This is a genomic window from Alcanivorax sp. 24 (assembly GCF_004360225.1).
In the GTDB taxonomy this organism is placed as follows: domain Bacteria; phylum Pseudomonadota; class Gammaproteobacteria; order Pseudomonadales; family Alcanivoracaceae; genus Alloalcanivorax; species Alloalcanivorax xiamenensis.
In genome coordinates this window covers 229129-343904 of record NZ_SNUA01000003.1, presented here as the reverse complement: position 1 = coordinate 343904, position 114776 = coordinate 229129, and the positions used below count along the sequence as shown (strand labels likewise).

The window sequence follows — 114776 nt, the reverse complement described above, 5'->3', positions numbered from 1 at the left end:
GGCGAGGGCGAGGATTTCCTGGATCACATCAACGAAGCGTCCCTGCAGGTGCTTGATCACTGCGTGGTGGAGCCAGGCCTGAAAGGGGTATTGCCGGAAACCCGCTATCAGTTCGAGCGGGAGGGGTACTTCTGTGTCGACACGGACAGCGACGAGAATGGCCTGATCTTCAATCGCACCGTGGGGTTGCGCGAATCCTGGCCTCGCGAGGCCTGAACCGGGCCACGGCGCTGGGTGTATAAAGGGGCGGCGACCGCCGCCCCTGTACTTCAGTCGGTGAGATCGTCCACGGCTGCGCCCGGTGCGTTGGTCTTTACCGAGTCGATACCGTTTTCCATGCCGCCGGTGTCCTTGTACATCTGGCTGGTACCGATGACCTGATGGTTGCCGGCCAGCAGATTGAAATAATGACGACCGTCCTTGGCTTCCTTGCGTTGATAACGCTCGTCCTTGGCGGCATTGTTCTGTACCGACTCAATGCCGTTCTTGCAGGCCTCCTTGGTGGTGTACTGCTCGCTGCCGAGAATGACCTGACCGTTGGCGGCTTTCAGTCGGAAGATAAACTGCCCGTTGCTCGCTTTATCCAGCTCAAACTTTCCTGCCATGGTGTCTCTCCTTGGTTCGCGCCCCCGGAAGCAGGGGCTATAAGAGAGTGTGCCATTGTGATGTGACAAGGGTTGTAAAAGTGTTTAGCGTTGGTTTCGCTTCGTAGGAGCGTCGACGTCGCCTCGTTGTATACTGCCGCGACGAGCACAGGGAAAGGGGAAGCGTGGATGATCTTGGCGGTGCCGGCGTTCATACGCGACTCCGGGCGCAAGGAGTGGCAATTCGCCCTGCGGACCTTCGCCGCCGGCATGATGGCACTGTATCTGGCGCTGCTGCTGGGGCTGGACCAACCCCAGTGGGCGTTGATGACGGTGTACATCGTCGCCCAACCGCTGGGGGGCATGGTGATCGCCAAGGGGCTGTCGCGACTGGTGGGCACGGTGCTGGGCGCGGTGATGGCGTTGTTGCTGGTGGGCGGGTTCGCGCAGCAACCGCTGCTGTTCTTTATCGCCATCGCGGCCTGGATGGCCCTGTGTACCTACCTGGCCAATCTGCTGCGCAATTTCCGCTCCTACGCCTTCGTGCTTTCCGGCTACACCGCGCTGATCATCGGCTTGCCGGCCCTGTCGCAGCCGGATCAGATGTTCACCGTGGCGGTGGCCCGGGTCACCGAGATCAGCCTCGGCATCCTCTGTGCTTCCGCCGCCAGCGTGCTGATCTGGCCCCGTTCCGCCGCCACCGCTTATCTGCACCGTTGTCGACAGCAATTGCGGGACTTGATCGCACTGGTGGCGGATACCGCCGGCGGACGCGCCGACAATCGCACCCTGCAGCTGCGCCGACGCGAACTGATTGCCAGTGGCATGGCGCTGGAAGCCCTGCGCGAAAACGCCCTGTTTGATTCCCAGCAACTGCGGCGTCGGGCTGGACTGTGCCGTCGTCTGGGACATGAGATGTTGGCGTTGATTTCCTCGGTGGGACCGTTGGGGGCCTACATCAACCGCTATGCCTCGGTGTATCAACAGGAGCGCCTCGACGATTTGCTGCGTGGCATGGCGGAATTGGATGGAGACCTGGACCCGGAAAGCCCGCGGGTTCGCTTGTCGGAGCTCCATGATCAGGCCCGGGACCTGGCCCGCGGTCTGCGCAAGGAGGCGGTGGGCGACAACGAACAGCGTTTTCATGCCCTTCAGCTGGCGTTGGAACACTGTGGCGAGCTGTGTGATCGCCTGCGCTCCAGCGTGGTTCTTTACGCCATGCTGAGCGACCAGGCCCTGACACAGTCGTGGCGGTCCGGCACGTCACGATTGCACCTGGATCATGGGCAGGCGTTGCGCAGCGCCGGGCGTACCGCGATTGCCATTGCCGCGGCTCTGAGCCTTTGGTTCTGGAGCGCCGCGCCGCAGGACCAAGGTACTTTGATGGTGATCCAGACCGGAGTGGTGTGCGCGTTGTTCTCCACCCGGGACGATCCGCTCAAGGCGGTGTCCGGGTTCCTCAAAGGCGCCTCCCTGGCGGTGGTATTGGCCACGCTCTATCGTCTGGTTCTGCTGCCGGGCACGGAAGGTTTCGCCGCTCTGGTGCTGTTGCTGGCGCCGGTGTATCTGCTGGCCGGTCTGGCCATGACACAGCTGCCGAGCATGGCCATGGGCACCGCCACCGTGATCTTTTTCCCGATCCTGCTGGATCTCGGACCGCAACAGGACTTCTCGGCTCTGCCTCTGTTCAACAACGTGCTTGGGTTGGCGCTGGGCATGTCGTTGCCGGTGCTGGCCTTTCTGCTGATCTGGCCCGGCGATGATGCCGCCACCGCCCGTACCCGGTTGTGCCGGGATCTGTGCCGCACTCTCGGGCGCTGGCCCATGGCCCGCCGCCGTCCCCGTCACGAAATGGAAACCGTGCTGTATGACCGCATTGCCCGAACCTTGCCGCGACTGAGTCCGGAGAGTGCAAAGGACGGGGAACTGTTGCACGGCGCCATGGCGGCGGTGACGCTGGGGCTGGGGCTGTTGTTTCTCGACGCCTTGTGTCGGCGTGGCGTGCCTGATCCGATCCGGCTCACCCTGACGCGGCTTATCCGGGACACTCAGAGAGTATTGAGAGACGGTGACGAGGCCCGCTGGCGGCAATTGTCGGCGGACACCGAGCGCGCACTGCGGCAGTGTCAGCAAGCCTATAACAAAGCGGAAGGCGAGGGTGAGCGCCGCCGGCTGGTGCGGGCGGTGGTGCGTCTGCGTATGCAGATCAATATGATCGGAAATTATGGCGGCTTCTTCCTGGCCGGATCCGGAGCCGGCCGCTGGCGGGGGCTGGAGATAGCACATGCTGTATGAGATTGAGCTGGGCGGCGTGTTGCTGCCGCCCTTGGTGCCGCAGGTGCTGTTGGCCCTGCTGTTGTTTCTGCTGGTGCACGGTCTGATCAGTCGTTCTGATGGCTACCGGCACCTGTGGCATCCGGCCCTGGCCGGATTCTGTGTGTTCTTGATCGTGCTCGCCCTGGTGATGGGGGCGTGGCTGTCGCTGGGGAGTATGCATGGCTAATAATAAGGAAGGCGGCCGCTGGCGCGCTTATCTGTTCACCGCGCTGCTGGTGGCGGCCGCGGCGGTGGCGGTGTGGTATCTGTGGCGCCACTATTTCGAGGATGTCTGGACCCGGGATGCCCGGGTGCGCGCGGTGGTGGTGAGCGTGGCCCCGGACGTGTCCGGAGCGATCCAATCCCTGAAGGTGGTGGATAATCAGTACGTGGAGGAGGGCGAAACCCTTCTGCTGGTGGACCCGCGCCGTTATCAACTGGCGCTGGATCAGGCCAGGGCCGAGGTGGCGCACCGGCGCCAGGAACTGAATCTGCTGTCCCGGGAAGCCAGCCGCCGTCGCAGCCTAGGGCGAGCCATTTCCCAGGAGGAACGGGAGGAAGCGGACAACAAGGCGGCTTTGGCGCGGGCCGATCTGCAAGCGGCGGAAGCGGCCCTGGCACGGGCGGAACTGGATCTGGCTCGCAGTGAAGTGAAGGCTCCGGTAGCCGGCTTCGTCACTCATTTGCTGGCGCATACCGGTGATTACGCCCAGACCGGGCAGCCGGTGGTGACACTGGTGGATGACCAGTCGTTCTGGGTCGAGGCCTATCTTAAGGAAACCCAGGTGCATCAGATCAGGGTAGGGGATGCGGCTCGTATTCATCTGCTGGGTGCCGGCAAAGCGCTGACCGGCAAGGTCACCGGCATTGGTCGCGGTATCGCCAACAGCAACGCGGTGACGGCGGACAAGGGACTGCCTTCCGTGGCGCCGACCTTCGAGTGGGTAAGGCTGGCGCAGCGGATTCCGGTGCGGGTGGAGTTCGATGAGATCCCGGAAACGCTGTTGCTCAGTGCCGGCATGACCGCCAGCGTGCAGGTGTTGCCGGAAAAGACGCGGGCACGCTGACACGCGACACGCCAGCACGCAAAATCAGGGGCGGCCAGTTGGCCGCGCTGACTTCTGATGGGGCGGCTGTCGCCGGGATGGTGATGCCCGGTAATCCTATTGATTGCGTGTTGCGTGTTGCGTGTTGCGTGTTGCGTGTTGCGTGTTGCGTGTTACGTCAGCCCTTCAATGCTTTTTCCGCCGCTTCCAGGGTCTGGAAGATCAGGGTGTTGATGGTCATCGGGCCAACGCCGCCGGGTACCGGCGTGTAGGCGGCGACCCGTTCCACCAGCGGTGCCAATTCGATGTCACCGCACTTCTGCGGGTGATAGCCGGCATCCACCACCACGGCGCCGTCCTTGATCCAGTCGGCCTTGATGAACTCCGGCTTGCCCACCGCGCCCACCACGATGTCGGCCTGTTTCACCAGCTCCGGCAGATTGCGGGTCCGGCTGTGGCAAATGGTGACGGTGGCGTTGGCCCCCAGCAGCATCATCGCCATCGGCTTGCCGAGAATGGCGCTGCGGCCCACGACCACGGCGTGTTGGCCCTCCAGCGGCACCTGGTAGTGCTCCAGCAAGCGCATGATGCCCTTGGGCGTGGCGCAGCCATAAGCGTGCTCGCCCATGGCCATGCGGCCAAAGCCGAGACAGGTAACGCCGTCCACGTCCTTGCCCAGGGCGATGGCGTCAAAGCACAAGCGCTCGTCGATCTGTTCCGGCACCGGGTGCTGCAGCAGAATGCCATGCACGTCCGGATTGGCATTGAGCTCCTCGATACGCTGCAGCAGTTGCTCGGTGGTGGTTTCCTGGGGCAACTCGATGGCCTGGGAATCCATGCCGACGCGGCGGCAGGCATTGCCCTTCATCTTTACATAGGTGGCGGAGGCCGGATCGGTGCCCACCAGAATGGTGGCAAGGATCGGCGTGCGGCCGCCGGAAGCGGCTTTCAGGGCTTCCACCCGTTGTGACATCTCTTGCTCGAAGCGTTGAGCCAGGGCCTTGCCGTCCAGAATCTGCGCGCTCATGGGTCTCTCTTGGTCCTTGGAACATATAAAAGGAAAGCGGTGGGAATCGCGCGGCGATTCTCGCACGGTCGGCGGGTTGGAGCAAAAAATCGCCGGGAGCGATTTTTGATGTCGCCTTGGCGACGGCCCACAGGGTGACCGCCATGGACGGTGGTCACAAAAAATCGCCGGGAGCCATTGCTGTCTCACCGTTGTGGAACGGGCCGCCAACACGCAACACGCCGGCACGCCAACACGCTTTGAAAACACTCGGGCATCCCCGGGGTAGAGAGTTCCATGGCTTAAGACCATTGCCCCCCGCTTCGGGGCACCCTGTGGGGCGTCCAAGCGGTGCTCTAAGCACCGTTGTGTGACCCGGGATCTTCCTCCGCAGGACGCACAACGTCGTAGCGGGAGATGCCGGATCAAGTCCGGCATGACGGGGTTGCTTTGAATTGGTGTCCCCCAAGGCCGGTAAGCGGGCCTTGGGTTTGGCGTGCCGGCGTGTTGCGTGTCAGCGGATTGTGGGACACTAATCGCCGGGAGCGATTTTTGACGTTGCGATAGCAATGGTCCGGAGGATGGCCGCCATGGATGGTGGCCACAAAAACAGAGGCACGGCACTTTTCTCCTCCGGTTGTTTATAATTCCAGCGAACAGGTCGGATAGCGGGTTCGCGGCGTTGACGCTCCCGGGGGCGGCGAGTATTATGCCGCCTCGCTCGACCTGCTCGGCGGGGTGTAGCGCAGCCTGGTAGCGCGCCTGCTTTGGGAGCAGGATGTCGGGGGTTCGAATCCCTCCACCCCGACCAACTCAGCGAAGGTTGAGAGGTCGCAAGGTTGAAAGATAGTTAAGCGCCTGTAGCTCAATTGGATAGAGCAACGGCCTTCTAAGCCGTAGGTTGCAGGTTCGAGCCCTGCCAGGCGTGCCATCGCTGGCGGCTCAAGTGATTTATGGTGACTGTAGCTCAGCTGGTAGAGCCCCGGATTGTGACTCCGGTGGTCGTGGGTTCAAATCCCATCAGTCACCCCATACATGGAGCCTCCGGGTGGAAACCCGGGGGCTTTTTTGTTGGGGCCAGACGCTGGACGCCCAACGCCGGACGCTTTAGAACATCGCATCTTCGAACATTGCGGATACAGATAAGCGTTTTAGTGCTTGCCAGAGCGTTAGGTCTGGTTTTGCATCATTGGCGTCTGGCGTCTGGCGTCTGGCGTCTGGCGTCTGGCGTCTGGCGTCTGGCGTCTGGCGTCTGGCGTCTGGCGTCTGGCGTCTGGCGTCTGGCGTCTGGCGTCTGGCGTCTGGCGTCTCATGGGCGTAGGCAGGGCGGCTGCCATTGATTATAATTTGCGCCCTTCATACGGGGTCCGTCCGTGCATCGGGGGCCGCGGGATTTGAAAAGTCTTTTAAATAGAGGATGTTATGCAGGTTTCTGTAGAAACGACTTCAGGTCTGGAACGGCGCATGACCGTCGGTGTCCCCGCGGATAAGGTGGATCAGGCGGTGGAAAACAAGCTGCGCGAAGCGCAGAAAAACATCCGTCTGGACGGTTTCCGCCCCGGCAAGGTGCCGCTGCGTGAAGTAAAGCGTCGTTTTGGCGCCGCCGTGCGCAACGAAGTGCTGGCCGACGTGATGCGCGAGTCCTTCCTGGAAGCGGTGGAGAAGGAAAACCTGCAACCCGCCGGTCTGCCGGGTTTCGAAGCCACCCGTAATGAGGGCGGCCAGGACCTGGAATTCGTGGCCACCTTCGAAGTGTTCCCGGAAGTGGAACTGGCCGATCTGTCCACCATCGAGGTGGAAAAGCCGGTGGCGGAAATCACTGACGCCGACGTTGACGAAATGATTGAAACCCTGCGCACCCAGCGCTCCGACTTCGCTGAAGTGGACCGCGCCGCCGAGCAGGGCGATCGTGTCAACATCGACTATAAAGGCCTGAAGGATGGCGAAGCCTTCGAGGGCGGCAGCGCCGAAGGTCAGAACCTGGAGCTGGGCTCCGGCAGCATGATCCCCGGCTTCGAGGACGGCATTGTCGGCATGAAAGCCGGTGAAGAGAAGGACATCGACGTGACCTTTCCGGAGGAGTACCACTCCGAGGAACTGAAAGGTCAGGCGGTGGTGTTCCAGATCAAGGTCAACAAGGTGGAAGCCAAGACCCTGCCGGAAGTGGATGCCGAGTTCATGAAGGCGTTCGGTGTCGAGGACGGTGAACTCGATACGTTCAAGGCCGAGGTTCGCAACAACATGGAACGCGAACTGAAAAACGCGGTGTCCGGCAAGGTCAAAGAGCAAACCATGGACGGCCTGGCCAAACTGCATGAGTTCGATCTGCCGGCGGCGCTGATCAAACAGGAAGTGGACCGCATGCGTCAGCAAATGGTGCAGCAGTTCGGTGGTGGTCAGCAGTTCGATGCGTCCATGCTTCCCGAAGAGCTGTTCCGTGACCAGGCCGAGCGTTCCGTTCGTCTGGGCCTGGTGGTGCGCGCCATCCTCGAGAAGAACGACCTGAAACCGGATGCGGATCGCGTCAAGGCCCGGGTGGAAGAGATCGCCGCTCAGTATGAACAGCCGCAGGAACTGATCAACTGGGTCTACAGCAACCCGCAGCAGCTGCAGCAGATCGAGGGCGCGGTGCTGGAGGATCAGGTGGTGGATCTGGTTCTGGAAGGGGCCAAGGTCGAAGAGAAGACCATGTCCTACCAGGAGGCGGTGAAACCCCGCCAGCCGGAGCAGGCCGACGAGACGGCCTGAGCCGAATAGACCTACTCAGAGCGGGGCCTTTTGGCCCCGTTTTGCTGTGAAAGTAACCGTATTGGCCAAGTTTTGCGCAGTTAACCCACTTCTGGCCCCGCCTTTGTGGACGCCTTGCCGAAGGGCGTCATAGTATCGGAAAAAACGGGCAGGCCCTTGTGATTCGAGGGTGCCGCCCCAACACCCGCGGTATCAAGCCGGGCACGTTGCCCCTGATCCCGTAGACAAAGGAAACGCTAGATGATCGATCTGAGCCGGATTACCTCCCTGACCCCGGAGATGAAAACGCTGATGGCCGACCCCACCGCCACGGGGCTGGTGCCCATCGTGGTGGAGCAAACCTCCCGGGGCGAGCGGCAGTTCGATATATACTCCCGACTGCTCAAGGAGCGGGTGATCTTCCTGATTGGCCAGGTGGAAGACTACATGGCCAACCTGATCGTGGCGCAGATGCTGTTTCTCGAGTCCGAGAACCCGGACAAGGACATTCATCTGTATATCAACAGCCCGGGCGGTTCGGTAACCGCGGGGATGTCCATTTACGACACCATGCAATTCATCAAACCGGAGGTGTCCACCATGTGCGTGGGGCAGGCGGCCAGCATGGGCGCTTTCCTGCTCGCGGCCGGCGCCGAAGGCAAACGCCTGGCATTGCCGCACTCCCGGGTGATGATTCACCAGCCGCTGGGCGGTTTCCAGGGCCAGGCTTCCGATATTGAGATCCACGCCAAGGAGATCCTCAAGATCAAGGCCCAGCTCAATGAGCTGCTGGCCAAACACACCGGCCAGCCTCTGGAAGTGCTGGAGCGTGACACCGACCGCGACAATTTCATGTCCGCGGAGCAGGCGCGGGAATACGGTCTGATTGACCAGGTGGTCCATCGGCGCTGAGGGTCTGGAGCGGCTCCGGGGCACCTCCCCGGAGCTTCCGGGCTTGAAAAAAGCGGGTTCTCCCTGCATCTTCAAAGTTAAATCAGGTTCAGAGGCGATTCGATGACCGATAACACCGGAAAGAGCGACGACGGCAAGCTGCTGTACTGCTCGTTCTGTGGCAAGAGCCAGCACGAAGTCCGCAAGCTGATCGCGGGCCCGTCGGTCTTCATCTGTGATGAGTGCGTGGATCTGTGCAATGACATCATCCGCGAGGAAGTCCAGGAAGACGGCGACAACAGTGGTCAGGAAAGCCTGCCCAAGCCTGACGAGATCAAGAACACGCTCGATGAGTACGTGATCGGTCAGGAACGGGCCAAAAAAGTGCTTTCCGTGGCTGTATACAACCACTACAAGCGGCTCAACAGCACCCTTCGCGGTCGTGACGACGTGGAACTGGGTAAAAGCAATATCTTGCTTATCGGTCCCACCGGCAGCGGTAAGACCCTGCTGGCCGAAACCCTCGCGCGCCTGCTCAATGTTCCCTTCACCATTGCCGACGCCACCACGCTTACCGAGGCCGGCTATGTCGGTGAGGACGTGGAGAACATTATCCAGAAGCTGTTGCAAAAATGTGATTACGATGTGGAGAAGGCCCAGAAGGGCATCGTCTACATTGACGAGATCGACAAGATCTCGCGTAAATCCGACAATCCCTCGATTACCCGTGACGTTAGCGGGGAAGGGGTGCAGCAGGCCCTGCTGAAGCTCATCGAGGGCACGGTGGCCTCGGTGCCGCCCCAGGGAGGGCGTAAGCATCCGCAGCAGGAATTCCTGCAAGTGGACACCTCCAACATCCTGTTCATCTGTGGTGGCGCGTTCGCCGGCCTGGACAAGGTGATTCGGGATCGTTCCGAGAAGGGCGGCATCGGTTTTTCCGCCGAGGTGAAAAGCAAGGAAGGGGACCGCAACGTGGGCGAGACCCTGGTCGGCGTGGAGCCGGAGGACCTGGTCAAGTACGGCCTGATTCCGGAATTCATCGGCCGTCTGCCGGTGGTGGCGACTCTGGAAGAATTATCCGAGGACGCGCTGGTGCAGATTCTCACCGAGCCACGTAATGCCCTGACCAAACAGTACATGCGCCTGTTCGAGATGGAAGGCGTGGAACTGGACTTCCGCGAGGACGCTTTGCGTTCCGTGGCCCGCAAGGCGATGGAACGAAAGTCCGGCGCCCGTGGTCTGCGTTCCATCCTGGAAAGCGTTTTGTTGGATACCATGTACCAGGTGCCTTCCATGGAGGGCGTGGTCAAAGTGGTGATCGACAGCGCCACCATCCAAGGTGAATCGGAGCCGTTGCTGATCTACGAAAACAGCGAGCAAACGTCCCGAGTGGCGCCCGATTGATCGGGCGCCCCGTGAACCGATAGAGGCCCTAAGTGCTGAAAGATATTCCCTTGCTTCCGCTCAGAGACGTAGTGGTGTATCCCCATATGGTGATCCCGCTGTTCGTCGGGCGGGAGAAATCCATCGCCGCTCTGGAAGCGGCCATGAGTGACGACAAGCAGATCATGCTGGTCGCCCAGCGCAACGCCTCGGACGATGACCCCGGCGAGGACGATATCTACCGGGTGGGCACCGTTTCCACCATCCTGCAGATGCTGCGACTGCCCGACGGCACCGTGAAAGTGCTGGTGGAAGGCGGCGTGCGCGGCCATGTCACCCGCGCCCGCTTCGACGAGCAGGGCGGGGTGGCGGACGTGCGGGAACTGGACGATCAGTTGCCGTCGCTGAGCGAGCAGGAGGCTCTGGCCCGTTCGCTGCTGGCGCAGTTCGAGGAATACGTCAAACTGTCCAAGAAAGTGGCGCCGGAAGTGATGAGTTCGGTGCAGTCGATCGAGGACATCAGCCGTCTGGCGGACACCATTTCCGCCCATCTTCAGCTCAAGCTGGAAGAAAAGCAGGACGTGCTGGAAATGGCCGATGTGCGCGAGCGGGTGGAACACCTGGTGGCGCTGATGGAATCCGACATGGATGTGCTGAAGATGGAAAAGCGCATCCGTGGCCGGGTCAAGAAGCAGATGGAGAAGAGCCAGCGCGAGTACTATCTGAATGAGCAGATGAAAGCGATTCAGAAAGAACTTGGTGATCTGGACGACAGCGGTAACGAGCTCGAGGATCTGGAAAAACGCATCGACAGCGCCGGCATGAGCAAGGACGCCTTGGAGAAATCCAAGGCTGAATTGAGCAAGCTGCGCATGATGTCACCGATGTCCGCCGAAGCCACGGTAGTGCGCAGCTACCTGGACTGGATGACCTCGGTGCCATGGAAAAAGCGCAGCCGGGTGCGTCACGACCTGGCCCATGCCCGTGATGTGCTGGATCAGGATCATTACGGCCTGGAAGAAGTGAAGGAGCGGATTCTGGAGTTTCTCGCCGTGCAAAGCCGGGTCGGCAAGGTCAAGGGGCCGGTGCTTTGTCTGGTGGGACCGCCGGGCGTGGGCAAAACCTCCCTGGGCCAGTCCGTGGCCCGGGCCACCAACCGCAAGTTCGTGCGAATGGCGCTGGGCGGGGTCCGTGATGAAGCGGAAATTCGCGGTCACCGCCGTACTTATATCGGCTCATTGCCGGGCAAAGTGATTCAGAAGCTCTCCAAGGTCGGTGTGCGCAATCCACTGTTCCTGCTCGACGAAGTCGACAAGATGGGCATGGATATGCGTGGCGATCCCGCGTCCGCGCTGCTGGAGGTGCTGGATCCGGAACAGAACAACACCTTCAACGATCACTATCTGGAAGTGGATTACGATCTCTCCGAGACCTTGTTCATCTGCACGTCCAACTCGATGAACATTCCCGCGCCGCTGCTGGATCGCATGGAAGTGATTCGCCTTCCCGGTTATACCGAGGAAGAGAAGGTCAACATCGCTTCCCAGTACCTGATTCCCAAGCAGATCAAAGCCAACGGTTTGAAGAAGGACGAAGTGGCGTTCAGCGACGACAGTCTGCGTCATATCGTCCGCCATTATACCCGTGAAGCCGGGGTGCGTGGTCTGGAACGGGAGATCAGCAAGATCTGCCGCAAGGTGGTGAAAGAGCATTCGCTGAGCCGTTCCTCCGAGACGGTGACATTGTCCGAGGACAATCTCGATCACTATCTGGGAGTGCGCAAGTTCAGCTACGGTCTGGCCGAGGATCAGGACCAGATCGGGCAGGTTACCGGCCTGGCCTGGACCTCTGTTGGCGGCGAGTTGCTGACCATTGAAAGTGTATCGACGCCGGGCAAGGGCCGTGTCACCACCACCGGGTCTCTGGGTGATGTGATGCAGGAGTCGATCCAGGCAGCCTGGACCGTGGTGAAAAGCCGTTCCCGGATGCTGGGAATTCGTCGCCGGCAACTGGAGCGTAACGATCTGCACATTCACGTGCCGGAAGGGGCGACCCCAAAGGATGGTCCCAGCGCCGGGACTGCCATGTGCACCGCCTTGGTTTCGGTATTGTGCGGGATTCCGGTTCGCGCCGACGTGGCGATGACTGGCGAAATCACCCTGCGTGGTCAGGTTCTGGCCATCGGTGGACTTAAAGAAAAATTGCTGGCCGCTCACCGCGGTGGCATAAAAACCGTCTTGATTCCTCAGGAAAATGAGCGCGACCTGAAGGAAGTGCCGGAAAATATCAAAGCGTCATTGGATATTCGTCCGGTAAAATGGATCGATCAGGTGCTGGAAGTGGCCTTGACGCAAACGCCTACGCCTTTGAGCGAAGCGGAAGTTGAAGAGGATCTGGCCCTGGCCGATGAAAAAGCGCAGCGAGAATCAGAGCGGCCAAGTACTCATTGAGCCGCCTTTTTTTCCGCGTTTAACAGTTTGATTTGGCAGACTTTTTTACAATCACGTGAGTTATCGGTATAGCGCCTTTCCTTTCTTGACGCCTGCCTAAAGCCATTGGTATAAAGGCGGCTTCGTCGTAAGGAGAGTGCGTTACGCCTCGACCACGAAACCGGGAAACAGCAAAAGGGGAATTTTGTGAATAAATCAGAACTGATTGATGCGATCGCAGCGGCTGCTGACATTTCCAAGGCCGACGCGGGTCGTGCTCTGGATGCGACGCTGGAAGCGGTCACCGGTGCACTGAAGAAAGGCGATAGCGTTTCTCTGGTTGGCTTCGGTACTTTCTCCGTGAAGCAGCGTGCCGCTCGTGAAGGCCGCAATCCGCAGACCGGTGAGACCATCAAGATCGCCGCAGCCACCGTGCCGGGCTTCAAAGCCGGCAAGGCACTGAAAGACGCGGTGAACTAAACTGGTTCCGGGAGCGGTAGTTCAGCTGGTTAGAATACCGGCCTGTCACGCCGGGGGTCGCGGGTTCGAGTCCCGTCCGCTCCGCCAGTCCCAGGAAGCGTATCCGGAGAGCGGATGCGCTTTTTTGCTTTGAGAACCTGTTCATGATTTTTATCTCGCCTGGCTCCGGTCTTCGTGCCGGGATCATCGAATTCCGCATGCGGAGGTAAAAATCATGAACAGGCTCTCTGGAACCCGGAACCGTCTGGCGCCTTGGTGTTCCAAATAAAAACGAATCGATTGATCGGTATCTCTTTGGAGTGAAGCATGCAGGAGTTCAGGCGATTTGTCCGCGGGCCCGTGGGCAAGGTTCTGCTCGCCGCCATTATTCTCCCTTTTATTATTTCCGGGTTTTATGGTTATTTCACCGGTGGGGGTGACTCGGTCTCGGTGGCCGAAGTGGACGGCAACAAGATTTATCGCAACTACGTGACCGCGAGAACCGAGCGGCTGCGGCAGATGCTGCGTCAGCAAAGTCCGGGTATGAACGAGGCCATGCTTGATGCCTATGTGCGTCCGGAAATGGTGCTGGAAGGTATCATCAACGAGCAGCTCACTTTGTCCGCCGCCAATAACGCTGACATGGCTTTCAGCGAAGTGCAGGCCGCGGCGGAGATCCGTTCCAATCAGGCGTTTTTCGAGAATGGAAAATTTTCCGACGAACAGTTCGAGCGTTTGTTGCGCAGCCAGGGCATGACCCCGCGTGGCTATCTCGATGGCTATCGTCAGGACCGGCTGACCCAGCAGTACCGGTTCGCCTTCACCGGCACCGACTTCGCGTTACCCGGTGAGCTCGCCGAACAGCGCCGCCTGGGTGAGCAGACCCGTGACTTGCGTTATGTGCGGTTGTCCCTGGCGGATCTGGAAAGCCAGTTCAACGCCACCGATGAGCAGGTGGAGCAGTATTACCAGGACCACCAGGACCAGTTCATGCGCCCCGAGCGCTATCGCATCAGCTATCTGGTGTTGAGCCCGGAGCAGTACGCCGGGCAAGTTGAGGTCAGCGACGATGATATTAGCGCCGAATACGAAGCTCGCCGCGGCATGGCGGAGAGCCGCGCCAATGGTTCCAAGGAAGTGGCCCATATTCTGATTGGCACGGACGGCCGCGGTGCGGATGAAGCGCTTGAGCGTGCCCGTGAAGTGCGCGAGGCCATCGAAGGTGGTGAGTCTTTCGCCGATGCCGCGAAGACCTATTCCGATGACCCGGGCAGTGCCGATAACGGCGGTAATCTGGGTATGCTGGCTCCCGGCTCGTTGCCGGAGGCATTGGATGAGGCACTGAAGTCTCTGTCCGTGGGCGATGTTTCCGAGCCGGTGGTGTCTGAATCCGGTGTGCATTTGCTGACCGTGCTGCGCGAGGACAAGCAGACCTTCCCGCCGCTGGACGAAATGCGCGAGCGTCTGACCGCCGATCTCAAAGCCGCCCGTGCTCAGTCCATGATGATGGACGCGTTGGCACAGATGGAAGAACTGGTGTTCGAGCATGGTGATCTGCAGACTCCGGCGGAGCAACTGGGCCTGAAAGTCGAGACCACGGATTGGGTAGCTCTGAATGCCCTGCCGGCGGAGCTGGATTCGGCCAAGGTGCGTGAAGCCCTGAACACGCCGGCGGTGAAAGAGCAGGGCCATAACAGTGACGTGCTGGAGCTGAATGGTGGCCGCTATTTGGCGGTGCATCTGGAGGATCGCCAGGAGCCGGAGCCGTTGCCGCTTGATCAGGTGGCGGAACGGATTCGCGATACCCTGAAGGGCCAGCAAGCGCGGGAAAAAGCCAGCTCTCTGGCCGAGCAGGCGCGCGAACTGGCCAAAGAGGGCAAGGCGATGGATGAAATCGCGGCCTTGGCAAATGTCCAGATCGAAGAGCAAAGCGCGGTGCATCGCGGTGCTCGTCAACCGGCACCGATGGTGGTGCAGCAAGCCTTCACACTGCCATGGACGCAGGAGCAGGGCGCCTCTGAAGTTCAGGTGGCGGATTTACCCAATGGTGGCTGGGTGGCATTTCAGGTTACCGGTGTGACTGACGGCGGTGGGGAGCCGCTGCCGGAGAACCAGCAGAAGCAGGCTTTGCTGCAACTGGGTGAGATGGAAGGTGAGCGCGACTTCGAGCAGGTCATGGCGTTCCTGCGCGATACCCGCGATGTTGCCATCCATGCCGATGAGCTGCGAGCCAAACCTGAGTAAGTCGCCGACGTCGCGACGATGATGAAAGCCCGCCCTGATTCAGGAGCGGGCTTTTTTTGTGTCCACCATCCGTGGCGGTTACCCTTTGGGCCGTCGCAAGCGACGTCAAAAATCGTTCCCGACGATTTTTTGTTTCGCTGAAAAGGGAATGGGGAGCGCCATCGGAGCACGCTAACAGGGGAACCTCATAGCTTTGCAGGCATGGATTCGCGCTGTATTCGCTGGCAAGCCAGCTTCCCACAGCGGCTCCGTAGCTCCCTCTGTGGGAAGCTGGCTTGCCAGCGAATTGGTGTGCCAGCGTGCTGCGTATAGGCGGACTGTTTCATAACTGTGGGGCAGCTGTGCTTACTGTCCACAAACCCCGCGATGAACATATAAAAAGCCCGCCCTGTTTCAGGGGCGGGCTTTTCATTAGACCGTCCACGGTGATGCCGCTTACTCCGGCGCCGGGGTGTAGTAACGGGTGGAATAGGTGTCCTGAGCCGGCTTGCTGACCGTGCCGACTTCCATCATGTAGTCGACAAAGGACTGTGCGTAGTCAAGGAAAGTGTCCTCGGCGCGGCCATCTTCGCTGACCGTACCGAAGGTCACGTAGCCGTCCTGACCGCTGGCGGTGAAGCTGTTGCTCACCACGGTCAGCTCGGTACTGTCTTCCAGTGGCTGCCACTCGCCTTCGTTGCGCTGACGGTACTCTATGTCATAAAGACGTGCACCTTCAGGCCGGTTCATGTCCACGTACCATCGCAACCCGGCGGCATAGGGGTAAGCACCGGAGGAGTCCGTGTGGGCATACTCCACCGCTTCATTGAGGACCTGGCGGATTTCCGCGCCGGTCATTTCCAGGTTGGTGAGGGTGTTGCCGAACGGCAGCAACTTGTAGGCATTACCAATGGTGACGGGGCCCGCCGGGATATCGATGCGCACGCCGCCGGCATTCTGGATGGAGACGTCGGCCGCCTTGCTCATGAACAGAAAGGCGTTGGCCACCACATTGGGAATATCACCGCCACGATCGGGATCCTCGCTGGGGCAAGGATCGCCATACTCCTGACCGGGGATCCGGGCCAGGCACAGGTCTTCGGTGGCGGTGCCGATCTCGATATTCTGGAATTCATCGAGTTGGTCGGTAAAACCAGCCAGCAGCGTCCGCGCATTGAGGTCGGGGCTGGTCAGACTGAGTTGAGCGTCGGCGTCAATGGCGGCGAGGATCTGTTGCCGTTCCGCTCCCTCCGGCTGGTAGGTTTCGTCGTTGGCGGTTTCGCGGGTGATTGAGTCTCCCAACAGCAGGTGCGGCACCCCCGCGCAGGCGGTGACGTTACCCTCGCCATCCCACTCCACGTTCAACTCTCCCACCACCTGGGAGTACTGCCAGGCCTGGGCGACGCAGGCCAGATCGCCATCGGCGTTGGTCACAATGGTGGGGTAATCACCGGATGCGGGCAGGCCATAATCAGCAAAATCTCCCAGCAGGGTGTGCGAGTCACCGCCGATGATCACATCCACGCCGGACAGATTGGCGGCCATTTCCAGATCGTTCTGGTATTGGTAGTGGGTCAGCAGGACGATTTTATTGACGCCTTGATCGGCCAGCTCGTCGATCATGGCCTGGGCGGTTTCCTGCTCGTCCAGGAACTGAGTGGTGTCCAGCGGGCTGGAACTGTTCTGGGTTTTGCCGGCGATGTCGATGCCGATAATGCCCACCTGTTGCCCGTTCACTTCGTGGATCACGTAGGGCTTGATGTAGTCGTCCTCGGCGTTGGGCGCCAGCGGGGTGCCTACTTGAGGTTTGACGTTGGCGGCCAGAGCCGGAGTCCCGCAGCTGTCATCGGCGAGGTAGTCGAGGAACTTCTTGAGGCCGGCGTCACCCCGGTCGAATTCGTGATTCCCCAGAGCGAAGGCGTCGAAACACACCTGGTTCATCAGTTTGGCGTCGGCCTCGCCTTCGAAGCTGGAGAAGTACAGAGTGCCGGTGATGGCATCCCCCGCGTGCAGCTTGAGGACATTGCTCCGCGCTGCTTCCCGTTCGGCGATCTTGGCCACCACGCGGGGAAAACCACCTGACTCAAAGGTGGTTTCCGCGCCGGCGATATCCAGCGTCAGGCTCGACGGCTCCAGATTGGAGTGATGATCGTTGATATGAAGGAGGGTCAGGGACAGCGGCTCCCCACCGCCGCTGTTATCGTTATCGCTGCCGTCGCCACCGCAGCCGGCCAGGGCCAGCGCGGATACCAGTGGCAACAGGGCCAGAGAGGTTTTCGGGCTCACCATCGGGCTCCTTTGTTGATCGGTTCGGAGCCGCCAGCCTGACAGTGGAATATGTCAGTGTGGTGATGGGAGAGGGCGGGGAGAGGGCGGGGAGAGGGAGGCGAGGATTAATCCTCGCCCGGTTCCTCGAACGGCATGGAGACGGTGGCGGCGCCGGCATCCACGTAGGTGATCTCGCCAGTAATACCGGAAGCCAGATCGGAACACAGGAAGGCGGCGGTATTACCCACTTCCTCGATGGTGACGTTACGGCGCAGCGGTGCCTTGGCGGCGTTGTACTCCAGCATGGTGCGGAATTTCTTGATGCCGGAGGCGGCCAGAGTACGGATCGGACCAGCGGAAACGCCGTTCACGCGAATCCCTTCCGGACCCAGGCTGGAGGCCAGATAGCGCACCGAGGCTTCCAGGCTGGCTTTGGCCAGGCCCATGACGTTGTAGTTCGGTACGGTTTGGCGCGATGCATGATAGGACAGCGTCAGCAGGGCGCCGTTGCGGCCTTGCATCAGTGGCCGCGCCGCCTTGGCCAGTGCCACGAAGCTGTAGGCGGAGATGTCGTGAGCGATACGGAAGCCTTCCCGGGTGGCGACCTCGGCGAAGTTACCATCCAGTTCGTTGGCGGGAGCAAAGCCCACCGCGTGCACCACGCCGTCCAGGCCGTCCCACTGTTGCCCCAGGTCGGCGAACACCTGGTTGATTTCCTCATCGGAGGTCACATCGCAGGGGAAGCACAGATTCTCGTTGCTGCCATAGGCCTCGGCGGCTTTCAGCACCCGCTTTTTCAGCTTGTCGTTCTGGTAGGTGAAGGCCAGTTCGGCGCCTTCCCGGTGCATGGCTTCGGCGATACCGGTGGCGATGGAGCGATCGCTGGCGATGCCGACGATCAGGAAGCGTTTGCCCGCGAGAAAACCCATGGTCTGTCCTCGAATATTGGTGTTGAAGATAGCTGCTCCAAGTATAGAGAAAACCGGCCGGGGATAAACGGTGCTGGCCTTTCAATGTGCAACGGCGTGTTTCTTCTCGGTACTGAAAGCCGCGTCGATCAGGGTGCGCGTATAGTCGTGCTCGGGCCGCTGAAAGACAGTCTCGGTGTCGCCGTGCTCGACCACCTGGCCCTGGCGCATCACCAGCAACCGGTGGCTGAGGGCTCGCACCACCTTGAGGTCATGGCTGATGAACAGGTAGCTGAGCCCGTGCCGGCGTTGCAGATCGCGCAGCAGATCCAGTACCTGGGCCTGTACGCTGCGATCCAGGGCGGAGGTGGGCTCATCCAGGATCAGCAGATCCGGTTTCATGATCAATGCCCGGGCGATGGCGATCCGCTGGCGCTGGCCACCGGAGAACTCATGGGGATAACGCTCCAAGGCCTCGGGATCGAGTCCCACTTCCCGCAGCAGCTGCCGCACCCGATCCCGGCGCTGGTCGCGGCTCAGATCCGGTTGGTGTACGCGAAGTCCTTCCTCCACCGCTCGCAATACCGTCAGACGCGGATTCAGGCTACCGAACGGGTCCTGGAACACCACCTGCATATGGCGCCGCCAGGGACGCAGGGCGCCACCCCGCAGACGGGTGAGATCCTGATCCAGCAGCATTATGCGGCCCTGGCAGGCAACCAGCCGCAGCAGCGCCAGCGCCAGGGTCGACTTGCCGGAGCCGGATTCACCCACCACGCCCAGGGTTTCACCCCGGCGCAGTTGAAAGGAAATGCGGTCCACCGCCCGGGTCTCCTCCCGTGGACCGAACCAGCCACGGCGACCACCTTTGAAGCTCACTTGCAGATCATCCGCCCGCAGCAAGGTGGGCGCGTCATCCGGCACCGGTATCGCGGTACCGCTCGGCTCGGCGTCGATCAGATGGCGGGTATAATGTGCTTGTGGCTGGCTCAACACCTGCTCCGACGGGCCACTTTCCACCACCTTGCCGTGGTGCATCACCGCCACGTCCTCGGCGAACCGGCCCACCAGTCCGAGATCATGGCTGATCAGCAGAATGCCCAGATTGCGCTCATGCTGCAGGCGTTTGAGCAGGTCCATGATGGTTTCCTGGACGGTCACGTCCAGGGCGGTGGTGGGCTCATCGGCGATCAGTAACTCCGGGTCGTTGGCCAGGGCCATGGCGATCATCACGCGCTGGCGTTGTCCACCGCTGAGCTGGTGCGGATAGCGCGACAGCATGGCTTCGCTGGCGGGCAGCTCCACCTGGCTCAGCAACGACAGGCTGCGTTGGCGCGCGGCGGCGCCGCTGAGCCCCTGGTGAATGCGCAGCGTTTCACCGATCTGTTTCTCCACCGTGTGCAAGGGGTTCAGCGCCGTCAGCGGTTCCTGGAATATCGTCCCGATACGCCCGCCGCGCAGCCGCCGCCGTTCGGTTTCCGACCAGGCCAGCAGATTCTCGTCATCCAGACGCAGGGCCTTGGCCTCGCGGGTAGCGCTGGCGGGAAGCAGGTCGAGGATGGACATGGCGGTCAGTGATTTGCCGGAACCGGATTCCCCCACCAGCGCCAGCATGCGGCCCCGTTCCAGTTTGAGACTGACCCGATCCACCACCGGCGCGGCGTCGCCAAAACGGACCGTCAGTTGCTCCAGCTCCAGCAGGCTCATGACAGGAATTTCCTCGGGTCGAAGGCATCGCGCACGGCTTCGCCGATGAACACCAGCAGAGACAGCATCAAGGCCAGGGTGGCGAAGGCGCTCAGTCCCAGCCACGGGGCCTGCAGGTTGGCTTTGCCCTGGCCGAGCAGTTCGCCCAGTGACGGTGATCCCGGTGGCAGGCCGAAGCCGATGAAATCCAGGGAGGTAAGGGTGATTACCGCGGCGTTCAGTACGAAGGGGAGATAGGTCAGGGTAGCGACCATGGCATTAGGCAGCATGTGACGGAACATGATCACCGGCGTGCGCACGCCGATGGCCTGGGCGGCACGCACATACTCCATGTTGCGGCAACGCAGGAACTCGGCGCGCACCAGATCCACCAGCGTCATCCATGAGAACAGCAGCATGATCACCAGCAGACTCCAGAAACTGGGCACCACGAAGCTGGAGAGGATGATGATCAGATAGAGGATCGGCATGCTCGACCAGATCTCGATAAAGCGCTGTCCGGCCAGATCGGTCCAGCCGCCGTAATAGCCCTGGATCGCGCCCACCATGATACCGATGGCGCTGGCGCTGAGGGTCAGCATCAAACCGAACAGCACCGAAGTACGGAATCCATAGATCAGGCGCGCCAGAACGTCCCGACCCTGATCATCGGTGCCGAGCCAGTTCTCCGCGGAAGGCGGCGCTGGCGCCGGCACGGTGAGCTCGTAATTGATGGTGGTGTAGTGGTAACGGATCGCCGGCCAGAGCATCCAGCCTTTTTCCTCGATCAATTCCCTTACCACCGGATCCCGGTAATTGGCTTCGGTCTCGAAGAAACCGCCAAAGGTGGTTTCCGGATAGGTGTTCAGCACCGGGGTATAGAAAGCGCCGTCATAACGAATCAACAAAGGTTTGTCGTTGGCGATCCATTCCGCGCCGAGACTGAGCACAAACAGCACCAGGAATACCAGCAGGGACCAGAAGCCGCGGCGGTTGGCCCGGAACGCCCGCCATTGCCGCCGCCAGAGAGGGGCGCTTGCCGTCGCCATCATCAGTGGGCCCTCCGCTCGAAATCGATACGCGGGTCCACCCACATGTAGGTCAGGTCGGAGACCAGTTTCAGCAGCATGCCCAGCAGGGTGAAGATGAACAGGGTACCGAACACCACCGGATAGTCCCGGTTGATCACCGATTCGAAGCCAAGCAGTCCGAGACCGTCCAGGGAGAAGATATACTCGATCAACAACACGCCGGTGAAAAACACACTGACGAAAGCGGCCGGGAAACCGGCGATGATGATCAGCATGGCATTGCGGAAAACATGGCGGTAGAGCACCTGCTTTTCACTCAGCCCCTTGGCCCGGGCGGTCTGGACATACTGTTTGCCGATCTCGTCGAGGAACGAGTTCTTGGTCAGCATGGTGAGGGTGGCGAAATTGCCGATGACAATGGCGAGGGTGGGCAGGGCGATGTGATGCAGGTAATCGATGATCTTGCCAAACCAGGACAACTGCTCGAAATTGTCCGAAGTCAGGCCGCGCAGCGGGAACCACTCAAAATAGGAACCGCCGGCGAACAGCACCACCAGCAGTATGGCGAACAGAAAACTGGGAATGGCGTAGCCGATGGCGATGGCGGTGCTGCTCCACACATCGAACCGGGAGCCGTCCTTCACCGCTTTGCGAATGCCCAGAGGAATCGACACCAGGTAGGCGATGAGCGTGCTCCACAGCCCCAATGATACCGACACTGGAATGCGCTCGATGATCAGATCCGATACCGGACGGTCGCGATAATAGGACTCGCCGAAGTCGAATCTCAGGTAGTTGCGCAGCATGATCCAAAAGCGTTCCAGGGCCGGTTTGTCGAAGCCGTAGAACTGCTCGATACGGGCCACCAGCTCCGGTGACAGCCCGGTGGAGCCGCGATAACCGGAATGCCCGCCACCACCGATGGTATCCGCGGTGGTGCCGGCGAAGCCGCCGCCGGGACCCCCGCCGCCGCCCTGACCCTGGAGCTCGGCGAGCACGCGCTCCACCGGGCCGCCAGGGGCGGCCTGCACCACCAGGAAGTTCAACAACAGAATGCCGAACAAGGTGGGAATGATCAGCAATAACCGTTTGAGAATATAACGTGGCATTTATTCCGCCGTTGTATCCCACCAAAGATCCAGGGCCCCGTCGACGCCAAGGTACGGCGGCAAATCCGGATGGGCCAACCGGGAGCGGTAGGCGAAGCGGTGGTAATCCATCCCCCAATTGGGGATCACATAAAATCCCCACTGCAGGGCGCGATCCAGCGCCCGGCTACTGGTCACCAGGGCCTCACGGTCCTTGGCGGAAATCAGGGTTTTCACCAGGCTGTCGATGGCCGGATCCTTGATGCCGGCGTAATTGCGGCTGCTGGGCCGGTCCGCCGCCTTGCTGGACCAGAAGTCCCGCTGTTCGTTGCCCGGAGAGGAGGACTGGCCCCAGCCGCCGACGATCATGTCGAAATTGAAATTTCGCACCCGCTGCAGGTATTGGGACTCATCGACGCGGATCACATCGGCGCTGATACCCAGAGCCTTGAGGTTGCGGGAGAAGGGCAGGACCACACGTTCGAACGCCGGGCTGTAAAGCAGAAACTCGAACTTCACCGGCTTCCCTTCGGGATTGAACAACTGACCGTTACGCACCTCATAGCCGGCTTTCTTGAGCAGGGTCTGGGCGGTACGCAGATTCTCCCGCGGACGGCCGGTGCCGTCGGAGACCGGTGGTTGATACTCCTCGGTAAAGACCCGCTCAGGCAGCTTATCACGTAAAGGTTCCAGCAGTTTCAGCTCGGCTTCGGAGGGCAGTCCGGTGGCGGCCATCTCCGAGTTCTGGAAATAGCTGCGGGTGCGCTTGTACTGGTTGTAGAACAGCTGCTTGTTGGACCATTCAAAGTCCAGCGCGTAGGCCATGGCCTCGCGCAACACCGGGTCCTGGAACAACGGGCGGCGCGTATTGAAGATAAAGCCCTGCATGCCTGAAGGGTTCTGGTGATGGACTTCTTCCTTCACCAGCTTGCCGCTGTTGAAATCCCGCCCGGTGTAGGCGGTGGCCCAGAGTTTGGAGTTCATCTCGAAGCGGAAGTCGTAATCGCCTTTCTTGAAGGCCTCCAGCGCCACGGTCTGGTCCAGATAATACTCAAAGATCACCCGGTCGAAGTTGTACTGGCCCTGGATGACAGGCAGGTCCCAGGCCCAGTAGTCATCACGGCGCTCATACACCACCTGTTTGCCGGGCTTGAAACTGGCGATGCGATAAGGGCCGGACCCCATTGGCACGGTGAGATCCGCCTGAGTGAAATCCTTGTCTTTCCAGAAGTGCTTGGGCAATACCGGAAGCTGGCCGACGATCATTACCAGTTCCCGGTTGTCGCCGGGTTTGAAGGTGAACTTCACCTTGCGCTCGGAGAGTGCCTCCACCTTTTCCACGTCGGCATAGTAGTAGGCGTAAAGCGGCTGGCCATGTTCGGTCAGCTGATTGAAGCTCCATACCACGTCCTCGGCGGTGACCGGGTGACCATCGGCGAAGCGGGCTTCGTCACGCAGAGTAAAGGTGATCCAGCCGCGATCGTCCGGCCATTCCATGCGTTCGGCGAGCAGTCCGTATTCGGTGAACGGCTCGTCCAGGCTGCGCACGGTCAGGCTGTCGTAAATATAGCTGGGACCGAGACCGCCGACGCCGGCGGCGGCACTGCCCTTGGGCAGGTAGGGCATGAAGCTGTCGAAGCCGCCGATCACATGGAGTTTGATCTGACCGCCCTTGGGGGCGTCGGCATTGACGTAGTCGAAGTGACGGAAGGAAGGGCCATACTTGGGAGCGTCGTACATGGTGATGGCATGGCCGCTGTGCACCTCGGCGAAGGCCGGCAGGACCAGCAGCAAACCCAACAAAATGGTGACGGCTCTCATCGTTATTATCCACTCCTGATCGTCATCGAATCTCATATTAGAGCCTGTCGAAGGCCTCGGTGCCAGCTTTCAGCGCCTTCGACAGGGTATATGACCATGAGCGGCGCGCGGCGTTCCGGCGGCCCGCACGGTTCGATCAGGGGGCGTCGCGAATGTCCACGAACAGCGTGACACGATCACCGGGACGCAGGTAGCGGCGCTTGCTCAGGGTATTATTCCAACTGCGAATGTCGTTCACGGACACATTAAAGCGATTGGCGATGGTGTACAACGAATCACCGTGGCGTACCGAATAGCGGACCTGGCGAACCATTTCGGAACGTTGCCCCTGATCGCCGCTTTCGTTGCCGCTCCATACCTGCAAGGTCTGCCCGACCCGCAGTGGTTCCTTGGGGTCGAGATCGTTCCATTGGGCCAGGTCGCGTACCGACACCTGGTAATGCCGGGCCAGGTCCCACAGGGTATCGCCGCTGTCGACCTTGTGTGCCAGCCGCCGGCCCCGCGGCTTGGCGCCGTCCCCGGCCGGAGCCGCGCTGCCGCGGGCGGATTGAGGAATCAGCAGGGTCTTGCCGGCGATGATGGTGTTGCCCTTGAGGTGATTGATCTCGCGCAGGACCTGCACCTTGGTGCGATGGCGGCGGGCGATGCTTTGCAGATTGTCGCCGCGAGCGATGGTGTAACGCTGCCAGCGCATTCGCTGGCCGGCGGGTAAGCTGGCCAGCCCGGCCTTGAACCGGTCCGCCTTGTCCGCGGGCACCAGCAGGCGGTGCGGGCCGGCGGGGGCCGTGGCCCAGCGATTGAAGCCGGGATTGAGCAGATACAGTTCTTCCATGGGCACTTCGGCGAGCCGGGCGGCCTGGGTCAGATCCAATTGCCCACCGGTGTCGACACTGATGAAGTAGGGCACATCGGTGATCGGGTGCAGAGCCACGCCATATTGCTTCGGATTCCTGACGATGTCCGCCACCGCCAGCAGCTTGGGAACATAGGCAGTGGTTTCCGTGGGCAGATCCAGACTCCAGAAGTCCGTGGGTTTGCCCGCCGCTTCATTGCGTTTCTGTGCCCGGAGAACGGTGCCGGCGCCGGCATTGTAGGACGCCAGCGCCAGCAGCCAGTCGCCCTCGAAACGGTCGGCGAGTTGCCGCAGGTAAGTCAGGGCGGCCCGGGTGGAGGCGATGATGTCGCGGCGACCGTCGTACCACCAGTCCTGGCGCAGGCCGAAATGCTGGCCCGTTGAGGGAATGAACTGCCAGGGGCCGGCGGCGCGGCCGTGGGAATAGGCGAAGGGGTCGAAGGCGCTTTCCACCACCGGCAGCAACGCCAGTTCGGTGGGCATGTCGCGGGCGGTGGCTTCATCGACGATGAACTTCAGATAGCGTTCCGCGCGGGTGGTGACCCGGGTGAAATAGACCGGGTGACGAGTGTAGAAAACACGCTGTTCCTCCACCCGGGCATTGTCCACCCGGGGCAGGCCATACCCTTCGCGCAAACGTACCCAGAGATCCTGGTCCGCCGGTTCGGCGACGCCCACGGGAACAGGTTCCATGCCGTTGGCAAGGTCGGATGCACCTGCCTCCGAGCCCGGTATTGGTTCTTGTTCCGGCTCCGGTGCCGCCGGTGGCATGGGCGGTAATTCATCCACGGATGGTGTTAGTGAGCAGCCCCCGCTAAACAACAACACCCCCAAGGCAAAAACGCCTAGAAGTCTATGCATGTCAATTATATGGCTATTGAAATTCCGGTGAATTCTAGGGAGCGGGAAAGGTTACGGCAAGGTTAAATATGGTGGTGCGGGGAGGGGCGGACGCCCGGTGCCGGGCGCCCGCCCCGCGATCAGCCGCTGTCCTTCCAGCGCCGCAGGGCGGCAAAACTGTCCACCGGAGTATCCAGCGGCGCCTCGAAGTGGCGCTCACAGGACTGGCGCAGAGCTGGCTCGGTGGCGCGCAGGAACGGGTTGGTACGGCGCTCCATGGCGATGGTGGAGGGCAGGGTGATGCGCCCGGCATCGCGCAGGGCCTTGACGTCGTTCAGGCGCGTGCGGACGTCGGGGTCCTCGGGGGTCACCTTGGCGGCGAAGGTGAGATTGGCCAGGGTGTATTCGTGGGCACAAAAGACCTGGGTGCCCTCCGGCAGCGCGGCCAGCCGGGACAGCGAATGATGCATTTGTTCCGGGGTGCCTTCGAACAGCCGCCCGCAGCCTCCGGCGAACAGCGTGTCGCCGCAGAACAGCCAGCCCGGCTGACGGGCATGGTAGGCGATGTGGCCCAGGGTGTGGCCAGGCACGTCCAGTACTTCCAGCTCCAGATCCAGGTCCGCCAGTTTCACCCGGTCGCCGTCATTGAGGGGGTGGGTAAGGCCGGGAATGGTTTCCCGGGCCGGACCATGGACCGGGATCTCCCGGTGTTCCAGCAAGGCTTGAACGCCGCCGACATGGTCGGGATGGTGGTGGGTGATAAGAATGCCGGTAAGAATCAGGCCCTGTTCGCGTAACCAGGCCTCAACCGGGGCGGCGTCGCCAGGATCAACCACCACGCAGTGATGGTCACGGCGGAGGGCCCATATGTAATTGTCCTGGAAGGCGGGAATCGCCGTAGGGGTCTGAAGCATGTCGTGCTACCCTTGTTTTGGCGCTGATACTTGGCGCTGGAACTGATACCGAACATCCACGTTAAGCCTGTCACGGAGTCAAGCCTACCACGGAGAGCGTCACGGATGCAGTTGCCCCCTTTGCCCCGCGGCCCCTACCGGCGCCACCCCCAGGATATGCCGCACCGCTTTGATCGCTGGCTCGACAGCGACGCCGGCCGCGCGTTGCTGAACGAGGAACGCGAGCTGCTCGCCGACTGGCTGCCCAGACTGGTGGGGCAGCGGGCGGTATCGGTGGGCTCCAGCGCATGTCGCCATATGCTGGAAGGTATTCGTATTCCTTGGTGCTGCAACGTTACGCCGCCGAAGCTGGGCGGCGGTCAGGTGCAGGCTCAGGCCAGGGCGCTGCCGATAGCCAAGAACAGCGTGGATGTGTTGTTGCTGCACCATGGCCTGGAGTTTCAGAACGAGCCGCACCAGGTGCTGCGGGAGGCGGCCGGTTGCGTGGCGCCGGGTGGCATGATCGCGGTGGTGTCGTTTCAACCGGTCAGTCTGTTGGGTCTGGCGCGCTGGTTCCGGCCTGGTGCCAACCGCCGGCCCGGCTGGGTCGGCCGTTATTTCACCCCTTATCGGGTCAGTGATTGGCTGCAGGTGTTGGGGTTTGAAGTGGAAGGACTGGCCAGCGGCTTTCATAATCTGCCGTTGGGTGAGCGCGGCCGCCGCAGGTTGTCCTGGCTGGAATGGCTGGGGCGGCGCCTGTGGTGGCGTCACGGTGCCAGTTATTTGCTGGTGGCGCGCAAGCGCGCCGCCATGGTACGGCCTCTGGCGCCGTCGTTCCGGCGGGGCGAGCCATCACATCCGACGGTCATCTCCGTGCCGTTGGCCCGCTGGCAACGTAACGTGGAATGAGCGCAATGCGGAATGATCATCGAAAGTGACTGGAGTGGTTCTTGAAGACAGTGGAAATTTTTACCGACGGCGCCTGTCGTGGCAATCCGGGCCCGGGAGGCTGGGGGGCGCTGTTGCGTCATGGCGAGCACGAAAAGGAATTATTCGGTGGCGAGCCGTTGACCACCAATAATCGCATGGAATTGATGGCGGCCATCGTCGCTCTGGAAACCTTGAAGTCCCCCTGCCGGGTGGTGCTGACCACGGACTCCCAATATGTACGTCAGGGTATCACCGAATGGATGGCCAACTGGAAACGGCGTGGCTGGCGCACCGCCTCCCGCCAACCGGTGAAGAACGCTGACCTGTGGCAACGCCTGGATCAGGCCGCCGCGCCCCATGAAGTGGAGTGGCACTGGGTACGAGGGCACAGCGGGCACGCGGAGAACGAACGGGCCGACCGCCTGGCCAACCGTGGAATTGATCAGATGAGAGTGGACGGATGAGACAGATCGTACTGGATACCGAAACCACTGGCCTGGAGCCCGCCGCCGGACACCGTATCATCGAGATCGGCTGCGTGGAGGTGATGAATCGCCGTATTACCGGCAACAACCTGCATCTGTACATCAACCCGGAACGGGAAATCGACGAAGGGGCGATGGAGGTGCACGGGATCACTCTCGAGTTCCTGGCCGACAAGCCGGTGTTCGCGCAGGTGGCCGAGGAATTCGTCAATTTCATCGATGGCGCCGAGTTGGTGATCCATAACGCGCCTTTTGATGTCGGTTTCATCAATCATGAATTGAAGCTGCTGGGCGCCCGCTGGGGTACGGTGGAGCAGCGCTGCCGGGTACTGGATACCCTGCGGCTGGCGCGGGAGATGCACCCCGGGCAGAAGAACAGCCTGGACGCGTTGTGCCGCCGCTACGACGTGGACAATGGCCACCGGGAGTTGCACGGCGCTCTGCTTGACTCGGAGATTCTTGCCGACGTTTATCTGGCCATGACCGGTGGCCAGACCAACCTTTCCCTGGGTGGGCAGGATGGCGGCGGCGGAGGCCAGCGGCAGGCGGAGGCGATTCGCCGGCTGAGCGCGGATCGTCCTTCGTTGCGAGTGGTGTCCGCCGGTGGTGACGATCTTCAGCGCCATCTGGACAAGCTGCGCTCGATGGCGGAGCAAAATGGCCAGCCGACATTGTGGGAGAGCGAAGAGGGCTGATACCGAAGTCGAAAGAGCATCATGGTAGTCCATGGGGGCTGGAGGCATGAACGCGCGCTGCATTCGCGAGCCAGCTCGCTTCCCACGGAGAGCACTACAGAGCCGCCGTGGGAGCGGCCTTGGCCGCGAATGGAGCGCCTCAGTGGCGCGTGTAAGAGTGCTGGCGAGTCGCGGTACAGCAATGATCGACGGACCGCAATATTCCTTTGGTGCCGGGCTATAACACCGCCATCAGTTTTTCCACCTTAAAGCGGCTCTCCCGATACTCTTCCTCGGTGGTGGAATCGATCACGATGCCACCGCCGCCGTGGCAGTACAGCGCGTTGCCCCGGGTGTAGAGGGTGCGGATCAGAATGTTGCTGTCCAGCCGGCCCTGATCGTCCTGCCAGAACAGCGTGCCGCAGTAGGGGCCGCGCGGCACCGGTTCCAGTTCCTGAATGATTTCCATGGCCCGTTTCTTCGGCGCGCCGGTGATGCTGCCTCCGGGAAAGGCGCTGATCAGCGCGGCCAGGGGCGTCACCTCCGGACGCAGGCGTCCGTGCACGGTGGAGACCAGATGCTGGACATTGCTGAAGCGGCGTAACTCGAACAGCGGGTCCACCGTTATCGAGCCCGGTTCGCAAACCGCGCCCAGATCGTTGCGTAACAGATCGACGATCATAAGATTCTCGGCACGGTCCTTGGGATTGGCCAGCAGGGCTTCTCCCAGGCGCCGATCTTCCTCTTCATTGTTACCGCGCGGCCGTGAGCCCTTGATCGGCTCGGTGACCACGTCGCGGCCGTCCACCCGCAAGAAGCGCTCCGGCGATACGCCGAACACTGCTTCGCCACGATCACGGAAAAAACAGGCATGGGGAGCGGGGTGCGCACGCGCCAGCCGCTGGAAGGCGATCAGCGGATCGCCTTGGAAGCGGGCATCGAAACGTTGACTGTAATTTACCTGATAGCAATCTCCGGCTACGAGATAGCAACTGATCCTTTGCAGTGCATAGGCATACTTATCAGCAGTTTGCTGTGGCTGGAACGGCCGGGTCAGACGGAAGGCGCCGGACTGCTCCTGGAACGGCCGCGGCGTGGACCGGTAAAGGTGCACCACCGCCGGCGCATCACTGTCGCCGATGCCCTGTAGAGCCAGGCCCGCCGCATAGGGCAGCAGTCCGCAGGCGAACCGGTAACCCTGGGTGAGGGCGCTGGCGACCCGTTCTGGCAGGGCGCTCAGGGCGTCGCGGTCTCGCGCGTAAAGCGTGTGATCGGGTGGTCCGAGGGCCAGCAAACGGCCATTTTGACGAAAGACGACGTGAACGCTATCAAGCATGAGGTGTCGGGAAAGGCTCGCGAGCGGCGAAAACAGGCCGGCTAGTGTAGCGCCACCGGCGCCGGGCGGCGAGCCGTGGTGAAGGAATAAACGCGCATGAAAAAACTGTTGTTGATATCCGGCTGTCTGGCCCTGGCGGCCTGCGGTGGTGGGGGCAAAAGCTATTCCCAGCATGACGTGGGGGTCTGCCCCTCCACGGCGCGGTGTCTGCTGGAACCTGGTGGTGAGTATCAGGTGACGTTGGAGGGCACCGTGGCGACCAACCTGTCTTATGAGTGCGGCAGCTCTCTTTATTATGTGTTGGATACCGCGACCGAGCAGTTGCCAGCGGACCGGGCCCTGTGTCCGTCGGACGCTGAAAGCATCGCTTTCTTTCTCGGGGACCGCCGCTACAAGGGGCGCTGGGTCACCCTCGGGGAGGCCTATTTGCCGCAACGGCTGACAACCCGCGATTATCGTTTCACTCTGGCCGATATGGTGGAGGCGCCGCGCCGGATCGCCGCCAGCGACTATCGGGTACGCAACCGGACGGCGTTGCTGATGGCGCTGGACAGTGATCCGGCGACCTCGCGGCTCGAATTGCCGGAAGTGGTGAATGAGCTGGTCAGCGAGAACTTCGATACCCTGGTACCGTCGCTGGAATTTGATTATCCGGACTATGCCGCTTTCCGCGCCGCCTGGCAGCCGTTGTTGGATGCGGTGTCCGCGGAGGCTACGGTTTCCGGTTTCCCGGCGGATCCATCCACGGTGACGGCCCGGATCGATAACGCCAACACGGCGACGCGGGCCGGCCAGTATGTTCTCGAGACCTGTCAGGATGGCGCCGCCCCCTGTGATCAGCCGAAGGCATTCGACAGCAACCAGAACGCGCTGCGCATGGAATCCCTGGTGCTGCCCGATGGCCGCGTGCTGGGTTTGGGACAGCTGCAAAAAGGGGATCCGGACAACGGAGGCAGTGAGGATCTGGTGGCCTGGGAAGGTGTTCCCACGCTGGCGGCGGGACTGACCGTCCAACAGGGAACCCTGGTTGGCCTCTTGAACAGCACGGCCGCCACCGACGCCACCCTGAGCGGGCGTCTGCTGGGGCATCGGGCGCTTTACATCAATCAGCGGGTGGGGGGCGGTTTCGTCACCGACTTCGCGCTGGATCTGCCGGGCAGTCCGTCCGCCCCCAGTGGTGGTGAAACCGGGCGGATCCAAGGCAGCGTGCTCGGCGCCGGCAACATTGGCCTGAGTGTTCGTGCTACCCAGACCGGGTCGGTGATGGGGAACGGTGACGGGCTTGGCGGTGCCGCCGGCTATTACGCCGTGACCCTGAAACGGGCCTGTGCCAGTGACTCGGCGGAGTGTTCGGACTTCATTCCCACCAGGGAACTGGGCAGCGACGGCAACTATCCGCGGTGCTTGCGGGATGGCAGTGGCGTCTGCCAGCCGTTGGAGCCGAACCAGGCCCGCGAGCGGAACCGGGCCGATCAGAACCAGACCGAAACCTTCGTGGTGCGGATCGCCAACGACGGCACCGCCTACGCCGCCGCGACCTGCGAGGACGAGCTGCTTCCAGCCGGATTGGTCACCTCCGCCAGCGCCAACACCGCGACAGTGGCGTTGCTGCTGGCGCCAGGGGCCACCAACCGGACCGGAACACCGCATTTTGGAACCCGCATTGACGGCACCCTGGATCTGACCAGCGGCCCTCGCACCTTGTATCGCTCTGACCGTTACAGCGAACGTCTGCGTGGCACTTGGCGTGATCTCTACCGCCCGGCCCAACTGCGGGCCGCCGGAAGCAATGATCTGGAACGCCAGGACTCGGAAAGCCGTGGCTCGGTGGAATGGCGTTATCAGGGTAGTGCTTGCGCTCTCTGAGTCCATCTCGGCATCATTGTCGACAATAATCATTGAAAGATTGGATGGCGCCGAGTAAAGTCGCCACCTGATCCTTCAATTGTCGACAATGGATGCCATGACCCACGCCCTCGACGATAACGTAAGAACCCTGGCGGATCGGGTGTTTGCCCGTCTCCAGGACGATATCGTGCGCGGTGTGATCGCCCCCGGCACCAAAGTCAGTGAAACCGATCTCGCCAGCCGCTACGGCGTCAGCCGCGGCCCCTTGCGCGAAGCTCTGCGCCGCCTGGAATCCCGCAAGCTACTGGAGCGGGTGGTCCATGTGGGCACCCGCGTGACTTCCCTCAGCTTCGACGATCTGATCGAAATCTACTATGTGCGCGAAGCGCTCGAAGGCATGGCCGCGCGCCTTGCCGCCGAGAACATGAGTGATGAGGAAGTGCGCGGGCTGACCGCGTTGCTCGGTCAGCATGAACAGCAGCAGGACCTGCGCGAGGACACCGCGTACTTTCAGCGCGAGGGCGACCTCGATTTCCATTACCGCATTATCCAGGGCAGCCACAACGCCACGCTGATCCAGATGCTGGTGGGCGGGCTGTATCACTTGGTGCGAATGTACCGTTACCAGTTCAGTACCGTGTCCAACCGGCCGCAGAAGGCCCTCAACGAGCATCGCCGTATCGTCGAGGCGATCGAGGCTCGGGACGCGGACCTGGCGGAGCTGCTGATGCGCCGCCATATCAGCCGGGCAAGAGAAAATATCGAACAGCAGGCGAAGCGGAGAGAGCCGGACGCCGTCTGAGCGTCACGCGCCGTGAGCCGGGTGGAACCGACACAGGAGATGACAATGAGCCAGCCGAACAGCGCCGGCGCCCGTTTTCGACGGGCCCTGGCCGAAGAAAAGCCCCTGCAGATCATGGGCACGATCAATGCCTACTGCGCCATGATGGCGGAACAGGTGGGGTACCGGGCGATCTACTTGTCCGGTGGTGGCGTGGCCAACGCCTCCTATGGGTTGCCGGATCTGGGCATCACCTCCATGAACGACGTGCTGGAGGATGTTCGCCGGATTTCCGCCGCCAGCGAAGTGCCGCTGCTGGTGGACATCGACACCGGCTGGGGCGGGGCCTTCAACATTGGCCGTACCGTCAAGGAAATGATTCGTGCCGGCGCCGGCGCCGTGCACCTGGAAGATCAGGTAGCGCAGAAACGCTGCGGCCATCGTCCCAACAAGGAAATCGTCTCCCAGGAAGAAATGGTGGACCGCATCAAGGCCGCCGCCGATGCCCGCACCGACGATGATTTCTTCATCATCGCCCGTACCGACGCGTTCCAGAAAGAAGGGCTGGACGCGGCGGTGGAACGCGCCCGCGCCTGTCTGGAAGCCGGGGCCGACGGTATCTTCGCCGAAGCCGTGCACACTCTGGATGACTACCGGGCCTTCGCCGATGGTATTGGTGGCGCGCCGTTGCTGGCCAATATCACGGAATTCGGTGCCACGCCGCTGTTCACCCGTGAAGAGCTGGCCGACGCCGGCGCCAGCATGATTCTGTATCCGCTGTCGGCGTTCCGCGCCATGAACCAGGCGGCGCTGAAGGTGTATCGCGAAATCCGCGAGAACGGTACTCAGCAAGAAGTGGTCGACACCATGCAGACGCGTATGGAACTGTACGATTTCCTCGGCTATCACGACTACGAGCGCAAGCTGGACGAGTTGTTCGCCAAGGGCAAGGGCTGATGACAAGGCCTCTCCCGGCAGAGGAGAGGGCAGACGTAAATACCGGAATTGAAGCAGGAGAATGATAATGGCAGAAGGCAAGAAACTGGCGGGCGCCGGCCTGCGAGGCCAGGTAGCAGGTAAAACCGCTCTGTCCACCGTGGGCAAATCCGGTTCCGGGCTCACTTACCGGGGCTATGACGTGAAGGACCTGGCGGAACACTGCCAGTTCGAGGAAGTGGCTTACCTGATTCTCAAGGGCGAACTGCCCACCCAGGCGCAACTGGACGAATACAAGGCCAAACTGAAAACGCTGCGCGGTCTGCCCCAGGCTCTCAAGGAAGTGCTCGAGCGTATTCCCAAGGACGCCCATCCGATGGATGTGATGCGCACCGGCTGTTCCATGCTCGGTAATCTTGAGCAGGAAGACACCTCGGTTCTGGGCGTGTTCCCGAACCAGGAAGACTGCGTTGACCGCATGCTCGCCTGTTTCCCTTCCATCATCTGTTACTGGTACCGCTTCAGCCACGATGGCGTTCGTGTGGAAGAGAACACCGATGACGATTCCATCGGCGCTCATTTCCTGCACATGCTGCGTGATGAAGCCCCCAGCGAACTGCATGAGCGGGTCATGAACGTGTCCCTGATCCTGTACGCGGAGCATGAATTCAACGCCTCCACCTTCACGGCCCGGGTTTGCGCTTCCACCCTGAGTGACATCCACAGCTGCGTCGCCGGTGCCATCGGCAGCCTGCGCGGCCCGCTGCATGGCGGCGCCAACGAAGCGGCCATGGACATGATCGAGAAGTTCAAGGACGCCGACGACGCCGAGCAGGGCATGATGGGCATGCTCGAGCGCAAGGAAAAAATCATGGGCTTCGGTCACGCCATCTACAGCGAGTCCGACCCGCGCAACGCCATCATCAAGGGCTGGTCCGAGAAACTGGCCGCCGATGTGGGCGATACCGTGCTTTACCCGGTTTCGGTACGTTGCGAGGAAGTCATGTGGCGGGAGAAAAAGCTGTTCTGTAATGCTGATTTCTTCCACGCTTCCGCGTACCACTTCATGGGGATCCCGACCAAGCTGTTCACCCCGATTTTCGTGATGAGCCGCCTGACCGGTTGGGCCGGTCATGTCTTCGAGCAACGCGCGGACAACCGTATTATCCGCCCGAGCGCCGAGTACACCGGTCCGGAGATTCGCAAGGTAACCCCGATCGCGCAACGCTGATCCGGGAAGGGGAGCGGTGCGCCGCTCCCTCGACCCAGCCCGTCAACCCGACTCGATTGATGCCTAGCCATGAACACTGATTACCGCAAACCGCTGCCCGGTACCGATCTCGACTACTTCGACACCCGTGCCGCGGTCGACGCCATCCAGCCTGGCGCCTATGACAAACTGCCCTATACCTCCCGCATCCTGGCCGAACAGCTGGTACGCCGCTGTGCACCGGAGGCGTTGACGGATTCTCTTAAGCAGTTGATTGAACGCCAGCGTACCCTGGATTTCCCCTGGTACCCGGCTCGTGTGGTGTGCCATGACATTCTTGGACAAACCGCGCTGGTGGACCTGGCCGGTCTGCGTGACGCTATCGCCGAGAAAGGCGGGGACCCCTCCAAGGTGAACCCGGTGGTGCCGACCCAATTGATCGTGGATCACTCCCTGGCCGTTGAGCACCCGGGCTTCGAAAAAGACGCTTTTCAGAAAAACCGGGAGGTGGAAGAACGCCGTAACGCGGACCGCTTCCACTTTATCAACTGGACCAAAACCGCGTTCGATAACGTGGACGTGATCCCGCCGGGTAACGGCATCATGCATCAGATCAATCTGGAGAAGATGTCCCCGGTGGTGCAGGTCCGTGCTGATGGCAGCGGACGGAGCGTGGCTTATCCGGATACCTGTGTGGGGACCGACAGTCACACGCCGATGGTGGATGCCCTGGGCGTGATTTCCGTGGGCGTGGGCGGTCTGGAAGCCGAAAACGTGATGCTGGGCAATCCGTCCATGATGCGCCTGCCCGACATTGTCGGTGTGGAACTAACCGGCAAATTGAAGCCGGGCATCACCGGCACCGACCTGGTGCTGGCATTGACCGAGTTCCTGCGCCGCGAGCGGGTGGTCGGTGCTTATCTGGAATTCTATGGTGAAGGCGCGGACAGCCTGTCGGTGGGCGACCGCGCCACCATCGCCAACATGACCCCGGAATACGGCGCCACCGCCGGCATGTTCTTCATCGACGATCAGACCATCGAGTATCTGAAGCTGACCGGCCGTGAAGATGAGCAGGTGGCTCTGGTGGAGACGTTCGCCAAGGAAACCGGATTGTGGGCGGACAGCCTGAAAGCCGCCGAGTATGAGCGCGTGCTGAAGTTTGATCTGTCCGGCGTTGAGCGCAATCTGGCCGGCCCGTCCAACCCGCATGCGCTGCTGCCCGTGTCCCAGCTGCACGATCGTGGCATCGCCAAGGAATGGGAAGAGGAAGAAGGGTTGATGCCCGATGGCGCGGTGATCATCGCGGCCATCACCAGCTGTACGAATACCTCCAATCCGCGCAACATCATCGGCGCCGGGCTACTGGCCCGCAACGCCAACAAACTGGGCCTGGTACGCAAGCCCTGGGTAAAAAGCTCCCTGGCGCCGGGCTCCAAGACGGTGAAGATGTACCTGGAAGAGTCCGGCCTGCTGCCCGAGTTGCAGAATCTGGGCTTCGACGTGGTGGCGTTCGCCTGCACCACCTGCAACGGCATGTCCGGGGCTCTGGATCCCAAGATCCAGAAAGAGGTCATCGACCGCGACCTGTACGCCACCGCCGTGCTTTCCGGCAACCGTAACTTCGACGGCCGCATCCACCCCTACGCTAAGCAGGCGTTCCTGGCCTCGCCGCCGCTGGTGGTGGCCTACGCCATCGCCGGCACCATCCGTTTCGACATCGAAAAGGACGCGCTGGGCAAGGACCAGGACGGCAACCCGGTCTACCTGAAGGACATCTGGCCTTCCGATGAGGAGATCGACACCATTGTGAAGTCGGCGGTGAAACCGGAACAGTTCCGCAAGACCTATATCCCGATGTTCGAGAAGAAGGGCGATGGTGCTCGCGCCGCCAGCCCGCTGTACGACTGGCGTCCGCAATCCACCTACATTCGCCGCCCTCCTTACTGGGAAGGCAATATGGCGGGCCAGCGCCAGATGAAGGGCATGCGGCCGCTGGCGATCCTGCCGGACAACATCACCACCGATCACCTGTCGCCCTCCAACGCCATCCTGCTGGACAGCGCTGCCGGTGCCTACCTGCACAAGATGGGCCTGCCGGAAGAGGACTTCAACTCGTACGCGACGCACCGTGGCGATCACCTGACCGCTCAGCGTGCCACTCTTGCGAACCCGAAACTGTTCAACGAGATGTGCCGTGACGACAGCGGTAACGTGATCCAGGGCTCGCTGGCACGGGTGGAACCGGAAGGCCGGCAGATGCGCATGTGGGAAGCCATCGAAACCTACATGGAGCGCAAGCAGCCGCTGATTATCGTTGCCGGCGCGGATTACGGGCAGGGCTCGTCCCGTGACTGGGCCGCCAAAGGCGTGGCACTGGCCGGGGTGGAGGTGATCGCCGCCGAAGGTTTCGAGCGGATTCACCGCACCAACCTGATCGGCATGGGCGTCATGCCCCTGCAGTTCGAGGAGGGCACCACCCGCAACACGCTCAAGCTTGACGGCACGGAAATCTATGACGTGGAAGGTGAACTGGCGCCGCGTGCGACGCTGACGCTGGTGATTACCCGCAACAACGGTGACGTGGACCGCGTGCCGATGATCTGCCGGTTGGATACCGCGGAGGAAGTCTCCGTCTACACCAACGGCGGCATCCTGCAGAAATTCGCCAAGGAGTTCATGGCGGAAGCAGGCTGAGAGACGCCGGCACGCTCACACGTGACACGCCAGCACGCTACAACCGGAGCCGTTCTTCGGTTTGGCGTGTTGCGCGCGGCGTGTCGCGTGCAAGCCTTACTCATAAAGCGAGAAACGCATGACACATTCATCCCAGCCCCATGCTCCGCAGATCAGGATTCCCGCCACCTATATGCGCGGTGGCACCAGCAAGGGCGTTTTCTTCAATTTGCAGGATCTGCCGGAAGCGGCGCGGGTTCCCGGTGAGGCCCGGGACAAGCTGTTGCTGCGGGTGATCGGCAGCCCCGATCCCTACGGCAAGCACACCGACGGTATGGGCGGCGCGACGTCCAGCACCAGTAAAACGGTGATCCTGTCGAAAAGCGAAAAACCGGATCACGACGTGGATTATCTGTTCGGTCAGGTTTCCATTGATCAGCCTTTTATCGATTGGAGCGGTAACTGCGGCAATCTCACCGCGGCGGTCGGTTCCTTCGCCATCAGCAACGGGCTGGTGGATCCGGCGCGGATTCCGGAAAACGGCACGGTGGTGGTGCGGATCTGGCAGGCCAATATCGAGAAGACCATCATTGCCCATGTGCCGGTCACCAACGGCGCGGTGCAGGAAACCGGCGATTTCGAACTGGATGGCGTCACCTTTCCGGCGGCGGAAGTACAGATCGAATTCATGGATCCGGCGGATGGCGATGGCGCCATGTTTCCCACCGGCAATCGGGTGGATGAGCTGGACGTCCCCGGCATCGGCACCCTGAATGCGACGCTGATCAACGCCGGTATTCCCACCATTTTCGTCAACGCGGCGGACATCGGTTACACCGGTACCGAACTGCAAGGCGACATCAACGAGAACGCCGAAGCGCTGGCCCGCTTTGAAGCCATTCGTGCCCACGGTGCGGTGCGCATGGGTCTGATCAAGGACATCAGCGAGGCGGCCGCGCGGCAGCACACGCCGAAGGTGGCCTTCGTCGCACCGCCGGCCAGTTACACCTCTTCCAGTGGCAAAGCGGTGAGTACCGATGATGTGGATCTGCTGGTACGCGCTCTGTCCATGGGCAAACTGCACCACGCCATGATGGGGACGGCGGCGGTGGCCATCGGTACCGCCGCGGCGATTCCCGGCACCCTGGTGAATCTGGCCGCCGGTGGTGGCGAGCGTAACGCGGTGCGTTTCGGCCATCCCTCCGGCACCTTGCGGGTCGGCGCCGAAGCCGCCGAGGTCAATGGCGAATGGACCGCCACCAAGGCGATCATGAGCCGCAGTGCGCGAGTCCTGATGGAAGGCTGGGTGCGGGTGCCCGGATAATCCGCGTCCGGTTTGACGGATTCCGCGGTATCGTCATTCGCCGCCAAGGCAGCTTCCCACAGCCGTATCTTCGCGGAGCCGCTATGGGTGCTGCCTTGGCGGCGAAGGGGCGTGTCGCGGATCAAGCCCTGACGCTGTAAGCCCTCGCCGGATTGACCGGCCCCTTCACATCCCGCATCTTGAACGTCGGATAGCCGTCGCCATTCCGCCTTTGAATAACGGAAAAGGAGTGAGCCCGATGAGCAGTAACGTCGATCAAAACCTGCGCCCGGATTACGACGTCGAAATCCAGGCGATTGTCGATTACGTCCTCAACTACCGCATCGATTCCCTGGAAGCCTGGGACACCGCCCGCAATTGTCTGATGGATACGCTCGGTTGCGGGTTGCTGGCGTTGCGTTTCCCGGAATGCACCAAGCATCTGGGCCCCCTGGTGGAGGGAACGGTGGTGCCCCATGGCGCCCGGGTGCCGGGCACCTCGTTCCGGTTGGATCCGGTGAAAGCGGCCTGGGACATCGGCTGCATTGTCCGCTGGCTGGACTACAACGACACCTGGCTGGCGGCGGAATGGGGCCATCCGTCGGACAATCTTGGCGGTATCCTGGCGGTGGCGGATCACCTTTCGCAAAAGAACCTGGCCAATGGCAAGCCGGCACTGACCATGAGGACGGTGCTGGAAGGCATGATCATGGCCCATGAGATTCAGGGTGTGCTGGCGCTGGAAAACTCGTTCAACCGGGTCGGCCTGGATCATGTGGTGCTGGTAAAGGTCGCCACCACCGCGGTGGTGGGCAAGATGATGGGCGCGAATCGTGAGCAGTTGCTGTCCGCGGTGTCTCACGCCTGGGTGGACGGGCAGTCCCTGCGTACCTATCGGCATGCACCCAACGCCGGTTCACGTAAATCCTGGGCCGCCGGTGACGCCACCAGTAGGGCGGTGCGGCTGGCGGACATCGCGCTGCGCGGGGAAATGGGTATTCCCGGCGCGCTCACCGCGCCGCAGTGGGGCTTTTACGACGTGTCGTTTTCCAAAACCAACAAGGATCAGAAGCTGAAACCGGAGGGGGAACGCCGTTTCTCGTTTCAGCGGGAATACGGTTCCTACGTAATGGAAAACATTCTGTTCAAGATCAGTTTCCCGGCGGAGTTTCATAGCCAGACCGCCTGCGAAGCCGCCGTGACCTTGCACCCGCGGGTCAAGGACCGCCTGGATCAGATCGACCGGATTGTCATTACCACCCACGATTCGGCGATCCGCATCATTTCCAAGGAGGGGCCGTTGGCCAATCCGGCGGACCGGGATCACTGCATCCAGTACATGACAGCCGTGCCTTTGATCTTCGGCGACCTGGTGGCGGAAAATTATGAGGACGATTTCCATGCCGCTCATCCGCTGATCGACGAACTTCGTGACAAAATGCAGATCGAGGAAGACGAACGCTACACGAAGGATTATTATGACCCGCGGAAACGATCCATCGCCAACGCCGTTCAGGTGTTTTTCAAGGATGGTTCCTGCACCGACCAGGTCGCCGTGGAATACCCCATCGGCCACCGTCGCCGTCGCGCGGAAGGTATTCCGCTGCTTGAAACCAAATTCAGGCGTAATCTGGAAACCCGCTTTCCCAGCGGGCGGGCCAGAACGGTCTTCGAGTTGTGCAAGGATCAGGCGACCCTGGAAAGGACCCCGGTAAACGCATTCATGGACTTGCTGGTGATTTGAGCCGGTCTCGTACCGCACACCGGTAAGCCGCCCAAGACTGGCGGCAACCCCGCCAACCCCAGCGACGCCGAGGCGTCGCACCCAGGCCCGGCCACAAGCTGGGCCTTTTTTATGGTGGCCAATCCCGGGTAAGGCGTCGAAAGCGGTTAAGAGGGAGGTCTTAAGCGACATGGAAGTGGTTGTTGTTTTCATGCTGGTGATGGCCGTAATCGGCATCGCCACGGCTGGAGTTGACTATGCACGGCGGCGTGGCAAAAGGCAGAAGACGAATAAAGAGAGGATGCCAACAGGTGGGATCCCTTGGCACGCGGTGAAGAAGTTCGCGCTTGCGGTGCTCTGCATTACCGTTCTTTTTGCCGGGTCGTTCGCCTATATGGAACACTTTGGCGGTAAGGGACGGAGGGCGGCCGTGTCGGCCTGTGTGGCACTGGCGACCGCCCAGGGGCTGGATATCGAATGGCGCCTGAATGAACGGATGCAGACGGTGGGGCGTGTCTGGTCTTTCCGGTACTTCGATGGGCGCGCGAATGCCGACGGGTATAGCGAGGATTATGAGTGTCGCGCGTACCACCATCGCGGGGAGGGGTGGACGGCGGAGATCTCCCGAGAATAGTGTCTCCGCCAGGATAAAGAACAATCGGTGCGCTCGGTTGGCGTGTTCAGCCAGCGTACACCGGCATCGCCAGCGTCGCTTGCAGCACCCGGCCCACCGGGCCATGCTCATCGAACAGGGTGGTTTCCACCAGGCCGTTGCCGTTGTCCTCCATGCGGGAGCGAGCGTCCAGTCCCAGCCAATCGCCACGCGGGTCACGGTGCAGGTACAGCGAGATGTCGGCATTGATAGTGCCGATGTCCCCGGCGACTTTCAGTTGCCCGACGCCATTGCCGAAATCCGACAGGGTGGCGGCCCGCACCACGGTGGAGCAGGGCGCGCCTTCGATTACCGGGACCGGCAGCCGCATCCAGGCCCGTCCCCGGCCACGCCCTTCGACGCCATCGATCAGTGCCACCTCCACGGTGCTGTGCAGGCCGGGGAGGGGCAGACGCGGCTTTTCCAGGTCCCGTTCCGCCACCGCGATCAGCGAGGCCACTGGCCGGCTGTCTCTGGCGGGTAGAGCGGGAGCGTCGAAACGGGCTTCGGCGGGTACGGTCACCGGGGTGCGTTCCAGATACAAGCCGGTTGCCCGGGATACCACCACACCGTCAGCCGACAAGGTACCTTGCAATACCCGCAAGCGTCGCCCGGCGCGCACGGTCTCCACCGTCGCCAGCAACGGTTTGGCGGGTACCGGACGCAACAGGTCCAGGGTGAAGCGGGCCAGACGCAGGTCGGCGCCGTCCATGGCATCCTCCATGACCGCCGCCAACAGGCCGGAAGGGGAGCCGCCATGCAGAAAATCAGGGCTCCAGGGCCCCAGGGCCGCCTGATTCGGGTGATAAAGGTCGCCATCGCGACGAAACAGTCCACGGGTCATGTTGTTGTCCTTTTCTTTGCAACGGGTTACTGCAGCCGCCGGGTCAGGCCTTTCATGGCCAGGATGCGGGTGCTGATCTCCTCGATGGACAGCTCGGTGGCGTCCAGATGGGGAATATTGAATTTGTTGTATAGGGCCTGCAGGGCGCGCACCTCCATCTCGCACTGGCGTGGTGATGCGTAACGGCTGCCCGCCTTGCGTTCGCTACGGATGGCGCTGAGGCGGTCCGGATTGATGGTCAGCCCGAACAGCTTGTCCTTGTGGGGCGCCAGGCTGTCCGGTAGACGCAGATCATCGAAATCGTCTTCGGTGAGCGGATAATTGGCGGCGAACAGGCCGAACTGCAGGGCCAGATACAGACAGGTCGGGGTCTTGCCGGAGCGTGACACGCCGATCAGGATGACGTCGGCCTGGTCGTAGTGCCGGGTGCGGGCGCCGTCGTCGTTGTCGAGGGCGAAGTGCACCGCGTTGATGCGAATCCGGTAGGCCTGCTGGTCACGGATGGCGTGGCTCTGGCCCACCTGGAGGCTGGAGCGCACTCCCAGTTCGTCCTCCAGCGGCTGCAGGAAGGCGGTGAACAGGTCCAGTACGCGACCCTTGCAGGTGTGCAGGATCTCACGATGGTCGTCGTGGACCAGAGTGGAGAACACCACCGGCGCCGCGTCGTCGCGCTCCGCGGCCTGATTGATCCGCGCTACCGCCTCGCGGGCGAGCTCATTGGACTGGACATAGGGGATGGTGGTCTGGCTGAATTCGACACTGCCGAATTGGCTCAGAAGACTGTGACCCAACGTCTCGGCGGTGATCCCGGTGCCGTCGGAGACGTAGAATGCGGATCTTTTCATGCGGTGAAGCTCCTCGTGGGTACAGATGGCGGGCCCGCGAACATGGGCCCGTCGCGGCCGGTTGACCGTAACGCCGGCCTGGTTCTAAACGAAAGTCGTAACAGTTTACCCAATCCATGCGGGCAAACCGCCTTGGTTTTGAGTAGAATGGCGGCTCGGTTCAATCCGGTAAAGGAACTCCTGGTTAATTTTTCTCCACGGTTCCGGGCGCCTCCGGCCTGGACCGGGATGTATTAAACAGTGGGTTTCCACAGTATCGGCCAGCAATATCTAAGGAGACGACCTTGGCGGAGTACGTAGTCTGGTTTAAGGATCTGGGCAAGGGAGACGTGGAACGCGTCGGTGGTAAAAACGCCTCCCTCGGCGAGATGATCAGCAACCTGGCGGCGGCCGGTGTGTCCGTTCCGGGCGGTTTCGCGACCACCGCGGAAGCCTTCCGCGAGTTTCTGGAACACAACGACCTGACCACCAAGATCAACGACGCGCTCAGCAGCCTGGACGTGAACGATGTGGTAGCGCTGGCGGCGACCGGTGAGCAAATCCGTAAATGGGTGGTGGACGCGCCGTTCCAGCCCGCCCTGGAAGCCGCCATTCGTGACGCCTACGAACAGATGTGTGAAGGCAACGGTGATCTGCCGGTGGCGGTGCGCTCTTCCGCCACCGCGGAAGATCTGCCGGATGCTTCCTTTGCCGGTCAACAGGAGACCTTCCTCAATATCCGCGGCCTGGACAGTGTCATGGTGGCGGTGAAGGAAGTGTTCGCCTCCCTGTTCAACGACCGCGCCATCAGCTACCGGGTGCATCAGGGGTTTGACCACAAACTGGTGGCCCTGTCCGCGGGCATCCAGCGTATGGTGCGCTCCGAAACCGGCGCCGCAGGTGTGATGTTCACCCTGGATACCGAGTCCGGTTTCCGTGACGTGGTCTTCATTACCGCGTCCTATGGCCTGGGCGAAATGGTGGTGCAGGGCGCGGTGAACCCGGACGAGTTCTACGTTCACAAGAAAACCCTGCTCAACAAGCGCCCGAGCATCCTGCGCCGCAATCTCGGCAGCAAGATGCAGAAGATGGTTTACGGCAGCGAAGCGGTGGCCGGCAAGTCCGTGCAGACCGTGGATGTGAGCGCCGAGGACCGTCTGCGCTTCTGTCTCTCCGATGCCCAGGTGGCGGATTTGTCCCGCCAGGCCATCGAGATCGAAAAGCATTACGGCATGCCCATGGACATCGAGTGGGCGCTGGACGGCGATGATCAAAAACTGTACATCGTGCAGGCCCGTCCGGAGACGGTGAAGAGCCGTTCCGACGCTTCCGTCATGGAGCGCTACCTGCTCAAGCAGACCGGCAAGGTGCTGGTGGAAGGCCGGGCCATTGGCCAGCGCATCGGCGCCGGGCCGGTGCGGATCGTTTCCAGCATCAAGGAAATGGAAAAAGTGCAGCCCGGCGATGTGCTGGTCACCGACATGACCGACCCGGACTGGGAACCGGTCATGAAGCGGGCCGCCGCCATCGTCACCAACCGGGGTGGCCGGACCTGTCACGCAGCGATCATCGCTCGCGAGTTGGGCGTGCCCGCCATTGTCGGCTGTGGCGACGCCACCGAGCAGCTCACGGACGGTCAGAAGGTGACCGTATCCTGTGCCGAAGGCGACACCGGCAACATCTATGAAGGCATGCTGGACTTTGACGTTCAGCGTAACTCCATCGAATCCATGCCGAAGTTGCCGTTCAAGATCATGATGAACGTGGGCAACCCGGATCGCGCCTTCGATTTCGCCGCGCTGCCGAACCAGGGCGTGGGGCTGGCCCGTCTCGAGTTCATCATCAATCGCATGATCGGTGTACACCCGAAGGCCCTGTTGAACTACGACACCCTGCCGCGGGACGTGCAGCAGGCCGCCGACAAGCGTATCGCCGGCTACAACGACCCGGTGGATTTCTACGTGGAGAAACTGGTGGAGGGGATTTCCACCCTGGCCGCCGCCTTCCACCCGGAGAAAGCCATCGTCCGTCTGTCGGACTTCAAGTCCAACGAATACGCCAACCTGATCGGCGGCAAGCTCTATGAGCCCGAGGAAGAGAACCCGATGCTGGGCTTCCGTGGCGCCAGCCGTTACATCAGCGAGAACTTCCGCGACTGCTTCGAGCTGGAATGTCGCGCGCTGAAGAAAGTACGCGATGAAATGGGCTTCACCAATGTGGAAATCATGGTGCCCTTCGTGCGTACACCGGGCGAAGCCGAGCAGGTCATCGATCTGCTGGCCAAGAACGGTCTGAAGCGGGGCGAGAACGGTCTGCGCATCATCATGATGTGCGAACTGCCCACCAACGCGTTGCTGGCCAATGACTTCCTCAAGTTCTTCGATGGCTTCTCCATCGGCTCCAACGACCTGACTCAACTGACCCTGGGTCTGGACCGTGATTCCGGTATCGTCAGCCACCTGTTCGATGAGCGGGATCCGGCGGTGAAGGCGCTGCTGAAGATGGCCATCGACGCCTGTAATGCCCAGGGCAAATACGTGGGCATTTGCGGTCAGGGCCCGTCCGATCACCCGGATCTGGCCAAGTGGCTGATGGAGCAGGGCATTTCCTCCGTGTCCCTGAACCCGGATTCGGTATTGGATACCTGGTTCTACCTGGCGGAGAAACACGGCCACTAATCGGTCCGTGCTGAACGAAAAAGCCGTGTCCCGAAAGGGGCACGGCTTTTTTTGTGGCCGCCATCCCTGGCGGCCACCCTTCGGGGCGTTGCTGGCACAACGTCAAAAATCGCTCCCGGCGATTTTGTGGTTCATCGCGGCTTGGCGGGAAGCGATCTTACCTTGCATCAGGGACAGCGTAGCCGTGTTACGCCTTTGCGGGAACGTCGTGAAGCAGGTTCCGCAAAGGCGTAACACGGCTACGCTTCGAGGTGAGGGTCTGGCATAGAAGGGCCTCGAAGTCGCTGTGGGAGATTCTATGGTGCCCCGCAAAGCTCTTTTAAGGGGTGCGGGGCGCCATGGAATCTCCCGCGGATTGTGCCACGAAGCCGCTGTGGGAAGCTTGCTGGCAAGCGAATGGCCAACGGAGAGGCATTCGCGGCCAAGGCCGCTTCCCACAGCGGCCTTGTAGCGACCTCTGAGCAGCCCTCAATAGATGGCCATGCTATTGCTTACAGGAACCCCCTCCGTGCTATCGTTCCCGAAAAAGAGGGAACAGCATGTTTCATCGCATCATTCGCACTCTGGAGCTGTACGACGGTCTGCGCCTGCCGGTGCGGGTGGCCGGGGTGGAGTTATTGCTGGTGCACGATGACGGGAAAACCTGGCTGATTCAGCGCCGCTGTCCCCATGGTGAATTTCCGTTGGAGCGGGCCACGGTTCATCGCGGCGTGCTCCGCTGTCCGGGGCATGGTTTGGAATTCTCTCTGGACAGCGGCCGCTGTCCGAATCAGAGCTATCAACTGCGCCGCTACCGTATTGACTACGAAGGGCCCTGGCTGGGAGTGTGGGTGGCCGATGGCGACTGATTCCGGGAATCAGCGGATCGCCAGGGTGTCGTCGTCCTGATCGGAGCGGGCGGCCAGTTGCACCTGGTAGCGCAACCTCAACGCCTTCACCTTTTGTACATAGGCCTGGGTTTCGGCAAAGGGCGGGATGCCGTCGTAGCGGCGGACATTGCCTTCTCCGGCGTTGTAGGCCGCCAGCACCCGATCCAGATCATCGAAGCGGCCTTGCAGATAAGCGAGAAAGCGGGTCCCGCCGTCGATGTTCTCATCGGCATCGAACGGGTCCAGCACCTGAAGATGCCGGGAGGTCTCCGGCATCAATTGCATCAGTCCCTGGGCGCCGACCCGGGATACCGCCAGGCGATTAAACAGGGACTCGGCGTGGATCACCGCTTTGACCAGCGCGGCCTCCACGTTATGGGCACGGGCGGCGCGGGCGATGACCGCGTCGTAGCGGTCGCGCTGGGCGGCGGTGAGGCCTCGGGGCACGTAGTTCCAGCCCTTGCGGACGGACAACAGGGTATACTCCGGGCCAACCCGGTCACGAGGTTGATCGGTGAACAGAATGCTGCCGTCGGCGGCCCGATACTTGTAGATGTCCCGGGCCCAGGACGGCGATCCTACCAGCAGGATCAGAAGCAACCCGAATACCCCAAAGCGTGTCATATCTCGTTATTCAATCCGTGCTGCTATTGTTTATCGGTCCATATCCAAATGGACGGTTCCCCCAAGGGTTCCTTTGATACCATAGCGGACGGCCACGGGGTAGGGGGTAACGGCTTCCCTCTGAACCAGGTCTCACCTTTCCCGCGGGGGCGCTGGCCAGTACTCTTTACAGAGCCCGAGTCGTCAAGGAGGAAGTATGTTGTCTCCACAGCTGCAGTCTTGGCTGGATACGTTCATTACCTGGCTGGAACTGGGGTTGTTGCTGGCCCTGGTGATCGTGCTGCTGACCGCCCTGGTGCTGTGGTTTCAGGATCGCTATCTGCAAACCGCCCATTCCATCCGCCGAAATTATCCGCTGATCGGCCGGTTCCGTTATTTCTTCGAGCACCTGGGCGAATTCTTCCGCCAGTATTTCTTCGCCATGGACCGGGAAGAGTTGCCGTTCAACCGCGCTCAGCGCAGTTGGGTGTACCGGGCGGCGAAAAATCTGAGCAACACCGTGGCGTTCGGCTCCACCAAGCAGAATGGCGCTGGCCGGGTGGTGTTTCTCAATACGCCGTTTCCGACCCTGGAGAAGGACGCGGCGGAGACCATGCCATTGATGATCGGGCCGCACGCCCGTCAGCCCTACGTGGCTCGCAGTTTCTACAATATTTCCGGAATGAGCTTCGGTGCTTTGTCGAAACCCGCGGTAAGGGCGCTATCCCACGGTGCCTCGCTCGCCGGGTGTTGGCTGAATACCGGGGAAGGGGGACTGGCCCCCTGGCACCTGGAAGGCCACTGCGATGTGATTTTCCAGATTGGCACCGCCCGCTATGGCGTGCGCGATGCCGAGGGCAACATGGATGACGCCAGGCTGGAACAGGTGGCGCAGCGCCCGGAAGTGAAGATGATCGAGATCAAGCTCAGCCAGGGGGCCAAGCCGGGCAAGGGCGGGATTCTGCCGGGGCCCAAGGTGACCGAGGAAATCGCCGCGATTCGCGGTATCCCGGTGGGACAGCCGTCGATCAGCCCCAACGGCCAACCGGATGTGGGCAGCGCCGCCGATCTTCTGGACATGATCCACCACGTCCGCGATGTCACCGGCAAGCCCACCGGTATCAAGGCGGTTATCGGTTCCTGGCAATGGCTGGAAGACCTGTTCATGGAAATCCATGAACGCGGTCTGGACAGTGCGCCGGACTTCATCACCATCGACAGCGGCGATGGCGGCACCGGCGCCGCGCCGATGTCATTGATGGACGATGTGGGGTTGAATCTGTCCGAATCGTTGCCCCTGGTGGTGGATTTGCTCGACGGCTTCGCCCTGCGGGAGCGGATCCGGGTGATCGCGTCCGGCAAGCTGATCACGCCGAACATGGTGGCCTGGGCCATCGCCATGGGCGCGGATTTCTGTGTCTCGGCACGGGGCTATATGTTCGCCTTGGGATGCATCCAGGCCATGCAGTGCAACCGCAACACCTGTCCCACCGGCGTCACCACGCATAACCCCCGTTTGCAGCGTGGCCTGGTGCCGGCGGAAAAGGCCCAGCGGGTGGCTTACTTTCATGCCAATCTGGTCAAGGAAGTGGAAACCATCGCCCACTCCTGCGGCGTCGGCGAGCCGCGGGAATTGCGCCGGCATCATGTTCGGCTGGTCAATTCCAATGGCGATTCGATTCCCATGGAAGAATTGTGGCCGCCAATTGAGCGCGGCCTTTATCTGACCGAGGGGCGTCCCAGCCTGCATGCGCCCTTTGCCCGTTTCCGCGTGGGTGCCTGAAGATCGTCAACAGGCCCTAGAGGGTATCGCCGTCCGCTATCGGCGTTATTGTCAGCGCCGGCTTGTGATTCCCGGGACAGGCGCCAGAATAACGGCATCTTCCCGGGGACCGTAACCGGTGCCCTGATCCAACATGAATCAAGGAGCAGCTTGTGTCCGCTGAATTTGACCTGGTAGTGATCGGCGCGGGATCCGGCGGTGTGCGTGCCGCGCGCATGGCCGCCAGCCATGGCGCCAAAGTAGCGATCATCGAGGAGCGCTTTTTTGGCGGCACCTGCGTCAATGTGGGCTGCGTGCCGAAGAAGCTGTTCGCTTATGGCGCCGGGTTCCCTGGTGAGTTCGAATTGGCCGCCAGTTATGGCTACCGGGTGGCTGACTGGTCCTTCGACTGGGCTACCTTGCGGGACAACAAAACCCGTGAAATCGAGCGCTTGAACGGCATTTATCGCAAGCTGCTGGACGGCGCCGGGGTACAAATCTTCGAAGGCCATGGCCGGGTCGAGAGCAGTGGCACGGTCAGCGTGGACGGCGACACCGTACTCCAGGCCCGCCATATTCTCATCGCCACCGGCGGCAAGCCGTACGTACCGGACTTCCCCGGCCGTGAACAGGTGCGTATCTCCGATGATCTGTTTTACCTGGAGCGGTTGCCGAAACGGGTGGCGGTGGTCGGCGGTGGTTACATCGCCAGCGAGTTCGCCTCCATTCTGAATGGTCTGGGCGTGGCGGTGACGCAACTGTATCGCCGGGAGCTGTTCCTGCGCGGCTTCGACAAGGATGTGCGGGAGTTCGTCGCCGAAGGCATGCGCCACGCCGGCGTGGACTTGCGTTTCAATACCGACGTGACCGCCATCGAGGAGCAGGGCGGAGAGAAAGTGCTTCGCCTTACTGACGATTCCGAGCTGCGTGTGGACGAGGTGTTCTATGCCACCGGCCGGGTGCCGAGGCTAGACCGGTTGTTCGCCGACGGCATGGCGGTGCGAACCAATGAGCGCGGCGCCATTGAGGTGAATGATCGCTTCGAGACCAGCGTCGCCAATGTTTATGCCTTGGGCGATGTGATCGACCGGCTGCAGTTGACGCCGGTGGCGCTGGCCGAAGGCATGTGGCTGGCGGCCTTCCTGTTCGGTGAACAAAAACCGGAAGGACCGGTGGTCTACAGCGACGTGCCCACGGCGGTGTTCTGCCACCCCAATATCGGCACGGTCGGTTTGACCGAGGAGCAGGCTCTGGCGCGTTATGGCACGGTGCGGGTGTACCGCAGCGAGTTCCGGCCGTTGCGTTACACCCTCAGCGACATTCAGGAACGCACGCTGATGAAGCTGATCGTTGATGACAGCAGCGATAAGGTGGTGGGACTGCACATGGCCGGCGAGGAGGCCGCGGAAATCACCCAGGGTTTCGCCGTCGCCATTCGCATGGGCGCCACCAAGGCGGACTTTGACGCTACCGTGGGCATCCACCCCAGTTCCGCCGAGGAGTTCGTCACGTTACGCCAGGGCGAGACGGTGACCGCCGCGCCGCGAAACTGACTGGTGTTTTGGCAAACCCGGAAAGCATTCGCGGCCAAGGCCGCTTCCCACAGCGACTTTGTGGCTCCCTCTGTGGGAAGCTGGCTTGCCAGCGAATGCCGTGCGTCGGCGTGTTGCGTGTCAGCCGGGGCGCTTGGCGCTTAAAGTCGCTCCAGCGTCACTGGCAAGCCATCGGCGGGCACCGGCAGGCTGCGGGTGTCCAGCGGCATTTCATAATCGTCCGGCACCTCCCAGCGAAAACGCAACAGCATCTGATGCAATACGGATTTCACTTGCATCTCGGCGAAATGCAGACCGATGCATTTATGCGCGCCGCCGCCAAAGGGAACCCAGGCATAGGGGTGTACCCGGTCTTCACGGCGGGCATCGCTGAAGCGCTCCGGGTCGAACCGTTCCGGATCCGGCCAGTATTCCTCCATGGAATGGGTGAAAAACGGCGCGATATTGATGAAGGTGCCGGCCGGAATATGGAAACCGTCATACTCCACGTCCTTGACGGTACGCCGGGGCATGCTGGGCACCGGGGCGCATAGTCTCAGAGCTTCCTTCATGGCCATGCCGATACCGGGGAGTTTGTCCAGATCCTCGTGTTCCAACCAGGGCTTGCCCAGCGCCAGGGATTCCTCCCTTAGCCGTTCCTGCCATTGCGGCTCCCGGGCCAGATGATAGAGCAGGGTACACAAGGTGATGGTGGTGGTGTCGTGGGCCGCCATCATCAGAAAGATCATATGGCTGACCACGTCCTCGTCGCTGAATTCATGGCCATCCTCGGTACGGGCCTGGCACAGCATGCTGAACAGGTCGCTATCCGGAGCGGCGCGCTTGGCACCGATATCGTCCATGAACAGCCGTTCAAGAACCCGTCTGCCCCGTAACCCTTTGGACCAGCCAAGCCCCGGTACCGGAAAACGGACCAGGGAGGTGCCGGCGCGTACGGTATCGATAAAGGCGCGGTTGATCCGGTCCGTCTGATCCCCCAGCTCCCGTCCCATGAACACGTCGGTGGCCAGATCCAGAGTCAACTGCTTGAGAGCCGGCAGCAGCTTGACGGGGCCCTCGGACCAGTGCGACAGACCTTCCTCGGTGCGTGGCGCCATCCGCTGCAGGTAACCGCGCAGGGCTTCACGCTGGAACGCCTGTTGCATGATACGGCGATGCCAACGGTGCTCCTCGAAATCCAGCAGCATGATGCCGCGATGGAAGAACGGGCCAATGAAGTAAGACCAGCCCTGGTGGTTGGAAAACAGATCGCCACGGTTCATCAACACGAACTGATTGGCGTCGGGGCCGAGCATCTGCACCATCTTCAAACCAAACAGGTGAGTCCAGGACACGGGCCCGAAACGGTCATAACGTTGCCGTAACGTGGTGACCGGGTCGCGCATCATCGCCAGGGTGTTGCCGATCAACGGCAGCCCGGCATCGCCGGGGACCGGTTTCAACGTGCTGCCAGCGGGAACCGGCGCCAGCGGGGTGATGGTGGCCATGGAGCTCTCCGTTATGGTAATGCCGTTATGGCGATGCCGTTGTCGTTATGATGTCGGTGTATATAACGTGTTTACCTGCATGCTGAGCATGCTTCGGGCGGAAGGCAATAGCGGGTATATGTCTTTCTGTCGGATATTTACCCGGTGGTGGGTAAAGAACGATCATGTGGCGGGCAGCTCCCGTATTCTCCCGGCCACGGCGGGCCATCAACGGCTTATGCACGCGGTTATCCACAGAAACTGTGGACATCCCGCACGCCTGTGGCGTTGGTCTCCACGGCCGCTGTTCCATGCTGGCCGGCTGTGTACCATGTGGGCTCGGGTTATGGAGGTATTTTGATGCGAACAGTGGTGTTCAACCGCAAAGGCGGGGTCGGCAAATCCAGTATCACCGTCAACCTGGCCGCCATTGCCGCCAGCGAAGGCCGCAAGACGCTGGTGGTGGATCTGGATCCGCAATGCAACGCCAGCCAATATTTGCTTGGCATGGAGGCGTATCGGGGCGAGGACGGGCCCGCCCCCAACATCGGTTCATTCTTTGCGCAGACGCTGTCATTCAAGCTCAAGGAAAAGGCGCCGCGGGAATATGTGCACACCACTCGTTTCGAGAACCTGTATCTGCTGCCCGCCAACGGCGAGCTGGGTGAAGTGGAACACCTGCTGGAGTCCAAGCACAAAATCTACAAACTGAGAGGTTTGTTGAAGGCGCTGGCACGGGAGTTCGATGCCATCTATGTGGACACGCCACCGGCGTTTAATTTTTATACACTTTCGGCGTTGATCGCCTGCGACCGGGTATTGATTCCGTTCGATTGCGACGCCTTCTCACGCAAGGCGTTGTATTCGCTGCTGGAAAATATTCACGAAACCCGGGAGGACCATAACGAGGACCTTTCCGTGGACGGCATCGTCGTCAACCAGTACCAGCCCCGTGCCCGTCTACCCCAGGAGCTGGTGGCGCAGTTGCAGGAGGAGGGGCTGCCGATCCTCAACAGCCGGTTGTCCGCCAGTGTCGCCATGCGTGAATCCCACGACAAGGCATTGCCACTGGTGCACTGGAATTCGCGTCATAAACTCACCAACGAATACCGGGCGCTGTACCGGGAGCTCTATGGCTGAATCCCCCTGGCGCCGTGCCCGGCAACGGGCCGGCCGTGTACTCAAATCCCCGCTGGCCAGCCAGCGGCTGGCCAGCGCCAGTGCCGCCAAGGCCTGGGCCAATCGTGACCGTCTGGGTGAGGCCTGGGAACGGCTGCAACTGGCCGGTGGCATGCTGCGGGACTGGTCCTTGCGACGCTACCCGGCGGCACCATGGGCCACGCTGATCACGGTAGCGGCGGTGCTGATCTACTTCCTGATGCCGCTGGACGCGGTGCCGGACATGATTCTCGGCGCCGGCTTGCTGGATGATCTGGTGGTGCTCAATCGCGCCTGGCGCTGGATCGGTTCGGACCTGGAGAAGTACCGGCTGTGGCGGGACGGGCAAGAAGAGCCGGACGCTGGACGCCGGACGCTTTAGAACGCGGTTTCTTGAAGCGTTGCGGGTCTAAATAATCGCGTTCAAGGCTTGCACGGGCCGGAGGCCGGGCTTCATCCTCTGGCGTCTGGCGTCTGGCGTCTGGCGTCTGGCGTCTGGCGTCTGGCGCTTTTCACCCCCGCGCCGCCAGCCAGTCGGCGATGATGCGCCAGGTATGGGACGGGGCCTTGCTGCCGGCAAAGACACCGGCATGACCGCCCGGCGCTTCCTCGAAACGCTTTTCGCTACTGCCCACTACCTTGAGAATGTCCCGCGCCGCGCGCAGGGTGACGATACGATCACTGGTGCCGCCGATGGCCAGCAGATCCTGGGTGACGTTGGCGAAATCCACTTCGTGGTCAGCCAGTTTGATACGGCCGTCGGCCAGACTGTTGGCCAGAATCAGTTTCTCGATCACTTCTCTGACCACCGCGCCGGGGTAGTCCACCATGTCGTTGAACCACTGGCCCATGGTCATGTATTCGGTGAGGTAGTCGCGGTCGGCGGAGTTGCGCCATAAATCCACGTAGGACTGCACCAGCCCCGGCGGATTGGTGAGCTTGAACCCCCATGACAACAGGTTGGCGGGAATGTGAAACAGCTTGCTGTCCAGTGGCTCCAGACGCACCTGGAACCAGTCATGCACCTGCATGGCGGGGATCGCGGCAAGACTGAAGACGGTGCCGAACGGGCCGCTTTTGTGGAAATTCACCGGGCTGGCGATGGTGGCCAGGCTGTGCACCGGCGCCCCTGGGTGGCCGCCCAGGTACATCAGGCTGAGCAGGCCGCCCATGCAATAGCCAAGCAGGTTGATGTCCCCGGCGCTGGTGTGGTCGCGTACCGCTTCCACCGCCGCCGGCAGCCAGTGATTGACGTAGGTGTTCAGATCCAGCTCGCGGTCCGCCTTGGAGGGCTGGCCCCAGTCGATCAGATAGACGTCGTGGCCGCGCGCCATCAGGTAACGCACCATGGAGCGGTTCGGCATCAGGTCGAAGGTCCAGCAGTGGATCCCCAACGCCGGCACCAGCAGCAACGGTCGGCGGTGCTTGTGACGCTCCACCGGCACGCTCTCATCGCCCACCGGAATCCGCTCCATGGGTGGCAGACTGTAGTGGCGAACCGACATGATGCCCTCCTGGTAGATACGATCCCAGGGGGTTTTGTCGGTCTGGATGAAGCGGCGCGGGTGGCGTCGGCGTTCCATTGCCAGACCCAGGGCGCGGGCGCCGTTCTTCAGGGAGAAACGAGGTGACATCAGGGCTCCGAACTGCCAGGCCCGGCGATAGAGACTCACCGGACATTTGCCATTGGCGCTTTTCAGCGCTAAAACAAGGCGTTAAGCTTGCCGCGCTTTGACCAAGGGAGCATTGGCCGCCGTGACAGATTCCTCCGTACCGTATACGCGAATGGACGTTTGCAAACGTTCCCTGGAAACCGTGCGTCACTCGCGCATGCTGGGCCTGCAAGTGCTCAGCGCGGAAGAGGAAGGGGTGCGGCTGCGTTTGCCCTGGCGCGAGGATCTGGTGGGTAATCCGGACACTGGCGTGCTGCACGGCGGCGCGGTCTTCGCTCTGATGGACCACGCTGGCGGCATGGCCAACAGCTGCCGGCTCTATCCAGCGGTGGAGATCACCCCGACCATCGATTTGCGCATTGATCACCTGCATGCGCCAACGCCGGGCAAGGCGGTGATCTGCGACGCCACCTGCTATCGCCTCAGCGCCCACGTCACCTTCGTGCGCATGACAGCCTGGGAAGAGGGCGACGAACAGGGCGAGCCGGTGGCCACCGGTCAGGCCACCTACACACGTATGAAACTGGACAGAAGCGGGCGGGTGGCATCCTGATGAGCGACACACTGAAAGCATTGGTTCAGGCCTGCCGGGCCGGTGAAGCGGATTACCAGGATCTGATCGACCGGGTGCCTTACGCCCGTTTTCTCGGCATTCAGGTGCGGGCCCAGGGGGAGGAACTGACCTTCATTCTGCCTCGCAATGAGAACAACCTGGGCAACCCGACCCTGCCGGCATTGCACGGTGGCGCCGTGGCCGGGTTCATGGAGCAGGCGGCCATCATCTTTATTCTGCTGCAGATGGGGGAGCCGCGGGTGCCGAAGACCATCGATTTCACCATCGACTATCTGCGTGCCGGGTTGTACCAGGATACGTTCGCGGAATGCCGGGTCACCCGCCTTGGCCGGCGTATTGCCAATGTGCATATCAGCGCCTGGCAAAGGAACCGGGAAGAACCGATCACCATTGCCCGCGCTCATTTTCTTCTTTCCGATGAAAATGCTTGAGGTTTCTTTTCCATCTTATTGATAAGAAAGAAAAAGAAACCATAAGTTGATGTCATTTCTGATTGTGATTTTACGACAGATTCAACGGCAAATTGTCATTGTCCGACATTGCCGTTGGTGGTCGGCCTGACTAGCGTGATGAGAGCATCCAGCTGCGTAAAGCATAAGGAGCCTCATCATGCGCATCAAGGAATTGGCATCCCCGCCATCGGACATCACCTACTATGAAAGCTGGGACGGTCCCGGCAGCGACGATCTGGAAGAGCGGCTCACACCGGCCCATGTCGAGGACGTGGTGGAAATCTTCCAGACCCCGCTCACTGGCCATTACAACTGGGACTACAGCAGTGCCGATGGCCGGATCCGCAAGCTCTACCGGCTCGGCAAGGAACTGAACTGGAACGCGGACATGGATGTGGACTGGTCGCAAAACTTCCCGAAATCGGAAGTGCCGCTGGATCAGAAACTGAACCCGTTCCACGACTGGGAACCGTTCGCCACGCTGCCGGATGAGGAAAAACTGCGCTTCGGCTGGCACAACCTGGCCTGGATGCTGGCTCAGTTCGTTCATGGGGAGCAGGGCGCCTTGCTGGTGGCCTCGCAGCTGGCCAGTTGCGCGCCGACCTACGACGCCAAGCTCTATGCCGCCAGCCAGACCTTCGATGAAGCCCGCCATGTGGAGGTGTTCACCCGCTATCTGCAGGAGAAGATCGGCATTTTCTACCCGGTCAACAAGCATCTTAAATCGTTGCTGGACAAGATCCTGTCCGACCCGCGCTGGGATCTGAAATTCATCGGTATGCAGATCATCATCGAAGGGCTCGCCCTGGCCGCCTTCAACACGCTCAAACTGACCGCCCAGGACCCGCTGCTGCGGCAAATCATCCAACTGGTTGTGCGCGACGAGGCCCGTCACGTCACCTTCGGTGTCAATTACCTGGAAGACTTTGTGCAGACCCTCACCGAGCAGGAGAAGGAAGAGCGGGCCCATTTCGCCTACGAAGCCTGCGTGGTGATGCGTGAGCGGCTGATCGCGGTGGAGGTGTTCGAAGAGTTTGGCTGGGATGTGGAACAGGCGCGGGAGAAAGCGCTGGCATCGGCGTTGATGGCGCAGTTCCGCAATCTGCTGTTTACCCGCATCATCCCCAACCTCAAGCGTATCGGTCTGCTGACCGAGTCGGTAAGGCCCAAGTTCGAGGCTCTGGGGATTCTGCAGTTCGAGAACCTGGTGGACGACGGCGAAGTGGACTGGGCGGAGTTGTCCCGGCCGCTTTACGATGAGGTTTCCTGAAATCGGTTCCGATTCGCTGGCAGTTCGGCTTCCCCCAGAAGGGGCTACGGAGCCGCTGTGGGAAGCTGGCTTGCCAGCGAATCGCCACCTGATTCGTCACCCCCGGTTACCAAAGGAGCAATTCGGCTGACACAAAGGGTGCTACCATAGCCCTTTTCGGAGGACCCCATGCCCGCCGCGTCGCCCGCCGCCCGTTCCCCGGCATTCGTGCAAACCCTGCTGCTCGCCGCCGTCGGTGTCACCGCGTTGGGCCAGACCCTGGTGTTTACCTTGCTGCCGTCACTGGGGCGTTCCACCGGGTTGGCGGAGATCCAGGTGGGGCTGATCATCAGTTGCTCTTCTCTGGCCTTCGCTCTGGCCAGCCCGATCTGGGGGTACCTGAGCGAGCTGTACGGGCGCCGGCCGGTGTTGATCATCGGGTTGAGCGGTTACGCCGTGGGCACTGTGTTGTTCGCCGTGGTGTTCCATCTCGGCCTCAATGGCTGGCTCACCGGTGGTGCCCTGGTCGCTTGTCTGGTGGTGGCGCGGATGAGCCAGGCGGTGATCATGGCCGCCACTCCGCCCTCGGCGGCGGCCTATACCGCGGATATCACCGCCCCGGAAGCGCGTACCCGGGGCATGGGGCGCATCGGCGCGGCCAACAATCTCGGCACCGTGCTGGGGCCGGGCATCGGTGGACTGTTGGCCGCGCTCACGTTGATTCTGCCTCTGTACTTGGTGGCCGCCGTGGTGGCCTGCATGGCGCTGCTGATTTTTCTGCTGCTGCCGCCTTCCCCTTACCGCACCCAGGCGCCGGATACACGCGTACGCAGCGTCATGGCCACGGGACTGCGGGCTTACACCGACCCCCGTTTTCGTGATCTTCTGATCACTGGTGTGGTTCTGTTCATGAGCTTTGCCCTGGTGCAACAAACCCTGGGCTTTCTGTTTCAGGACGCGCTGCACATGTCTCCCTCCGCCGCCGCCGGGGCCTTGGGCACGGCGATGATGGCGGCGGCGGTGACCTCGCTCACCGGGCAAATTCTGGTGGTGCAGTGGTTGCGCGCGCCAGCGCTGGTCCTGCTGGGTATGGCGGTACCGTTGATCGGTGCCGGTGCCCTGCTGTTGTGGTTGTTCGATCAGCGCCTGGCGTTGACCGTGGCGGTGATGCTGGTGGGGTTGGGGATCGGTTTCGGCATGCCGGCGATCATGGCCCTGGCCAGTCTGCGCGTGGACAGCTCCGAGCAGGGTCGGGTGGCGGGTCTGGCCAGTGCTTGTCCTTCCCTCGGATTCATCATCGGCCCCTTGGCCGGCACCGCGCTGTACAGCATTGATCATCGCTTCCCGTACATCATGGTGGCGGTGTTGATGGTGCCGCTGGCGGTATTGGTGTGGCGACTGCGGCGGCGTTCAGTGGCCGGGGCGAAGGCGGAAGCGTCCGGGGAAGAGTAGGTCGTCGATAAGGCGGGGCGAAGCTCCGGCCATGAGACCGGAGCCGGACTTGCCGTTTACTTGGTGTACGGCAGCAGGGTCAGTTCAACCCGGCGGTTCTGTTCACGGCCCTGGGCGGTACCGTTATTGGCGATCGGCTGGGTCTCACCAAAGCCCACCACGTCCAGGCGCACAACGTCAACGCCGTAACTGCTCAGTACGTTGGCCACGGATTGAGCGCGTTGCTGGGACAGCAGCAGGTTGTAGCGTTCGCCGCCGGTGCTGTCAGTGTGGCCGGCCACCTGGATCATGGTGGACTTGTACTCCTTGAGCACTTCACTGACGGACTCCAGTACCGGACGGAAGTTGCTCTTCACGTCGGACTGGTCGGTGTCGAAAGTGACATTGCCCGGCATGTTCAGAATGATGTTGTCACCGTTACGGGTCACGGACACGCCGGTGGCCTGCAGCTTATCCCGCAGTTTCTTTTCCTGAACATCCATGTAATAGCCGACGCCGCCGCCCGCCACGGCGCCAATGCCCGCGCCGGCCAGAGCCCGTTCCTTGCGTTCCTTGGCATTGTCCGAAGTGGCGATACCGATCAGAGCCCCGGCTACCGCGCCGATGGCGCCACCTGTGGCCGCCTTGCTGGTTTGTTTTTCGCCGGTGTAGGGGTTCACGGTGCTACACCCGGCCAGAGTGATCGCGGCGGCAAGCATGGAACAACCGAGGATGTGTTTCATTGTGTCTCCTTGTTATCTCGAAATCCGGATCAGCCTGATCCAAGGTACTGTAATCGTGGGACTGTACCATAGTGTTCCGGTAAAAAGCGGTAAAGCCTAGCGGTTCCGGAATGAGGAATGGAACCGGCGGTGGCGGGTTTTGGCATGGCCGGCCGGTGCAACGGTGACAGGGACCGATTACCATCGGAAACGGATCAGAACAGGGAATTCACTATGCGTCGTTGGAATGGGTGGGGGGATGAAGCCACGGAGTTTCCGTTGCGGCCCTCCGCCGTGCGTTTTTTGCGTCATCGCATCGGCAACGGGCGGCCATTGGCCGACGCCGATCTGGACCAGGTGATCGCGTCGGTACCGGAGAGTCGCCTGCCGGAACACCCGTTGGTGGACCGTTCCCCGGAGGCCCGTGTCCGCCATGCCCGGGGACAGAGCCTGGGGGACTGGCTGGCGATGCGTTCGGGACAATTCGGAGTCTTTCCGGACGGGGTGGCCCGGCCGACCGACAGTGACCAGGTGCGGCAACTACTGGACTGGGCGCTGGCGCGGGGCGCGGTGGTGATTCCCTATGGTGGTGGTACCTCGGTCGCCGGCCACATCAACCCGCCGGTGGATGATCGGCCGGTGTTGACCCTGAGCCTGGCTGCCATGGACCGGTTGTTACGGCTGGACCCGGAGAACCGCCTGGCGCGTTTTGGTGCCGGCACCCCGGGCCCGGCACTGGAAGCGCAATTACGTGAGCATGGATTCCGCCTCGGCCATTATCCCCAGTCCTGGGAGCTGTCCACGGTGGGTGGCTGGGTGGCGAGCCGTTCCAGTGGCCAGCAGTCCCTGCTGTATGGCCGCATTGAGCAGCTGTTCGCCGGAGGCCGTGTTGAAACACCCGCCGGCGGTTGGCGTCTACCCACCATCCCGGCGTCGTCAGCCGGCCCGGACGTCCGCGAATGGGTGCTGGGCAGCGAAGGCCGGCTGGGCGTGATCACCGAAGTGGATGTGCGTATCAGTCCGCTGCCCGAGTTTGAGCAATTTTACGTGGGTTTCGTGGCGGGCTGGGATCAGGCCCGGGAACTGGCCCGTCAGCTTGCCCAGGACAGGTCCTTGCTGTCCATGGCCCGTTTCTCCAACGCCGAGGAGACCGCTACCCAACTGCGTCTGGCGGCCTCGCCGCTGGCACTTTCCGCGCTCAACCGCTACCTGTCCTTGCGTGGATGCGGCGATGGACGCTGCATGGTGACTTTCGGTGTCAGTGGGGAAACGGCGCTTTGCCGGGCCGCCATGAAACGCGCCTCGGCCCGGGTGCGGGCCCATGGTGGGGTCATGATCGGCAGGAGCCTGGGCAGAAAATGGGAACACGCCCGCTTTCGCTCCCCGTACCTCCGTCACGGATTGTGGGAGCACGGTTACGCTGTGGACACGCTGGAAACCTGCGTGGAATGGTCCAAGGTGGATGAGACCGTGAGCGCCATCGAAAACGCCCTGCACGCCCACGCCGGAGAAGGCGAGAAAGCGCTGGTGTTCACGCATTTGTCCCATCTCTATCCCCAGGGTTCCAGTATTTACACCACCTACGTGTTCCGCTGTTCGGCGGACTATGAGCAAACCCGGCGGCGCTGGTGGGCGATGAAGTCGGCGGCCAGTGACGCGCTGGTGGCGCGTGGCGGCACCATCAGCCACCAGCATGGCGTGGGCCGTGATCACCTTGGCTGGCTGGGCGAGGAAAAAGGCGTCCAGGGGGTGGCGGCGTTGCGTGCCCTGGCCGCCCATTTCGATCCTTCCGGACAGCTTAATCCCGGCTGTCTGGTGGCACAGGAGGAGAATCCATGACACTGGGGCCACGGCCGACACTGGCGTCACTGAGTGAACAGAACTGGGACCTGATCGTGATCGGCGGCGGCATCACCGGCGCCGGCGTATTGCTGGAAGCCGTGCGCCTGGGCTACCGGACCCTGCTGTTGGAGCAGGCCGATTTCGCCTGGGGCACATCAAGCCGATCCTCGAAAATGGTCCACGGAGGCTTACGTTACATCGCCCAGGGCCAGGTGCGGCTGACCCGCGACGCGTTGAGAGAGCGGGAACGCCTGCTGCGTGAACTGCCGGGGCTGGTGGAACGCGCCACCTACCTGTTCCCGCTGCGCAAGGGGAGCTTCCCCGGGCGCTGGCCAATGACCGCTTTATTGGGCGTCTACGATTTCCTGGCCGGTATCCGCGACCGTGCCTATCTGAGCAACGAGGCCCTGCTGAAACGGGTGCCGGGGCTGGATGCTCAAGGGCTGGCTGGCGCGCTCAGCTACACCGATGCCCTCACCGACGATTGCCGGCTGGTGCTGAGGACCCTGCTGGAAGCCGCCCGTTATCAGGGCAGGGCGCTCAACTATGCGCGCGTCACCGGCGTGAGCCATGAGGGCGCCGCCACGTCGGCGCCGTTACGGGTGGCGGTGCGGGATTTGACCGATGACGCCACCGCGACCCTGAGCGCCCACGCGGTGATCAATGCCACCGGCGCCTGGGCCGGGCAACTGGGCGGCGACGAGGAGCGAATCCGGCCACTGCGAGGCAGCCACTTGTTCTTTTCCGCCGACCGGCTGCCGGTGCGGGACTGCCTGACCGTGCTGCATCCCCGTGACCAGCGCCCGGTATTCATCTTTCCCTGGGAAGGCGTGGTGTGCGTCGGCACCACTGATCTGGACCATGGGGAAGACCTCAATCGGGAGCCGCGCGCCTCGGCACGGGAAATGGACTACTTGCTGGAGCTGCTCAACCAGCAGTTCCCCGGCGCCGGGCTTGGCGCCGGAGACGTGTTGTCGTCCATGGCCGGAGTCCGCCCGGTGATCCGCTCCAGCCGACCCGGCAAGCCCTCCGCGGAAAAACGGGATCACGCGGTATGGGAGCACGACGGCATCATCTCGGTGAGCGGTGGCAAGCTCACCACGTTCAGGCTGATTGCCCTGGACGCGCTGCTGGCGGCCGGCTTGCTGGACCGCACCGGCTGGCGCCGCGCCCGGCGCGGCAACGTCCCTCTGTACGCACCGATACCGGAGGCGCCGGCGCAGGTGGATGAATTCCTGCACGGCGACCAGGACGACGATGCCTTGTTGTCCTGGTGTCTGGAGCATGAAGCCGTGGTGCATCTGGATGATCTGCTGTTACGCCGTACCCGCCTGGGGCTGCTGCGGCGCGACGGCGGCCAGGCGCTGCATGACCGCTTGCAAGGTCTGACCACCGCCAAGCTGGGCTGGGATGCGGCGCGCTGGGAGCGGGAGTGGCAACGTTACCGGCGGCTGCGCGATGACTATTACGGCGTTCCGGGCGGGTTGGCGGAGGCCTCGTGAGCACGCCGCTGCTGCTGGCCCTGGACCAGGGCACACAGAGCGCCCGGGCGCTATTGTTCGATGCCCGTGGCGAACTGGTGGCAAGGGCGCGGCAGCCGGTGGAGTCGTATTGGCCCGGGCCGCCGGGAGAGGCGGAGCAGGACGCGGAACATTTCTGGTGGGGCCTCGGCGCGGCCTGCCAGACGTTGTGGCGCGCTCACCCCGATTTAAAGGAACGGGTACAGGCGGTGGCGTTGACCACGCAACGGGCCTCGGTGGTGTGCCTGGATCGGGACAATCGGCCGTTGCGGCCAGCGGTGATCTGGCTGGATCGGCGCCGTGCCGCCGCCTATCCGGAGCTGCCCTGGTACTGGCGCTGGGGCGTCAATGTGCTGGGGCAGGGCGGCACGCTGCGCCAGTTTCGCGGCAAGGCGGAATGCAACTGGCTGGCCGAACGCGAACCGGAGCTGTGGCGGCGTACCGAGCATTTCGTGCTGTTGTCGGGGTTTTTGACCTGGAAGCTGTGCGGGGTATTGAAGGACTGTACCGCCAGCCAGGTGGGTTACCTGCCGTTCGATTACCGGCGCCGGCAATGGGCCAGGCCCGGAGACCTGAAATGGCATGCTTTGAGGGTGCGTCCCGAACAGTTGCCGGAACTGGTGCCGCCGGGACAACCGCTGGGCCGGATCAGCGCCGAGGCCGAAGCCCACACCGGCATTCCCGCCGGTCTGCCTCTGATCGCCTGCGGCGCCGACAAGGCCTGCGAGGTGCTGGGCTCCGGCGCGCTCAGCCCGGACATCGGTCATGTCAGCTACGGCACTACCGCCACCTTCAATACCAGTAACCACCGTTACGTGGAACCGTACCCGTTCGTGCCCGCCTACGGTGCCGCGGCGCCGGACTACTACACCTCGGAAATTATCGTGCAGCGCGGGTACTGGCTGGTGGAATGGTTCAAGCGCGAGTTCGCCGCGGAAGAAGTGCAACGTGCCGAGCGTCAGGGCGTGGCGGCGGAAGCCTTGTTCGACGAGTTACTGGACCAGTCGCCGCCGGGGGCGCTGGGGCTGATGCTGCAACCTTTCTGGAATCCCGGCGTGCGTTTCCCGGGGCCGGAGGCCAAGGGCGCCATCCTCGGGTTCGGTGACGCCCATGATCGCCCGCACCTTTACCGCGCCATCGTTGAGGGGATCGCCTACGCGCTCAAGGATGGCCAGGAGCGCCTGCAGAAACGCAATCGCGTTCCGGTTCGTGAGCTGCGGGTTTCCGGCGGCGGCTCACAAAGCGACCGCATTTTGCAGATCACCGCCGATATCTTTGATTTACCGGTGGTGCGCCCCCATACCTTTGAAACCTCCGGGCTCGGCGCGGCCATCAATGCCGCCGTGGGGACCGGGCTGTATCCGGATCACGAACGGGCGGTGGCGGCGATGACCCACCCGGGACCACGCTTTGAGCCCCGGGCCGGCCCTCGTGACCAGTATCAGCAATTGTATCGGCGGGTCTACCAGCGTATTTATCCTCGTCTGTCGGGGTTATACCGGGAAATTCGCGCCATCACCGGTTATCCGGCGGACCTGTGAGCGGCCCGCCGTAAACCGTCTGACCAGAGAAGGGAGAGCACCATGCGCGTGACGGATCTGGCACGCCGCGCGGACACCACCACGGAAACCGTGCGTCACTACACCGACCTGGGATTGCTCGCGCCGCGCCGCAATCCACACAACGGCTATCGGGAATACGGTGTCGAGGATTTGCGCCGGTTGTGCTTCGCTCTCAAGGCCCGCAGTCTGGGTTTCACGCTCAGTGACGTGGCGGAATTGATGTCCGCCAGTGGCGCCGGCCAGACGCCGTGCCCGCGAGTGCGTGATTTGATCGAGACCCGGCTTGCAGAGGTGGAGGAGAGGATTCAGGAATTGCAGGCGCTGAGTCTGCGCATGCGTCAGGCAATGGAGGCCTGGGAAGACACGCCGGATCGCCATTTATCCGACGGCCGTATATGCGGACTGATCGACTCCTTCGAGCGGATTGGCGAGGAGATATCGCCCTAATCTCCGACACTCCCATCGGGGCCGTTATTGGCGAGCAAGCTCGCTTCCCACAGAGTGGGCTATAAAGCCGCTGTGGGAGCCGAGCTTGCTCGCGAATGGGGTTCGCCCAGGCGTTGAGCAATATTCGCTTGCAAGCAAGCTTCCCACAGCTGCTAAAGGTCACCTGTTTTTGTCCACTGCCTTTTACCCCGGCAGGGCAGAGCCATTGCCGTTGTCACCATTGTTTTTTTCCTTCGCCGTTTCCTTGGCGTCGTCCTCGCGGATCAGACCGAACAGTGACCAGCCGGACTTGGGTTCGGGACGGCTGTCGGCGCTGAAAACATGGATGCGATCACGGCTATCCACCGCGAACAGCGGCCACACCTGGCGATCTTCCACCTGCAGATAGGCGGCGTAATCGAATTCGTCGGTGAGGCGGGTCTTGCGCACTTCGGCACCCTGGCTGATCAGACTGGCGAGCCGGGCGTAGGTGAGATCCTCATCGAACAAAGTGCCGCCGCGATGCTGGGACGCAATCTCGTGTTTTTCTTCCTTGTCACCGGACCAGGGCAGGCTGTAGACATTGCGTTCGCCGAACTCCAGGCGGTAGCGCATGGTCGCCACCGCGTTCATTTCCCGTCGCGGGCTCATCGCCAGCAGCTTGCCGTAGCCCACCAGATCCAGGTACTGGTCGGCATGGCTGGAAACCGCGTTGCCGTAGTAAGTGGCCAGGCCGGCCATCCGCGCCGCGCGGATGTTCTCCCAACTGGAATCGGTGACCATGGCCGGGAAACCATTCTGATTGAGTGCCTTGCCGATGGCTCGAGCCACCGGATTGGCACCGATGATCAGGAAGCCGCGCGGCGCCGGTTCCGCCACTTTCAACAGCCGCGCCAGCGGACGCGCGGTCAGGCTTTGCAGCGCCACGGTGCCGATGATCACCGAGAAGGTCAGCGGCACCAGCAGCTCGGCGCCTTCCACGCCGTTGCTTTCCAGACGCTCCGCGAACAGGGCGGACACCGCCGCGGCGACGATGCCGCGCGGCGCGATCCAGGCGAGCAATGCTTTCTCCCGCCAATTGAGTTTGCTGCCCAGCGTGGACACCCAGACCGACAACGGGCGGGCCACCAATTGCACCACCAGCAACACCACCAGGGTGGCACTGCCCAGCTGCGCCAGCTGGGCCATGTCCAGGCGGGCGGCGAGGATGATGAACAGAACCGAAATCAGCATCACCGACAGGTTCTCCTTGAAGTGGAGAATATCGTCGGTGCGCACGCCCTTGAGGTTGGCCAGCACGATACCGGTGGCGGTGACCGCCACCAGCCCGGATTCCTCGCCAAGCCAGTTGGCCAGCACGAACTCGCCCACCACCACGGACAACACCAGGAAGCTGCGCAGGTATTCCGGGACCAGATGGCGCTTGAGCAGAAACGCCAGCATGAACGCCACCAGGGAACCGATCACCACGCCCAGCACCATGGACTGGGCGAATAACCAAAGGCCATGGAGCAGTGCTCCCTGGCCGGTGGCCGCCACCAGTTCATAGGCCAACACCACCAGAATCGCGCCGAGCGGATCGATGACGATGCCCTCCCAGCGCAGCAACCGTGACACGCTGCTGACCGGCCGCACGCTGCGCAACAGCGGAACGATAACGGTAGGGCCGGTGACCACCACCAAGGCACCGAACAGCAACGCCATATCCAGTGGCAGTTTGAGGAAATGCCAGGTGGCGGCGGTGACCACCGCCCAGGTGACCAGAGCGCCCCAGGTCACCAGTCGGCGTACGGTGCGCTCCAGACCGCGTATTTCATCGAATTTGAGAGTGAGCGCGCCTTCAAACAGGATGATCGACACCGCCAGGGACACGCTGGGCAGTAACAGGTCGCCGAACATGGCTTTGGGATCGATCAGCCCGAGGCCGCCACCGAGCAGCAGACCGGACAGCAGAAGCGGCAGAATCGCCGGCAGTTTGAGGCGCCAGGCGCCCCATTGGCATAGAAAGGCCACCACCACGATCAGGGCAAGCTGGATCGGAAGAGTCAGTTCCATGAACATCCTTTTACTGGCTTGGGAGTGCCCGGTGGCCCGGGGCATCTGCGCAAGTGTAGGGCCTCACTGGTCGTATCGGAACCGTCCGGGAGCATGGATTTTTCAATGGTTGCCGATGTCGGCCCGACGGATTGGGGCGATTGCGCCACGAAGCAGGGGAAATGGTGCCGACGGTGTTAGGGCCTGTTCATGCTATTTTCGTCCCGCCTGTTGCGGCTAAAACGTCACCAATCCAGGCGCGAGGAGAGAAGTTTGGTTGTTCCAAATGAACGACGAGTAACGTAGAGTGGTGACGTTTTAGCCGCAACCCGAAGGGCTGGAGCCCTTTTTACCTCCCGCGTCGTTGTCGGTTATTCATTTGGAATGACCAAACCGCGTGCCCTCCGCCTCGCTGGAGGCAAAAAGGGCATCCAGCAGACGGGATGAAAATAGCGTGAACAGGCCCTGATCTTGTGACTGCCCGGCCACGCTGGCCGGCGTCGCGTACCCCGCTTATACCCCTGGCGAACCCCGTGAGACCCGACGGGTGAGGAAAGCCGTTCGCCAAAAACGGAGCCTGTATGTCTGCCATTTCCCCCACGCGCCTGGCGATCATGCTGGGCAGTCTGGTGGCCCTCGGGCCGCTGGCCATCGATACCTATCTGCCGGCGCTGCCGACCATGGCCGATGACTTCGGCGTGGCGGTGCACGCGGTGGAGCTGTCGGTGAGTTTTTATGTGATCGGGGTAGCGCTGGGACAATGGCTGGGTGGTCCGTTATCGGACCACTTCGGGCGCAAGCCGGTGGCCTATGTGGGACTGCTGGTGTTCTTTCTCGCCAGTCTCGCCATCGCCGTCACCGAGAGTGTGCGGATGCTCTATCTGCTGCGGGTGGTCCAGGCCGTTGGTGGTGGCGCCACGGTGGTAATCTGCGCGGCTTCGGTGCGGGATCACTTCACCGGTCCGGATGCCGGCAGGGTGCTGACCACCATCGGCCTGGTGATGTTGATGGCACCGTTGCTGGCGCCCGCCATCGGCGCCGTGTTACTGAAACAACTGGGCTGGCAGAGCATCTTCGTGTTTCTGGCGGCTTATGCGGTGGTGGCGGTGCTGGTATTGCGGTTCGCGTTGCCCACGGTGATACCGAAGGTGGATCCGGAGCCGCTGCGTCATCGCATGTTCGCCGCCTATGGCCGGGTGTTGCGGCAACGGGTGGCGATGGGGTTCATCCTCGCCAACAGTCTGGGCTTCTCCGCCATGTTCATCTTCATTACCGACGCGGCGTTCCTCTACATCGATTATTTCGGTATCGATGAAACCCGTTTCCCGATCTATTTCGGCTGCAACATCGTCACCATGCTCGGTCTGAACCGGCTCAATGTGCTGTTGCTGCGCCGCTATCGCGGCGCCGACATTCTCGGCGTGGCGCTGGTGATTCAGACGTTGTCGGCGCTTGCTCTGCTGGTGCTGACGTTAACCGGGGCCTTATCGCTGTGGAACACGGTGCCCCTGATCATGATGGTGGCGGGTATGGGCGCGCTGATCATTCCCAACGCCATCGCCAGCTTTCTCGCCTACTTTGACAGTGATTCCGGCGCCGCCACTGGTCTCAATGGCTGCCTGCAGTTCCTGCTCGCGGGACTGATCGGCACCGGGCTGGGAATGATACATAACGGCACTCCATTGCCGATGACCGGATTGATGGCGGCGACGGCGCTGGCGGCATTGGGATGCTATTGGGGCCTGGCGCGGCGGAGCTGAGAATCGCCGGACGCGTGCTACAAGCCCGCTGTGGGAAGCTTGCTGGCAAGCGAATGTCCCAAACGTCGGAGGGCGGAATTCGCCAGCAAGCTGGTCTCCCACAGGCCCTGTCACGAAGCCGCTGTGGGAAGCTTGCTGGCAAGCGAATCTTTTGGGTCGAGAGCCCATTCGCTGGCAGTGGCCCACCGCCCGGACAAAGCTCCCACAGCGGGTCGATGTTTTAACCGCTCAACCGGGCCAGTGGCGGGCCGGTACGGTGGGGCAGAATCCGCTGTACCGCCAGCCACGGCAGCACCACCGCCCAGGGCAGCAGCATCCACGGAGACAGCGGCAGATCGCCGTCGAACATACGCTGCCCCAGCGGCCATAACGCCAGAAAATGCAGTACCAGTGCGAACACGGCGGCACCGCCCATCAGCCACAACTGCTCGATGACGGCCACCCGCCGCAACAGTGAGCGGCTGCCGCCGAGCACGCGCAACAGGGCATCGTCCTTCCGCCGCTGACCGCTGCCGGCGAGCCAGGCCGCGGCCATGACCAGGACACTGCTGGCCAGCAGTAACGCGGCGAGGGCGAGAGCGGCGCGGCTGGCCTGGGCAATCAGCGTCTGCGCCTGACCCAGCAGCGCGTTCACATCCAGCAAGGTGATCTGAGGAAAAGCGCGAATCAGATCGGGCAGGGCGCCACTGCCGGCTTCGTCCAGATAGAAGCTGGTCAGCCAGTAGCGGTCCTCGCCGTCCAGGGTGCCGGGGCTGAACATGAAGTAAAAATTAGGTTGGAAGCTTTCCCAATCCACCTCCCGCAGGCCAACGATGGTGGCGCTCAATTCGCCGGAGACACCGGTGAAGCGCAACTGGTCACCCACCCGCAGCCCCAGGGAGGCGGCCAGTTCTGATTCCACCGAGACTTCGCCGGGCCGCTCCGGATCGAGCCAGCGCCCGGAAGCGATCTGGTTGCTGGCGGGCAGCGTGTCGCCCTCGGTCAGGGACAGATCCCGGTTCAGCGCCCGCTCGCCTCGTTCCCGGTCATCGCTTTCCTTGGTCACCGCCTCGCTTACCGGTTGCCCGTTGACCTCCACCAGTCGGCCGCGCACCACCGGGTACAATTGCGGCGTTTCCGCGCCGTGACGATCCAGCCATTGGCGAAACGCAGGCAGGTCCGGTTCGAACAGGTTCAGCACGAAATAGTTGGGGGCTTTTTCCGGCAAGGTGGCGCGCCATTGGCTCAGTAATTGCTGACCCACGTGACTGGACATGGACATGATCGCCAGCGCCAACACCAACGCGGAGAGCATCGGAAGGGTAGTCAGCGGACGCCGGGACAGGCGCCGCAGCGCCAGTCTGGGCGCCAATGGCCAGCGGTCGCCAAGGCGGTCGGCCAGGCGTAGCGGTGCCCAGAGCAGCAATGGCAGCCCCACCGCCACCGCCACCATCAGCCCCAGCAACTGCAGCAACTCCATCAGCGAACCGGACAGCACCATGGCCACCAGCACCGGCGCCGCCAACGCGCCAACCAGATTGAGCCCGGTGCGGGCTACCGGCGCGGACGGTTCCGGTTGCAGGATCTGACGCGGAGGCAGATCCGCCAGCCGCCATAGACGGGGCAACGCGAACCCGGCCCAGATCACCAGCGGTGCCAGCGCCAGAAGCAACCAGCTACCTGGTCCGGGGCGCCAGCTCAGAGCATCACCGAGCCATTGTTGCAAGGCCAGAAACGCCGCTACCGCCAGCGCCAGCCCGGTAAGCATGGCCGGCAGCAGCGCGGTCAACTCGCGCGACAAGATCCAGCGCAGCACCTTGGCCCGGGAGGCGCCGAAGGTTTTCATCACCGCGCTGCGCCGGGCCTGCTCAAGGCTGCGCACGCCGGCGGCGAGATAGACCGCGCCGCCGCACAACAGCACCACCATCATCACCGCCAGTTGTCCCCACAGGGTCAGTTGGCGCAGTGGCCCCATGGAACGCAAGCCGGCGTTGTCGCGGGTTTCCAGTTCCTGGTTGGCGGCCAGTGTCGGCGTCAGTTGTTCGATCAGCGGCGCCATCGTCTCACCCGGCGCGCGCAGGTGCAGTTTGTAACGGGCGCGGGTGCCGGGGCCGATAATACCGGTACCCGGCACGTCGGCGAGATTCATCAGCACGCGCGGATTCATGCTGTAGAAACCGGCACCCTGGTCCGGCTCCTGTTCCAACACGGCGGTGACCCGCAATGGCAGGTCGCCAATGGTGACGGTATCACCGACCTGTTGTTCCAGCCGATCGAGAGCCGTACCGGCCAACCACACCTCACCGGGGGCGGGGCCATGATCGACCCTTCGCGGGTCACTGAAACGCTCTCCAGCCACCGCCACGGAACCATACAGAGGGTAGCCCTGGTCCACCGCCTGGACGCTGGCCAGAACGAAGGTGTCGTCACGCACCAGTACGCTGCTGAAGGTCAGGGTGTTGGCGCTGGCAAGATCACTGACCATGGCTTTTTGCCGGGCACTGGGCGGGGCACTGCCTTCCAGCACCAGATCGCCGCCAATGGCCTCGGCGGTGCGGGTGGCGAAGCGGTGTTCCAGCTCGCCCCGCAACAGCACCACGGTGGCGATGGCGAGCGTGGCCACCATCAGCGCCAGCGCCTGAATCCGGAACGCCGGGGAGCGCCAGGGACGCAGCAGTTGCTCAGTCACCGAGACGTCCCTCCACCAGTTGCCGGTGGCTGGCGCAATGGGCCGCCAGTTCCGGGTCGTGGGTGACCAGCACCAGGGCGGTGCCGTGATCGCGATTCAGACTGAACAGCAATTCGGCGATCTGGTCCCCGTTGGCCCGGTCCAGGCTGCCGGTGGGTTCGTCGGCGAACAATACCCGTGGCGCCATGGCGAAGGCCCGGGCCAGCGCCACCCGCTGTTGTTCACCGCCGGACAGTTGCGCGGGAAAATGATGTTGGCGTGCTTCCAGGCCGACCCGTTGCAACCAGTGGCGGGCTTTGTCGCGGGCCTCGCCGTCAGCGGCGATTTCCAGCGGCAGCATGACGTTTTCCACCGCACTGAGGTCGGCGACCAGATGAAAGGACTGAAACACGAAGCTGCAATACTGACCGCGCAGGGCCGCCCGGGTATCCTCGTCCTGGTCGCTGAAAGGTTGCCCGGCCAGCGTCACGGTGCCACCGGATGGCGTATCCAGGCCGGCCAGCAAAGAGAGCAGGGTGGATTTTCCGGAACCGGACGGGCCGGTGATGGCCAAACTGTCACCGGGGGCGATCTCCAGATCGATACCGTGCAGCAAGGTCAGGTCGCCTTCCGGGGCGGCTACTGTTTTGGTTAACCGTTGAGCCACGAGTACAGGGGAAGAAGCCATGTCGAGGTGCCTGTTGGTCATATTGTTGTTCCTCGCGCCTATAGTGGGCCGCGCGCAGGGCATTGTGGTGCTGGGCGACAGCATCAGCGCCGGCTACGGTCTGCAGGAAACGGAGGGTTGGGTGCACCTTCTCGGACAACGACTGGCAAGTCAATGTTCCGCGATGCCGGTGATCAACGCGTCGGTGAGTGGTGAGACCAGTGACGGTGGTGTCAGCCGCCTGCCGGCCTTGTTGGAGAGGCACCGGCCGGACGTCCTGGTGCTGGAGCTGGGCGGTAACGACGGCCTTCGTGGCCTGCCGCCGAGCCGTCTGGCCGGTAATCTGGAAAAAATGGTGTCCCTGGGGCAGCAGGCCGGGGCCCGGGTGGTGCTGCTAGGAATGCGTATTCCACCCAACTATGGCCGTGCCTATACCGAACGCTTCGAGGCGGTGTTCAAGCAGGTGGCGGAAGACAATGAGCTGCCCTGGGTGCCGTTTTTCCTCGACGGCGTGGTGGAAGCGGGCCAGATTCAAAGCGACGGCATTCACCCCACCGCCGAAGCCCAGCCAACCCTGCTGAATAACGCCTGGCCAATCTTGCAGGAAATATTACCGAAGGACTGCCGACAATGATGAACTTCGATGTGCCTTACAACGATATCCTGGACTTCTGGTTTGATGAACCGGATCAGAGCGGCTGGCCGCCAGGGGAGTGTGAACGGCGATGGTTCTCCGGCGATGTCGCTCTGGATGCACGCATTCGCGAGCAATTCAGTACTCGTTTGCGGGCGGCGTTGGACCGGGAACTGGTGGCCTGGGAACGCCATCCCCGCTCCCGGCTGGCGCTGATTCTGCTACTGGACCAGTTCAGTCGCAATGTTCATCGCGGTGAGGCGGCGGCTTTCGCCGGCGATCATCAGGCGGTCACGCTGACCCTGGAAGGCATCTCCACCGGCATGGAAATCAGTCTGCCCTGGGCCGGGCAGGTATTCTTTTACATGCCGTTGATGCATGCCGAGGACCTGGGCCTGCAAAACCAGGGCATCGCCTGCTTCCGCGCTCTGCTGGAGCGCGTTCCGGCACACCTGAAAAACAAGATTGAAAACAACCTGACCTTCGCCGAGGAACACCGTGACATCATCGCCCGTTTCGGACGCTTCCCCCACCGCAACGCGGTACTTGGCAGGGAAAACACGGCGGAAGAGAGCGTGTTCTTGGAGGGGGCTAAGCGATATGGACAATAAAAAGGCAGTGAATAGTTAATAGTGAACAGTGAAGAGAGGCGCGAATTAGGCAATTTCGTCCTCAGGCCATAGGGGCCGCGCTCAAAACCTAGCGAGCCCCCTCCGCTCTCAAAGGCAAATAAACCACAAACTAGTCAATTAAGATCGGGAATAGCGAATTTGCAAATAGCCTTTGCAGAATCGCATTTTTTTGCTGTTAACCATTCACTATTCCCTGTTCCCTGCTTTTTATGGCTGCATCGCTTGCAAGGCGGCTTGCAAGCGGCGCGCCAGCTCGGTGTCCAGCGGGCCGTCGGGGCGGGTTTCCAGCAGTGTCAGGGCCTCGTCCAGGGGGGAGGTGTTGGCGCCTTTCATGGCCCGGGGCAATTGCTCCAGTTGCCAGCCCAGCCGCCGTTCGCGGGCGTGCTCGGGACTGTCAATGCCGGCCAGGGCTTCCAGCGCCACCGTCAGGGTCTGGTCTTCTTCGCTGGGCTCTCCGTCGGGGCTGGCCTCGACGCCCAGAACCGCCCGTTGCCAACGGCGCCAGCGTGGCAGGGCCGCCAGGCGCTCCTGAATCTGATCCCGCAGGCGCCGGAACTGACGCTGGCCGGGCCGGCCCAGAGTCGCTTCGTCCAGCTCATTGAGGGCCGCCGCCTGATCGCGCAGGGCGCTTTCGTCCTGGCTGGCGAGTGGTTCCTCGAGGGCCGCCGCCACTTGTTCCAGCACGGCCAGGCCCTCGCTCTGTTTCTCTTCAAGCTCGGTGCGGCGCTGTTCCATGCGCGCCTGCCGGGCGCCGAACAGGTCGTCCATGATGCGGCGGAAACGCTTCTGATGCGGACGATGCCGGCCCGGCGGCAGCCAGCCGGCCTGGCGCCAGCGTTTTTGCAACTGCTGCGCTTCCCGGGTGGCGCCGTCCAGGTCTTCCTGGGCGAGCAGAGCCTCGGCTTCGCCGATCATGTTCTGGCGCTGCTGCTCGGCCTCCCGCCAGGCGCCTTCCAGCTGCTGATCGATTGCGGAAAGCAGGGTGGAGAACCGTTTCTGTACATCCCGGGCATCGGTGAACCGGACCGGTTGTATTGACTTCCACTCTTGCGGCGCCTGCCGGCGGATCTCCCAGACCGCCTGCCAGTTGGCCCGCTGCCAGTCCTGGGCGGCGACGAAGTCCGCCAGTTGGCGGCACAACTGTTCCCGGCGGCGCAGGTTTTCCGCCCGTTGTCCGTCGAGCTCACGGAAGTGGGCCCGGCAGGGTTCATAGGCCTGATCGGAGGCGGCTTTGAAGCGGTCCCATTGAGCTTGATCCTGGTCCTGGTCGGAGCTCATCAGCTCACGCCATTCATCGTGCAACGCCTGGATCGCGCTGGCTTGTTCCTCGGGGTCCAGATCGCCGCCGATCAAAGCCTCCATCTGTTCGCACAATTGGTCCTTCTTCGGCTGAGCGGCGAAGGCATGCCAATCGCGCAGTTCGTTGCGACGCTCTTCCAGGCGCTGCAGTTGTTTGCTTAGCCAGACGTCGTTTTCTTCTTCAAGTACTGCCTCAGCTTTCAGCCATAACCTATTGGCATGCTTTAAATTGCCTTTCTGAAGCTCCCGCCGTAACGCCACCACCAGACCCTGATGGGCGCTGCTGCCGGCTTTGGCGGCGGCGGGACGTGTCGGAGCCGGTTCCGGGTCAGGGACGGGGCGCTGTCGCAGGGTCCTGGGTGCCGGGATCTTGCGCGGCCACCGTTGGGAAAGGGTTTCCAGCAGCTCGCGGTCCTCGCTCTGGCTCTGCTCGGCCAGCGCGATCAGGTTCCGCCATTGCTCCAGCAACTGCTGGAAATGCTGACGTTCGCCTTCTTCCACCGGTAGCTCCTCGGCGGCGGCCAGCCAGCGACGTTCCTGGGTGCCGATGGCGGAACGCAGGGCGCCAAGCTGTGTGTCCCAGGTGTCCTCGGTCACGTCATCCAGTAATTGCCGCAGCGTGGCCAGGGCGGCACGGCGTTCGCCGAGGGCGGCCTCACGGGCCTGTTGCTCCCGCGCCTCGGCGGCTTGTCGCGCCAGACGCTGATGGGCTTGTTCCAGCGCTTGCGTGGCGGTGCGGGTGTGCTCCTCGCTGGCGTGCTTGGCCAATTCCGCCCAGCGCTGTTCCAGTTGCTGGAGGCGCGCCTGGTAAAGGCCATCGGCGGCCCGCTGCGCATGTTGTCGAAGGGCTTCCGCCACCGCCGCGCCGTCCTGCTCCCGTTTGCGGCGGTCCTGTTCGGCTTGCTGGTGGTCACGCAGCCAGTCACGGGCATGGCGCACCACGCGCTTGTCACGTCCTTCCTTGGCCAGACGTTTGAGGTGCTCCGCGCTTTCCAGGCGCTGGGCGGCGGCCAGGCGCAAGGCTTCATCGTGGCCGTGCAAGGCCACATCGCACAAGCTGTCCGCGTCGCTCAGTGAGGTCAGCGCGGTCCGCCGGCTTTCGCTGTCCACCCCGTTCTGGGTGACATGATAAAGCACCCTGGCGTTGCCGGTATGGCGCAACAGATGCAGCCGGGTATCGAGATCCGGGCCGTCCGACACCGCGCCGGCAAGCAAGGCCATCATCCGTTCGGAAGCTGCTTCGCGCACCACGTCGCTGTGGCTGTCGCGGGTCAAGGTATCGAGCGCGGTCAGGTCCAGCAGCCGCCGCGTGGCGCTGGCCCGCACCTCTTCATTGGTGTCCTCGCGCGCCAGACTGGCCAGGAGGTCGGCCTGTTGTTGAGGGTCGAGCGTATCTACGGCCGCCTTGCGAACAGCGGCGTCTCGGTGTTGCCACCGGGGTTTGAATAGTTTGCCGAACATGGGCGTCCCGTGGGAAAGAAGTCACCAGCATCGAAGGCGCCCGTTTGACGGGCGCCGTTCGTGATTATCGCGGCCAATGAAATCCGCTGGCCGCCTTTTGACGCATACTATAGGCAAAGACCGGGTCAGGCGGAAAGGTGGGATTGTATCAGCGCGTCTTTTTCCGCCCAAATATCGCTGATCCAGTTCTGAAAGCGCTGCCGGAACGCCTCGTCGTTCTCATAGTCGCCCTGGTTGGCCCAATCCGGAATCGGACGCTGGCGAACGATGACCTGGACCTTGTCCATGGCGCCACCGAGGAACGCCAGCAGGGAGCGGTCGGTTCCGGGCGGGTAGACGATGGTGATGTCGAGCAGGGTGTGCAACTGCCCCCCCATGGCGCTGAGGGTGAAAGCGGCACCGCCTGCCTTGGGTTTGAGCAGGTGACGGTAGGGCGATTGCTGCTGGTCGTGCTTGTCGCGGGTGAAACGAGTGCCTTCGAAGAAGTTCATTACCGATACCGGATAATGAGCGTACTTCTCGCAGGCGCGCCGGGTGGTGTCCATGTCCTTGCCGCGCAGTTCCGGATTGCGGGCGATCTGTTCCTTGCTGTAGCGCTTCATGAACGGGAAATCGAGTCCCCACCAGGCCAGTCCCAGCAGCGGTACCCAGATCAGTTCCTGTTTGAGAAAGAACTTCAGTGATGGCACCCGCCGGTTGGTGACTTTCTGTAACACCAGGATGTCCGCCCAGGACTGGTGATTGGCGGTAACCAGGTACCAGTCGTCGCGGCGCAAGCCTTCAAGACCCTCTACCTCCCAGCGCAAACCGCTGCTGATGCCGATGATGAGGTTGTTGATCGTCATCCAGGTTTCCGCCACCACCACCAGGGCCCGGGACAGCCTGATCCGGACGCTCCGCCAGGGGAGAATCAGTTTGATCAGTGTCAGTAGATAGAACGGGCAAATGATCACCATGGTGCTCAGAACGATGCCAATCAGCGCCAATATGCCGCGAATTTTGTTGTATACGGTCATGAATAGGTTCGAATGGGAAAAACCGCGATGCTAACGGACTTGCTGGTCAAAGTCCCATGTCCATTTCGGCCACTTTGACGATCATCCTGGCCATTGGCGCCGCGCGACGAAGGCCGTACCCTCATGCCCGAAAACAAGGAGCAAACGTATGACCGGCCCCCTCAATTCTTTGAAAGTTCTGGATTTTTCCACGCTGTTGCCGGGCCCGTTCGGCACCCTGATGCTGGCCGACATGGGCGCCGATGTGTTGCGCATAGAGTCTCCCACGCGTCCGGATTTCGTGCGGCTGCTGCCGCCCTCGGTGAACGGTATGTCCGCCGCTCACGCCTACCTCAATCGTTCCAAACGGGCCATGGCGCTGGATCTGAAGCGGCCCGCGGGCATTGAAATTGTTCACCGGCTGGTGGGTGACTATGACATCGTGGTGGAGCAGTTCCGTCCCGGAGTGATGGACAAGCTGGGGCTGGGTTACGAGGCGCTCAAGGCGATCAATCCGGGGCTGATTTATTGCTCGATCACCGGCTACGGCCAAACCGGCCCTTATCGGGATCGGGCCGGTCATGACCTCAATTATCTGTCCATCGCCGGGATGACCGGCTACAACGGCCGGCGCGATAGCGGGCCGGCGCCAATGGCATGCCAGGTGGCGGATGTGGCGGGCGGTTCCTGTCACGCGGTAATGGCGATACTGGCGGCGGTGATCCATCGTCAGCAAACCGGCGAAGGGCAGTATCTGGACATCTCCATGACCGACGCCGCGTTCAGCCTGCATGCACTGACCGCGCCGGGCGCTCTGGTCGCCGGCGAGGATCCGGAACTGGAGAGGACCAAACTCAATGGTGGCAGCTTCTACGATTGCTATCGCACCGGCGATGGGCGCTATCTGTCCGTGGCCGGTCTGGAGCCGCAATTTTTCAGCCGTTTCTGCGAAGCGATCCAGCGTCCGGACCTCACCGCCAAGGGATTGAGTTTTTCACCGGAGGTGGTGGATGAAGTGAAGAGCGCCATCGCCGAAGTGATCGGTGCGCATCCTCTGGATCACTGGTTGCAGGTATTCGCCGATGTGGATTGTTGCGTGGAGCCGGTGCTGAGTTTTTCCGAAGCGCGTGAGCATCCGCAGTTGAAGGCCCGGAATATGGTGGTATCGGTGCCTGACGGGCACGGTGGCGAGCAGCCGCAGGTAGCTTCGCCGTTTCGTTTCTCCGCGACGCCGGTGGGGTATCGTTTCACCGGCGTTGCTCTGGGGCAACACAACGAGGACGTCCTGCGGGAGCAGGGCTTCACCGATGAGGATGTGGCCCGCTTGCGTGAGGCCGGTGCACTGGGCTGATTCAGGGGATCGGGTTGATTCCCGGCGCCGCGCGGCGGCGCTATGCTGGCCCCATGAGGCGAGTTTTGTGGCTGGGCGTGCTGGTATTGAGTGGGGCGGTTCGCGCGGAGTCGTTGGATAGCTGTTACTCCGGCGCCAACGATACTCTGGTGGACCGCACCCACGGTTGGCTGTCGCGCACGCTGTGCTGGCCGAGCCGCTGGGTGGATGGCTTTTTCGACGATCCGGTGCGCGGCAGCAACGAGCCGGCCGCCAGCCGGGTGCGTGTTACCGCGGAGCAGGTGTGGCGCGACGATAACGACGATGCCAATGATGTGGACGTGGACGCACGGGTCTGGCTGCCCAGCGCCGAGCGCCGTTTCTCTCTTTTGTTTCGTAACCAGGACGATGAACGGGGCAGGGATGCGCCGGTGGCTCGGGAACTCCCCTCGGGTGAACGTGATGACGGCTTTCGCGGTGCACTGCGCTGGGTTATCGATCACTCCGACGCCATGGATCTGGATCTGGATGCGAGCGTGCATTCCGATCTGACTGCCTCCACCCGCTTGCGTTACCGGCGTCTGTACCCGTTGTTCAATGAAACCGCCTGGTTGCGCTACACCCAGCGTTTCTATTGGCGTGATCCGGAAGGTTGGGGCAGCCGCTCTCTGGTCGAAGTGGATCGTCCGCTGACGTCGACCACCAGCCTGCGTTTCTCCAGTGAGGTGAGTTATACCGAGGAACTCAATGAGGAGGGGCTGGGGATGGGGTTGTTTCAGGGCGTCAATCTGTTCAAGCGCTTCGATCATCGCTCGGCGCTGGATCTGGGGTTGGCGGTGGGTGGATACAGCAAACCGGGGGTGGTGGAGAATTACCGGATCTACGCACGCTATCGCCGCAATGTGTGGCGGCCCTGGTTATTCATCGAGGTGGAGCCTTTCGTGCTGTGGCCTCGGGAGTATGATTATGAGGGTATCAATGGCGTGGTGGTGCGCCTGGAGACGCTGTTTGGCAGCGAATGGTGGCGGTCCGATCACAAACCGTGATTGGTGTGCCAGCAGCGGATCAGTTGGCCCAAGTGCTTCGCTTGCGGCCGGACTTGGATTTCAGCAGCAGCCCGCCGATGGCACCGAGCAACAGGATGCCAACGCCGGTAATCCACTTGCGAGAAGTGTTGTCGTTGCGCAGAAGGGCATTCTCGGCCTTCACCTGGTCCAGTTCCGAGCGCAGCATGCTCAGCTCCTCGTTGAGGCGGCGGTTGGCCTGATCCAGACGGATCGGATCGGCGGCCACGTTGCGCAACTGGTCCAGCTCATTGCCGCGGGAGGTCAGAGAAGAACGCAGCTCTTCCACTTCACCACGCAGCGCGTCACGTTGACCTTCCAGTTCCGCCACTTGCCGGCGCAGATCACTGGCGGTGCTGGTGGCTTTCTCGGTGTCCTGGGTCAGCTTTTGCAGGCGCAGAGCCGCGGTGGGGGTGCGGCTGATGTACTGCTTTTCCACATAGCCCTCCCGGTCGCCGTAGCGGATGTGGATCCAGTCTCCCTCTTCGCCAAGCAGCTCCACCCGGGTACCGCTTTTGATCCCTCTGTGCACAATGCGGTAGCCAGTGCCGGCGCCGGCTCGCATGGGGACATAGATTTCATCGTCGATCCAGGCCGCGGCGGCGTACACGGGGGCTGGCAGGCACAGCGCCAGCAGCAGTAAGCCGCTTAACCATCGATTTTGCATTCACGGGTCTCCTTGTTGTGCGGCGTGAGTAGTACGGCGCCATGAAGAGCAAGCGCGGCGGCTATTCTTGCCGAAACAAGCGCGCTTCGCCGTAGTGCCGCGTACAGTATTTGTAAAAACGATCAGTGGTTCTCAGGGCAGAACCTTCTTGAAGGGTTTTACCTGAACATGACGGTATACGCCGGCATCCACATAAGGGTCGGCATCGGCCCAGGCCCGGGCTTGTTCCAGAGAGGGAAATTCCGCCACCACCAGGGAGCCGGTGAAACCGGCTTCCCCGGGGTTGTCGCTATCCACCGCCGGCAACGGCCCGGCCAGCACCAACCGGCCTTGGTCTCTGAGTGTTTCCAGACGCGCCAGATGCGCGGGGCGCGCGGGCGTTCTCAGGGGCAGGGAATCAGGCACGTCCTCACTGATGATCGCGTAAAGCATCGTTGTCCTTGTCGTCGGGCTTTTTGTCGTTGGCGTCGCCGTGAAACAGACTCTTGCGGTCGGCTTCCGGCATGCGCTTGTAGAAATAGGCAAAAGCGGCCAGATAGAACACCATCTGGATCGCGGTGAAACCGAACAGTTTGAAATTCACCCAGAAGTCGGTGCTGAAATTGAAGGCGATGTACAGGTTCAGCAGGCCGATGAAAATAAAATACAGCACGAAAGCCAGGTTCAGTCGTCGCCAGTCTTTCGCTTGCAGAGTGACGACTTTGCCAAAGGCGCTGCGCATCAGGCTTTCACAGAGACGTTGCAGGAGATTGCGGTGTTTCAGGAAATGCCCCACGGCCAGAATCGCCGCCAGCACGAAGCTGATGATGGAAGGGCGCCATTTAATGAAGACATCATTGTGCAGCGCCAGGGTCAGGCCGCCGAACACCAGAGTGATGGCCAGCACCACCAGATGCAGACGGTGCCAGCGCTTCCAGATCAGGCGACCGGCGATGACCTGGAAACTGGTGGCGCCAAGCAGCCCCCAGGTGGCCAGCATGATATCCCGGCCACTAATGAAGTAGAGACCGAAAAACACCACCACGGGCAAGTAATCAAATAGGGTTTTCATGGCGACATTACTTTCATAGCGACGTTGTCCTCCCGGAGGACGCATGTTATCGGGAAGCGCGGTACAAATCACCCGCCGTTGCCCGGGATGGGGATCGGTCGGCGGTTATGATAGTGTGCCACCACCATGAGCGCCCGTCTGGAGGGCTAATGTACCAGTGTCCGGATTTTCATTCCCACAGCCGTGCCTCCGATGGCCAGCTTACTCCGGCGGAGCTGGTGTCGCGGGCGGCGGAGTACGGTGTGGATGCGCTGGCGCTGACCGATCACGATACCCTGGCCGGCCTGCCGGAGGCGCGCGCCCGGGCCGCGGAAGTGGGGTTGGAGCTGGTGCCGGGTATTGAATTGTCGGTGCAGTGGGACAACCGCGAAATCCATGTGGTCGGACTGTGGCTCGATGAGGACAATCCCGTGCTCAAGGCCCGGGTGGCCAGCCAGATGGACGCTCGCCGTGAGCGCGCCCGCCGTATCGGTGCCCGCCTTGACCGTGCCGCCGGACTGACCGGCAGCTATGACAAGGCCTGCGCCCTGGCGGACAGTGATGCTCCCGGCCGGCCCTGGTTCGCGCGCATGCTGATCAGCGAAGGCAAGGCCCGGGACAACCAGCACGCCTTCAACCGCTTTCTCAAGAAAGGCCAGTCCGCTTACGTTTCCACGCCCTGGTGCACGCTGGAGCAGGGCGTGGCGGATTTGCTGGCCGCCGGCGCGGTGCCGGTGCTGGCCCATCCGCAGGCTTACAACATGACCCGCAAACGTCTGCGGCAGCTGGTCGGCGCCTTCCGTGATGCCGGTGGGCTGGCGCTGGAGGCGTTGATGCCGGGGCTGACGCCGGCGCAAGGCGCGCTGCTTGAAGAATGCTGGCGTCACTTCAGCCTGGCGGTGTCCGGTGGCAGCGATTTTCATTCCCCGGAGCAGAAATGGCTGCGGCTGGGCGGGTTGCCGCCATACCCGAAGGACGCGGTCCCGGTATGGGCGGCCCGGGACCTTGCGTCGGCGCGCCAAGCGGCGGACAATCCGCGCCCATGACCACCGTACTGCACATTCACCCGGAAGATCCGCAACCGCGCCTGATCAGCGAAGCCGCCAAGGTGCTGCGCCAGGGCGGGCTGATTGCCTATCCCACTGACACCACCTACGCACTGGGGTGTGGCATTGGAGAGAAGGCGGCGCTGGACAGGCTGATTCGCATCCGCCGACTGGACGATAAACACCAGTTCACTCTGTTGTGTCCGGACCTGTCGGTGCTGGCGCTGTACGCCAAGGTGGACAACCCGGACTATCGTTTGCTCAAGGCGCACACGCCGGGCGCCTACACCTTTATCCTTCAGGGCACCAGTGAGGTGCCACGGCGGCTGATGCATCCGAAGAAGCGCACCATCGGCATCCGGGTGCCGGACCATCCGATCTGCCAGGCGCTGTTGGCGGAATACGGTGAGCCGATCATGACCAGTACCGCCCATTTGCCGGACGATGAATTTCCGCTCACCGACCCTCAGGATGTTCGTGACTTCCTCAATAACCAGGTGGATCTGGTGATCGACGGCGGCTTCTGCGGTATTACCGAAACCACGGTAATCTCTCTGGTTGATGGCAGCGGGCCGGAAGTGATCCGTGAAGGGGCCGGGCCGCTGGACGCCATTTTCTGAACCCGGCGGGGTACACAATCCGTGCACCCTGTCCCTGGGCACCTTCTTCGCCTTATAATCGCTGGCTTTCACGCCTATACGACAGGAGTCGGTTTTGAGTTCCGTGGTTCCCGCCCAACGAGTGGTTTCCGGCATGCGCGCCACCGGCCGTCTGCACCTGGGTCACTATCATGGGGTACTGAAGAACTGGGCACGTCTGCAGCACGAGTACGAGTGTTTCTTTTTCGTCGCGGACTGGCATGGCCTGACCACCGAATATGAAAATCCGGGTAGCATCGAGCAGCACACCTGGGATCTGGTAGTGGATTGGCTGGCCGCCGGTGTCAACCCGGGTTCCGCCACGCTGTTCGTACAGAGCCAGGTGCCGGAGCACGCGGAGCTTCACCTGCTGCTGTCGATGATCACGCCGCTGTCCTGGCTGGAGCGGGTGCCGACCTACAAGGACCAGCAGGAAAAGCTCAGGGAAAAGGATCTGAGCACCTACGGCTTCCTCGGTTACCCCCTGCTGCAGGCCGCGGATATTCTGATTTATCGGGCCGGGCAGGTGCCGGTGGGGGCCGATCAGGTGGCCCATGTGGAGCTGACTCGGGAAGTGGCGCGCCGCTTCAACCACCTCTATGGCCGTGAGCCTGGGTTCGAGGAGGCGGTGGCCGCGGCGATCAAGAAGATGGGCAAGAAGCAGTCCCGCATCTACTTGAATCACCGCCGTCAGTATCAGGAACAGGGTGATGAGTCGGCGTTGGAAACCGCCAGGGCCTTGGTCCAGGACCAGCAGAACATTACTCTGGGTGACAAGGAGCGGCTCTACGGCGACCTGGAAGGCGGTGGCAAGGTGATCCTGCCCGAGCCCCAGGCGCTACTGACTCCGGCTTCGCGCATGCCGGGCCTGGATGGTCAGAAAATGTCCAAGTCCTACGGCAACTTCATCAGCCTGCGCGAGGAGCCCGGGGAAGTGGAGAGCAAGATTCGGCGCATGCCCACCGACCCGGCCAGGGGGCGCCGCAGCGACCCCGGGAACCCGGATAATTGTCCGGTGTGGGAGTTTCATAAAGTTTACAGCGACGACGCCACCCGCGATTGGGTGCGCGAGGGCTGCACCAGCGCGGGGATCGGCTGCCTGGACTGCAAAAAGCCGGTGATCGAGGCGGTGCAGGAGGAAGTGGAGCCGATCCGTAAGCGGGCGGAAGAACATTTGCGTAATCCGGACCTGGTGCGGTCGGTTCTCTCCGACGGCTGCGAAGAGGCCAGGGAACAGGCCCGCGCCACTCTGGAAGAGGTGCGGGCTGTGATGGGATTGCACTATCGATGAATCAAGCGTTGATGAACCAACCGACGATGAAGCGAACTTGGATGACCATGTGCCGATGAGCGTGGTGCGATGAACAATCCGAACCCAGTGGACAATCCGCTGATGCCACCGCCTGCTCCGCAGCAGGCGGAGATGCCCTTTGGGTTGATCTATGGCAAGGCGATCACCAAGCTGCCGGATGATCTGTACATCCCGCCGGACGCTTTGGAAGTGTTCCTGGAGGCTTTTGAGGGGCCGCTGGATTTGTTGCTGTACCTGATCAAGCGGCAGAACCTGGACATCCTCGACATTCCGGTGGCGCAAATCACCAGCCAGTACATGGAATACGTCGAGCTGATGAAGGCGCTTAATCTGGAGCTGGCCGCTGAATATCTGGTGATGGCGGCGATGCTCGGTGAGATCAAATCCCGCTCGCTGTTGCCGCGCCCGGCCAGTGAGGGCGAGGATGAAGGCGAGGACCCCCGAGCCGAATTGATCCGCCGGTTGCAGGAATACGAGCGATTCAAGAAAGCGGCGGAAGATATCGAGGCGCTGCCCCGGCTGGAGCGCGATATCCATCTGGCCGCCGCCCGCCGTCCGGAGTATGTACGTGAGAAGTCGCAGCCGGACGTGGATATGCGCGAATTGCTACTGGCGCTCAAGGAAGTGCTGCACCGGGCCGACATGTTTGAGAGCCACCAGGTGTCGCGGGAAAAGCTGTCCACCCGCGAACGCATGGCGAATGTGCTGGATCGCCTGAAGGGGCGGGAATTCGTACCCTTCGTGGAATTGTTCGACGCCGAGGAGAGCAAGCTGGGCGTGGTGGTGACTTTCCTGGCGGTGCTGGAACTGGTCAAGGTGTCACTGGTGGAACTGGTCCAGAACTCGCCGTTTTCACCAATCCACATCAAGGCGAAAACGGTGACGGTGGAAGAGTCTGATGTGATCGCGCAACTGGAACTGGATGATGACATCCCGGACGCCGAACAAGGGAGCGAGGCATGAGCGAACTGTCGCCGGAGCGGATCAAAAGCATTCTGGAAGCGGCGATTCTGGCCGCCGACGGCCCGCTGGACCGGGATACCATGCTGACGCTGTTCGATGAACAGGATTGTCCCAGCAAGGCGGATCTGAGCCGCTTGCTGGAATCGCTGGGCGAGGATTATGCCGAGCGGGGCATTCAACTGAAGGAAGTCGCCACCGGCTTCCGTTTCCAGGTGCGCACCGAACTGGGGCCCTGGGTCAGCCGCCTGTGGCAGGAAAAGCCGCCCCGCTACAGCCGGGCGGTATTGGAAACGCTGGCGTTGATGGCTTACCGCCAGCCGATCACCCGCGGCGAGATCGAAGAGATCCGTGGCGTTTCGGTGAGTTCTCATATTATTAAGAGCCTGATGGAACGCGGCTGGGTACGCGTGGTCGGACACCGGGATGTGCCGGGCCGGCCGGCGATGTTCGCCACTACCCGCCAGTTCCTCGATTACTTCGATTTGAAGAGTCTGGACGAGCTGCCGCCATTGGCGGAGATCCGTGACCTCGACAAGCTCAACGAGGAGCTGGCGCTCAGTGATGCGCCGTCCGAGAACGAGCCTGTGGCGGAGGGGGAAGACGGAGACGAGGCCGGACCGGACAACGCCAACGTGCTGGCATTGAATATGCACGATGAGCCGGAGATCGACGAATCCACCCTGATGAGCATGGAAAAAGTGGATTCGGTGATCGCCAATTTTGAAGCGGAATTCCGCCGCCGGCCGGATTCGGGTGCATCGGAAGAGGAGGGCGCTTCTCCCGATGAGCAGGACCCGGAACCACCGGAGCAGGAGGCGGCCGACATGACGGCCGATGAAGAGCGTTCGCCCAATGAGTGAGAAGTTACAGAAGGTGCTGGCCCGCGCAGGGCTGGGTTCACGCCGGGAGCTGGAGGTCTGGATCGCCGACGGGCGAGTCTCCGTGAACGGCAAGGTGGCGACCCTGGGAGACCGGGTGGAGCCAGAAGATGCATTAAGAGTGGATGGCAGGATCATTCGAGTGAAGCCGGAAGAAGAGATTGTTCGACGCGTGATCATTTATCACAAGCCCGCGGGGGAGGTGTGCTCGCGAAATGATCCCGAAGGCCGGCCCACGGTGTTTGACAATCTGCCGCGTCTGCAGGGTATGCGCTGGGTGCAGGTGGGACGGCTGGATATCAATACCACCGGCCTGATGCTGTTCACCACCGACGGAGAGCTGGCGCACCGCCTGATGCACCCGTCCAACGGCTTTGTTCGCGAGTACGCGGTGCGTATCCGGGGCCAGCTCTCCGACGAGCAGCGCGGTGCGTTGCTGGAAGGGGTGATGCTGGAAGACGGTATCTCCAGGTTCGACAGCATCGAGGAAGCGGGTCATAACGAAGATGCCGCCAACCGCTGGTACAAGGTGTCACTCACTGGCGGTAAATACCGCGAAGTGCGTCGCCTGTTTCAGTCCCAGGGCCTGGATGTGTCGCGGTTGATGCGGATCCGCTTCGGTGACCTGACGCTGCCGTCCAGCTTGCGCATGGGGCGCTGGCAGGAACTCACCGAGGAAGAGATTCGACCGTTGCTGGACAGAGTGGACCTGAAAGGCAAGAAGTACACCGGGCTCTATGGTCGGGCGCGATTGCGTCATCAGCGTGGCGGTAACAAGCCACCGCGCAAGCCAAGGCGCAATCCTTACCGTCGCTGAGCACCGAGGAATATGGTGCCTTGCAAGCTCTGGCGCGCCATTCGCGGCAGGTTGGCTCCCACGGATCGTGCTACGAAGCCGCTGTGGGAAGCGGCCTTGGCCGCGAATGCCCCCGTTGGCCATTCGCTTGCAAGCAAGCTTCCCACAGCGGCTTCGCAGTCCGGGTATTGAGTCGAAACTGTGATTCTGTCAGGGCAGGCGCATCAGACTCCCCACCAGGGCGGGCAGGGCGGTCTCCACGCGCAGAATGCGGCTGCCGAAGCGGTGACAACGGAACCCGTGAGCTTCCAGCAGTTCCACCTCGAACGGGGTCCAGCCCCCTTCCGGGCCGATGGCCAGGGTCAACGGTCCCTCCTGCTGATGGGGCAGGTCCGCATGGTCGCCGGGGTGGGCCAGCAGCCGTTCTCCGGGGCCGGCCCAGGCATCCAGCTCATCTTCCACGAAAGGACGGAAGCGCGGCGCCAGGCGTAACTCCGGCAAGCGGGTGTCCATCGCCTGCTCCAGTCCCAGCAGCAGCTTTTCCCGCAGCAGGTCGGCCTTCAGATTGGGGGTGCGCCAGTAGCTCTTGTCCACCTTCCAGCTGTTGATCAACACGATCCGTTTGATGCCCAGGCTGGCGGCGTCCACCAGCAGCCGCTTGAGCATCTTGGGGCGGGGCAGAGCCAGCAGCAGGTTCAGATCAAGCGGGGGAGGAGGGGGAGAAATAACTTTAAAAAAAATCGTTATCTCATTGTTTTTTATGGATTCCAGGCGGGCTGAACCTATGTCTCCGTTGAGCACGCCGGCACGGCATTGATCCCCCTCGCTCAATTTCAGCACCTGGCGCACGTGCTCGCCCTGGCGGGCGTCGAGCCGCCAAAACGGGCCTTGCAGATGTTGTTCCGGGTGCAGGAGGAGCAGATTCATGGTCGCGGATTATGACACAATCCTCCCGCTTCATGGCGGTTCTGGCCCTATGCGCTCTGTCCGTGGATTGCTAGAGTGTCCGGCCATGTTTCCGAAACGATGTGGAGATTCCTGCATGCAGTTCCAGGGTACCGACCAGTACGTCGCCACCGACGACCTGAAAATGGCGGTGAACGCCGCGATCGCGCTGCAGCGCCCCCTGCTGATCAAAGGGGAGCCCGGCACCGGCAAAACCTTGCTGGCCGAACAGGTGGCCGAAGCTCTGGGTAAGCCACTGCTGGCCTGGCACATCAAGTCCACCACCAAGGCCCAGCAAGGCCTGTATGAGTACGACGCGGTATCCCGGCTGCGGGATTCCCAGCTTGGCGCCGAAGGTGTGGAGGACGTGTCCAACTACATCAAGAAGGGCAAGCTGTGGGAAGCCTTCGCCGCCGATGAGCAGGTGGTGTTGCTGATCGACGAGATCGACAAGGCCGATATCGAGTTCCCCAACGACCTGTTGCAGGAACTGGATCGCATGGAGTTCTTCGTCTATGAGACGGGCGAAACCGTGCGCGCCGCCAAGCGGCCCATCGTGATCATCACCTCCAACAACGAGAAGGAACTGCCGGACGCGTTCCTGCGCCGTTGTTTCTTCCACTACATCAATTTCCCCGATGCCCAGACCATGATGAAAATCGTGGACGTGCACTTCCCGGACATCAAACAGGAGCTGGTCTCCGAGGCGCTGGAAATCTTCTTCGATTTGCGCAAGGTGCCGGGCCTGAAGAAAAAGCCGTCCACCAGCGAGCTGATCGACTGGCTGAAGCTGCTGCTGGCTGACGATATCCCCGACGATGTGCTGCGCAATCGCGACACCAAGAAGGCGATTCCGCCGCTGTATGGTGCCCTGGTGAAGAACGAAGCGGACGTTCAACTGCTGGAACGCCTGGCGTTCATGAACCGGCGCGAGCGCTGATCGGCGGCTCGCGCCGATACGCTCATTCCGTTCACAGAGGTTGCTATGCTGATTGGCTTCTTTGAAAACCTGCGCACTCACCGGGTGCCGGTGAGCCTGCGGGAGCTGCTGGATCTGTGCGATGCACTCAAACACCACGTGGCCTTCGGCTCCGTGGAGGACTTCTACATGCTCTCGCGGGCGGTGATGGTCAAGGACGAGAAGTACTACGATCGTTTTGACCGCGCCTTCACCAGCTATTTCGAAGGGATCGAGAACATTGAGCCGGAATGGCTCAATCGGGTGATTCCAGACGAATGGCTGCGCAAACAACTGGAAAAGACCCTGTCTCCGGAAGAGCGGGAAAAGCTCAAGGGGCTGGGCAGCCTGGAGAAAATTCTCGAGGAACTGCGCAAGCGTCTGGAAGAGCAGGAGAAACGTCACCAGGGCGGCAACAAGTGGGTTGGCACCGGTGGCACCAGCCCGTTCGGCGGTTACGGCGAAAACCCGGAAGGGATTCGCATGACCGGCCCGTCCCGTAACAAGCGCGCGGTGAAAGTCTGGGAAAAACGCGAGTTCCGGAATCTGGATGACTCGGTGGAACTGGGCATCCGCAACATCAAGCTGGCGTTGCGTCGGTTGCGCAAGTTCGCCCGCACCGGCCGGGAGGAAGAACTGGATCTGGACGACACTATTTCCTCCACCGCCCGCAATGCTGGCCTGCTCGATATCAAGATGCGCCCGGAACGGGAAAACCGTGCCAAGGTACTGCTGTTCTTCGACGTGGGCGGTTCCATGGATCCCTACATCAAACTCTGCGAGGAGCTGTTCTCCGCCGCCCGGCTGGAGTTCAAGCACATGGAGTATTTCTACTTCCATAACTTTGTTTATGAGTACGTCTGGAAGGACAACCGCCGCCGCTGGGACGAGAAGACCGCCACCTGGGATGTCCTGCACAAATACGGCAATGATTACAAAGTGATCTTCATCGGCGATGCCGCCATGAGCCCGTATGAAATCAATTCCGCCGGCGGTTCGGTGGAGCATTGGAATGAAGAACCGGGATCGGTCTGGTTCCAGCGCATCAAGGACACTTACGAGAAGGTGGTGTGGCTGAACCCCGAACCGCAAAGGGCCTGGGAGATGACCACGTCCACTCAGTGGATCAAGCAGCTCACCGAGGACCACATGTACCCGTTGACCCTGGAAGGGCTGGAGCGGGCCATGAAACACCTCAGCAAATAACCTCCAGGAGCCCCTCTTTCCGTCGGGAGGGAGGGGCCTGGCTGGCTTCAGGCCGGTTTGGGTTTCTTGTCGGATTTCAGCATGGCGATGCTGGCCAGCACCAGCGCCATGCCCAACCACTGCACCGGCCCCAGCTGCTCATCCGGAAACACCGCTATAGCCGCCAATACCGTCACCACCGGTCCGAACATGGACACCACGCCGGCCCGGCTGGTATCGGTGCGGCGAATGCCCTCGAACATGAGGAAGAACGGAATCACGGTGGAGAACACCACCATGACCACCATCCAGCCAAGCGCCGGTGCCGGCAGCCACAAGCTCTCAAGCGGCACGCCCGGCAACAGGAATACCAGCATCGCCACCAGCGTGAAGCTGTTGGAAAGCTGGTTGAACCGCACCGATCCCAGCGGCTTCATCAGCGATTGACTGACCCGCCAGAACAGGGCGTAGCACAGTGCCGCGCCGAAGCCGTAAGCAAGGCCGGCCGGGTTCACCGTACCGCCGTGCCAGCCGGGCATCAGTACCAGTGCGATACCGACCCAGGCGCCGGCGAAGATCAGCAGGGAGCGGCCCTCGGGCCAGCGCCGGTGTTCGATTGCCTGCAACACCATGACCATGGCCGGAAACAGATACAGCACCATGCGTGACAGGCTGGCGCCCAGGCTTTCGATGGCATGGAAGTCACACCAGGCGCTGATGAAGAACAGCAATCCGGTGCCGGCGCATAATCCCCACTGCCTCGGCGCCAGGCTGCCCGTCGGGGCGGGATTGCGACGCAGCAGCCACATGCCGCCCAGCCAGAACAGTGGCACGGCCAGGGCAAAACGCCAGATCAGCAGCGCGTTCACGGAGACCCCGTGTTGATAGATCAGCCGGGCGAAAATGCCCTTGAAGGCCATGGCGAAAGTGGCCATCGCCACCAGAGTCAGGCCGGCTTGCCAGAAACCGCGACGAGTCATGGGAACTCCATCCGCAAAGAGGGCATGTTCCCGTCACGCCGCTGGGAAATCCAATGAAAAGCAGGATTGGCATCCATTCCCAGGTGGAATGGATGCCTTGAATATCGATAATAAAAAGTATTATCCGCCCGTTTCTCCGGGTTTCAAAAACCCTTTCAACAGATCCATGGGCAGCGGGAAGACAATGGTGCTGGAGCGATCGTTGGCCACTTCCGTCAGGGTTTGCAGATAGCGCAATTGCAGCGCCTGGGGCTGCTCCGACAGCGTGCGCGCCGCCTCCAGCAACACCTGGGCCGCCTCTTTTTCGCCGTTGGCGTGGATCACCTTGGCGCGGCGAATCCGTTCGGCTTCCGCCTGCCGTGCGATCACCCGTACCATGGCCTCATCCAGATCCACATGCTTGATCTCCACATTGGAGACCTTGATGCCCCAGGAGTCGGTCTGGTCGTCCAGGATTTCCTGGATGTCGCGGTTCAGTTCATCCCGGGAGGCCAGCATTTCATCCAGTTCATGCTTGCCGAGTACCGATCGCAGCGTGGTCTGTGACAGTTGGCTGGTGGCGGCAAAAAAATCCTCCACGTTGATCACCGCTTTCTGTGCGTCCACCACGCGGAAATACAACACCGCGTTGACCTTCACCGAAACATTGTCCCGGGAGATCACGTCCTGGGTAGGCACATCGAGCACGCGGATACGCAGGTCCACTTTCACCATTTGCTGCACGATGGGGATGATCAGGATCAGCCCGGGTCCCTTGACCCGGTAGAAGCGGCCGAGCATGAACACCACGCCGCGTTCGTACTCGCGCAGAATTCGAAAGGCGCTGAGCAGAAAGGCGATCAAAAGGACCGCCAGTGAAATCCAGAAATAGTAGGTCGTCATGATGCGTCCTCCACATTCAGGGTCAGGCCATTCCGGCCGATGACTCGCAGTCGTTGGCCTTTGCGCACCGGAGTGGCGGTGCGGGCACGCCACAGCTCGCCATTGATGTGTACCATGCCGAGCATTTCGAAATCCTGGATGGCCACTGCCGACTGACCGAGCAGGGTGTCGGCGCCGCTGACCAGAGCCTGCCGCCGGGAACGGGTGATCAGACGGATAATGACGCCGACCAGAAGCAGGGATCCGGTGCCGACGGCGGCGATCACGGGCAATGCGATCTGGAACGCGGGCAGTTCGGTATCCATCAGCATCACCGAGCCAATCACGAAAGCGGCCACGCCGCCGATACCCAACACGCCGAACGAGGGCGACAGGGCTTCCGCCGCGATCAGCCCTATACCCAGCACAATCAACGCCAGGCCAACGTAGCTCACCGGCAACAGATGCAAGGCGTAGGCGGCCACCAACAGGCAAATGCCTCCAAGCACGCCCGCCACGCCGACGCCGGGACTGGAAAACTCCAGGATCAGGCCGTAGATGCCCACCAATAACAGCAGGTAGGCGACACTGGGGTTGGTGATGATCGCCAGAAAGCCGGTGCGCCAGTCCTGCTCGATGTTCCGTACCTGACTGCCGCTCAGCGTCAGGGTGTGTCGCTGCCCGCGAATTTCGATTTCCCAGCCTTCCAACCGCGATAACAAGGCGGGCAGGTCATCGGCGATCAGGTCGATGACGTTCTGTTCCAGCGCCTCCTCGGCGGGCAGGCTGGCGCCCTGGCGTACCGCTTGCTCGGCCCAGTCGGCATTGCGCCCGCGCAGTTCCGCCAGCCCGCGGATATACGCCACGGCGTCGTTGACCTGTTTATTGCGCAGGGCGGTGGCGCTGTCCGGCGCGGTGTTCTGAGCTTCGCCATCGCTGCCGGCGGGCTTGGGGGCCGGGGCGCCGCCGCCCAACTCCACGGGGGTTGCCGCGCCAAGATTGGTGGCCGGCGCCATGGCCGCGATATGGGCGGCGTAGAGTAGATAGGTGCCGGCGCTTGCGGCACGGCTGCCGGAAGGGGCAACGTGGATGGCCACCGGCACCCGCGAGTCGAGAAGGGCGCGAATCATGGCGCGCATGGAGTGATCCAGGCCGCCGGGTGTGTTCAGTTGTAGCACGAACAAAGCCGCTGCCTCGTCGTTGGCGTCTTCCAGCGCGCGCACGAACCAGTCGCTGACCGCCGGGCCGATGGCGTCATCCAGGACCATCACGCGGACATCAGGTGGTGACGCGGATGCGGCGGAGTGTTGCGCGGAGGGCGATTGAGCGGAAACGGGGAGGGCGATCAGCACGGCCATGGCCAGCGCCAGAAGCAGGATCAGGAACAACGGCTTACGTGCCATGGTTCTCCTCCCGTTGAGGGCGAGGCCCGCCGGACCGGCGCGGCCCTGTATCCATGTAAACGCAAACCGTTGCCGAGTACCAGCGCTTTGCACGCTGGGCGATTTTGATCTCAGATTTCTTTTTAAATCAATTAATTACCATGAAAAATTAAAGTAAATATTTCACCGTTAGGCTGGTACGCTGACCGTCTTGTTCCAGTCAAACCCGGAGGTTTCACCACGGTAGCCGGACTGATTGGAGATCAAGCGCCCTTCGCCCACCGGTAAATCCAGGGACAGATGGGTATGACCGTGGATCCATAGATCCACCCGGCCGATACGGTCTTCAAGCCGGGAGAAGAACGCACCGTCCAGAGGTCCGGGAGAGAAGACCGGGTGGCAGCAGGCGCCGGCGGGGCCGTGATGACTGATTACCACGGTGGGGCCATCAAAAGGCTCGGCGATGCGCCGATCCAGCCATTCAATGGCGGCCTGGTGCAGGGCAAGCGCGTGTTCCGGTAGAAACGGCACCCCCTCGATGGTGATCAGTTGGTGATCGGGCATGCGCTGCGCGGCTATCGCCATTGGCTCATCCCGGCTTTCGCCGTCGTAGGCCAGATAATCGGTCCACAGGGTGCAGCCGAGGAAACGAACGCCGCCGATCACGGCCTGATCCTGGTCCAACACCTGGACCCGGGTCCCTTCCGCCCGCTTGCGCATGGCGGCCAGATTGTCCTGGATGTCGTGTCGGTAGTACTCGTGGTTCCCCGGCACATAAAGGACCGGCTTGTCATGCTTTTCGGACTGTTCCACGGCCCATTGCACGCCACGGTCACCGGTGTCGATATCACCCGCGAGAACGATCAGGTCGGCGTCGGTTCCGGGGATATCGGGAATCGCCACCGACGGCTCGGCGTGGCGATACAGCTCGTTATGCAGATCACTGAGAGGATGGATGATCACGATGCTTCCTAGCTCCGGCAGGATGAGGTTGGGGACTTCAGGATAGCCCTTTCGACCCGGGAGTTCAGCTATCCAGGCCAACCGCGCCTTGCCGCTTGGCTCGCTCGCAGGGCGAGGAAACCGGTTTCCACGAGGATGGGGGATATTGACCTGGATCATCGGTGGGTCTCCCGGGCGGGACTATTTTGAATGAGCTCGCTACTGAGATCGTATGTAAGTCCAACAGGTCGGAGGTTCACCATGAACGGGAATACGCATTGGGTTTCCGCCGCCATCCTTTCCCGAAGTCTGGCCGTTACCGGCATGATGTTGTCCGGTGCGGTTGCGGCTTAACAAGGCCAGAGATGTACCCGTGCCCCTATGCTCAGGGCATGATGGGCGGACCGGGGATGGGGTACGGCAGAATGGCGCCGTCCCAGGACCTGGATGAGGATGATGTGCGCACTCTGATCGGCAGGCATCTGGAGTGGCGAGGCAATCCGCGCCTCAAGGTTGGCAACGTCAAGGATAAGGACAACGACACCATTATCGCGGAGATCGTCACCGTCGACGGCTCTCTGGTCAGCGCATTGAAGTGGACCGGCATAGCGGGTGGATGAGACAGGTGCGGTGACGATGAGCGGTGCAATGGCGCGGGAACTGGCGACACCATTGTCGGATCGTCGGGGCTTCAGTGCGCCCGCAGTCGCGGGCGCACCAGGCTGAGATGAATGGTCAGGGCCAGCACCATCAGCCCCAGGGCATAGCAGGCGAAGGTGTCGCGGTGGCCGTCGTGCAGCCATGCCATACCCTGTGTCACCAGGGCGACCAAGGTGTAGTAGCTCAAACCCAGCAGGGCTCCGGCACTGCCGAGCGCATCGTGATAGTGTTCAAGAGCGCGCTGGAGGCAGACGGTGGTGGCCAGTGTCATCCCGGCGAACAGCAGGGCGGCGAAACTGATAAACAGCACCAATCCGGTCGGCGTGGGTGGCAGCGATGCCAACAGAACCAGGCCGGCGGACGCCGTTGTGATCACGGCCAGGCCCAGTGTAATCAAGGTTTCGCTGCGCCAGTTCCGGCTGCTCAATCCGCGTAGCAGCCAGGCCCCGGCTATGCTGCCGCAGGCCGCCACGGCGCCCAGGGCGCCGTAGCCGGCGGGGGAAAGCCCCCAACCGTCGATCAACAGCAGTGGCGCCTCGCCATGATAGCTGAACAGCACGCCGTTGCTGATGCCGATCAGCATCACCATTCCCCAGATGAACGGGTCCGTGGCCATGCGCCGGGCCACCGGCGCCAGCCGGGAGAGTGACGCCGAGGCGGCGCGGGTCTCGGGCCACTGTCGCTGGCTTGCCAGCCAGAGTAGGCCACCCAGCGCCAGCAGGACCGCCAGGGTGGCTCGCCATCCCCATACCGTGGTGACCGCACCGCCGATCAGGGGACCAAGCGCGGAGGACACCGGAATCAGCATGCCGACGACGGCGAATACCCGCAGCCGGGTGGTGCCGGCGAAGGCCTCCCGGCAAACCGCCTGGATCACCACCGAACAGGCGGCGGCACCGAAGGCCTGCACCGCGCGACCGGCCAGTAACGCGGTCATGCCGTCCGCCGTCAGACACAGCGCGCATCCCAGCAAGTAGACCGCCAATGCCGTCAACAGGACAGGGCGCCGCCCATGCAGATCGCTGACGCGCCCCCATACCAGGACGCCCAGGGAAAATCCGAGAAAGAACACGCTCAAACTGGTTTGGGCCTGATTGCGGGTGACTCCGAGGTCGCCGGCCAGATCGCCCAGCGCCGGGGTAAAGATGGTTTCGCCGATCTGCGGCAGCGCCACCAGGGCGACGATCAAGGCAATGGGCGGCGTGGTGGAGCGGACGGACATGGTGGGTGCCTCCTGGGGAAAAGGCGCGCACCTTAAAGCTCCGGGGCCATTGAATGAATATGCTTTAATGGAAGCCTTTATTAACGTTGAGTTACGGCTGATGCGGGCACGGCTTGATCACATGCGAACCTTTCTGGCTGTCTGCGACGGTGGCAGCATCGCTGCGGCGGGCCGCGCCCTGAGCGTTTCCGCGGCAGCGGTCAGCAAGCAGATCAGCGCCCTGGAGCGATCTTTGGAGACGACATTGCTGGAACGCACCACGCGACGCCTGGTGCTGACTCCGGCGGGAGTCCTGTTTCGTGATCACGCCATCCGTACCCTGAGATTATTGGAGACATCGGAAAGCGAATACCTGTCGCGGATACGCGGCGAACCGTCCGGAGTATTACGGGTGGTAGCGGCGCGCTGGCTGGCCGAATACGCATTGGTCCCGAAGTTGGGGGCGTTCCTGGGCCGTTATCCGGGCATCGATCTGGAACTGGAACTGGCCGAACGATTCCCGGATATGGAACAGGAAAACGTGGATCTGATCTTTGGCATGTCGATGACCGGCAGCAACGGTCTGGTGCGGCGCTCGCTGGGCCGGACCGCTTACTGGTTGTGCGCCGCGCCGGATTATCTTGAGCGGCATGGTGTGCCGCGCACGCCTGATCAGCTTGGCGATCATCGGCTTATCACCCACCTGACGCGGCCCCAGCAGCAGTCTTTCCTGCGCGACGGACGCCGGCTGATGATGCGATCACCGCTGCGCCTCAATGATACCGGCGCCATTATCAGCGCCGTCCGGCAGGGATTGGGGCTGGCCTGGCTGCACCACTACATGGTGTGTGACCAGATCGAGACCGGGCGCCTGTGTCGCGTGATGCCGGAATGGGAGCGTCCGCCGATGACAGTGGATCTGTTTTACCGTTCCAGCGGCAGGGGGCTGCCGGCGCTGCGGCATTTCATCGATTTCGCCGTGGACGCCTGCCGGTTGCCACCGCTCTCGACAGCTCCGGCGGATGACGGCACTCTCTAGGTTCAAGCCTCACATGAGAGTCACTCATGGCTGTCCCGCTTCATCGTCTGCCGCCCATGGACGCCCTGCGCGGCTTTGTCGCCGTCGCCCGGCGCATGAGTATTACCGCGGCCGCGGAGGATCTGCATCTGACCCAATCGGCGGTCAGCCGTCAGATCCAGACCCTGGAAGCCCGCCTGGGTTGTCAATTACTGGTTCGGGAATATCGCGGCGTCAGGCTCACCGAAGAGGGCCGGAGGTTGTTCCGGTCGGTGGATCCGATGATGCGGGAACTGCAGGAACTGGTGGAGACCCTTGGCGGCGGCGAACAGCGCAAACCGGTCACCATTACCGCCAGCATGGGCGTGGTGGGGTTGTGGCTGTTACCCCGACTGGGCGACTTCATTGCCCGGCACCCGGAAGTGGATGTGCGTGTGGCCGCCAACAACAGGGTGGTGGATCTGGATACCGAGGGCGTTGATCTGGCGATTCGCTATTGCGCGCGCCGGGCGGCCCCGGAAGGGGCGATCGAGCTGTTCGGCGATGAGATCATCGTGGTGGGCCATCCGGACTGGCAGGGCGTCGCCCTGGATCACCCGGACGTGTTCGCCGCTCAGGTGCTGCTGGAATTTGATGACCCGGACCACCCCTGGCTGCAATGGTCGTCCCATCTCGGCAGCGCCGGGCTGAACCATTTACACCCGGCCCGGCTGGTGCGCTTCAACCAGTATGATCAGCTGATTCAGGCGGCGGTGAATGGCCAGGGGCTGGCGCTGGGACGGCGGGCTTTGGTGGCGGATCTGCTCCGGGAGGGGCGGTTGCGGGAGTTTGATCTGGGCGAAGGCGTGCCGCCGGGCCGTTCGTTCAACCTCCCGGCCCAGAAGTACGCTCACTGGCTGGTCCAGGCGTCGCCATCACCCTCCGACGCGGTGCGGGCGCTGGCGCGGTGGTTGGTTTCCCAGGCGACACCAAGCCATGAGTAAAACGCATGGCTTGTCTGCAAAATGATCGTTTGAGCGGTACCGCGCGGAGCTCTTGAATGGGGAATCCCCCAGACGGAGACACAGCGCATGAACTCTCTTTCATTGCCTTTTTCCCATCAGGAAGCGGCCATGCAAGCCCATCTCAGCTTTCATGTGCCGGGCACCAAACGCCCCCGCCACTACATGTATCCACCGGAGGATGGCTCCCCCCAGGACTCCGGCCAGTATGAAACCCGGGCCATGACCATTCTGGACGCGCGCCACGCGGACTTCGAACCGGGGCTGGACAGACAGGGGTTCCGATTACTGCGAACCGAAGTCGCGGTGCCCGATCGGGTGGACGATGATGCCTGGATCAGCGCGAGCTACTATCCGCCGATGGCGGAAATGGCCCGGCGCGCCACCGGCGCCGACCGTGCGCTGGTGTTCGATCATCAGGTCCGGCGCCGTGAGCCGGGACAGGTCACCGCCGGTTTCGGCCGGCATGGCGACGGCAGTCGCCCCGGGGCGGTGGGCCGGCTGCATAACGACTACAGCGAAGCCTCCGGGCGGGCCAGGGTGGCCGCCGTGCTGGCCCGCCAGGGGGAGCGCATGTCACCTCACAGCCGCTATGCCATCGTTAATCTGTGGCGGCCGCTAAGAGGACCGGTTCTGGATGCGCCGCTGGCGTTGTGTGACGCCTCGACCCTTTCGGTGCTGGACCTGAACCCGGCGGAAGTGCGCTACCGGGAGCGCACTGGCGAGATTTATCTGGCTCGCTACACCGCCCGCCAGCGGTGGTATTACTACCCGGCGATGACGCCGGATGAGGTACTGATTTTCAAGCAGTTTGACACCCAACTGAGCGGCACCGCCAGATTCACGCCGCATGGCGCTTTTGATCCGCCAGCTCTGCCCGACGGGGCATTGCCGCGTCACAGCATTGAACTACGCATATTGTTAATTCATCACTGACGGCTTGCGCCGGAGAGGAAGCAGCTATGGTTTCGAAACACGTCGCTCCCGTCATGGAGTTCTGGTACGACTTTGGCAGTAACTACAGTTACCTGAGCATCATGCGGGTGGAAGAGGAAGCGGAACGGCACGGCGTCGTCATCGCCTGGAAGCCGTTCCTGCTCGGCCCCGTATTCAAGGCGCTGGGATGGCAGGGATCGCCGTTCCTGGCGCAGCGGGAAAAACTGCGTTATGTGTGGCAGGACATGCTCCGTCAGTGCGAAAAATACCGGTTGCCATGGTCCCGGCCCTCCACCTTTCCCCGCAACGGACTGCTCTCCTCACGGGTGGCGCTGCTGGGGGCGGAGACCCCATGGATCGCGGAGTTCAACCGGCAGGTGATGCTCCACAACTTTCAGCGTGACCGGGATATCAACAGCGAGAAAGAGGTGGGAGGGATCCTGGCGGAGATGGGCCTGCCGGCGGAATCGTTGCTGAAGGCAGCCCAATCCGACCACAACAAACAGCGCCTGAAAGAGCAAACGCAGGAGGCTCTGGACCGCGGATTGTTTGGCGCGCCGACCTTTCTGATTGGTGACGCCATGTTCTGGGGCAACGACCGATTGGACGATGCCCTGCTGTACGCGGCCGGCACAAGGAAATGAAACAACCGCCTATTAATTACCAGCCCCCGGGGCCAGACGGCCGTGTCACCAGCTCTGGCCCGGCGAGTTTCGCGCTGGCTTGATGATTTTTGTCGGGAATGGGGGCTCTCATACTGATACTTTTATGACTTTCGTGGCAGATACTCAAAATTTGCGATATTCCCCCGGCGTTTTCCCCGTCCAGCGCTTGAAGGCCCTCTGGAAGGCGCTTTGTTCTGAAAACCCGAGCAGGTAGGCGATATCAACCAGACTCAGGCTCGGGTCTCTGACATAGCCCAGTGCCAGAGCCTGCCTCAACTCATCAACAAATCCCCGGAAGCTGGTGCCACGTTGGGCCAGCTGGGATTTCAGCTCTTCTTCGCTCATGTTGGTAGCGTCGGCAACGGTGCCAATATCCGGCAGCCCTGCTTTGAAGGACTTCAATATCAACTGGCGGGCCTGTGCGACCCAGCCAGGTTCCAGCGCGGTACCCAGTTGCTTTACCAGGCCGGCGCAGACATCGTCCATCATCTGGCGAAGCTGGGGATTGGCGTGGGGCAGGGTGATAAACAGGTAAGAACCATCAACGCAGACCGCGGTTTCAGGCCGGGAGAAATGTACCGGGCAGTTAAAAAACGCGGAATACGGCGTGGTGTCTGAAGGCTCCGGGTGCTGGAACGAGACCCATTTGGGGGCCAGATCGTTGCGGTTGGTGAACCAGCGGGCCATGGCAACTTTCCTCGATGAGCAGCATCAGCAGGGCGCGGAGCTTGGTCATGTCCTTGCCCCGCTTCTGTGCTCGTTTCACGTCACGCTTGAACTGACTGGATCGAATCGGTGTCAGCACGTCAAAGCCCTGGATCGTCGAAAAGCTCGTCGACGCTATCGAACCGCTTGCCTCTCCCGGCGTCCAGTTCCCGCATGGCGTTCTGTGTGGTTTTGTTGGGCACGGTCACGGCAAAGGGCAGGCGCTCTTCATCCGCCACGCGCAGCATCAGCAGCCGAATCGCGTCGGAAACGCTGAGGCCCATGCGCTCCAGCGCGGCGGTGGCGCGTTCCTTGGTTTCCGTGGATATCCGGGCCCGTACATAGGTGTCGGCACGCATTGTTGGATCTCCTGTGGGCGTATTCGACCGCACAGCAAAGTCAGAGTTCCAGGGCGTATTGGATGGGATGGCTGAGGATGCGCCGGTATTCGTCGGCAAGCTGGCGGTAGACCCAAAGGCCGGTTACGTCGTCGGCGGCGTATTCCAAGCCCATCGGATCGATCAGGTGACTGCCTTGAACGCGCCAGCCGCGCCATGTTGGGCACGTGGTAGGAAGGTGTCCATTGCGGTGGATGGCCAGCAATCGAAGGACGTGGTCTGGTGCGGTCCGGCTGTGGTGGTAACGCCGTGCGGTGGAGAGTGAGCAGCCGACGATATCCGCGATTTGGCGTGGTGCGAGGCCAAAGGCCAGTTCGGTGAAGTCTTCCATGGGTCCCCCAGGTACTGCGAAAACACTAGGGTATAGTTTAAGCGTATTTACCTAAGTTCTGGCGTCTTGTGTATTTAACATAACATACATTACACCCAATTATAGATGGCATCATGCCACCCGGTGATTCTTGTCTAGTTCTGCTAATGATTGTGAGAAGCGTTATCATTATTGACCGTTGGGCGATCCCCACCGATAATCCCTACCCCTCTCGATAAAGAACCATGACGCGCCGGTTTGGCTCTCTTGGTACGCCATGGGTTCTTCACCTTCTGGGGTTCAAAAATGACTGACAGCAACAGCGCAGCCCGGGGCAAAGCAAATCGACTACGCTGCCAATGGACCACGACGGCCCTGCTATGCGGCACGACACTGGCTATTGTCCCCGTGATCGGGAACGCCCGGGAGGCCGGTGGGAACGAGGATGAAACGGTATATCGGCTCGCCCCCATTATCGTCAACACACAGGCAATAGCGCCGGATGATGACGCCAATTCCATTGTCGCCCGGGAGCTATGGGTCGGGGGCAAGGTAGCAACCAGCATCCTCGACACTCCCGCCTCGGTGTCAGTCATCACGGAGAAAGAGATTGAGCAGCGCAACGCCAGTACCACCGAGGAAGTCCTTCAATATACGCCCGGGGTCATCACCGATTACTACGGTACTGACGACCGTAACGATTATTTCAAAATCCGGGGATTCCAGGCCACTACCTACCGCGACGGGATGACACTGGGGTCGATGCGCGGTGTGCGCGAGGAACCCTACGCCTACGAGCGCATTGAAGTGTTGCGTGGGGCCAACTCCACCCTGTTCGGTCCGGCGGATCCCGGAGGTTCGGTCAACTTCGTGAGCAAACGGCCGAAATTTTACCGCTTTGGCGAAGGTTACCTGGGTTATGGCTCCTTTAACCACAAAGAGGCCGGCATCGATGTGGGGGATGCCCTGGATGCTGGCGAGACACTGGCCTATCGCTTCACCGGCAAATTCCAGGATGCCGATCGTGAATACGATCATTCGAAGGACAACAATCAGTTCTTCATGGGAGCGCTGACCTGGGAGCCCACCGCCTTTACCTCGGCCACATTGATTCTGGATTATCTGAAGCGTGATAACACGCCCAATAGTGGCGGTTATCCGCTGGACCGGGAATACGATCGCAGCGACTTCTTTGGGGAGCCGGATTTCAACTATCACGATGTCGAGCGTACCAGCATGACCGGACAGCTCACCCATGACTTCAGTAATGGACTCACCTTGCGAGGGAATCTGCGCTACAGCGATCTGACCGACGACTTTGGTTATGTCTATCTGACGGATTCCGCCGCCCGAACAGATACGATAGTGGATCGGGATTATTTCGGCACCAACAGCAAAGCGCATGAACTGATCGGCAACGTTATCTTGCAATACGATGTCAGCTTCGATTACATCGACAGCAGCACCTTGCTGGGCGTCGAATATCGGGACGCTTCGACGGACGATAGCTCCTTCTATGGGGACGCGGAACAAATCGATATTGCAAATCCGGTTTATTCCGGGGCTCCGAGTGATCTGGATATCTACAGCGTCAACAAACAGGATTACACCACCCGGTCCGTCTTTCTGACACAGAATCTGTCTTTCCATGACCGATTCGTTATCACAGCCGGGGTTCGCAACGACTCGATGGATCTTTCCAGCGAGGGCTCATCCTATGGCACCGCGTTCGATGACAGCGACGACTTTTCGGAGACGTCGATACGTGGAGCCCTGACCTATAAAGTCAATGATGAGTTTTCGACTTACGTCAGCTATGTGGAATCGGTCGCCCCACCCTCCATCGGCGTCAAGCCGGAGCGTGGTGAGCAGCACGAGATTGGCGTGAAATATGCTCCCGCGGGTCTGAACGCCTTGTTCTCGGCAGCGGTTTACGAGCTGAACAAAGACGACGTCACCATTGCGGTGGTACAGGACAACGGCACCATCGAGCGCGAAACCATTGGCGAATCCCGTGTGCGCGGTCTTGATCTGGAAGCGAAAGTCGAACTCACCGATAACCTGAGTCTGACCGGGGGTTACTCCTACATAGAACCGGAGGTGATCCGTGGCACGCTTCGGGATGGTTCCTCACTGGAAGGAAACGACTTCGCTATTGCTCCGAACCATACCGCTACGCTCTGGGGGCACTATACTTTCCCGGATACCGGAATGAGCTTTGGCCTCGGTGCTCGTCACACCGGTTCCTATTACTTTGATGCGGCCAATACCTCCAGGAGCGATTCTGAGACGCTCTTCGACGCGTCTCTTGGCTACCAGTTCATTAACAACATCAGTGTCGCCGTCAATGTCCACAACCTGCTTGATGAGCAACATGTGGTTGGATCAGGCACAGCGAACTACTACAACCCGGGCCGCCAAATCGCGGCGAAAGTAAGCTATCGATGGTAATGTCGACAGGCCGCCCTCACGGGGGCGCTGTCTGGCGGGTTTGCTGCGGCTAGCGCTTTGCACCGCTTCAGGGGCACCCTGGCCATTGGGGATCGCTTTCGGTCGGATAATCTTTGCAATGGTGCATCATGTCGTGGAATCGTCAATCGGATTGGACGCCTGCCTTTCGGGCTGGCTTTGTCGGGCTGTTGTTGTTGTCGCTGTGGGAGTCGGCCCGGGCAAGGGAGCCGGTATCACTGGTGACGGTGACCCCGCGGCATCTGGAGGAACGCCTGCCGTTGACCGGTACGCTCACCGCTGACCGGGCCGCCCGCCTGTCCACTTCCGTGGCCGGGCTGGTTATCGCTTTGCAGGCGGATGTTGGTGATCAGGTTAAACAGGGGCAGGTACTGCTGGAGCTGGACGGTGAGTTGAATCGTCTGGCTCTGGCCGGCGCGTCGGCGGCGGCCGAGGAAGCCGAAGCGCGGCTGGCGGATGCCCGGCGCCGTTTTCAGGAGGCGAGCACACTGGTGGCCAGGCGCAGCATTGCCGCCAGTGAGGTGCGTGGCCTGGAGGCCGAGGTGGCGATGTCCCAGGCGGCACTTGCCAGCGCGCGCGCCGAGCAACGGCGTCAACATGCCCTCCTCGCCCGCCATGTTCTCAAAGCACCGTTCGATGGCGTCATCAGCGCCAAGCAAAGCGAGATCGGCGAATGGGTGACGCCGGGTACCGCGGTGCTCGAGTTGGTCAGTCCGCAACAGGTGCACGCGGACCTGGCAGTGCCACAGGAGTATTATCCGCGCGTATCCGGCGAAAGCCGGGTGGAACTGCGGCTGGGCGGTGACGCCGGTCCCGCCTACCCGGCCACCATTGCCGCCATCGTGCCGGTCAATGATCCAAATGCCCGCACCTTCCTGATCCGCGCCACCCTGACCAGCACGGCAGAGGGGGCGAGCCTGCCGCCGGTGACGCCGGGTATGTCGGTGCGCGCCAGCCTGTTTCTGAGCGCTGCCGAACCACGATTGGCGGTACCCAGGGATGCACTGGTGCGTTATCCGGATGGCCGCGTTTCGGTCTGGGTGGCTGAGGACGGCGCGGACGGTGCTCTGGTCGCCCGAGAACAGCGCCTGCGCGTCGGTGACGGGCTGGGCGACTGGGTAGCGGTGCAGGAAGGTCTGAGCGACGGTGATCGAGTGGTAGTGCGCGGCAATGAGAGCCTGCGCGACGGCCGGGAACTGGACGTACGGGACTGAGGCGGCGCTGTGTTCGAGAAAATCGTCCGTAATGGCACTTTGATGACGGTGGTGGTGTTGATCATCACTCTTCTCGGGGTGCTGGCCGCGTTGCGCATTCCGGTGCAAATGATTCCGGATCTGGAAGTGCGCACGGTCACCGTGCTGACCCAGTGGCCCGGCGCCACGCCGCAGGACGTGGAAAAGGAAATTCTGATTGAGCAGGAGGAATACCTGCGCAATGTGCCGAATCTACGGCGGCTGACGTCGATGGCCAGTACCGGTACCGCCGAGGTCGAGCTGGAATTTCCGTTTGGCGTCGACATTACCGAAATCCTGATTCGGGTGAACAACGCGCTCAGCCAGGTGCCCTCCTACCCGGACAACGTGGATCAGCCGATCATTCTGTCCAGTTCGTTTTCCGCCAACGCCTTTATGTACTTTCGGGTTTCACCATTGCCGGGCAATCCGAAGGATCTTGACCTGGATTTGATGCGGGATTTCATCGACGACAATGTCCGTACCCGCATGGAAAGCGTGGCTGGTGTCTCTCAGGTGGAACTGCGCGGCGGCGCTGAGCGGCAGATCCGGGTGCTGCTCGATCCGCAAAAGCTGGCTGAACGCGGCCTCACCGTCACCGAGGTGCGGGAGGCCATGCGTCAGCGCAACCGGGATGTGTCCGGCGGTGAAGTGGACAGCGGCAAGCGCCGTTATCTGCTGCGGACAGTTGGCCGTTTCGAGCAGGTGCCGGAGATGCTGGATCTGGTGCTGGCGCGGCGCGGTGATGGTGTGATCCGGCTGCGCGATGTGGCCACCGTGGAGCTGGACCACTTCCCTATTGACGTCATCAGTTCGGTCAACGGCGAGCCGGTGATTGGTCTGGCGGTGCGTCGCGAGACCGGCTCCAACGTTATCGATATCAAGTACGCCATGTTCGATCAGATGGCACTGATCAACCAGGAAGTGCTGGAGCCCGCCGGCCTGCGCATGGCGTTGATTTCGGACGATGCCCGCTATGTCGAGGCGTCGGTCGCCAACGTCTGGTTCAATCTGGCCCTCGGCGCGATTCTGGCCACGGTGGTGATGTTTCTGTTTTTGCGCTCGGTGCGGATTACCGCAGTGGGCGTCATCGGTATTCCGATTTGTACCATCGCCGCGTTTCTGGGGTTGCTGTTGGCCGGACGTACCATCAATGTGATTTCCCTGGCCGGCGTGGCGTTCGCCATTGGCATGACGCTGGATAACTCCATCGTCGTGCTGGAGAGCATCGAGATTGAGCGGCGGCGCGGGCTGGATCGTTTCCGGGCATCGGTGGCTGGTGTCCGCAAGGTGTGGCCGGCGGTATTGGCCTCGACACTGACCACGGTGTTGGTGTTTTTGCCGGTAGTGTTCATTCAGCAGGAGGCCGGGCAGCTGTATTCCGACATCGCCATCGCCGTCTCCGCGTCGATTCTGGTGTCCATGCTGGTGGCGATGACGGTCATTCCTACCCTGGCGGCGCGTCTGGATTTTGGCGCGGTGTTCGAGCATCAGGGACAGGACAGCCGTTGGCTGCGCATCCTGCACCGTTGTTCGGACGGGCTCAGTGCCAGCCGTCCGCGCCGGATCGGTGTGATCGGCGGCACCGTGCTGCTCGGTGGTTTGATTCTGGCGCTGCTCACGCCACCGGCGGAGTATCTGCCGGAGGGCGAGGAAGCCAAGGTATTCGCCAACATGAACGCGCCGCCAGGGTATAACCTCAATGCCATGGCGGAAATCGGCGAGGAAGTGCAGGCGATTTTCCTGCCGCTGGTGGGCGAAGACCCGGCTCGCTGGGAGGCCGGGGAGTTGCCGGCGCCGCCGATTCAGTATCTCAACTTTTACGTGGAGCCCACCGGCCTGTTTCTGATCGCCGAGCCGATGAGCCCGGCGCATATGGAACCGTTGATGGACGCCATTACCGACGTTTACCAGCGCTACCCGGGAATGCGCGCCTTCGCCTCACGGGGCTCGATCATTTCCAGCAATGACGGCGGCACGCGCAGCGTCAACCTGGATATCTCCGGCAATGATCTGGCCATGCTCTATGAAGTGGCCCTGGCGGCGTACCGGCGTGCCGAAGAAGTACTCGAGCAGCCGCGCATTCAGTCGCAACCCTCTAGTTTGTCGCTGGCGCAACCGATGCTGGAGGTACGCCCGGACTGGGAACGGGCGGCGGAACTGGGGATGAGCGCCGAAAGTCTGGGCTACACCGTTGCCGCGCTCACCGATGGTGCTTTCATGGATGAATTTTTCCTCGGCGACGACAAGGTCGATATCTATGCATACAGCAATGCCGGCATCGATCCGGCCCTGGATGCACTGCCCTCGCTGCCGGTGCATACCCCGCTGGGAGTGACGGTACCGTTGTCCTCGCTGGCGACGCTGGTGGAAACCGTGGACACCAGCCTGGTACGCCGCATCAATGGACGGCGAACGGTGACCCTGAACATTATCCCGCCCCGTGATGTGCCGCTGGAAACCGGGGTTGCCCTGGTGCGTGAGCGGGTGATCGGCGATCTGCGCGACGAAGGCCGGATTCCGGCCGGAGTCACCGTGGACATTTCCGGCGCCAGCGATCAGATGGACGCCACCCGTGAAGCGCTGGCCGGTAACTACATCGTGGCGCTGGCGCTGATCTACTTGCTGCTGGTGGCAATCTTCACCCATTGGGGTTACCCCCTGCTGATCATGACCACGATTCCGGTAGGTATTGCCAGCGGCATTCTCGGTCTGGCGTTACTGAACGGGTTTGGCGCGCTGTTGCCGTTGATCGGGCTGGCACCGGTGCGGCAATCCTTCGATATGATCTCCATGCTCGGCTTCCTGATTCTTATGGGCACCGTGGTCAACAACCCGATCCTGATCGTGCACGAGGCGCTGACCAATCGCCGTCTCGGGCTCGACGCCACTGAAGCGGTCAGCAACGCGGTGCGCTCGCGCCTGCGTCCGATCGCGATGACCACGATCACCACGGTATGCGGTCTGGCACCGCTGGTGCTGCTGCCCGGTGAAGGCACCGAGCTGTACCGTGGCGTCGGTGCCATTGTACTGTTCGGTTTGCTTGGCACCGCTTTGGTTACCGTTACTTTCCTGCCAGCGTTGACCGTTTCGGTACTGCGCTTGACTCGCCCCGCCGGGACCAATGCCTGATTGCCCCCATCCCGGCCCGAAAAGGCCGGGATTTCAACCTCTCGCCAGCTTCTATTGATGTATATCAAGGGTAGCTTTGGCGCCGCCTGATACCTTGCACACGCCTCAATCTGCAAGGACAACACCATGCAAGACGCCGCTGCGCCGCCGGCGTACCACTACCATGTGGTTCGCCAATTCACTGTCATGACCGTGGTTTGGGGGGTCGTGGGCATGTTCGTGGGGGTTTGGATCGCCGCGCAACTGGCCTGGCCTGCCTTGAACTTTGATTTGCCCTGGCTGAGTTTCGGCCGCCTTCGCCCGTTGCACACCAACGCCGTGATCTTCGCTTTCGGCGGCTGTGCTCTGATCGGTACCTCCTTGTATGTGGTGCAGCGCACCTGCCAAACCTCGCTGGCATTGCCCCGACTGGCGTCCTTCGTGTTCTGGGGCTACCAGGCGGTCATCGTGCTGGCCGCGGTGAGTCTGCCTCTGGGATTCACCAGCGCCAAGGAATACGCGGAACTGGAGTGGCCCATCGATATTCTGCTGGCGCTGGTCTGGGTGGCCTACGCGGTGGTCTTTTTCGGTACCATCGCGAAACGGCGTACCGGGCACATTTACGTGGCCAACTGGTTCTATGGCGGCTTCATTCTGGCGGTGGCGCTGTTGCATATCGTTAACAGCGCCGCCGTGCCGATTTCCCTGACCAAGTCCTATTCGGCCTACGCCGGTGCCATCGATGCCATGGTGCAGTGGTGGTACGGCCACAACGCCGTGGGCTTTTTCCTCACCGCCGGCTTCCTCGGCATGATGTATTACTACGTGCCGATTCAGGCTGAACGTCCGGTCTATTCCTATCGTTTGTCCATCGTTCACTTCTGGGCGCTGATCGCGGTGTATATGTGGGCCGGGCCGCACCATCTGCACTATTCCTCCCTGCCGGATTGGGCCCAGTCCGTGGGCATGGTGTTCTCCATTGTCCTGCTGGCGCCCAGCTGGGGCGGCATGATCAACGGTGTCATGACGCTGTCCGGCGCCTGGCACAAGCTGCGTGACGATCCGATTATCCGCTTCCTGATCGTCGCCCTCTCCTTCTACGGCATGAGCACCTTCGAAGGGCCGCTGATGTCGATCAAAACGGTCAACGCGCTCAGCCACAATACCGACTGGACCATTGGTCACGTGCACGCCGGCGCCCTGGGCTGGGTGGCGATGATCTCCATCGGCGCGCTTTATGTCATGACGCCGCGTCTGTTTGGCCGCCAGCGCATGTATTCGGTGAGCTGGATCAACGTGCACTTCTGGCTTTCCACCATTGGCACGGTGCTTTACATCGCCGCCATGTGGGTGTCCGGGATCATGCAGGGTCTGATGTGGCGGGCGGTCAACGACGACGGCACCCTCACCTACAACTTCGTTCAGGAACTGGTGGAACGGCAGCCCTTCTACATCGTGCGCCTGCTTGGCGGCGTGGTGTTCCTGGTCGGCATGTTGCTGATGGCACTCAATGTCTATCTCACCATTCGCGGCACCCGTGATGACGCCGGTGAAGACAATCGTCTGGCCCTTGCCTACTAGGAGATCAACGATGGCAAACCGACACGCCGTAATCGAAAAGAACGTGGGCCTGCTGATCGTGCTGATTCTGGTGGCGGTGAGTTTTGGCGGGCTGGCCGAGATCGTGCCGCTGTTCTGGCAGAAATCCACCACCGAGCCGATGTCCACTTTGCGGCCCTACGATGCCTTGGAAATGGCCGGCCGCGACATCTATATCCGGGAAGGCTGCCATGTATGCCACACCCAGATGGTGCGGCCGCTGCGTGCGGAAACCGAGCGGTTCGGGCCGTACAGCGTGGCCGGAGAAGATGTTTGGGAGCATCCATTCCTGTGGGGGTCCAAGCGTACCGGTCCGGATCTGGCACGGGTGGGGCTGCGCCCGATCACCGAGCAATGGCATCGCGAACACCTGCGTGATCCGCGCGCGGTGGTGCCTGAGTCCAATATGCCGGCCTACCCCTGGCTGCAAAACACGCCGGTGGATTGGAAGCACATGGAACGCACGCTGAGTGTGTTCAAGGACATTTTCGGCGTGCCCTACAGCGAGCAGGACGTGGCCGAGCAGATGGAAAAGGTAAACGGTGAATGGGCCGATGCCAGCGAGGAAGACGCGCTGGTGGCCTACCTGCTCTCCCTTGGGCAGGCCCGTAAGGAGGTCCGCGAATGACCTATCACAGCGTTCTGACCGTACTGTTTTTCCTGGCGTTCCTCGCGCTGGTGGCCTGGGTCTACCGGCCCGGCCGCAAACAGCAATATCAGGAACTGGCGCAACTGCCGGTACGTGATGATCAACAGGCCCGGGCCGGGAGCGACGGGGAGCAAGGCCATGAGTGATTTCTGGAGCGGTTACATCATTTTTATCGTGGTGCTGAATCTGGTGGGGTGCGCGGTGCTCTTGTTCGCCAACTCCCGCCTGTCCGCCGAGGAGGCGCGCCAGGACACCACCGGTCACAAGTTCGACGGCATCGAGGAGCGAAACCAGCCGCTACCCCGCTGGTGGCTGTTTCTGTTCATCGGCACTTTGGTTTTCGCCGCGGGCTATCTGGTGCTCTACCCCGGCCTGGGCCGGTTCGGCGGCCTGCTGAACTGGACCAGTGTCACTCAGTGGGAACAGGAAGTGGCGCTGATGGAAAAAAGCAGTGAGCCGTTGTTCAAGGAATTCGCCAAGGTGCCGGTGGATGAGCTCGCCCACTACCCTGAAACCCGTGACGTTGGCGGCCGGCTGTTCGCGCAGAACTGCGCCATCTGCCACGGCTCCGATGCGCGCGGCGCGCGCGGCTATCCCAACCTCACCGATGGTGACTGGCTCTACGGTGGTTCGCCCGACGCCATCGTGCAGACCATTACCAGCGGACGCCGCGGCACCATGACGCCGATGGCGGCGGCCATTGGCAACACCGACGAAGCGGTGCGGGACATGGCCATGTATGTGCAAACCCTCAGCCGGCCCGACCTCAAGGACAAGCCCGAGTATCGTGACGCGGCCGAGCGAGCCGAGCCTCGATTCCAGGTGTGCGCGGCCTGTCATGGCGCCGACGCCACGGGCAACCAGATGATTGGCGCCCCCAACCTTACCGATGGTATCTGGCTCTATGGGGCCCGTCTGGAGGACATCGAGAGCACCATCCGGGAAGGCCGTCAGGGGCATATGCCCGCCCACGAAGGGGTTTTGACGCCGGAACGCATCCACGTGCTGGCCGCCTACGTCTACAGCCTCTCCATGGAGACCGAGGAGTAGTCAGAATGTCGAAAACGGAGCGCATCCCAGTTCATTCCGAAGACATCGGCGACGGTCGCTCGGTGGCGTTGTACGCCAAACGCGAACGGATTCAGGCCAAGCATGTGTCCGGCCATTACCAGCGCCTGCGCGACCTCGGGCTGAGTATGACCATGGGGCTGTATCTGATACTGCCCTGGGTGCAGTGGCAGGGGCGGCAGGCGGTGCTGTTCGACCTGCCCCATCGCAGTTTCCACATCTTCGGTATCACCTTCTGGCCGCAGGATTTCCTGTTCCTCGCCTGGGCGTTGATGCTGGCCGCGTTCGCTCTGTTCTTCTTTACCGTTCTGGCCGGGCGGGTCTACTGCGGTTATGTCTGTCCGCAGACCACCTGGACCCGTTTCTTCATGGGGATCGAGCGGATATTCGAGGGCGACCGGCATCAGCGTATGAAGCTCGACAAGGCGCCGTGGTCATTCAATAAACTCTGGCGCCGCACCGGCAAGCACCTGTGCTGGTTGCTGCTGGGGCTGATTACCGGCCTGACCTTTGTCGGTTACTTCACGCCGATACGTGAATTGGTGCCGGCTTTCCTCACCGCTCAGGTGGGCGGCTGGGCGCTGTTCTGGATTGGCTTCTTCACCATCGCCACCTACGGCAACGCCGGATTCCTGCGTGAGCAGGTATGCCTCTATATGTGCCCCTACGCCCGTTTCCAAAGCGTGATGTTTGATCGTGACACGCTTATCGTGTCCTACGACACCGCCCGGGGCGAACCCCGTGGCCGTGGCTCCCGCAAAAAGCAGGCCGCCCCCCTGGCCGGTGATTGCGTGGACTGCAGCCTGTGCGTGCAGGTCTGCCCCACCGGTATCGATATTCGCGATGGCCTGCAGTACGAATGCATCACCTGCGCTGCCTGTATCGACGCCTGCGATCAGGTGATGGATCGCGTCAACAAACCTCGCGGACTGATTCGTTACACCACTGAAAACGCTCTTGCCGGCGGCCGTCATCAAGTACTGAGGCCACGACTGATCGGTTATGGCGTGGTGATTTCCCTGTTGTCGCTGGCGTTTGTCTGGGCGTTGTATAGCCGGGTGCCGCTGCAGGTGGATGTATTGCGTGACCGTAATCAACTCTACCGCCTCACCAGTCTGGGCGAGGTGGAAAACAGCTACCGCCTGGAACTGCTGAACAAGGACCAGCACAGCCACCGCTATCGTGTCTCTCTGGAGGCGCCGGAAGGTCTGGAACTGGTCCATGGCGAAATGACCGTGACGCTGGAGGGCGGACAACACCGAAGCCTGCCCGTCACCGTCAGCTACGATCCCTATGTCACCGATCTGGACAGCCGGACCATCTGGTTCCGGGTGCGGGATCTGGATGTGCCTGATCTGGAGGTGCGCCATGAATCACGCTTCATCGCTCCATGATGTCCCCCTGCCCTGGTATCGCTACCCGTTGGTGTGGCTGGTTATTCTGATCCCGCTGTCCTCGGTGGTGGGGGGCATGGTCACCCTGACTCTGGCGATACGTCATGCCGACGCCACCGTGGCGGACGACTGGTATCAACAAGGCAAGGCCATCAACCGTTCCATGGCCGATCTGGATCAGGCCCGCCGGCTGGGTCTGGAACCGCGATTGTACGCCGGTGAACCGGCCCGTCTGCAACTGACCAGCAAAGTGCCCATGCCCTGGCCCGAACGGTTGCAAGTGGCGTTCCGTCATCCGACCTTCGCGGAGCGCGATTTTGCCATGACATTCCATCATCAGGGGGGCGGCCGTTATCGGGCCGACAGCGGCGTTCTGGCGGCGAACGATCACTGGGTGGTGACGGTGACGCCGGAACAGGGGCATTGGCGATTGCGTCAGCGGCTGCAGCCTCTGCGGGACGCGCCATGAGCACGGCCTGCTGGCACTGCGGTGAAGGCGTTGGTGTCTCGCCTTTCGTCGCCCGTACCCCGGATGGCGAAAAGCCCACCTGCTGTCCCGGTTGTGCCGCCGCGGTGGAAATGATTCATCGTCTAGGGCTGGAAGACTATTACGCTATCCGCAGCAAGAACGCGCCCTTGGTGGCCGGCGAGGAATCGGAGCGCACCCTGGCGCTGTTCGATATGCCGCAATTGCTGGCCGCCCACATCCAGGAACAGGATGATCGGCGCCGCCTGCGGCTGCGGGTCTCCGGGCTCACCTGCGCGGCTTGCTGCTGGTTGATTGAAAAGGTGGTGATGGGGCTCCCCGGGGCCCGTTCGGTTCAGGTCAATCTGGCCAGCATGCAATTGACCCTGGACTATGACGCCGCCGAACCCCGGTTCCCCAGCGCCGCCGTGCGGCGCATTCTGGAGTTGGGCTACCGGGTCGCCTTGCCGGGTGATCCCTCCTGGGAGGGCCATCTGCAGAGAGAACGGCGGCGCTTGCTGGGGCGGCTGGCATTGGCCGGCCTCGGGGCGATGCAGGCCATGATGTATTCCGCGGCTCTTTATATCGGTGTGTTTGAAGGCACGGACCGTATTTACCAAGATCTGTTCCGGCTGGCCGGCCTGCTGGTGGCCACCCCGGTAGTGTTCTACTCCGGCTGGCCCTTTTTCCAGGGCGCCTGGCGCGGCCTCAAAGCGCGCCGCCCGACCATGGATGTGCCAGTGGCCCTGGCGCTGTTGTTGGCCTGGGGCGGTTCGTTGGTGGTGATGGCCAGCGGTGGTGAGCATGTTTACTTCGATTCCGCCGCCATGTTCGTGTTCTTCCTGCTGCTCAGCCGCTGGCTGGAACTGCATCAGCGTCAGCGCATCCAGCGCTCCTGGCAGCAGTTGCAGGATACGTTGCCTCTGGTGGTGCGGCGGCTGGATGACGCCGGCGGCGGCGACTGGGTGGCCACCGCCCAGCTGTGCGCCGGCGATACCGTACGTGCCAGTCAGGGGGAAACCGTGCCGGTGGACGGGATTATTCGCGACGGCGAGGCCCGCCTTAACGAAGCGGCCCTGACCGGCGAATCCCTGCCACGCACCCGCGCCATTGGTGATTTGGTGCAAGCCGGGGGGCGAATTCTGGAAGGCAGTGTCGATATCGAAGCCACCAGCGCCGCCGACAGCAGCCTGGTGGCGCGCATTGGTGAACAAGTGGCGCGCGCACAGGAAGAGCGGGTAACCGTGGTACGCGACTGGCAGAGAGTGGCGCCCTGGTTCACCGTCGCGGTACTGGTATTGTCGGCAATCACCCTGATTTTGCATTGGCACCGCGGGCCGGCCCAGGCGTTCGAGCATATGCTGGCCTTGCTGGTGGTGACCTGCCCATGCGCCCTGGCTCTGGCCGTGCCGTTAACGCTTTCCGCCACGCTGGCCCGGGGACTGAAGCTGGGCTTGCTGATTGCTTCCCCCTCTCAGTTTTTATCCTTGCCGGGTATTCGCGGTGTCCTGCTTGATAAAACCGGCACGCTGACCACCGGCCGGTTCCAACGGGTGGAGTGGCGAGCCGCCGCCGACGTCGAACCGCAATGGCTCACCTCCCTGCCCCGAATCGCGGCCGGGTTGGAGCGGGATCACCCGCACCCGCTGGCGCGCGCTTTTGATGATCTGTCACCGGTGCCGATCGAGGATTTGCGTTTGAGCACTTCCGGAGCCAGCGGCCGTTTCCAGGGCCATCAGTGGGCCATTGGCGGGGCGCCGGAGCTGAGTCGTGGCAGCGAGACTTGTCTGGCCCTCACTCGTGATGGTCGGACGCAGGCGCTGTTCTGGTTGCGGGATCAACCGCGCGAGGAAGCCCCGATGGTACTTGATGAACTGCGTCGGCGGGGCTGGCGGCTGCGCATGGCCAGCGGTGATGCCATCGAGCCAGTGGCCACGCTGGCTGATGAACTGGGTATTGGCGAAGCCCGCTCGAGATTGACACCTCATGACAAAGCGGCCTGGTTACAGAAACTGGAGCAGCAGGAAGGGCCGCAAATGATGGTGGGGGATGGCATTAACGACGCTCCGGCGTTGTTACGGGCCACGGTATCGGTGGCGCCGGCGGCGGCTTCCAGTCTGGCCCGTCGCGCCGCCGGGGTCTATTTGCTCAACGAAGGCCTGCAGGGGGTGGCTGATCTGCCCCGGCTGGCGGATCGCTGCCGGGCGCTGATCCACCAGAACCTGAGCTGGGCTCTCGGCTACAACCTGGTGGCGATTCCTCTGGCCATGGCCGGCTGGATCCCGCCCTGGGCCGCGGCTCTGGGAATGTCCGCTTCGTCACTTCTGGTGACGCTCAACGCCAACAGGATAACCACATGGAAAGCCTGCTCTTGTTGATTCCAGTGGCCTTGCTGTTCCTCGCCGTAGCGGTGTGGGCGCTGTTCAAGGCCTTACGCCAGGGCCAGTTCGAGGATCTGGACCATGCCGCCTGGGCGGTGATCTTCGAGGATCGCGAACAGCGCCGCAACGCTGGCAAGGAGGCGGATCATGATCGTTGACCCGCTTACCGTGGCGTTGACCGGTGCTCTCGCTC

General features: G+C 61.9%; 99 protein-coding genes and 4 tRNA genes (2 of these 103 only partly in view). 69 read left to right on the top strand and 34 right to left on the bottom strand.

From position 1 onward, the window contains the following. A protein-coding gene (locus tag E0L37_RS06440; protein ID WP_133490935.1) for a glutamine--tRNA ligase/YqeY domain fusion protein crosses the window boundary here: on the top strand, nt 1–216 show its final stretch. Its footprint begins 1467 nt before the window's first position; the window shows 216 of its 1683 coding nt (coding positions 1468–1683); the start codon falls outside the window, past its left edge; its stop codon occupies nt 214–216. A 53-nt stretch (nt 217–269) separates the two neighbouring features. On the opposite strand, the gene E0L37_RS06435 is transcribed toward E0L37_RS06440, so the two are convergent. After that, nucleotides 270–605 carry a YegP family protein gene (locus tag E0L37_RS06435; protein ID WP_133490934.1) on the bottom strand — a complete coding sequence of 112 codons (336 nt, stop codon included), beginning with the start codon at nt 603–605 and terminating at the stop codon, nt 270–272. Between the two features lie 168 nt (nt 606–773). On the opposite strand from E0L37_RS06435, the gene E0L37_RS06430 reads away from it, so the two are divergent. The 3 genes from E0L37_RS06430 to E0L37_RS06420 are packed head-to-tail and all read left to right on the top strand — an operon-like array spanning nt 774 to nt 3967. After that, entirely contained in the window at nt 774–2879 is a 2106-nt protein-coding gene (locus E0L37_RS06430; RefSeq protein WP_133490933.1) for an FUSC family protein, read from the top strand. Continuing rightward, complete coding sequence (locus tag E0L37_RS06425; protein WP_133490932.1) at nt 2869–3087, top strand: DUF1656 domain-containing protein; 219 nt, start codon at nt 2869–2871, stop codon at nt 3085–3087. Before E0L37_RS06430 ends, E0L37_RS06425 begins: the two co-directional genes overlap by 11 nt. Further along, nucleotides 3080–3967 carry an efflux RND transporter periplasmic adaptor subunit gene (locus E0L37_RS06420; protein ID WP_133490931.1) on the top strand — a complete coding sequence of 296 codons (888 nt, stop codon included), beginning with the start codon at nt 3080–3082 and terminating at the stop codon, nt 3965–3967. Before E0L37_RS06425 ends, E0L37_RS06420 begins: the two co-directional genes overlap by 8 nt. 157 nt (nt 3968–4124) lie before the next feature. On the opposite strand, the gene folD is transcribed toward E0L37_RS06420, so the two are convergent. Next, nucleotides 4125–4973 (bottom strand): bifunctional methylenetetrahydrofolate dehydrogenase/methenyltetrahydrofolate cyclohydrolase FolD, encoded by an 849-nt coding sequence (folD, locus tag E0L37_RS06415; protein WP_159660825.1) that lies wholly within the window; start codon nt 4971–4973, stop codon nt 4125–4127. 713 nt (nt 4974–5686) lie between these two features. On the opposite strand from folD, the gene E0L37_RS06410 reads away from it, so the two are divergent. The 10 genes from E0L37_RS06410 to E0L37_RS06360 all read left to right on the top strand — a co-directional run bounded on the left by E0L37_RS06410 (nt 5687) and on the right by E0L37_RS06360 (nt 15085). Beyond that, a tRNA-Pro gene (locus E0L37_RS06410) sits at nt 5687–5763 on the top strand. Between the two features lie 43 nt (nt 5764–5806). Next, a tRNA-Arg gene (locus tag E0L37_RS06405) sits at nt 5807–5883 on the top strand. A 25-nt stretch (nt 5884–5908) separates the two neighbouring features. After that, a tRNA-His gene (locus E0L37_RS06400) sits at nt 5909–5984 on the top strand. 390 nt (nt 5985–6374) lie between these two features. Beyond that, nucleotides 6375–7700, top strand: coding sequence for a trigger factor (gene tig, locus E0L37_RS06390; protein ID WP_133490929.1), 1326 nt, complete (start codon nt 6375–6377; stop codon nt 7698–7700). 240 nt (nt 7701–7940) lie between these two features. Beyond that, nucleotides 7941–8591 carry an ATP-dependent Clp endopeptidase proteolytic subunit ClpP gene (gene clpP, locus E0L37_RS06385; RefSeq protein WP_014994726.1) on the top strand — a complete coding sequence of 217 codons (651 nt, stop codon included), beginning with the start codon at nt 7941–7943 and terminating at the stop codon, nt 8589–8591. A gap of 102 nt (nt 8592–8693) precedes the next feature. Next, nucleotides 8694–9974 (top strand): ATP-dependent Clp protease ATP-binding subunit ClpX, encoded by a 1281-nt coding sequence (gene clpX / locus E0L37_RS06380; RefSeq protein WP_014994725.1) that lies wholly within the window; start codon nt 8694–8696, stop codon nt 9972–9974. A 32-nt stretch (nt 9975–10006) separates the two neighbouring features. Then, entirely contained in the window at nt 10007–12403 is a 2397-nt protein-coding gene (gene lon / locus E0L37_RS06375) for an endopeptidase La (RefSeq protein ID WP_133490928.1), read from the top strand. A 186-nt stretch (nt 12404–12589) separates the two neighbouring features. Further along, nucleotides 12590–12862: an HU family DNA-binding protein gene (locus E0L37_RS06370; protein WP_133490927.1), complete on the top strand. Its 273-nt coding sequence runs from the start codon at nt 12590–12592 to the stop codon at nt 12860–12862. Nucleotides 12863–12872: 10 nt separating this feature from the next. Continuing rightward, nucleotides 12873–12949, top strand: a tRNA-Asp gene (locus tag E0L37_RS06365). A 219-nt stretch (nt 12950–13168) separates the two neighbouring features. After that, a complete protein-coding gene (locus E0L37_RS06360) occupies nt 13169–15085 on the top strand; it encodes a SurA N-terminal domain-containing protein (RefSeq protein ID WP_133490926.1) in 1917 nt (638 codons plus the stop codon). A gap of 435 nt (nt 15086–15520) precedes the next feature. Here the strand turns inward: E0L37_RS06360 and nadN are convergent, their stop codons facing one another. The 8 genes from nadN to gloB all read right to left on the bottom strand — a co-directional run bounded on the left by nadN (nt 15521) and on the right by gloB (nt 26473). Next, nucleotides 15521–17353 carry an NAD nucleotidase gene (nadN, locus tag E0L37_RS06355; protein WP_133490925.1) on the bottom strand — a complete coding sequence of 611 codons (1833 nt, stop codon included), beginning with the start codon at nt 17351–17353 and terminating at the stop codon, nt 15521–15523. Between the two features lie 104 nt (nt 17354–17457). After that, a complete protein-coding gene (locus tag E0L37_RS06350; protein WP_133490924.1) occupies nt 17458–18261 on the bottom strand; it encodes an enoyl-ACP reductase in 804 nt (267 codons plus the stop codon). 81 nt (nt 18262–18342) lie between these two features. After that, a complete protein-coding gene (locus E0L37_RS06345) occupies nt 18343–19947 on the bottom strand; it encodes an ABC transporter ATP-binding protein (protein WP_133490923.1) in 1605 nt (534 codons plus the stop codon). Further along, nucleotides 19944–20978 (bottom strand): ABC transporter permease, encoded by a 1035-nt coding sequence (locus E0L37_RS06340; RefSeq protein ID WP_370450518.1) that lies wholly within the window; start codon nt 20976–20978, stop codon nt 19944–19946. Before E0L37_RS06340 ends, E0L37_RS06345 begins: the two co-directional genes overlap by 4 nt. After that, nucleotides 20978–22066, bottom strand: a complete 1089-nt coding sequence (locus E0L37_RS06335) for a microcin C ABC transporter permease YejB (protein ID WP_133490922.1) — start codon at nt 22064–22066, stop codon at nt 20978–20980. Before E0L37_RS06335 ends, E0L37_RS06340 begins: the two co-directional genes overlap by 1 nt. Beyond that, on the bottom strand, nt 22067–23866 hold the full coding sequence (locus E0L37_RS06330) for an extracellular solute-binding protein (protein WP_022994978.1): 1800 nt from the start codon (nt 23864–23866) through the stop codon (nt 22067–22069). 136 nt (nt 23867–24002) lie between these two features. Further along, nucleotides 24003–25397, bottom strand: a complete 1395-nt coding sequence (locus E0L37_RS06325) for a LysM peptidoglycan-binding domain-containing protein (protein WP_240687432.1) — start codon at nt 25395–25397, stop codon at nt 24003–24005. 302 nt (nt 25398–25699) lie between these two features. Next, a complete protein-coding gene (gene gloB, locus E0L37_RS06320) occupies nt 25700–26473 on the bottom strand; it encodes a hydroxyacylglutathione hydrolase (RefSeq protein ID WP_133490921.1) in 774 nt (257 codons plus the stop codon). A 105-nt stretch (nt 26474–26578) separates the two neighbouring features. Between gloB and E0L37_RS06315 the strand changes: the two genes are divergently transcribed. Genes E0L37_RS06315 through dnaQ form a run of 3 tightly spaced genes read left to right on the top strand, consistent with a single transcriptional unit; the run spans nt 26579 to nt 28562 of the window. Continuing rightward, on the top strand, nt 26579–27361 hold the full coding sequence (locus tag E0L37_RS06315; protein ID WP_133490920.1) for a class I SAM-dependent methyltransferase: 783 nt from the start codon (nt 26579–26581) through the stop codon (nt 27359–27361). Between the two features lie 41 nt (nt 27362–27402). Next, complete coding sequence (gene rnhA, locus E0L37_RS06310; protein WP_133490919.1) at nt 27403–27846, top strand: ribonuclease HI; 444 nt, start codon at nt 27403–27405, stop codon at nt 27844–27846. Next, a complete protein-coding gene (gene dnaQ / locus E0L37_RS06305; RefSeq protein WP_133490918.1) occupies nt 27843–28562 on the top strand; it encodes a DNA polymerase III subunit epsilon in 720 nt (239 codons plus the stop codon). The genes rnhA and dnaQ overlap by 4 nt, the downstream gene beginning before the upstream one ends. A 217-nt stretch (nt 28563–28779) precedes the next feature. Here dnaQ and E0L37_RS06300 read toward each other — a convergent pair whose 3' ends face one another. Further along, complete coding sequence (locus tag E0L37_RS06300) at nt 28780–29877, bottom strand: anthranilate synthase component I family protein (RefSeq protein WP_133490917.1); 1098 nt, start codon at nt 29875–29877, stop codon at nt 28780–28782. 96 nt (nt 29878–29973) lie between these two features. Between E0L37_RS06300 and E0L37_RS06295 the strand changes: the two genes are divergently transcribed. The 8 genes from E0L37_RS06295 to E0L37_RS06260 all read left to right on the top strand — a co-directional run bounded on the left by E0L37_RS06295 (nt 29974) and on the right by E0L37_RS06260 (nt 40988). After that, on the top strand, nt 29974–31743 hold the full coding sequence (locus tag E0L37_RS06295) for a hypothetical protein (protein WP_133490916.1): 1770 nt from the start codon (nt 29974–29976) through the stop codon (nt 31741–31743). 97 nt (nt 31744–31840) lie between these two features. Continuing rightward, nucleotides 31841–32527 carry a GntR family transcriptional regulator gene (locus tag E0L37_RS06290; protein WP_133490915.1) on the top strand — a complete coding sequence of 229 codons (687 nt, stop codon included), beginning with the start codon at nt 31841–31843 and terminating at the stop codon, nt 32525–32527. A 45-nt stretch (nt 32528–32572) separates the two neighbouring features. Beyond that, a complete protein-coding gene (prpB, locus tag E0L37_RS06285; RefSeq protein WP_014994707.1) occupies nt 32573–33463 on the top strand; it encodes a methylisocitrate lyase in 891 nt (296 codons plus the stop codon). A 67-nt stretch (nt 33464–33530) separates the two neighbouring features. After that, complete coding sequence (prpC, locus tag E0L37_RS06280) at nt 33531–34673, top strand: 2-methylcitrate synthase (RefSeq protein ID WP_133490914.1); 1143 nt, start codon at nt 33531–33533, stop codon at nt 34671–34673. A 69-nt stretch (nt 34674–34742) separates the two neighbouring features. Next, a complete protein-coding gene (gene acnD, locus E0L37_RS06275; protein ID WP_133490913.1) occupies nt 34743–37349 on the top strand; it encodes a Fe/S-dependent 2-methylisocitrate dehydratase AcnD in 2607 nt (868 codons plus the stop codon). A gap of 118 nt (nt 37350–37467) precedes the next feature. Then, nucleotides 37468–38652, top strand: a complete 1185-nt coding sequence (gene prpF / locus E0L37_RS06270; protein ID WP_133490912.1) for a 2-methylaconitate cis-trans isomerase PrpF — start codon at nt 37468–37470, stop codon at nt 38650–38652. 238 nt (nt 38653–38890) lie between these two features. Next, the gene (gene prpD / locus E0L37_RS06265; protein WP_133490911.1) at nt 38891–40375 is read left to right on the top strand and encodes a 2-methylcitrate dehydratase; all 1485 of its coding nucleotides are present in this window, start codon (nt 38891–38893) and stop codon (nt 40373–40375) included. Between the two features lie 169 nt (nt 40376–40544). Continuing rightward, nucleotides 40545–40988 carry a hypothetical protein gene (locus tag E0L37_RS06260; RefSeq protein ID WP_133490910.1) on the top strand — a complete coding sequence of 148 codons (444 nt, stop codon included), beginning with the start codon at nt 40545–40547 and terminating at the stop codon, nt 40986–40988. Between the two features lie 46 nt (nt 40989–41034). Here the strand turns inward: E0L37_RS06260 and E0L37_RS06255 are convergent, their stop codons facing one another. Together E0L37_RS06255 and E0L37_RS06250 are read right to left on the bottom strand one after the other, a co-directional pair. Next, nucleotides 41035–41850, bottom strand: a complete 816-nt coding sequence (locus tag E0L37_RS06255) for a thioesterase family protein (RefSeq protein ID WP_133490909.1) — start codon at nt 41848–41850, stop codon at nt 41035–41037. 26 nt (nt 41851–41876) lie between these two features. Continuing rightward, nucleotides 41877–42695 (bottom strand): pyruvate, water dikinase regulatory protein, encoded by an 819-nt coding sequence (locus E0L37_RS06250; RefSeq protein ID WP_133490908.1) that lies wholly within the window; start codon nt 42693–42695, stop codon nt 41877–41879. A 284-nt stretch (nt 42696–42979) separates the two neighbouring features. On the opposite strand from E0L37_RS06250, the gene ppsA reads away from it, so the two are divergent. Next, complete coding sequence (gene ppsA, locus E0L37_RS06245) at nt 42980–45352, top strand: phosphoenolpyruvate synthase (RefSeq protein WP_133490907.1); 2373 nt, start codon at nt 42980–42982, stop codon at nt 45350–45352. 539 nt (nt 45353–45891) lie between these two features. Continuing rightward, a complete protein-coding gene (locus tag E0L37_RS06240; RefSeq protein WP_133490906.1) occupies nt 45892–46200 on the top strand; it encodes a Rieske 2Fe-2S domain-containing protein in 309 nt (102 codons plus the stop codon). A gap of 9 nt (nt 46201–46209) precedes the next feature. Here E0L37_RS06240 and E0L37_RS06235 read toward each other — a convergent pair whose 3' ends face one another. Beyond that, the gene (locus tag E0L37_RS06235; RefSeq protein WP_133490905.1) at nt 46210–46845 is read right to left on the bottom strand and encodes a lytic transglycosylase domain-containing protein; all 636 of its coding nucleotides are present in this window, start codon (nt 46843–46845) and stop codon (nt 46210–46212) included. A 196-nt stretch (nt 46846–47041) separates the two neighbouring features. Here E0L37_RS06235 and E0L37_RS06230 point away from each other — a divergent pair, with 196 nt between their 5' ends. Further along, complete coding sequence (locus tag E0L37_RS06230; RefSeq protein WP_133490904.1) at nt 47042–48607, top strand: FMN-binding glutamate synthase family protein; 1566 nt, start codon at nt 47042–47044, stop codon at nt 48605–48607. A 152-nt stretch (nt 48608–48759) separates the two neighbouring features. After that, on the top strand, nt 48760–50139 hold the full coding sequence (gene gorA / locus E0L37_RS06225; protein ID WP_133490903.1) for a glutathione-disulfide reductase: 1380 nt from the start codon (nt 48760–48762) through the stop codon (nt 50137–50139). Nucleotides 50140–50279: 140 nt separating this feature from the next. Here the strand turns inward: gorA and E0L37_RS06220 are convergent, their stop codons facing one another. After that, complete coding sequence (locus E0L37_RS06220; RefSeq protein ID WP_133490902.1) at nt 50280–51626, bottom strand: cytochrome P450; 1347 nt, start codon at nt 51624–51626, stop codon at nt 50280–50282. Nucleotides 51627–51965: 339 nt separating this feature from the next. Here E0L37_RS06220 and E0L37_RS06215 point away from each other — a divergent pair, with 339 nt between their 5' ends. Beyond that, a complete protein-coding gene (locus E0L37_RS06215; protein WP_133490901.1) occupies nt 51966–52745 on the top strand; it encodes a ParA family protein in 780 nt (259 codons plus the stop codon). Continuing rightward, nucleotides 52738–53145 (top strand): YkvA family protein, encoded by a 408-nt coding sequence (locus E0L37_RS06210; RefSeq protein WP_133490900.1) that lies wholly within the window; start codon nt 52738–52740, stop codon nt 53143–53145. The genes E0L37_RS06215 and E0L37_RS06210 overlap by 8 nt, the downstream gene beginning before the upstream one ends. Nucleotides 53146–53275: 130 nt before the next feature. On the opposite strand, the gene E0L37_RS06205 is transcribed toward E0L37_RS06210, so the two are convergent. After that, the gene (locus E0L37_RS06205; RefSeq protein WP_133490899.1) at nt 53276–54397 is read right to left on the bottom strand and encodes an alpha/beta fold hydrolase; all 1122 of its coding nucleotides are present in this window, start codon (nt 54395–54397) and stop codon (nt 53276–53278) included. Nucleotides 54398–54548: 151 nt separating this feature from the next. On the opposite strand from E0L37_RS06205, the gene E0L37_RS06200 reads away from it, so the two are divergent. The 4 genes from E0L37_RS06200 to E0L37_RS06185 all read left to right on the top strand — a co-directional run bounded on the left by E0L37_RS06200 (nt 54549) and on the right by E0L37_RS06185 (nt 58163). Beyond that, nucleotides 54549–54989: a PaaI family thioesterase gene (locus tag E0L37_RS06200; protein ID WP_133490898.1), complete on the top strand. Its 441-nt coding sequence runs from the start codon at nt 54549–54551 to the stop codon at nt 54987–54989. Continuing rightward, nucleotides 54989–55441, top strand: coding sequence for a PaaI family thioesterase (locus E0L37_RS06195; protein WP_133490897.1), 453 nt, complete (start codon nt 54989–54991; stop codon nt 55439–55441). Before E0L37_RS06200 ends, E0L37_RS06195 begins: the two co-directional genes overlap by 1 nt. 178 nt (nt 55442–55619) lie before the next feature. Then, complete coding sequence (locus E0L37_RS06190; RefSeq protein WP_133490896.1) at nt 55620–56732, top strand: ferritin-like domain-containing protein; 1113 nt, start codon at nt 55620–55622, stop codon at nt 56730–56732. Nucleotides 56733–56900: 168 nt separating this feature from the next. After that, nucleotides 56901–58163, top strand: coding sequence for an MFS transporter (locus tag E0L37_RS06185; RefSeq protein ID WP_133490895.1), 1263 nt, complete (start codon nt 56901–56903; stop codon nt 58161–58163). Nucleotides 58164–58219: 56 nt separating this feature from the next. On the opposite strand, the gene E0L37_RS06180 is transcribed toward E0L37_RS06185, so the two are convergent. Then, nucleotides 58220–58885: an OmpA family protein gene (locus E0L37_RS06180; protein ID WP_133490894.1), complete on the bottom strand. Its 666-nt coding sequence runs from the start codon at nt 58883–58885 to the stop codon at nt 58220–58222. A 213-nt stretch (nt 58886–59098) separates the two neighbouring features. Here E0L37_RS06180 and E0L37_RS06175 point away from each other — a divergent pair, with 213 nt between their 5' ends. Genes E0L37_RS06175 through E0L37_RS06160 form a run of 4 tightly spaced genes read left to right on the top strand, consistent with a single transcriptional unit; the run spans nt 59099 to nt 64235 of the window. Further along, nucleotides 59099–60703, top strand: coding sequence for an FAD-binding oxidoreductase (locus E0L37_RS06175; RefSeq protein WP_133490893.1), 1605 nt, complete (start codon nt 59099–59101; stop codon nt 60701–60703). Beyond that, nucleotides 60700–62208 carry a glycerol-3-phosphate dehydrogenase/oxidase gene (locus tag E0L37_RS06170; RefSeq protein WP_133490892.1) on the top strand — a complete coding sequence of 503 codons (1509 nt, stop codon included), beginning with the start codon at nt 60700–60702 and terminating at the stop codon, nt 62206–62208. Before E0L37_RS06175 ends, E0L37_RS06170 begins: the two co-directional genes overlap by 4 nt. Next, entirely contained in the window at nt 62205–63767 is a 1563-nt protein-coding gene (locus tag E0L37_RS06165) for an FGGY-family carbohydrate kinase (protein ID WP_133490891.1), read from the top strand. The genes E0L37_RS06170 and E0L37_RS06165 overlap by 4 nt, the downstream gene beginning before the upstream one ends. Nucleotides 63768–63809: 42 nt before the next feature. Then, the gene (locus tag E0L37_RS06160; RefSeq protein ID WP_133490890.1) at nt 63810–64235 is read left to right on the top strand and encodes a MerR family DNA-binding protein; all 426 of its coding nucleotides are present in this window, start codon (nt 63810–63812) and stop codon (nt 64233–64235) included. A gap of 183 nt (nt 64236–64418) precedes the next feature. On the opposite strand, the gene E0L37_RS06155 is transcribed toward E0L37_RS06160, so the two are convergent. Further along, nucleotides 64419–66269, bottom strand: coding sequence for a sodium:proton antiporter (locus E0L37_RS06155; RefSeq protein ID WP_133490889.1), 1851 nt, complete (start codon nt 66267–66269; stop codon nt 64419–64421). A 560-nt stretch (nt 66270–66829) separates the two neighbouring features. On the opposite strand from E0L37_RS06155, the gene E0L37_RS06150 reads away from it, so the two are divergent. Further along, nucleotides 66830–68008, top strand: a complete 1179-nt coding sequence (locus E0L37_RS06150; RefSeq protein ID WP_133490888.1) for a multidrug effflux MFS transporter — start codon at nt 66830–66832, stop codon at nt 68006–68008. Nucleotides 68009–68228: 220 nt separating this feature from the next. Here E0L37_RS06150 and E0L37_RS06145 read toward each other — a convergent pair whose 3' ends face one another. Beyond that, the gene (locus tag E0L37_RS06145; RefSeq protein ID WP_240687431.1) at nt 68229–70676 is read right to left on the bottom strand and encodes an ABC transporter permease; all 2448 of its coding nucleotides are present in this window, start codon (nt 70674–70676) and stop codon (nt 68229–68231) included. Next, nucleotides 70669–71343 (bottom strand): ABC transporter ATP-binding protein, encoded by a 675-nt coding sequence (locus E0L37_RS06140; RefSeq protein WP_166643014.1) that lies wholly within the window; start codon nt 71341–71343, stop codon nt 70669–70671. The genes E0L37_RS06145 and E0L37_RS06140 overlap by 8 nt, the downstream gene beginning before the upstream one ends. On the opposite strand from E0L37_RS06140, the gene E0L37_RS06135 reads away from it, so the two are divergent. Both E0L37_RS06135 and E0L37_RS06130 read left to right on the top strand, forming a co-directional pair. Next, nucleotides 71342–71956: an arylesterase gene (locus E0L37_RS06135; RefSeq protein WP_166643013.1), complete on the top strand. Its 615-nt coding sequence runs from the start codon at nt 71342–71344 to the stop codon at nt 71954–71956. The genes E0L37_RS06140 and E0L37_RS06135 overlap by 2 nt on opposite strands. Continuing rightward, a complete protein-coding gene (locus E0L37_RS06130) occupies nt 71953–72567 on the top strand; it encodes a DUF924 family protein (RefSeq protein WP_133490887.1) in 615 nt (204 codons plus the stop codon). The genes E0L37_RS06135 and E0L37_RS06130 overlap by 4 nt, the downstream gene beginning before the upstream one ends. Nucleotides 72568–72795: 228 nt before the next feature. Here E0L37_RS06130 and E0L37_RS06125 read toward each other — a convergent pair whose 3' ends face one another. Further along, nucleotides 72796–75348, bottom strand: coding sequence for a DUF349 domain-containing protein (locus E0L37_RS06125; RefSeq protein WP_133490886.1), 2553 nt, complete (start codon nt 75346–75348; stop codon nt 72796–72798). 125 nt (nt 75349–75473) lie between these two features. Continuing rightward, nucleotides 75474–76364: an acyltransferase gene (locus E0L37_RS06120; RefSeq protein ID WP_133490885.1), complete on the bottom strand. Its 891-nt coding sequence runs from the start codon at nt 76362–76364 to the stop codon at nt 75474–75476. 148 nt (nt 76365–76512) lie between these two features. Here E0L37_RS06120 and E0L37_RS06115 point away from each other — a divergent pair, with 148 nt between their 5' ends. Together E0L37_RS06115 and E0L37_RS06110 are read left to right on the top strand one after the other, a co-directional pair. After that, nucleotides 76513–77694, top strand: coding sequence for a CaiB/BaiF CoA-transferase family protein (locus E0L37_RS06115; protein WP_133490884.1), 1182 nt, complete (start codon nt 76513–76515; stop codon nt 77692–77694). A 53-nt stretch (nt 77695–77747) separates the two neighbouring features. Then, on the top strand, nt 77748–78719 hold the full coding sequence (locus E0L37_RS06110; protein WP_133490883.1) for a hypothetical protein: 972 nt from the start codon (nt 77748–77750) through the stop codon (nt 78717–78719). Between the two features lie 19 nt (nt 78720–78738). Here E0L37_RS06110 and E0L37_RS06105 read toward each other — a convergent pair whose 3' ends face one another. The 3 genes from E0L37_RS06105 to E0L37_RS06095 form a co-directional block, all read right to left on the bottom strand. After that, nucleotides 78739–79404 carry a TIGR04211 family SH3 domain-containing protein gene (locus E0L37_RS06105; protein ID WP_201303731.1) on the bottom strand — a complete coding sequence of 222 codons (666 nt, stop codon included), beginning with the start codon at nt 79402–79404 and terminating at the stop codon, nt 78739–78741. A 132-nt stretch (nt 79405–79536) separates the two neighbouring features. Then, nucleotides 79537–79836, bottom strand: coding sequence for a YciI family protein (locus E0L37_RS06100; RefSeq protein WP_133490882.1), 300 nt, complete (start codon nt 79834–79836; stop codon nt 79537–79539). Beyond that, on the bottom strand, nt 79814–80455 hold the full coding sequence (locus E0L37_RS06095; RefSeq protein WP_133490881.1) for an inner membrane-spanning protein YciB: 642 nt from the start codon (nt 80453–80455) through the stop codon (nt 79814–79816). Before E0L37_RS06095 ends, E0L37_RS06100 begins: the two co-directional genes overlap by 23 nt. A gap of 149 nt (nt 80456–80604) precedes the next feature. Here E0L37_RS06095 and E0L37_RS06090 point away from each other — a divergent pair, with 149 nt between their 5' ends. The 6 genes from E0L37_RS06090 to rluB all read left to right on the top strand — a co-directional run bounded on the left by E0L37_RS06090 (nt 80605) and on the right by rluB (nt 86088). Continuing rightward, nucleotides 80605–81480 carry a PHP domain-containing protein gene (locus tag E0L37_RS06090; RefSeq protein ID WP_133490880.1) on the top strand — a complete coding sequence of 292 codons (876 nt, stop codon included), beginning with the start codon at nt 80605–80607 and terminating at the stop codon, nt 81478–81480. After that, nucleotides 81477–82100: an L-threonylcarbamoyladenylate synthase gene (locus E0L37_RS06085; protein WP_133490879.1), complete on the top strand. Its 624-nt coding sequence runs from the start codon at nt 81477–81479 to the stop codon at nt 82098–82100. Before E0L37_RS06090 ends, E0L37_RS06085 begins: the two co-directional genes overlap by 4 nt. 94 nt (nt 82101–82194) lie before the next feature. Further along, on the top strand, nt 82195–83409 hold the full coding sequence (locus E0L37_RS06080) for a tryptophan--tRNA ligase (protein WP_133490878.1): 1215 nt from the start codon (nt 82195–82197) through the stop codon (nt 83407–83409). 69 nt (nt 83410–83478) lie between these two features. Further along, nucleotides 83479–84393, top strand: a complete 915-nt coding sequence (locus tag E0L37_RS06075) for a ScpA family protein (protein ID WP_133490877.1) — start codon at nt 83479–83481, stop codon at nt 84391–84393. Further along, nucleotides 84390–85253, top strand: a complete 864-nt coding sequence (gene scpB, locus E0L37_RS06070) for an SMC-Scp complex subunit ScpB (RefSeq protein WP_133490876.1) — start codon at nt 84390–84392, stop codon at nt 85251–85253. The genes E0L37_RS06075 and scpB overlap by 4 nt, the downstream gene beginning before the upstream one ends. Beyond that, nucleotides 85246–86088, top strand: a complete 843-nt coding sequence (gene rluB / locus E0L37_RS06065; RefSeq protein WP_133490875.1) for a 23S rRNA pseudouridine(2605) synthase RluB — start codon at nt 85246–85248, stop codon at nt 86086–86088. Before scpB ends, rluB begins: the two co-directional genes overlap by 8 nt. Nucleotides 86089–86277: 189 nt before the next feature. Here the strand turns inward: rluB and E0L37_RS06060 are convergent, their stop codons facing one another. After that, the gene (locus tag E0L37_RS06060) at nt 86278–86994 is read right to left on the bottom strand and encodes a 16S rRNA (uracil(1498)-N(3))-methyltransferase (RefSeq protein ID WP_133490874.1); all 717 of its coding nucleotides are present in this window, start codon (nt 86992–86994) and stop codon (nt 86278–86280) included. Between the two features lie 115 nt (nt 86995–87109). On the opposite strand from E0L37_RS06060, the gene E0L37_RS06055 reads away from it, so the two are divergent. Both E0L37_RS06055 and E0L37_RS06050 read left to right on the top strand, forming a co-directional pair. Beyond that, nucleotides 87110–87952: a MoxR family ATPase gene (locus tag E0L37_RS06055; protein WP_022995030.1), complete on the top strand. Its 843-nt coding sequence runs from the start codon at nt 87110–87112 to the stop codon at nt 87950–87952. Nucleotides 87953–87997: 45 nt separating this feature from the next. Further along, nucleotides 87998–89176, top strand: a complete 1179-nt coding sequence (locus tag E0L37_RS06050) for a VWA domain-containing protein (protein ID WP_133490873.1) — start codon at nt 87998–88000, stop codon at nt 89174–89176. Between the two features lie 47 nt (nt 89177–89223). Here the strand turns inward: E0L37_RS06050 and E0L37_RS06045 are convergent, their stop codons facing one another. The 4 genes from E0L37_RS06045 to E0L37_RS06030 all read right to left on the bottom strand — a co-directional run bounded on the left by E0L37_RS06045 (nt 89224) and on the right by E0L37_RS06030 (nt 93341). Then, entirely contained in the window at nt 89224–90135 is a 912-nt protein-coding gene (locus E0L37_RS06045) for a DMT family transporter (protein ID WP_133490872.1), read from the bottom strand. 120 nt (nt 90136–90255) lie between these two features. Then, nucleotides 90256–91017, bottom strand: a complete 762-nt coding sequence (locus tag E0L37_RS06040) for a slipin family protein (protein ID WP_133490871.1) — start codon at nt 91015–91017, stop codon at nt 90256–90258. Beyond that, nucleotides 91014–92399, bottom strand: coding sequence for a nodulation protein NfeD (locus E0L37_RS06035; protein WP_133490870.1), 1386 nt, complete (start codon nt 92397–92399; stop codon nt 91014–91016). Before E0L37_RS06035 ends, E0L37_RS06040 begins: the two co-directional genes overlap by 4 nt. Nucleotides 92400–92567: 168 nt before the next feature. After that, the gene (locus tag E0L37_RS06030; protein WP_159660436.1) at nt 92568–93341 is read right to left on the bottom strand and encodes a metallophosphoesterase; all 774 of its coding nucleotides are present in this window, start codon (nt 93339–93341) and stop codon (nt 92568–92570) included. Between the two features lie 389 nt (nt 93342–93730). Between E0L37_RS06030 and E0L37_RS06025 the strand changes: the two genes are divergently transcribed. Then, nucleotides 93731–93940 (top strand): hypothetical protein, encoded by a 210-nt coding sequence (locus E0L37_RS06025; protein ID WP_133490868.1) that lies wholly within the window; start codon nt 93731–93733, stop codon nt 93938–93940. Between the two features lie 71 nt (nt 93941–94011). On the opposite strand, the gene E0L37_RS06020 is transcribed toward E0L37_RS06025, so the two are convergent. Continuing rightward, nucleotides 94012–95202, bottom strand: a complete 1191-nt coding sequence (locus E0L37_RS06020) for a multidrug effflux MFS transporter (protein WP_133490867.1) — start codon at nt 95200–95202, stop codon at nt 94012–94014. A 67-nt stretch (nt 95203–95269) separates the two neighbouring features. Here E0L37_RS06020 and E0L37_RS06015 point away from each other — a divergent pair, with 67 nt between their 5' ends. The 4 genes from E0L37_RS06015 to E0L37_RS06000 all read left to right on the top strand — a co-directional run bounded on the left by E0L37_RS06015 (nt 95270) and on the right by E0L37_RS06000 (nt 98780). Continuing rightward, on the top strand, nt 95270–96220 hold the full coding sequence (locus tag E0L37_RS06015) for a LysR family transcriptional regulator (RefSeq protein ID WP_159660439.1): 951 nt from the start codon (nt 95270–95272) through the stop codon (nt 96218–96220). Between the two features lie 26 nt (nt 96221–96246). Then, nucleotides 96247–97182, top strand: coding sequence for a LysR substrate-binding domain-containing protein (locus E0L37_RS06010; RefSeq protein ID WP_133490865.1), 936 nt, complete (start codon nt 96247–96249; stop codon nt 97180–97182). An 87-nt stretch (nt 97183–97269) separates the two neighbouring features. Next, nucleotides 97270–98136 (top strand): CmcJ/NvfI family oxidoreductase, encoded by an 867-nt coding sequence (locus tag E0L37_RS06005; RefSeq protein WP_201303732.1) that lies wholly within the window; start codon nt 97270–97272, stop codon nt 98134–98136. 26 nt (nt 98137–98162) lie between these two features. After that, nucleotides 98163–98780 carry a 2-hydroxychromene-2-carboxylate isomerase gene (locus E0L37_RS06000; RefSeq protein ID WP_133490864.1) on the top strand — a complete coding sequence of 206 codons (618 nt, stop codon included), beginning with the start codon at nt 98163–98165 and terminating at the stop codon, nt 98778–98780. 144 nt (nt 98781–98924) lie between these two features. On the opposite strand, the gene E0L37_RS05995 is transcribed toward E0L37_RS06000, so the two are convergent. The 3 genes from E0L37_RS05995 to E0L37_RS05980 all read right to left on the bottom strand — a co-directional run bounded on the left by E0L37_RS05995 (nt 98925) and on the right by E0L37_RS05980 (nt 100235). Next, a complete protein-coding gene (locus tag E0L37_RS05995; protein ID WP_133490863.1) occupies nt 98925–99488 on the bottom strand; it encodes an AraC family transcriptional regulator in 564 nt (187 codons plus the stop codon). A gap of 119 nt (nt 99489–99607) precedes the next feature. Beyond that, entirely contained in the window at nt 99608–99865 is a 258-nt protein-coding gene (locus tag E0L37_RS05985; protein ID WP_133490862.1) for a type II toxin-antitoxin system RelB/DinJ family antitoxin, read from the bottom strand. A gap of 40 nt (nt 99866–99905) precedes the next feature. Beyond that, nucleotides 99906–100235: a DUF3653 domain-containing protein gene (locus E0L37_RS05980; protein WP_133490861.1), complete on the bottom strand. Its 330-nt coding sequence runs from the start codon at nt 100233–100235 to the stop codon at nt 99906–99908. A gap of 285 nt (nt 100236–100520) precedes the next feature. Between E0L37_RS05980 and E0L37_RS05975 the strand changes: the two genes are divergently transcribed. From E0L37_RS05975 to E0L37_RS05920, 12 genes are all read left to right on the top strand, one after another. Continuing rightward, the gene (locus E0L37_RS05975) at nt 100521–102665 is read left to right on the top strand and encodes a TonB-dependent siderophore receptor (RefSeq protein WP_133490860.1); all 2145 of its coding nucleotides are present in this window, start codon (nt 100521–100523) and stop codon (nt 102663–102665) included. A 128-nt stretch (nt 102666–102793) separates the two neighbouring features. Beyond that, the gene (locus tag E0L37_RS05970) at nt 102794–103897 is read left to right on the top strand and encodes an efflux RND transporter periplasmic adaptor subunit (RefSeq protein ID WP_133490859.1); all 1104 of its coding nucleotides are present in this window, start codon (nt 102794–102796) and stop codon (nt 103895–103897) included. Between the two features lie 9 nt (nt 103898–103906). Further along, nucleotides 103907–107047: an efflux RND transporter permease subunit gene (locus E0L37_RS05965; RefSeq protein WP_133490858.1), complete on the top strand. Its 3141-nt coding sequence runs from the start codon at nt 103907–103909 to the stop codon at nt 107045–107047. A gap of 126 nt (nt 107048–107173) precedes the next feature. Beyond that, nucleotides 107174–108607 carry a cytochrome-c oxidase, cbb3-type subunit I gene (gene ccoN, locus E0L37_RS05960; RefSeq protein WP_133490857.1) on the top strand — a complete coding sequence of 478 codons (1434 nt, stop codon included), beginning with the start codon at nt 107174–107176 and terminating at the stop codon, nt 108605–108607. 10 nt (nt 108608–108617) lie between these two features. Beyond that, on the top strand, nt 108618–109253 hold the full coding sequence (ccoO, locus tag E0L37_RS05955) for a cytochrome-c oxidase, cbb3-type subunit II (protein WP_133490856.1): 636 nt from the start codon (nt 108618–108620) through the stop codon (nt 109251–109253). Continuing rightward, nucleotides 109250–109420, top strand: a complete 171-nt coding sequence (locus tag E0L37_RS05950; protein ID WP_133490855.1) for a cbb3-type cytochrome c oxidase subunit 3 — start codon at nt 109250–109252, stop codon at nt 109418–109420. The genes ccoO and E0L37_RS05950 overlap by 4 nt, the downstream gene beginning before the upstream one ends. Continuing rightward, a complete protein-coding gene (gene ccoP, locus E0L37_RS05945) occupies nt 109413–110324 on the top strand; it encodes a cytochrome-c oxidase, cbb3-type subunit III (protein ID WP_133490854.1) in 912 nt (303 codons plus the stop codon). Before E0L37_RS05950 ends, ccoP begins: the two co-directional genes overlap by 8 nt. Before the next feature lie 5 nt (nt 110325–110329). Further along, complete coding sequence (ccoG, locus tag E0L37_RS05940; protein ID WP_133490853.1) at nt 110330–111736, top strand: cytochrome c oxidase accessory protein CcoG; 1407 nt, start codon at nt 110330–110332, stop codon at nt 111734–111736. Then, complete coding sequence (locus tag E0L37_RS05935) at nt 111711–112205, top strand: FixH family protein (RefSeq protein WP_133490852.1); 495 nt, start codon at nt 111711–111713, stop codon at nt 112203–112205. The genes ccoG and E0L37_RS05935 overlap by 26 nt, the downstream gene beginning before the upstream one ends. Continuing rightward, nucleotides 112202–114580 carry a heavy metal translocating P-type ATPase gene (locus tag E0L37_RS05930; RefSeq protein WP_133490851.1) on the top strand — a complete coding sequence of 793 codons (2379 nt, stop codon included), beginning with the start codon at nt 112202–112204 and terminating at the stop codon, nt 114578–114580. Before E0L37_RS05935 ends, E0L37_RS05930 begins: the two co-directional genes overlap by 4 nt. Further along, a complete protein-coding gene (gene ccoS / locus E0L37_RS05925) occupies nt 114559–114741 on the top strand; it encodes a cbb3-type cytochrome oxidase assembly protein CcoS (protein WP_133490850.1) in 183 nt (60 codons plus the stop codon). The genes E0L37_RS05930 and ccoS overlap by 22 nt, the downstream gene beginning before the upstream one ends. Then, nucleotides 114731–114776: the 5' end (the start) of a sulfite exporter TauE/SafE family protein gene (locus E0L37_RS05920; protein WP_133490849.1), read on the top strand. 665 nt of this gene lie beyond the right edge of the window; the window shows 46 of its 711 coding nt (coding positions 1–46); its start codon is at nt 114731–114733; its stop codon lies off the right edge, out of view. The genes ccoS and E0L37_RS05920 overlap by 11 nt, the downstream gene beginning before the upstream one ends.

Excerpts from the sequence above, each read along its gene's own strand:
- E0L37_RS06435 (WP_133490934.1), bottom strand. The coding sequence starts at position 605 with ATGGCAGGAAAGTTTGAGCTGGATAAAGCGAGCAACGGGCAGTTTATC.
- E0L37_RS06430 (WP_133490933.1), top strand. The coding sequence starts at position 774 with ATGATCTTGGCGGTGCCGGCGTTCATACGCGACTCCGGGCGCAAGGAG.
- E0L37_RS06425 (WP_133490932.1), top strand. The coding sequence starts at position 2,869 with ATGCTGTATGAGATTGAGCTGGGCGGCGTGTTGCTGCCGCCCTTGGTG.
- E0L37_RS06420 (WP_133490931.1), top strand. The coding sequence starts at position 3,080 with ATGGCTAATAATAAGGAAGGCGGCCGCTGGCGCGCTTATCTGTTCACC.
- folD (WP_159660825.1), bottom strand. The coding sequence starts at position 4,973 with ATGAGCGCGCAGATTCTGGACGGCAAGGCCCTGGCTCAACGCTTCGAG.
- tig (WP_133490929.1), top strand. The coding sequence starts at position 6,375 with ATGCAGGTTTCTGTAGAAACGACTTCAGGTCTGGAACGGCGCATGACC.
- clpP (WP_014994726.1), top strand. The coding sequence starts at position 7,941 with ATGATCGATCTGAGCCGGATTACCTCCCTGACCCCGGAGATGAAAACG.
- clpX (WP_014994725.1), top strand. The coding sequence starts at position 8,694 with ATGACCGATAACACCGGAAAGAGCGACGACGGCAAGCTGCTGTACTGC.
- E0L37_RS06360 (WP_133490926.1), top strand. The coding sequence starts at position 13,169 with ATGCAGGAGTTCAGGCGATTTGTCCGCGGGCCCGTGGGCAAGGTTCTG.
- nadN (WP_133490925.1), bottom strand. The coding sequence starts at position 17,353 with ATGGTGAGCCCGAAAACCTCTCTGGCCCTGTTGCCACTGGTATCCGCG.
- E0L37_RS06350 (WP_133490924.1), bottom strand. The coding sequence starts at position 18,261 with ATGGGTTTTCTCGCGGGCAAACGCTTCCTGATCGTCGGCATCGCCAGC.
- E0L37_RS06345 (WP_133490923.1), bottom strand. The coding sequence starts at position 19,947 with ATGAGCCTGCTGGAGCTGGAGCAACTGACGGTCCGTTTTGGCGACGCC.
- E0L37_RS06340 (WP_370450518.1), bottom strand. The coding sequence starts at position 20,978 with ATGATGGCGACGGCAAGCGCCCCTCTCTGGCGGCGGCAATGGCGGGCG.
- E0L37_RS06335 (WP_133490922.1), bottom strand. The coding sequence starts at position 22,066 with ATGCCACGTTATATTCTCAAACGGTTATTGCTGATCATTCCCACCTTG.
- E0L37_RS06330 (WP_022994978.1), bottom strand. The coding sequence starts at position 23,866 with ATGAGAGCCGTCACCATTTTGTTGGGTTTGCTGCTGGTCCTGCCGGCC.
- gloB (WP_133490921.1), bottom strand. The coding sequence starts at position 26,473 with ATGCTTCAGACCCCTACGGCGATTCCCGCCTTCCAGGACAATTACATA.
- E0L37_RS06315 (WP_133490920.1), top strand. The coding sequence starts at position 26,579 with ATGCAGTTGCCCCCTTTGCCCCGCGGCCCCTACCGGCGCCACCCCCAG.
- dnaQ (WP_133490918.1), top strand. The coding sequence starts at position 27,843 with ATGAGACAGATCGTACTGGATACCGAAACCACTGGCCTGGAGCCCGCC.
- E0L37_RS06300 (WP_133490917.1), bottom strand. The coding sequence starts at position 29,877 with ATGCTTGATAGCGTTCACGTCGTCTTTCGTCAAAATGGCCGTTTGCTG.
- E0L37_RS06295 (WP_133490916.1), top strand. The coding sequence starts at position 29,974 with ATGAAAAAACTGTTGTTGATATCCGGCTGTCTGGCCCTGGCGGCCTGC.
- E0L37_RS06290 (WP_133490915.1), top strand. The coding sequence starts at position 31,841 with ATGACCCACGCCCTCGACGATAACGTAAGAACCCTGGCGGATCGGGTG.
- prpB (WP_014994707.1), top strand. The coding sequence starts at position 32,573 with ATGAGCCAGCCGAACAGCGCCGGCGCCCGTTTTCGACGGGCCCTGGCC.
- prpC (WP_133490914.1), top strand. The coding sequence starts at position 33,531 with ATGGCAGAAGGCAAGAAACTGGCGGGCGCCGGCCTGCGAGGCCAGGTA.
- acnD (WP_133490913.1), top strand. The coding sequence starts at position 34,743 with ATGAACACTGATTACCGCAAACCGCTGCCCGGTACCGATCTCGACTAC.
- prpF (WP_133490912.1), top strand. The coding sequence starts at position 37,468 with ATGACACATTCATCCCAGCCCCATGCTCCGCAGATCAGGATTCCCGCC.
- prpD (WP_133490911.1), top strand. The coding sequence starts at position 38,891 with ATGAGCAGTAACGTCGATCAAAACCTGCGCCCGGATTACGACGTCGAA.
- E0L37_RS06260 (WP_133490910.1), top strand. The coding sequence starts at position 40,545 with ATGGAAGTGGTTGTTGTTTTCATGCTGGTGATGGCCGTAATCGGCATC.
- E0L37_RS06255 (WP_133490909.1), bottom strand. The coding sequence starts at position 41,850 with ATGACCCGTGGACTGTTTCGTCGCGATGGCGACCTTTATCACCCGAAT.
- E0L37_RS06250 (WP_133490908.1), bottom strand. The coding sequence starts at position 42,695 with ATGAAAAGATCCGCATTCTACGTCTCCGACGGCACCGGGATCACCGCC.
- E0L37_RS06240 (WP_133490906.1), top strand. The coding sequence starts at position 45,892 with ATGTTTCATCGCATCATTCGCACTCTGGAGCTGTACGACGGTCTGCGC.
- E0L37_RS06235 (WP_133490905.1), bottom strand. The coding sequence starts at position 46,845 with ATGACACGCTTTGGGGTATTCGGGTTGCTTCTGATCCTGCTGGTAGGA.
- E0L37_RS06230 (WP_133490904.1), top strand. The coding sequence starts at position 47,042 with ATGTTGTCTCCACAGCTGCAGTCTTGGCTGGATACGTTCATTACCTGG.
- E0L37_RS06220 (WP_133490902.1), bottom strand. The coding sequence starts at position 51,626 with ATGGCCACCATCACCCCGCTGGCGCCGGTTCCCGCTGGCAGCACGTTG.
- E0L37_RS06215 (WP_133490901.1), top strand. The coding sequence starts at position 51,966 with ATGCGAACAGTGGTGTTCAACCGCAAAGGCGGGGTCGGCAAATCCAGT.
- E0L37_RS06210 (WP_133490900.1), top strand. The coding sequence starts at position 52,738 with ATGGCTGAATCCCCCTGGCGCCGTGCCCGGCAACGGGCCGGCCGTGTA.
- E0L37_RS06205 (WP_133490899.1), bottom strand. The coding sequence starts at position 54,397 with ATGTCACCTCGTTTCTCCCTGAAGAACGGCGCCCGCGCCCTGGGTCTG.
- E0L37_RS06200 (WP_133490898.1), top strand. The coding sequence starts at position 54,549 with ATGGACGTTTGCAAACGTTCCCTGGAAACCGTGCGTCACTCGCGCATG.
- E0L37_RS06195 (WP_133490897.1), top strand. The coding sequence starts at position 54,989 with ATGAGCGACACACTGAAAGCATTGGTTCAGGCCTGCCGGGCCGGTGAA.
- E0L37_RS06190 (WP_133490896.1), top strand. The coding sequence starts at position 55,620 with ATGCGCATCAAGGAATTGGCATCCCCGCCATCGGACATCACCTACTAT.
- E0L37_RS06185 (WP_133490895.1), top strand. The coding sequence starts at position 56,901 with ATGCCCGCCGCGTCGCCCGCCGCCCGTTCCCCGGCATTCGTGCAAACC.
- E0L37_RS06180 (WP_133490894.1), bottom strand. The coding sequence starts at position 58,885 with ATGAAACACATCCTCGGTTGTTCCATGCTTGCCGCCGCGATCACTCTG.
- E0L37_RS06175 (WP_133490893.1), top strand. The coding sequence starts at position 59,099 with ATGCGTCGTTGGAATGGGTGGGGGGATGAAGCCACGGAGTTTCCGTTG.
- E0L37_RS06170 (WP_133490892.1), top strand. The coding sequence starts at position 60,700 with ATGACACTGGGGCCACGGCCGACACTGGCGTCACTGAGTGAACAGAAC.
- E0L37_RS06160 (WP_133490890.1), top strand. The coding sequence starts at position 63,810 with ATGCGCGTGACGGATCTGGCACGCCGCGCGGACACCACCACGGAAACC.
- E0L37_RS06155 (WP_133490889.1), bottom strand. The coding sequence starts at position 66,269 with ATGGAACTGACTCTTCCGATCCAGCTTGCCCTGATCGTGGTGGTGGCC.
- E0L37_RS06150 (WP_133490888.1), top strand. The coding sequence starts at position 66,830 with ATGTCTGCCATTTCCCCCACGCGCCTGGCGATCATGCTGGGCAGTCTG.
- E0L37_RS06135 (WP_166643013.1), top strand. The coding sequence starts at position 71,342 with ATGTCGAGGTGCCTGTTGGTCATATTGTTGTTCCTCGCGCCTATAGTG.
- E0L37_RS06140 (WP_166643014.1), bottom strand. The coding sequence starts at position 71,343 with ATGGCTTCTTCCCCTGTACTCGTGGCTCAACGGTTAACCAAAACAGTA.
- E0L37_RS06130 (WP_133490887.1), top strand. The coding sequence starts at position 71,953 with ATGATGAACTTCGATGTGCCTTACAACGATATCCTGGACTTCTGGTTT.
- E0L37_RS06125 (WP_133490886.1), bottom strand. The coding sequence starts at position 75,348 with ATGTTCGGCAAACTATTCAAACCCCGGTGGCAACACCGAGACGCCGCT.
- E0L37_RS06120 (WP_133490885.1), bottom strand. The coding sequence starts at position 76,364 with ATGACCGTATACAACAAAATTCGCGGCATATTGGCGCTGATTGGCATC.
- E0L37_RS06115 (WP_133490884.1), top strand. The coding sequence starts at position 76,513 with ATGACCGGCCCCCTCAATTCTTTGAAAGTTCTGGATTTTTCCACGCTG.
- E0L37_RS06110 (WP_133490883.1), top strand. The coding sequence starts at position 77,748 with ATGAGGCGAGTTTTGTGGCTGGGCGTGCTGGTATTGAGTGGGGCGGTT.
- E0L37_RS06105 (WP_201303731.1), bottom strand. The coding sequence starts at position 79,404 with ATGCAAAATCGATGGTTAAGCGGCTTACTGCTGCTGGCGCTGTGCCTG.
- E0L37_RS06100 (WP_133490882.1), bottom strand. The coding sequence starts at position 79,836 with ATGCTTTACGCGATCATCAGTGAGGACGTGCCTGATTCCCTGCCCCTG.
- E0L37_RS06095 (WP_133490881.1), bottom strand. The coding sequence starts at position 80,455 with ATGAAAACCCTATTTGATTACTTGCCCGTGGTGGTGTTTTTCGGTCTC.
- E0L37_RS06090 (WP_133490880.1), top strand. The coding sequence starts at position 80,605 with ATGTACCAGTGTCCGGATTTTCATTCCCACAGCCGTGCCTCCGATGGC.
- E0L37_RS06085 (WP_133490879.1), top strand. The coding sequence starts at position 81,477 with ATGACCACCGTACTGCACATTCACCCGGAAGATCCGCAACCGCGCCTG.
- E0L37_RS06075 (WP_133490877.1), top strand. The coding sequence starts at position 83,479 with ATGAACAATCCGAACCCAGTGGACAATCCGCTGATGCCACCGCCTGCT.
- scpB (WP_133490876.1), top strand. The coding sequence starts at position 84,390 with ATGAGCGAACTGTCGCCGGAGCGGATCAAAAGCATTCTGGAAGCGGCG.
- rluB (WP_133490875.1), top strand. The coding sequence starts at position 85,246 with ATGAGTGAGAAGTTACAGAAGGTGCTGGCCCGCGCAGGGCTGGGTTCA.
- E0L37_RS06060 (WP_133490874.1), bottom strand. The coding sequence starts at position 86,994 with ATGAATCTGCTCCTCCTGCACCCGGAACAACATCTGCAAGGCCCGTTT.
- E0L37_RS06055 (WP_022995030.1), top strand. The coding sequence starts at position 87,110 with ATGCAGTTCCAGGGTACCGACCAGTACGTCGCCACCGACGACCTGAAA.
- E0L37_RS06050 (WP_133490873.1), top strand. The coding sequence starts at position 87,998 with ATGCTGATTGGCTTCTTTGAAAACCTGCGCACTCACCGGGTGCCGGTG.
- E0L37_RS06045 (WP_133490872.1), bottom strand. The coding sequence starts at position 90,135 with ATGACTCGTCGCGGTTTCTGGCAAGCCGGCCTGACTCTGGTGGCGATG.
- E0L37_RS06040 (WP_133490871.1), bottom strand. The coding sequence starts at position 91,017 with ATGACGACCTACTATTTCTGGATTTCACTGGCGGTCCTTTTGATCGCC.
- E0L37_RS06035 (WP_133490870.1), bottom strand. The coding sequence starts at position 92,399 with ATGGCACGTAAGCCGTTGTTCCTGATCCTGCTTCTGGCGCTGGCCATG.
- E0L37_RS06025 (WP_133490868.1), top strand. The coding sequence starts at position 93,731 with ATGGGGTACGGCAGAATGGCGCCGTCCCAGGACCTGGATGAGGATGAT.
- E0L37_RS06020 (WP_133490867.1), bottom strand. The coding sequence starts at position 95,202 with ATGTCCGTCCGCTCCACCACGCCGCCCATTGCCTTGATCGTCGCCCTG.
- E0L37_RS06015 (WP_159660439.1), top strand. The coding sequence starts at position 95,270 with ATGGAAGCCTTTATTAACGTTGAGTTACGGCTGATGCGGGCACGGCTT.
- E0L37_RS06010 (WP_133490865.1), top strand. The coding sequence starts at position 96,247 with ATGGCTGTCCCGCTTCATCGTCTGCCGCCCATGGACGCCCTGCGCGGC.
- E0L37_RS06005 (WP_201303732.1), top strand. The coding sequence starts at position 97,270 with ATGAACTCTCTTTCATTGCCTTTTTCCCATCAGGAAGCGGCCATGCAA.
- E0L37_RS06000 (WP_133490864.1), top strand. The coding sequence starts at position 98,163 with ATGGTTTCGAAACACGTCGCTCCCGTCATGGAGTTCTGGTACGACTTT.
- E0L37_RS05995 (WP_133490863.1), bottom strand. The coding sequence starts at position 99,488 with ATGGCCCGCTGGTTCACCAACCGCAACGATCTGGCCCCCAAATGGGTC.
- E0L37_RS05985 (WP_133490862.1), bottom strand. The coding sequence starts at position 99,865 with ATGCGTGCCGACACCTATGTACGGGCCCGGATATCCACGGAAACCAAG.
- E0L37_RS05980 (WP_133490861.1), bottom strand. The coding sequence starts at position 100,235 with ATGGAAGACTTCACCGAACTGGCCTTTGGCCTCGCACCACGCCAAATC.
- E0L37_RS05975 (WP_133490860.1), top strand. The coding sequence starts at position 100,521 with ATGACTGACAGCAACAGCGCAGCCCGGGGCAAAGCAAATCGACTACGC.
- E0L37_RS05970 (WP_133490859.1), top strand. The coding sequence starts at position 102,794 with ATGTCGTGGAATCGTCAATCGGATTGGACGCCTGCCTTTCGGGCTGGC.
- ccoN (WP_133490857.1), top strand. The coding sequence starts at position 107,174 with ATGCAAGACGCCGCTGCGCCGCCGGCGTACCACTACCATGTGGTTCGC.
- ccoO (WP_133490856.1), top strand. The coding sequence starts at position 108,618 with ATGGCAAACCGACACGCCGTAATCGAAAAGAACGTGGGCCTGCTGATC.
- E0L37_RS05950 (WP_133490855.1), top strand. The coding sequence starts at position 109,250 with ATGACCTATCACAGCGTTCTGACCGTACTGTTTTTCCTGGCGTTCCTC.
- ccoP (WP_133490854.1), top strand. The coding sequence starts at position 109,413 with ATGAGTGATTTCTGGAGCGGTTACATCATTTTTATCGTGGTGCTGAAT.
- ccoG (WP_133490853.1), top strand. The coding sequence starts at position 110,330 with ATGTCGAAAACGGAGCGCATCCCAGTTCATTCCGAAGACATCGGCGAC.
- E0L37_RS05935 (WP_133490852.1), top strand. The coding sequence starts at position 111,711 with ATGAATCACGCTTCATCGCTCCATGATGTCCCCCTGCCCTGGTATCGC.
- E0L37_RS05930 (WP_133490851.1), top strand. The coding sequence starts at position 112,202 with ATGAGCACGGCCTGCTGGCACTGCGGTGAAGGCGTTGGTGTCTCGCCT.
- ccoS (WP_133490850.1), top strand. The coding sequence starts at position 114,559 with ATGGAAAGCCTGCTCTTGTTGATTCCAGTGGCCTTGCTGTTCCTCGCC.